112 protein-coding genes and 4 pseudogenes are annotated in these 114,747 nt (G+C 44.8%); 41 read left to right on the plus strand and 75 right to left on the minus strand.

All coding sequences use genetic code 11. The features are described 5' to 3' along the window. Positions 1–299: 299 nt before the first annotated feature. On the minus strand, positions 300–1,172 hold the full coding sequence (locus ACTSEZ_RS17930) for a nucleotidyltransferase-like protein (protein WP_029286001.1): 873 nt from the start codon (positions 1,170–1,172) through the stop codon (positions 300–302). Between the two features lie 470 nt (positions 1,173–1,642). Then, positions 1,643–2,500 (minus strand): alpha/beta fold hydrolase, encoded by an 858-nt coding sequence (locus tag ACTSEZ_RS17935; RefSeq protein ID WP_369735723.1) that lies wholly within the window; start codon positions 2,498–2,500, stop codon positions 1,643–1,645. 194 nt (positions 2,501–2,694) lie between these two features. Here ACTSEZ_RS17935 and ACTSEZ_RS17940 point away from each other — a divergent pair, with 194 nt between their 5' ends. Both ACTSEZ_RS17940 and ACTSEZ_RS17945 read left to right on the plus strand, forming a co-directional pair. Beyond that, on the plus strand, positions 2,695–3,279 hold the full coding sequence (locus tag ACTSEZ_RS17940; protein WP_369735724.1) for a CGNR zinc finger domain-containing protein: 585 nt from the start codon (positions 2,695–2,697) through the stop codon (positions 3,277–3,279). 101 nt (positions 3,280–3,380) lie between these two features. Continuing rightward, complete coding sequence (locus ACTSEZ_RS17945) at positions 3,381–3,737, plus strand: YgzB family protein (protein WP_369735725.1); 357 nt, start codon at positions 3,381–3,383, stop codon at positions 3,735–3,737. Between the two features lie 86 nt (positions 3,738–3,823). On the opposite strand, the gene perR is transcribed toward ACTSEZ_RS17945, so the two are convergent. From perR to modA, 6 genes are all read right to left on the minus strand, one after another. Beyond that, the gene (perR, locus tag ACTSEZ_RS17950) at positions 3,824–4,261 is read right to left on the minus strand and encodes a peroxide-responsive transcriptional repressor PerR (protein WP_369735726.1); all 438 of its coding nucleotides are present in this window, start codon (positions 4,259–4,261) and stop codon (positions 3,824–3,826) included. A gap of 116 nt (positions 4,262–4,377) precedes the next feature. Further along, entirely contained in the window at positions 4,378–5,331 is a 954-nt protein-coding gene (locus tag ACTSEZ_RS17955; RefSeq protein WP_369735727.1) for a D-2-hydroxyacid dehydrogenase, read from the minus strand. A 154-nt stretch (positions 5,332–5,485) separates the two neighbouring features. After that, positions 5,486–5,953: a thioredoxin-dependent thiol peroxidase gene (gene bcp, locus ACTSEZ_RS17960; protein WP_369735728.1), complete on the minus strand. Its 468-nt coding sequence runs from the start codon at positions 5,951–5,953 to the stop codon at positions 5,486–5,488. Between the two features lie 63 nt (positions 5,954–6,016). Next, positions 6,017–6,421 carry an ion channel gene (locus tag ACTSEZ_RS17965; RefSeq protein ID WP_029285991.1) on the minus strand — a complete coding sequence of 135 codons (405 nt, stop codon included), beginning with the start codon at positions 6,419–6,421 and terminating at the stop codon, positions 6,017–6,019. A gap of 80 nt (positions 6,422–6,501) precedes the next feature. Next, a complete protein-coding gene (gene modB, locus ACTSEZ_RS17970; RefSeq protein WP_369735729.1) occupies positions 6,502–7,161 on the minus strand; it encodes a molybdate ABC transporter permease subunit in 660 nt (219 codons plus the stop codon). Then, positions 7,151–7,921, minus strand: a complete 771-nt coding sequence (modA, locus tag ACTSEZ_RS17975; protein ID WP_369735730.1) for a molybdate ABC transporter substrate-binding protein — start codon at positions 7,919–7,921, stop codon at positions 7,151–7,153. Before modA ends, modB begins: the two co-directional genes overlap by 11 nt. Before the next feature lie 116 nt (positions 7,922–8,037). Between modA and ACTSEZ_RS17980 the strand changes: the two genes are divergently transcribed. The 3 genes from ACTSEZ_RS17980 to ACTSEZ_RS17990 all read left to right on the plus strand — a co-directional run bounded on the left by ACTSEZ_RS17980 (position 8,038) and on the right by ACTSEZ_RS17990 (position 15,447). Next, the gene (locus ACTSEZ_RS17980; RefSeq protein WP_369735731.1) at positions 8,038–9,333 is read left to right on the plus strand and encodes a glutamate-1-semialdehyde 2,1-aminomutase; all 1,296 of its coding nucleotides are present in this window, start codon (positions 8,038–8,040) and stop codon (positions 9,331–9,333) included. Between the two features lie 313 nt (positions 9,334–9,646). Next, positions 9,647–14,119, plus strand: coding sequence for a glutamate synthase-related protein (locus ACTSEZ_RS17985; RefSeq protein WP_369735732.1), 4,473 nt, complete (start codon positions 9,647–9,649; stop codon positions 14,117–14,119). A gap of 245 nt (positions 14,120–14,364) precedes the next feature. Next, complete coding sequence (locus ACTSEZ_RS17990; protein WP_369735733.1) at positions 14,365–15,447, plus strand: aromatic acid exporter family protein; 1,083 nt, start codon at positions 14,365–14,367, stop codon at positions 15,445–15,447. Between the two features lie 39 nt (positions 15,448–15,486). On the opposite strand, the gene ACTSEZ_RS17995 is transcribed toward ACTSEZ_RS17990, so the two are convergent. The 9 genes from ACTSEZ_RS17995 to ACTSEZ_RS18035 form a co-directional block, all read right to left on the minus strand. Further along, the gene (locus ACTSEZ_RS17995) at positions 15,487–16,044 is read right to left on the minus strand and encodes a YdhK family protein (RefSeq protein ID WP_369735734.1); all 558 of its coding nucleotides are present in this window, start codon (positions 16,042–16,044) and stop codon (positions 15,487–15,489) included. A 492-nt stretch (positions 16,045–16,536) separates the two neighbouring features. Further along, positions 16,537–17,433, minus strand: a complete 897-nt coding sequence (locus ACTSEZ_RS18000; RefSeq protein ID WP_369735735.1) for an ABC transporter permease — start codon at positions 17,431–17,433, stop codon at positions 16,537–16,539. 17 nt (positions 17,434–17,450) lie between these two features. Next, entirely contained in the window at positions 17,451–18,452 is a 1,002-nt protein-coding gene (locus tag ACTSEZ_RS18005; protein ID WP_369735736.1) for an ABC transporter permease, read from the minus strand. Positions 18,453–18,583: 131 nt separating this feature from the next. Further along, on the minus strand, positions 18,584–20,191 hold the full coding sequence (locus ACTSEZ_RS18010) for an ABC transporter substrate-binding protein (protein ID WP_369735737.1): 1,608 nt from the start codon (positions 20,189–20,191) through the stop codon (positions 18,584–18,586). Positions 20,192–20,241: 50 nt separating this feature from the next. After that, entirely contained in the window at positions 20,242–21,210 is a 969-nt protein-coding gene (locus ACTSEZ_RS18015; RefSeq protein WP_342826785.1) for an ABC transporter ATP-binding protein, read from the minus strand. Beyond that, entirely contained in the window at positions 21,191–22,228 is a 1,038-nt protein-coding gene (locus tag ACTSEZ_RS18020) for an ABC transporter ATP-binding protein (protein ID WP_369735738.1), read from the minus strand. The genes ACTSEZ_RS18015 and ACTSEZ_RS18020 overlap by 20 nt, the downstream gene beginning before the upstream one ends. Before the next feature lie 286 nt (positions 22,229–22,514). Beyond that, a complete protein-coding gene (locus ACTSEZ_RS18025; RefSeq protein WP_369735739.1) occupies positions 22,515–24,257 on the minus strand; it encodes an ABC transporter ATP-binding protein in 1,743 nt (580 codons plus the stop codon). 132 nt (positions 24,258–24,389) lie between these two features. Next, positions 24,390–24,920: a nucleoside tri-diphosphate phosphatase gene (ntdP, locus tag ACTSEZ_RS18030; RefSeq protein WP_369735740.1), complete on the minus strand. Its 531-nt coding sequence runs from the start codon at positions 24,918–24,920 to the stop codon at positions 24,390–24,392. A 137-nt stretch (positions 24,921–25,057) separates the two neighbouring features. Continuing rightward, complete coding sequence (locus ACTSEZ_RS18035; RefSeq protein WP_369735822.1) at positions 25,058–25,309, minus strand: YgaB family protein; 252 nt, start codon at positions 25,307–25,309, stop codon at positions 25,058–25,060. A 212-nt stretch (positions 25,310–25,521) separates the two neighbouring features. On the opposite strand from ACTSEZ_RS18035, the gene ACTSEZ_RS18040 reads away from it, so the two are divergent. Further along, the gene (locus ACTSEZ_RS18040; protein ID WP_369735741.1) at positions 25,522–26,073 is read left to right on the plus strand and encodes a methyltransferase family protein; all 552 of its coding nucleotides are present in this window, start codon (positions 25,522–25,524) and stop codon (positions 26,071–26,073) included. 21 nt (positions 26,074–26,094) lie between these two features. Next, complete coding sequence (locus ACTSEZ_RS18045; protein WP_369735742.1) at positions 26,095–27,603, plus strand: phytoene desaturase family protein; 1,509 nt, start codon at positions 26,095–26,097, stop codon at positions 27,601–27,603. Between the two features lie 80 nt (positions 27,604–27,683). On the opposite strand, the gene ACTSEZ_RS18050 is transcribed toward ACTSEZ_RS18045, so the two are convergent. The 3 genes from ACTSEZ_RS18050 to fabL form a co-directional block, all read right to left on the minus strand. Continuing rightward, positions 27,684–28,082, minus strand: coding sequence for a hypothetical protein (locus tag ACTSEZ_RS18050; protein ID WP_369735743.1), 399 nt, complete (start codon positions 28,080–28,082; stop codon positions 27,684–27,686). A gap of 293 nt (positions 28,083–28,375) precedes the next feature. Continuing rightward, a complete protein-coding gene (locus tag ACTSEZ_RS18055; protein ID WP_029567071.1) occupies positions 28,376–28,561 on the minus strand; it encodes a gamma-type small acid-soluble spore protein in 186 nt (61 codons plus the stop codon). 81 nt (positions 28,562–28,642) lie between these two features. Continuing rightward, complete coding sequence (gene fabL / locus ACTSEZ_RS18060) at positions 28,643–29,395, minus strand: enoyl-[acyl-carrier-protein] reductase FabL (RefSeq protein WP_369735744.1); 753 nt, start codon at positions 29,393–29,395, stop codon at positions 28,643–28,645. 89 nt (positions 29,396–29,484) lie between these two features. Between fabL and yfhS the strand changes: the two genes are divergently transcribed. Further along, positions 29,485–29,709, plus strand: coding sequence for a mother cell protein YfhS (gene yfhS / locus ACTSEZ_RS18065; RefSeq protein ID WP_029285946.1), 225 nt, complete (start codon positions 29,485–29,487; stop codon positions 29,707–29,709). A gap of 28 nt (positions 29,710–29,737) precedes the next feature. Here yfhS and mutY read toward each other — a convergent pair whose 3' ends face one another. Then, a complete protein-coding gene (mutY, locus tag ACTSEZ_RS18070; RefSeq protein ID WP_369735745.1) occupies positions 29,738–30,832 on the minus strand; it encodes an A/G-specific adenine glycosylase in 1,095 nt (364 codons plus the stop codon). Between the two features lie 234 nt (positions 30,833–31,066). Between mutY and ACTSEZ_RS18075 the strand changes: the two genes are divergently transcribed. Beyond that, the gene (locus ACTSEZ_RS18075; RefSeq protein ID WP_369735746.1) at positions 31,067–32,047 is read left to right on the plus strand and encodes a metal-dependent hydrolase; all 981 of its coding nucleotides are present in this window, start codon (positions 31,067–31,069) and stop codon (positions 32,045–32,047) included. A gap of 33 nt (positions 32,048–32,080) precedes the next feature. Here the strand turns inward: ACTSEZ_RS18075 and ACTSEZ_RS18080 are convergent, their stop codons facing one another. Beyond that, positions 32,081–32,350 (minus strand): YfhJ family protein, encoded by a 270-nt coding sequence (locus ACTSEZ_RS18080; RefSeq protein ID WP_369735747.1) that lies wholly within the window; start codon positions 32,348–32,350, stop codon positions 32,081–32,083. A gap of 99 nt (positions 32,351–32,449) precedes the next feature. Between ACTSEZ_RS18080 and ACTSEZ_RS18085 the strand changes: the two genes are divergently transcribed. Both ACTSEZ_RS18085 and ACTSEZ_RS18090 read left to right on the plus strand, forming a co-directional pair. Then, complete coding sequence (locus ACTSEZ_RS18085; RefSeq protein ID WP_029285938.1) at positions 32,450–32,611, plus strand: small, acid-soluble spore protein K; 162 nt, start codon at positions 32,450–32,452, stop codon at positions 32,609–32,611. Between the two features lie 32 nt (positions 32,612–32,643). Further along, positions 32,644–32,802 carry a YpzG family protein gene (locus ACTSEZ_RS18090; protein ID WP_081414247.1) on the plus strand — a complete coding sequence of 53 codons (159 nt, stop codon included), beginning with the start codon at positions 32,644–32,646 and terminating at the stop codon, positions 32,800–32,802. Positions 32,803–32,839: 37 nt separating this feature from the next. Here ACTSEZ_RS18090 and ACTSEZ_RS18095 read toward each other — a convergent pair whose 3' ends face one another. Further along, entirely contained in the window at positions 32,840–33,181 is a 342-nt protein-coding gene (locus tag ACTSEZ_RS18095) for a YfhH family protein (protein ID WP_369735748.1), read from the minus strand. 72 nt (positions 33,182–33,253) lie between these two features. Between ACTSEZ_RS18095 and ACTSEZ_RS18100 the strand changes: the two genes are divergently transcribed. Next, positions 33,254–33,910, plus strand: coding sequence for an SDR family NAD(P)-dependent oxidoreductase (locus ACTSEZ_RS18100; RefSeq protein ID WP_369735749.1), 657 nt, complete (start codon positions 33,254–33,256; stop codon positions 33,908–33,910). A gap of 5 nt (positions 33,911–33,915) precedes the next feature. Here ACTSEZ_RS18100 and recX read toward each other — a convergent pair whose 3' ends face one another. Then, positions 33,916–34,728 carry a recombination regulator RecX gene (gene recX / locus ACTSEZ_RS18105; protein ID WP_369735750.1) on the minus strand — a complete coding sequence of 271 codons (813 nt, stop codon included), beginning with the start codon at positions 34,726–34,728 and terminating at the stop codon, positions 33,916–33,918. 162 nt (positions 34,729–34,890) lie between these two features. On the opposite strand from recX, the gene ACTSEZ_RS18110 reads away from it, so the two are divergent. From ACTSEZ_RS18110 to ACTSEZ_RS18130, 5 genes are all read left to right on the plus strand, one after another. Further along, positions 34,891–35,793 carry a TIGR01777 family oxidoreductase gene (locus tag ACTSEZ_RS18110; protein ID WP_369735751.1) on the plus strand — a complete coding sequence of 301 codons (903 nt, stop codon included), beginning with the start codon at positions 34,891–34,893 and terminating at the stop codon, positions 35,791–35,793. Between the two features lie 23 nt (positions 35,794–35,816). Continuing rightward, entirely contained in the window at positions 35,817–36,947 is a 1,131-nt protein-coding gene (locus tag ACTSEZ_RS18115) for an amidohydrolase (protein ID WP_369735752.1), read from the plus strand. 428 nt (positions 36,948–37,375) lie between these two features. Next, positions 37,376–37,933, plus strand: coding sequence for a GNAT family N-acetyltransferase (locus ACTSEZ_RS18120; protein ID WP_369735753.1), 558 nt, complete (start codon positions 37,376–37,378; stop codon positions 37,931–37,933). A 107-nt stretch (positions 37,934–38,040) separates the two neighbouring features. Continuing rightward, complete coding sequence (locus tag ACTSEZ_RS18125) at positions 38,041–38,169, plus strand: YfhE family protein (protein WP_369735754.1); 129 nt, start codon at positions 38,041–38,043, stop codon at positions 38,167–38,169. Between the two features lie 547 nt (positions 38,170–38,716). Continuing rightward, on the plus strand, positions 38,717–38,899 hold the full coding sequence (locus ACTSEZ_RS18130; protein WP_369735755.1) for a YfhD family protein: 183 nt from the start codon (positions 38,717–38,719) through the stop codon (positions 38,897–38,899). A gap of 436 nt (positions 38,900–39,335) precedes the next feature. Here ACTSEZ_RS18130 and ACTSEZ_RS18135 read toward each other — a convergent pair whose 3' ends face one another. Then, entirely contained in the window at positions 39,336–40,472 is a 1,137-nt protein-coding gene (locus ACTSEZ_RS18135) for a DEAD/DEAH box helicase (RefSeq protein ID WP_029567081.1), read from the minus strand. A 208-nt stretch (positions 40,473–40,680) separates the two neighbouring features. Here ACTSEZ_RS18135 and ACTSEZ_RS18140 point away from each other — a divergent pair, with 208 nt between their 5' ends. The 3 genes from ACTSEZ_RS18140 to ACTSEZ_RS18150 are packed head-to-tail and all read left to right on the plus strand — an operon-like array spanning position 40,681 to position 44,509. Continuing rightward, entirely contained in the window at positions 40,681–42,387 is a 1,707-nt protein-coding gene (locus tag ACTSEZ_RS18140) for a molecular chaperone HscC (protein WP_369735756.1), read from the plus strand. After that, positions 42,384–43,850: a J domain-containing protein gene (locus ACTSEZ_RS18145; protein WP_369735757.1), complete on the plus strand. Its 1,467-nt coding sequence runs from the start codon at positions 42,384–42,386 to the stop codon at positions 43,848–43,850. Before ACTSEZ_RS18140 ends, ACTSEZ_RS18145 begins: the two co-directional genes overlap by 4 nt. A gap of 17 nt (positions 43,851–43,867) precedes the next feature. Next, positions 43,868–44,509: a DUF1266 domain-containing protein gene (locus ACTSEZ_RS18150; RefSeq protein WP_369735758.1), complete on the plus strand. Its 642-nt coding sequence runs from the start codon at positions 43,868–43,870 to the stop codon at positions 44,507–44,509. 58 nt (positions 44,510–44,567) lie between these two features. On the opposite strand, the gene ACTSEZ_RS18155 is transcribed toward ACTSEZ_RS18150, so the two are convergent. The 4 genes from ACTSEZ_RS18155 to ACTSEZ_RS18170 all read right to left on the minus strand — a co-directional run bounded on the left by ACTSEZ_RS18155 (position 44,568) and on the right by ACTSEZ_RS18170 (position 47,192). Continuing rightward, positions 44,568–44,705 (minus strand): hypothetical protein, encoded by a 138-nt coding sequence (locus ACTSEZ_RS18155; protein WP_369735759.1) that lies wholly within the window; start codon positions 44,703–44,705, stop codon positions 44,568–44,570. Positions 44,706–44,731: 26 nt separating this feature from the next. After that, positions 44,732–44,947: a hypothetical protein gene (locus tag ACTSEZ_RS18160; protein ID WP_369735760.1), complete on the minus strand. Its 216-nt coding sequence runs from the start codon at positions 44,945–44,947 to the stop codon at positions 44,732–44,734. A 619-nt stretch (positions 44,948–45,566) separates the two neighbouring features. Then, positions 45,567–46,310 (minus strand): hypothetical protein, encoded by a 744-nt coding sequence (locus ACTSEZ_RS18165; protein WP_369735761.1) that lies wholly within the window; start codon positions 46,308–46,310, stop codon positions 45,567–45,569. Positions 46,311–46,322: 12 nt separating this feature from the next. Further along, complete coding sequence (locus tag ACTSEZ_RS18170) at positions 46,323–47,192, minus strand: ABC transporter ATP-binding protein (protein WP_369735762.1); 870 nt, start codon at positions 47,190–47,192, stop codon at positions 46,323–46,325. A 1,018-nt stretch (positions 47,193–48,210) separates the two neighbouring features. Here ACTSEZ_RS18170 and ACTSEZ_RS18175 point away from each other — a divergent pair. Beyond that, a complete protein-coding gene (locus tag ACTSEZ_RS18175; protein WP_369735763.1) occupies positions 48,211–49,953 on the plus strand; it encodes an ABC transporter ATP-binding protein in 1,743 nt (580 codons plus the stop codon). A 221-nt stretch (positions 49,954–50,174) separates the two neighbouring features. Here the strand turns inward: ACTSEZ_RS18175 and ACTSEZ_RS18180 are convergent, their stop codons facing one another. Together ACTSEZ_RS18180 and ACTSEZ_RS18185 are read right to left on the minus strand one after the other, a co-directional pair. Continuing rightward, complete coding sequence (locus tag ACTSEZ_RS18180; protein WP_369735764.1) at positions 50,175–50,390, minus strand: hypothetical protein; 216 nt, start codon at positions 50,388–50,390, stop codon at positions 50,175–50,177. 37 nt (positions 50,391–50,427) lie between these two features. Further along, complete coding sequence (locus ACTSEZ_RS18185) at positions 50,428–51,138, minus strand: hypothetical protein (RefSeq protein WP_369735765.1); 711 nt, start codon at positions 51,136–51,138, stop codon at positions 50,428–50,430. 131 nt (positions 51,139–51,269) lie between these two features. On the opposite strand from ACTSEZ_RS18185, the gene ACTSEZ_RS18190 reads away from it, so the two are divergent. The 3 genes from ACTSEZ_RS18190 to ACTSEZ_RS18200 all read left to right on the plus strand — a co-directional run bounded on the left by ACTSEZ_RS18190 (position 51,270) and on the right by ACTSEZ_RS18200 (position 54,101). Continuing rightward, positions 51,270–52,220, plus strand: coding sequence for an RNA ligase (locus ACTSEZ_RS18190; RefSeq protein ID WP_369735766.1), 951 nt, complete (start codon positions 51,270–51,272; stop codon positions 52,218–52,220). A gap of 116 nt (positions 52,221–52,336) precedes the next feature. Further along, positions 52,337–53,314: an AAA family ATPase gene (locus tag ACTSEZ_RS18195; RefSeq protein WP_369735767.1), complete on the plus strand. Its 978-nt coding sequence runs from the start codon at positions 52,337–52,339 to the stop codon at positions 53,312–53,314. Between the two features lie 136 nt (positions 53,315–53,450). After that, complete coding sequence (locus tag ACTSEZ_RS18200) at positions 53,451–54,101, plus strand: DUF3885 domain-containing protein (protein WP_369735768.1); 651 nt, start codon at positions 53,451–53,453, stop codon at positions 54,099–54,101. 56 nt (positions 54,102–54,157) lie between these two features. Here ACTSEZ_RS18200 and ACTSEZ_RS18205 read toward each other — a convergent pair whose 3' ends face one another. From ACTSEZ_RS18205 to ACTSEZ_RS18215, 3 genes are all read right to left on the minus strand, one after another. Beyond that, entirely contained in the window at positions 54,158–54,598 is a 441-nt protein-coding gene (locus ACTSEZ_RS18205) for an SMI1/KNR4 family protein (protein WP_369735769.1), read from the minus strand. 89 nt (positions 54,599–54,687) lie between these two features. Next, positions 54,688–56,430, minus strand: a complete 1,743-nt coding sequence (locus ACTSEZ_RS18210) for a sensor histidine kinase (protein ID WP_369735770.1) — start codon at positions 56,428–56,430, stop codon at positions 54,688–54,690. Then, on the minus strand, positions 56,427–57,137 hold the full coding sequence (locus ACTSEZ_RS18215) for a response regulator transcription factor (RefSeq protein WP_369735771.1): 711 nt from the start codon (positions 57,135–57,137) through the stop codon (positions 56,427–56,429). Before ACTSEZ_RS18215 ends, ACTSEZ_RS18210 begins: the two co-directional genes overlap by 4 nt. 237 nt (positions 57,138–57,374) lie before the next feature. On the opposite strand from ACTSEZ_RS18215, the gene ACTSEZ_RS18220 reads away from it, so the two are divergent. The 5 genes from ACTSEZ_RS18220 (at position 57,375) to ACTSEZ_RS18240 (ending at position 61,960) form a co-directional block, all read left to right on the plus strand. Further along, positions 57,375–58,328 carry a CPBP family intramembrane glutamic endopeptidase gene (locus ACTSEZ_RS18220; protein ID WP_369735772.1) on the plus strand — a complete coding sequence of 318 codons (954 nt, stop codon included), beginning with the start codon at positions 57,375–57,377 and terminating at the stop codon, positions 58,326–58,328. A 243-nt stretch (positions 58,329–58,571) separates the two neighbouring features. Next, positions 58,572–59,285, plus strand: coding sequence for a CPBP family intramembrane glutamic endopeptidase (locus ACTSEZ_RS18225; RefSeq protein ID WP_369735773.1), 714 nt, complete (start codon positions 58,572–58,574; stop codon positions 59,283–59,285). A gap of 49 nt (positions 59,286–59,334) precedes the next feature. Next, the gene (locus tag ACTSEZ_RS18230) at positions 59,335–60,393 is read left to right on the plus strand and encodes a DUF418 domain-containing protein (protein WP_369735774.1); all 1,059 of its coding nucleotides are present in this window, start codon (positions 59,335–59,337) and stop codon (positions 60,391–60,393) included. Positions 60,394–60,425: 32 nt separating this feature from the next. Beyond that, positions 60,426–61,277 carry a DUF4097 family beta strand repeat-containing protein gene (locus ACTSEZ_RS18235; protein ID WP_369735775.1) on the plus strand — a complete coding sequence of 284 codons (852 nt, stop codon included), beginning with the start codon at positions 60,426–60,428 and terminating at the stop codon, positions 61,275–61,277. A 23-nt stretch (positions 61,278–61,300) separates the two neighbouring features. Beyond that, on the plus strand, positions 61,301–61,960 hold the full coding sequence (locus ACTSEZ_RS18240) for a hypothetical protein (RefSeq protein ID WP_369735776.1): 660 nt from the start codon (positions 61,301–61,303) through the stop codon (positions 61,958–61,960). A 44-nt stretch (positions 61,961–62,004) separates the two neighbouring features. Here the strand turns inward: ACTSEZ_RS18240 and ACTSEZ_RS18245 are convergent. The 15 genes and pseudogenes from ACTSEZ_RS18245 to ACTSEZ_RS18315 form a co-directional block, all read right to left on the minus strand. Then, positions 62,005–62,128 (minus strand): annotated as a pseudogene (locus ACTSEZ_RS18245) (tRNA-dihydrouridine synthase); the annotation flags it as partial. A 71-nt stretch (positions 62,129–62,199) separates the two neighbouring features. After that, positions 62,200–62,683, minus strand: a pseudogene (locus ACTSEZ_RS18250) (DUF6985 domain-containing protein). A gap of 139 nt (positions 62,684–62,822) precedes the next feature. Beyond that, a pseudogene (locus tag ACTSEZ_RS18255) lies at positions 62,823–63,003 on the minus strand (hypothetical protein); the annotation flags it as partial. A gap of 62 nt (positions 63,004–63,065) precedes the next feature. Beyond that, complete coding sequence (locus ACTSEZ_RS18260) at positions 63,066–63,401, minus strand: tRNA-Val4 (RefSeq protein WP_369735777.1); 336 nt, start codon at positions 63,399–63,401, stop codon at positions 63,066–63,068. Between the two features lie 200 nt (positions 63,402–63,601). Next, positions 63,602–63,937, minus strand: coding sequence for a tRNA-Val4 (locus ACTSEZ_RS18265; protein ID WP_369735778.1), 336 nt, complete (start codon positions 63,935–63,937; stop codon positions 63,602–63,604). A 162-nt stretch (positions 63,938–64,099) separates the two neighbouring features. Beyond that, positions 64,100–64,582, minus strand: a complete 483-nt coding sequence (locus ACTSEZ_RS18270) for a hypothetical protein (protein WP_369735779.1) — start codon at positions 64,580–64,582, stop codon at positions 64,100–64,102. Between the two features lie 60 nt (positions 64,583–64,642). Beyond that, complete coding sequence (locus ACTSEZ_RS18275; protein ID WP_369735780.1) at positions 64,643–65,188, minus strand: T6SS immunity protein Tdi1 domain-containing protein; 546 nt, start codon at positions 65,186–65,188, stop codon at positions 64,643–64,645. 152 nt (positions 65,189–65,340) lie between these two features. Beyond that, on the minus strand, positions 65,341–65,676 hold the full coding sequence (locus ACTSEZ_RS18280) for a YxxD family cognate immunity protein YxxD (RefSeq protein WP_369735781.1): 336 nt from the start codon (positions 65,674–65,676) through the stop codon (positions 65,341–65,343). 83 nt (positions 65,677–65,759) lie between these two features. After that, positions 65,760–66,095, minus strand: a complete 336-nt coding sequence (locus ACTSEZ_RS18285) for a YxxD family cognate immunity protein YxxD (protein ID WP_369735782.1) — start codon at positions 66,093–66,095, stop codon at positions 65,760–65,762. Between the two features lie 35 nt (positions 66,096–66,130). Further along, a complete protein-coding gene (locus ACTSEZ_RS18290) occupies positions 66,131–66,514 on the minus strand; it encodes an SMI1/KNR4 family protein (protein ID WP_369735783.1) in 384 nt (127 codons plus the stop codon). A gap of 93 nt (positions 66,515–66,607) precedes the next feature. Continuing rightward, positions 66,608–66,730, minus strand: a pseudogene (locus ACTSEZ_RS18295) (HNH endonuclease); the annotation flags it as partial. Between the two features lie 82 nt (positions 66,731–66,812). After that, complete coding sequence (locus tag ACTSEZ_RS18300) at positions 66,813–67,634, minus strand: hypothetical protein (RefSeq protein WP_369735784.1); 822 nt, start codon at positions 67,632–67,634, stop codon at positions 66,813–66,815. Between the two features lie 217 nt (positions 67,635–67,851). Further along, positions 67,852–68,298 carry an SMI1/KNR4 family protein gene (locus ACTSEZ_RS18305; protein WP_369735785.1) on the minus strand — a complete coding sequence of 149 codons (447 nt, stop codon included), beginning with the start codon at positions 68,296–68,298 and terminating at the stop codon, positions 67,852–67,854. 290 nt (positions 68,299–68,588) lie between these two features. Then, a complete protein-coding gene (locus ACTSEZ_RS18310; protein ID WP_369735786.1) occupies positions 68,589–68,894 on the minus strand; it encodes a hypothetical protein in 306 nt (101 codons plus the stop codon). 16 nt (positions 68,895–68,910) lie between these two features. Continuing rightward, complete coding sequence (locus tag ACTSEZ_RS18315; RefSeq protein ID WP_369735787.1) at positions 68,911–70,584, minus strand: T7SS effector LXG polymorphic toxin; 1,674 nt, start codon at positions 70,582–70,584, stop codon at positions 68,911–68,913. A 253-nt stretch (positions 70,585–70,837) separates the two neighbouring features. On the opposite strand from ACTSEZ_RS18315, the gene ACTSEZ_RS18320 reads away from it, so the two are divergent. Beyond that, positions 70,838–71,335, plus strand: a complete 498-nt coding sequence (locus ACTSEZ_RS18320) for a DinB family protein (RefSeq protein WP_369735788.1) — start codon at positions 70,838–70,840, stop codon at positions 71,333–71,335. A gap of 122 nt (positions 71,336–71,457) precedes the next feature. Here the strand turns inward: ACTSEZ_RS18320 and map are convergent, their stop codons facing one another. The 9 genes from map to ACTSEZ_RS18365 form a co-directional block, all read right to left on the minus strand. Beyond that, positions 71,458–72,198 carry a type I methionyl aminopeptidase gene (map, locus tag ACTSEZ_RS18325; RefSeq protein ID WP_369735789.1) on the minus strand — a complete coding sequence of 247 codons (741 nt, stop codon included), beginning with the start codon at positions 72,196–72,198 and terminating at the stop codon, positions 71,458–71,460. A gap of 98 nt (positions 72,199–72,296) precedes the next feature. Continuing rightward, positions 72,297–72,800 carry a P-loop nucleotide/nucleoside kinase family protein gene (locus ACTSEZ_RS18330; protein WP_369735790.1) on the minus strand — a complete coding sequence of 168 codons (504 nt, stop codon included), beginning with the start codon at positions 72,798–72,800 and terminating at the stop codon, positions 72,297–72,299. A 355-nt stretch (positions 72,801–73,155) separates the two neighbouring features. Next, positions 73,156–73,593 (minus strand): hypothetical protein, encoded by a 438-nt coding sequence (locus tag ACTSEZ_RS18335; protein ID WP_369735791.1) that lies wholly within the window; start codon positions 73,591–73,593, stop codon positions 73,156–73,158. Between the two features lie 409 nt (positions 73,594–74,002). Further along, on the minus strand, positions 74,003–75,394 hold the full coding sequence (gene rlmD, locus ACTSEZ_RS18340; protein WP_369735792.1) for a 23S rRNA (uracil(1939)-C(5))-methyltransferase RlmD: 1,392 nt from the start codon (positions 75,392–75,394) through the stop codon (positions 74,003–74,005). A gap of 16 nt (positions 75,395–75,410) precedes the next feature. Then, positions 75,411–76,274, minus strand: a complete 864-nt coding sequence (locus ACTSEZ_RS18345; protein WP_369735793.1) for a DNA-3-methyladenine glycosylase family protein — start codon at positions 76,272–76,274, stop codon at positions 75,411–75,413. A gap of 83 nt (positions 76,275–76,357) precedes the next feature. Beyond that, entirely contained in the window at positions 76,358–77,167 is an 810-nt protein-coding gene (gene pdaA / locus ACTSEZ_RS18350; RefSeq protein WP_369735794.1) for a delta-lactam-biosynthetic de-N-acetylase, read from the minus strand. A 108-nt stretch (positions 77,168–77,275) separates the two neighbouring features. Then, positions 77,276–78,808, minus strand: coding sequence for a fumarate hydratase (locus ACTSEZ_RS18355; RefSeq protein ID WP_369735795.1), 1,533 nt, complete (start codon positions 78,806–78,808; stop codon positions 77,276–77,278). Between the two features lie 526 nt (positions 78,809–79,334). Further along, complete coding sequence (locus ACTSEZ_RS18360) at positions 79,335–83,564, minus strand: phosphodiester glycosidase family protein (protein WP_369735796.1); 4,230 nt, start codon at positions 83,562–83,564, stop codon at positions 79,335–79,337. Between the two features lie 731 nt (positions 83,565–84,295). After that, complete coding sequence (locus tag ACTSEZ_RS18365; protein ID WP_029285889.1) at positions 84,296–84,487, minus strand: SE1561 family protein; 192 nt, start codon at positions 84,485–84,487, stop codon at positions 84,296–84,298. A 141-nt stretch (positions 84,488–84,628) separates the two neighbouring features. On the opposite strand from ACTSEZ_RS18365, the gene yfkAB reads away from it, so the two are divergent. Further along, complete coding sequence (gene yfkAB / locus ACTSEZ_RS18370) at positions 84,629–85,753, plus strand: radical SAM/CxCxxxxC motif protein YfkAB (protein ID WP_369735797.1); 1,125 nt, start codon at positions 84,629–84,631, stop codon at positions 85,751–85,753. A gap of 29 nt (positions 85,754–85,782) precedes the next feature. Here the strand turns inward: yfkAB and ACTSEZ_RS18375 are convergent, their stop codons facing one another. The 3 genes from ACTSEZ_RS18375 to cax form a co-directional block, all read right to left on the minus strand. Further along, positions 85,783–86,568: a YfkD famly protein gene (locus tag ACTSEZ_RS18375; RefSeq protein ID WP_369735798.1), complete on the minus strand. Its 786-nt coding sequence runs from the start codon at positions 86,566–86,568 to the stop codon at positions 85,783–85,785. Between the two features lie 65 nt (positions 86,569–86,633). Then, positions 86,634–87,242, minus strand: a complete 609-nt coding sequence (locus tag ACTSEZ_RS18380) for a YczE/YyaS/YitT family protein (RefSeq protein WP_369735799.1) — start codon at positions 87,240–87,242, stop codon at positions 86,634–86,636. A gap of 163 nt (positions 87,243–87,405) precedes the next feature. Then, on the minus strand, positions 87,406–88,458 hold the full coding sequence (gene cax / locus ACTSEZ_RS18385) for a calcium/proton exchanger (protein ID WP_369735800.1): 1,053 nt from the start codon (positions 88,456–88,458) through the stop codon (positions 87,406–87,408). Between the two features lie 128 nt (positions 88,459–88,586). Between cax and ACTSEZ_RS18390 the strand changes: the two genes are divergently transcribed. Continuing rightward, the gene (locus ACTSEZ_RS18390) at positions 88,587–89,003 is read left to right on the plus strand and encodes a pyridoxamine 5'-phosphate oxidase family protein (protein WP_369735801.1); all 417 of its coding nucleotides are present in this window, start codon (positions 88,587–88,589) and stop codon (positions 89,001–89,003) included. Positions 89,004–89,030: 27 nt separating this feature from the next. Here ACTSEZ_RS18390 and ACTSEZ_RS18395 read toward each other — a convergent pair whose 3' ends face one another. Next, positions 89,031–89,414: an OsmC family protein gene (locus ACTSEZ_RS18395; protein ID WP_369735802.1), complete on the minus strand. Its 384-nt coding sequence runs from the start codon at positions 89,412–89,414 to the stop codon at positions 89,031–89,033. A gap of 125 nt (positions 89,415–89,539) precedes the next feature. On the opposite strand from ACTSEZ_RS18395, the gene ACTSEZ_RS18400 reads away from it, so the two are divergent. Further along, positions 89,540–90,700: an MFS transporter gene (locus ACTSEZ_RS18400; RefSeq protein ID WP_369735803.1), complete on the plus strand. Its 1,161-nt coding sequence runs from the start codon at positions 89,540–89,542 to the stop codon at positions 90,698–90,700. A 245-nt stretch (positions 90,701–90,945) separates the two neighbouring features. Beyond that, complete coding sequence (locus ACTSEZ_RS18405) at positions 90,946–91,092, plus strand: BH0509 family protein (RefSeq protein ID WP_035207669.1); 147 nt, start codon at positions 90,946–90,948, stop codon at positions 91,090–91,092. Positions 91,093–91,346: 254 nt separating this feature from the next. Here ACTSEZ_RS18405 and ACTSEZ_RS18410 read toward each other — a convergent pair whose 3' ends face one another. Genes ACTSEZ_RS18410 through ACTSEZ_RS18420 form a run of 3 tightly spaced genes read right to left on the minus strand, consistent with a single transcriptional unit; the run spans position 91,347 to position 92,995 of the window. Next, a complete protein-coding gene (locus tag ACTSEZ_RS18410; RefSeq protein WP_369735804.1) occupies positions 91,347–92,171 on the minus strand; it encodes a YihY/virulence factor BrkB family protein in 825 nt (274 codons plus the stop codon). Positions 92,172–92,181: 10 nt separating this feature from the next. Then, complete coding sequence (locus ACTSEZ_RS18415) at positions 92,182–92,508, minus strand: YtxH domain-containing protein (RefSeq protein WP_369735805.1); 327 nt, start codon at positions 92,506–92,508, stop codon at positions 92,182–92,184. Then, entirely contained in the window at positions 92,501–92,995 is a 495-nt protein-coding gene (locus ACTSEZ_RS18420) for a low molecular weight protein-tyrosine-phosphatase (RefSeq protein ID WP_369735806.1), read from the minus strand. The genes ACTSEZ_RS18415 and ACTSEZ_RS18420 overlap by 8 nt, the downstream gene beginning before the upstream one ends. Positions 92,996–93,178: 183 nt before the next feature. On the opposite strand from ACTSEZ_RS18420, the gene ACTSEZ_RS18425 reads away from it, so the two are divergent. Continuing rightward, positions 93,179–93,406 (plus strand): DUF1128 domain-containing protein, encoded by a 228-nt coding sequence (locus ACTSEZ_RS18425; protein ID WP_029285869.1) that lies wholly within the window; start codon positions 93,179–93,181, stop codon positions 93,404–93,406. A gap of 70 nt (positions 93,407–93,476) precedes the next feature. Then, the gene (locus tag ACTSEZ_RS18430; RefSeq protein WP_369735807.1) at positions 93,477–93,665 is read left to right on the plus strand and encodes a hypothetical protein; all 189 of its coding nucleotides are present in this window, start codon (positions 93,477–93,479) and stop codon (positions 93,663–93,665) included. A 38-nt stretch (positions 93,666–93,703) separates the two neighbouring features. Here ACTSEZ_RS18430 and ACTSEZ_RS18435 read toward each other — a convergent pair whose 3' ends face one another. Further along, positions 93,704–94,219, minus strand: a complete 516-nt coding sequence (locus ACTSEZ_RS18435) for a type 1 glutamine amidotransferase domain-containing protein (RefSeq protein WP_369735808.1) — start codon at positions 94,217–94,219, stop codon at positions 93,704–93,706. A 309-nt stretch (positions 94,220–94,528) separates the two neighbouring features. On the opposite strand from ACTSEZ_RS18435, the gene ACTSEZ_RS18440 reads away from it, so the two are divergent. Further along, positions 94,529–98,737 carry a bifunctional 2',3'-cyclic-nucleotide 2'-phosphodiesterase/3'-nucleotidase gene (locus tag ACTSEZ_RS18440; RefSeq protein ID WP_369735809.1) on the plus strand — a complete coding sequence of 1,403 codons (4,209 nt, stop codon included), beginning with the start codon at positions 94,529–94,531 and terminating at the stop codon, positions 98,735–98,737. A gap of 50 nt (positions 98,738–98,787) precedes the next feature. Here ACTSEZ_RS18440 and ACTSEZ_RS18445 read toward each other — a convergent pair whose 3' ends face one another. Both ACTSEZ_RS18445 and ACTSEZ_RS18450 read right to left on the minus strand, forming a co-directional pair. After that, on the minus strand, positions 98,788–100,062 hold the full coding sequence (locus tag ACTSEZ_RS18445; protein WP_369735823.1) for a lysine N(6)-hydroxylase/L-ornithine N(5)-oxygenase family protein: 1,275 nt from the start codon (positions 100,060–100,062) through the stop codon (positions 98,788–98,790). Positions 100,063–100,535: 473 nt separating this feature from the next. Further along, a complete protein-coding gene (locus ACTSEZ_RS18450) occupies positions 100,536–101,471 on the minus strand; it encodes an alpha/beta hydrolase (protein ID WP_369735810.1) in 936 nt (311 codons plus the stop codon). A 167-nt stretch (positions 101,472–101,638) separates the two neighbouring features. Here ACTSEZ_RS18450 and ACTSEZ_RS18455 point away from each other — a divergent pair, with 167 nt between their 5' ends. Continuing rightward, positions 101,639–103,126: a phytoene desaturase family protein gene (locus ACTSEZ_RS18455; protein ID WP_369735811.1), complete on the plus strand. Its 1,488-nt coding sequence runs from the start codon at positions 101,639–101,641 to the stop codon at positions 103,124–103,126. A gap of 35 nt (positions 103,127–103,161) precedes the next feature. Here the strand turns inward: ACTSEZ_RS18455 and treR are convergent, their stop codons facing one another. The 6 genes from treR to ACTSEZ_RS18485 all read right to left on the minus strand — a co-directional run bounded on the left by treR (position 103,162) and on the right by ACTSEZ_RS18485 (position 109,738). Continuing rightward, entirely contained in the window at positions 103,162–103,881 is a 720-nt protein-coding gene (treR, locus tag ACTSEZ_RS18460; RefSeq protein ID WP_369735812.1) for a trehalose operon repressor, read from the minus strand. A 33-nt stretch (positions 103,882–103,914) separates the two neighbouring features. Then, positions 103,915–105,597, minus strand: coding sequence for an alpha,alpha-phosphotrehalase (treC, locus tag ACTSEZ_RS18465; RefSeq protein ID WP_369735813.1), 1,683 nt, complete (start codon positions 105,595–105,597; stop codon positions 103,915–103,917). A 63-nt stretch (positions 105,598–105,660) separates the two neighbouring features. Beyond that, entirely contained in the window at positions 105,661–107,076 is a 1,416-nt protein-coding gene (treP, locus tag ACTSEZ_RS18470; RefSeq protein WP_369735814.1) for a PTS system trehalose-specific EIIBC component, read from the minus strand. 266 nt (positions 107,077–107,342) lie between these two features. After that, positions 107,343–107,993, minus strand: coding sequence for a DUF429 domain-containing protein (locus ACTSEZ_RS18475; RefSeq protein ID WP_369735815.1), 651 nt, complete (start codon positions 107,991–107,993; stop codon positions 107,343–107,345). Positions 107,994–108,007: 14 nt separating this feature from the next. Continuing rightward, positions 108,008–109,351, minus strand: a complete 1,344-nt coding sequence (locus ACTSEZ_RS18480; RefSeq protein ID WP_369735816.1) for an FAD-binding domain-containing protein — start codon at positions 109,349–109,351, stop codon at positions 108,008–108,010. A 15-nt stretch (positions 109,352–109,366) separates the two neighbouring features. Further along, entirely contained in the window at positions 109,367–109,738 is a 372-nt protein-coding gene (locus ACTSEZ_RS18485; protein WP_369735817.1) for a DnaJ family domain-containing protein, read from the minus strand. Positions 109,739–109,905: 167 nt separating this feature from the next. Here ACTSEZ_RS18485 and ACTSEZ_RS18490 point away from each other — a divergent pair, with 167 nt between their 5' ends. Next, on the plus strand, positions 109,906–110,307 hold the full coding sequence (locus ACTSEZ_RS18490; RefSeq protein WP_369735818.1) for a hypothetical protein: 402 nt from the start codon (positions 109,906–109,908) through the stop codon (positions 110,305–110,307). Between the two features lie 159 nt (positions 110,308–110,466). Continuing rightward, complete coding sequence (locus ACTSEZ_RS18495; protein ID WP_369735819.1) at positions 110,467–112,281, plus strand: solute:sodium symporter family transporter; 1,815 nt, start codon at positions 110,467–110,469, stop codon at positions 112,279–112,281. Positions 112,282–112,314: 33 nt separating this feature from the next. Here the strand turns inward: ACTSEZ_RS18495 and ACTSEZ_RS18500 are convergent, their stop codons facing one another. After that, positions 112,315–113,109, minus strand: coding sequence for a VOC family protein (locus tag ACTSEZ_RS18500; RefSeq protein ID WP_369735820.1), 795 nt, complete (start codon positions 113,107–113,109; stop codon positions 112,315–112,317). A 143-nt stretch (positions 113,110–113,252) separates the two neighbouring features. Between ACTSEZ_RS18500 and ACTSEZ_RS18505 the strand changes: the two genes are divergently transcribed. Next, positions 113,253–114,518: an MDR family MFS transporter gene (locus ACTSEZ_RS18505; protein WP_369735821.1), complete on the plus strand. Its 1,266-nt coding sequence runs from the start codon at positions 113,253–113,255 to the stop codon at positions 114,516–114,518. Positions 114,519–114,747 lie beyond the last annotated feature (229 nt).

Consider the following 114,747-nt stretch of genomic DNA (forward strand, 5'->3'; position numbering starts at 1 on the left):
TGTATTAGGCACGCCGCCAGCGTTCGTCCTGAGCCAGGATCAAACTCTCCGAAGAAAATTTGTGACTCATAAATGTTACTGACTTAAAAATTTAAAACGTTTGGTACGCTTTTGGTTTTGTTTAGTTTTCAAAGATCATTTTCGCTCTTGGAGCGACCTTCTTAATATATCATTTCGTTAACTTAGTGTCAACAACTTTTTTAAGAAGTTTTTTTAATGAGAAGTCGCTGTCTGTGCCGTCAAAAGTGAACTTGCTTCAGCAGCGACGCTTATTAATATATCACCGTAAAATATCAAAGTCAATACTTTTTTGTAACAGAATATCCGCGATGGAAAATTCTTTGTCCCTTCGTTTCAATCTTCACGACTTCAACGAATTCTTTATCAACAAGAAACTCAAGTAAAACACTTAAATCAACGGAATAATACCGCGCTTCCGGATGCTCCATCAGATCGGCATACAGCCATACTTCTTTCTCTGAAAGAATGCCAAGAAGATGCCCCGCTCCGATTTCCGACTTGGAATGGATAAGAAAATCACTCGCCAAAAACAGCAGCTCAAGTCTTTTTTCAAGAGATTCTTCACTTTCAACCAGTTCTTTGTAAAGCTTGTACACTTGAGGCTCCATTTGGCGGACCTGGTTCCAGACCGTTACTTCGGGATAAAATCCTCGGTCGATGACTTCAAGTCTTGCCAGATGATGAAGGGCATGGACGATATGATTGTAGGCATCAAGAAACTGTCTTGATTCAAAGAAGACCTTTCCTTCAAGATACCTTCTGATCAGCTTGCCGTATTCAAGGCCGATTTTCAGCCTGCGCTCTGAGAACGGGAATACTTTCAGGCGGTCTACAAGCTCGCCTAAATATTCATTGCGGTCAAATAATACTTTTCCATTCAGGATCCAGTCGACCATTCTGCGGTTTGTTCCAAGCAGGATCCACTCCTGCACCTGCTGATCTGAAACAATCGTAAGAGAAGCTTTTTGTCCGTCAAATTCATAGTGTTTAATAAAAACAGGCTGCTTCGCTTCTTTTACGATGACAAGCAGCGCGACATCCAAATTATCAGTAAGCGGTGATGTCTGGTTTCTTTTTTCAATCATGACGATTGCTAGCGTATCCGGATGGCTCGCTCTTTCTTGATAAATAGGACGGAGAAGATTTTCCATTGGTATTCCCCCATTATATTTATGACTATATATCACAATTCTACAAAGGCGAAAAAACTCCTTTTGCATTCAGCACTTCAAAATTATAAGGGAAGGAAGAAAGAGAATCTATCGTTTTCTGATATTTTCTCATCCAAATGGTGTTTCAAATCCAATATGGGTGACCTTGGCAGCGCCACGATTACTAGTCTGGCAGAAAAAACAAAAACCAAGTCTTCATCAACTTGAGACTCCCGCTACTCTAATTACACTGATGTGCTTAGATGTTGCGTAAGAAAAAGCTTATCATCCTAAATTGGGAGATAAGCTTTTTCTGCTTTGTTAAAAAATGCACTTAAATATCATTAGACTCCTCAAAAACAAAAGGAGCCTTGCAAATCAAATTGTTTTGCAAGGCTCCTTTTGTTTTTATATTTCTATTTCGATAACTTTAGCTAAGTGTGAAATGAATTGTACCCACTCTTTTGTCATTAAAGACGGGCTTGCAGGAACTGTTTAATTAAACTAGCGCTTGTTTTTAAATCTTCTTCTAATGGGAAATGGCCAGTATTCAATAAATGCACTTCGCAATCATCAAGATCCCTCTGAAATGCCAGAGCTCCTTCAGGGCCGAAAAACATGTCATTTTTACCCCATACAGCGAGTGTAGGCGGCTGGTATGTTCTGAAGAATTCCTGCCAGTTTGAATACTGTTTTACGTTATTTCTATAGTCGTATTGCAAAGCAAGCTGTATCTCGTCATTTCCGGGACGATCCAAAACAAACTGATCCATATTCCAAGCGTCCGGACTAATATGTTCAGGGTTACGAGTACCGTTTGTATATTGATATTTTGTAAAGTCTGCAGATAAAAGGAATCTAATGTTATTCTCATTGTTCTTATTAGGATTTTCCCAGTATGTGCGCACAGGATCCCAAGCTGACATTAAACCCTCCTCATAAGCATTTCCGTTTTGAGTTACTATGGCCTGAATACGCTCAGGGTGTTCGCATGCCAACCTGAACCCCACTGGAGCACCATAATCATGTACGTAAATACTAAATTTCTCTAAGTTTAATTGCTCGACAAACTCATTAATGAGAAGGGCATAGTTACTAAATGTGTATTCGAATTCATTTATTTCTGGCTGATCGCTATTCCCAAAACCCGGATAATCTGGTGCCACAACATGAAATTCCTCCATTAATTCCGGTATTAAATTTCTATACATATGCGAAGAGGAAGGAAAACCATGAAGCAGCAAAATTGTTGGATTTTCCTTTTGACCAGCTTCTCGATAGAAGATATCTACGCCCTTGATACTAATAGTTTTGTGATTCACCAACATATTACCACCTCATAAATTAGTATTTTTAACTCCTAAAAAAGCCAATCGAATTTAGTTCAAACTATTGACGAACTTTGAAATCCGAATATGTAACCATTAAAAATAATTTTAGAAGTTATAACTTAAATTACATTACACTTTATAACTTGTCAAACTACTTTTAGTGGTTATAATTATATTGAGGTGAAAATTTAATGGATAAATCAATAATCACTTTAGGTGGGGCTTTATGGATAAACCTTGTCAATACAACTTACATCTCTAATAAACAAGAGATTGACATCTTAGCTAATGCATCAAGTGCGCTTCAATGGATGAAGGAAAATAATCTATTGCGAGAGTCTGATGTATTAGCTTTAGAAAAAAAGGAATTACTGGATTCTTTAATTGTTGAACTTCAGTCAATCCGTACTCTTTGTAACACCATATTGTCTGAGATCGACCAAAGAGGAGAGATTTCCCTTAATACAACCAATAGAATAAATAAAGCTGTCGAAAAGCTTCAAGTCAGCCTAACCATTCATTCAGAAAGTGAAAAATTGAAGATGACACTCGAAGGGGAAACAGTTGAAGATCACGTAATGTACAACATTATTGATTCAATGATGAATACTTTTGAAAACACCTCTCTCGGGCGTATTCGGAAGTGTAATCATGAAGAATGCAAACTCTATTTCGTCGATACATCTAAAGCAGGAAAGAGGCGTTGGTGTAGTATGGAGTTGTGCGGAAACCGCAAAAAAGCAGCCGGATTTTATTCGAAGAAAAAGAAATCCTAGAAGCCTTTTATGATTGACGCTTTAAAACATAAAGAGACTTCCGATAAGTTGTCCGAAATCCCTTACATTTGTGCTATATTGGTAATTAGGAGGTCGGAATAATGGCACTGAAATATTCAAGCAAGATTAATAAAATTCGCACGTTCGCGCTCAGTCTCATCTTTATTGGCTTTTTCATTATGTATATCGGCATCTTCTTTAGAACATCTCCGATCATTATGACCATCTTCATGATGCTCGGATTATTATCAATAGTAGGAAGCACGGTTGTGTATTTCTGGATCGGCATGCTTTCCACTAAAGCCGTCCAGGTCACTTGCCCGTCCTGCGGGAAGACCACGAAGATTCTTGGAAGAGTGGATATGTGCATGTACTGCAATGAGCCGCTGACACTTGATCCGAACCTTGAAGGCAAAGACTTTGACGAAAAATACAACCGGAAACAGCAGAATAGCTGATGACAGAAAAAGCGGAGAGCGACAGCCCTCCGCTTTTATTCGTATATAAAGAAAAAACTGAATGCCGCTTGCAGCATTCAGTACGATTAATGAGTTTCTTTCTTTTCGCAGGTTCCGCACACGCCGTATATTTCCATACGGTGGTGGCTGACTTTAAAGCCTGTCACGTGAGAAGCAAGGTGTTCTACCTCGTCCAGTCCCGGATAATGAAAATCTACGATCTTGCCGCATTTTTCGCAGATCACGTGGTAGTGCTCTGTTGTAACGAAATCAAATCTGCTTGAGGCATCTCCGTAGGTAAGCTCCTTCACAAGGCCAACTTCCCTGAAGACACGAAGGTTGTTATAGACAGTCGCAACGCTCATGTTCGGAAATTTGCTTTCGAGGGATTTATAAATATCATCTGCCGTAGGGTGAGTCATTGATTGGATAAGATATTCTAAAATGGCATGCCGCTGGGGTGTGATTCTTACTCCAGTCTGCTTCAGCGTGTCAAGGGCTTCTTTTAACTGATGGTCTGACATCCGCTATGCACCTCTTTTCTGAAAAACATTCTTACTTTATAATATTTATAATTAGTGTACAGTGTGCCTGGGACTTTTGTCAATCAGATGCCCCGGGAATTCCTTTAAAAGATCGCTTAGTATTCCTTCTCTAAATCGACGGGGTTTTCAAACGCTGATGGGTCACCATCCAGGTAGCTCCTTAAATTCCGCTTGAAAATCTCCATTGCCCTTGGCAGGTAGTTCTTCGTAATCCCTGACAAATGAGGCGTAACCGTCACCTTCTCCATTTCCCAGAAAGGATGATTTTCTCCAAGCGGCTCTTCTTCAAACACATCTAGTACAGCATGCTGCAGGGAACCTTCATTAAGGGCTGTGATCAAATCCTCTTCCACAACGGCATCCCCGCGCCCAATGTTGATGAAAACCGCCTCCTTCTTCATCTGCCTGAAAGCACCCAGGTTCAGGATATGCCTTGTCTCTTTTGTGCTCGGAAGGACCGAAACAGCAAAATCCGCTTCCTGAAGACCCCGGTGCATCTCCTCAAATTTCAGAATCTCATCAAAGTAGTCCACCGGCTTCCCGGAGCGGTTCATTCCTACTGCTGTCATGCCAAAAGCCTTAGCAAGCCTCGCTATTTCCGTGCCTATTGCTCCCGCTCCCAGAACAAAAATGGTCTTGCCGTAAATTTCATTCATCACGACTCTCCGGTCCCACTTCCGTTTTTGCTGATTTTCAGAAAGCTTAGCGGCGTCTCTTGAGATTTGCAGCATCATTGATAGTGTATATTCAGCCATCGGGATCTTATGTACACCTTTAGCATTTGTTACAAGAATTTTTTTATCACGCAATGCTTCAAACGGCATCCTGTCCATTCCGGCAGAGGCGACCATGATCCATTTGAGGGATGACGCCTCTTCAATGATCTGAGCCGTCAAATCCTCCCCGTAGGTTAAAATCACTTCGGCATTGTGCAGTTCATCTCCAGCTTCATCTATTTTGTTGTCAAAGCTGAACTCCGCTTCTGGAAATACGTTTAATAGGTCTTCTTTCATATGTACTGGCAATTTTACTGTAGAAAATACGTTCATTGTTTCTCCCCCTTTTTTTGTTAGTTTACCAAAAATAAAAAGCGTGCAGGAATCTGAATTCCTGCACGTACAATGCGCTAACGAATGAGGAGGTTATGCCTTCCATATAGCATACTCACAGATGAATGGTTCTGTCTGGACGTTTGCCTCATGTTCACATATTTTCTTTTATATACTGCAGAGCTTCTTCTACATGTCCTTTTACTTTCACTTTTCTCCATTCTTTGGCGATTTCGCCGTCTTTGTTAATGATGAAAGTAGAGCGTTCGATTCCCATGTATTCTTTGCCGAAGTTTTTCTTAAGCTTCCACACTCCGAATTTTTCTGCTGCCTCATGTTCTTCATCAACAAGAAGGAGAAACGGAAGGTCGTATTTTTCTTTGAATTTTTCGTGACGGTTTTGAGGATCCGTGCTTACGCCGAGAATGACGGCATCCAGTTCTTCAAAGCTTTTATGCTGATCCCTGAAATCACAGGCCTGAGTCGTACAGCCCGGCGTCATATCTTTCGGATAAAAATAAAGCACAACGTTTTTCCCTCTGAAGTCAGACAGCTTCACTTTTTCCCCAGTATCTGCTGTCAGTTCAAAATCAGGAGCCATTTGGCCGGCTTCGATTGTCATCGTATCATCCTCCGCTAAAATAGGTTTACTAAAAGATTACCCAATTCAGCGGCAGGATACAACTTATGACACTTTATCCATGCCCCATACGGTTCTTGCTACAAACACCGCCGGAAGCACATAGCCGATCAGCGCCTCAAGCACGGCAAGCAGGCGGCCGAACCCGATGGGCACAACATCCCCGTATCCCAGGGAAAACAGCGTCACCGCACTGAAATATAAGCATGTATGCAGCCGCTCAAGGTACGTCCCTTCCAATATCACCCCATTGTCCACCAGCACCTCAAAGCCGCTTGCATCAAGGATCAGGTACATCATACTGAAACCGATCAAAATGGAAAGATAGAGAAAGATCACAATCAGCAGGGTATCAATAGAAAGAAAATTCTTTCGCGAGAACGTCCGGATGAAAATGTTGAAGCTCATCAGCAGGCACAGCGTTACAGCTACCGCAAAAAGCCCTCCCATGTATGCAGCACCCCATGTCCAAAACAGGTAATGATACAATATATACAGGAAGGCTTTGTTTATTCGGCCTGTCTGAAAAATTACGGTCTCTTCAGCATCTGCACGAAGAATAATAGGGTAAAAGACAAGAGGATCAGCACACCTGTTAAAAGCCAGGCAAGGTTCATATCACCTGAGTCCATCGCGACATAAATCGCCGTTGCCGCCGTCTGGGTCTGACCCGGGATATTTCCAGCGAACATCAGACTCGCCCCAAATTCCCCCAGGGCTCTTGTGAAAGAAAGGACCACTCCGGTTATCAGGGACGAAACAGCCAGAGGCAGCGAAATATGCAGAAACGTCTGCATCCCTCCAGCCCCGTCCACCCTGGATGCATCCTCGATCTCCCTGTCCACCATCTGAAAACCGAGCTTTGCCGCCTGATACATAAGGGGAAAAGAGACCACTCCTGCAGCAATAACAGCAGCCCACACTGTAAAAATAACCGGAGATCCCATGACCTGCTCAATCAGCCTCCCTGCCGGACTGTTCACCCCAAAAATGACAATCAACAAAAATCCGACAACTGTAGGCGGAAGAACAAGAGGAAGCATTAAGAAGGTTTCAAGGAGCGTCTTCCCCTTGAACGAGGCTCTTGCCATCAGTCTCCCAGCGAGTATCCCGGCTGCGGCCACAAAGATGGTTGAAATCACCGCAACCTGTACAGACAGCAGGACCGGTCCGCTTGCATCAGTCCACATGTTCGTCACCTGCTGTCAGGACGGTAAATCCGTACTTTTCAAATACTTGCTTTGCCCTGTCTGTTTTTAAAAATTCATAAAAAGCTTCTGCTTCTTCCCAATGTTTCGTTTTCTTCAGTACACCGGCCGGATAGACAATGTCGCCATAGGAATCGGGATTGAGGCTTTCCTGGTTCACTTTTTCGGACTGCATGGCATCTGTCTTGTAAACAATCCCTGCATCCACGTTTCCTGTTTTTACATATGAAAGAACCTGCCTGACATCCTTCGCATAGACGGTTTTCTTCTCCACCTCGCTCCATATGCCGTAGTGTTCTAGAGCTTCTTTTGCATAAGCTCCCGCAGGCACAGTTTCAGGAATGCCGATTGATATTTTCCTCGCCTCGGGCAAGTCCTTCATTTCTATTTCCTCCTTGGCTGTGACCATAACAAGTTCATTTCCCAAATAGTCCATTCGATGCGATGCGCTTATGTATCCTTTTTTGCTCAGCTCCGTGAAAAATGGTTTGGAAGCCGATATCAGCAGATCTGCGGGAGCACCCTGTTCGATCTGCTTCTGAAGGGAACCGGTTGAGCCGAAGTTTATTCGCACTTCAATAGAAGGATTTTCCTTTTCAAACTGTATTTTTACCTCCTGAAGAGATTCCTTCAGGCTTGCTGCAGCCGAAATAAGCAGCACGGTTTTCTTTTCGGGTGATGCCTGTACCCCGCAGGCGGCAAGTACAAGACATAGTAAGAGTATGAGATAGTTTCTGTGCACAGGTGCCCATCCTTTTCATAGGTTCATTATTTCTATTATACTAGTGTCATCTGACGTTTTTCATCTTATTTAAACGTGCTAGAATAGACAGCAGACTTATTTTTCAGGAGGATTCTATGAATTTCACAAAATCTGAACAGCTTCATTCAGAAGCATTAGAACATATTGTCGGCGGGGTGAACAGCCCTTCCCGCTCCTATAAAGCGGTTGGCGGCGGATCACCGGTTGTGATGGAGAGAGCGAAAGGCGCTTATTTCTGGGATGTGGACGGCAACAAATACATTGATTACCTTGCTGCGTACGGGCCGATCATCACAGGACATGCCCATCCGCATATTACAAAAGCGATTCAAAAAGCGGCAGAGGACGGCGTCCTTTACGGAACTCCGACTCCGCATGAAGTGAAATTTGCAAAGATGCTGAAAGAAGCTATGCCAGGCATGGATAAAGTCCGCTTTGTCAACTCCGGTACAGAGGCGGTCATGACAACCATCCGTGTAGCCCGCGCTTACACAGGCCGCGACAAAATCATTAAATTCGCAGGATGCTATCACGGACATTCCGACCTTGTGCTCGTGGCAGCAGGATCCGGTCCTTCCACCCTCGGCACCCCGGATTCGGCAGGCGTGCCGAAAAGCATTGCCAATGAAGTCATCACGGTGCCGTTTAATGATATTGAACCTTTTAAAGAAGCGCTTGATAAATGGGGAGATCAAATTGCAGCTGTGCTTGTCGAGCCGATCGTCGGCAACTTCGGGATCGTCGAGCCGCTGCCTGGATTCCTTCAAGCAGTGAACGACCTGACACACGATGCAGGAGCACTCGTCATCTATGATGAAGTCATTACAGCCTTCCGCTTCATGTATGGCGGAGCGCAGGACCTGCTCGGCATTACGCCTGATCTTACAGCACTCGGTAAAATCATCGGAGGAGGCCTCCCAATCGGCGCATACGGAGGCAAAAAAGAGATCATGGAACAGGTCGCCCCGCTTGGACCTGCTTATCAGGCGGGAACCATGGCCGGAAACCCGGCGTCCATTCTGTCCGGCATTGCCTGTCTTGAAGTTCTGAAGGAAGAAGGCGTCTATGAAAAGCTGGACAAACTTGGTCAGATGCTTGAAGAGGGGATCCTGAAGCATGCAGAAACCCACGGCATTCCGATTACGATGAACCGCTTAAAAGGAGCCCTCACCATTTACTTCACGACTGAGAAAGTAGTGAACTATGACCAGGCTGAAAAAACGGACGGCGAAATGTTCGCCAGGTTCTTTAAACTGATGCTTCATGAAGGCATCAACCTTGCTCCGTCCAAATATGAAGCATGGTTCCTCACTACAGCTCACACGGAAAAAGACATTGCACAGACACTCGCAGCAGTGGAGCGATCATTCAAACAATTAAAGACTGTATAAATATACAAATTATTCAAACAGGGAATTTACTCCCTGTTTTTTTCTTTTTTCGCATACGTTTGAAAACGTTTACAAATAAGCCGTTCAGCCTTTTGTATGAATATTTAAACTTTTCTGGCATGTATGCCCCCTCCAAAAAAATGCATAAATAATTGAATTTTAATAATCTAAATGATATGATTAGTATTACATTTCTGAAAATTTTGTTATTAAATCTCACAAAGAAATCTATGTTTTTACATGATAGATTCATATTTTACCCGGGAGGTGAAGGCTATAAGCGGGAAACGAATTCCCCTTTCAAGCCGCTTTTATGAGAGAAAACTGGAGCCCAAGTAAGTTTAAGGACTTTCACAACGCAGAGCATGACGCTTGCGGCATCGTGTCAGTCATTGAGAAACGGAAAATCCCGACAAAAGAAAATATTGACCTCTGTATTGATGCCCTCGTGACGATGAACCATCGTGCAGGTTTCATCAATGGTGAAGGTGATGGAGTCGGCATCCATATCGACATTCCAAGAGCTCTTTGGAAGGAAAAGCTTGAGAATGCAGGCCTTGACCCGGCGCTTGCCGAGCGCGGAGATTTCATTGTGGGCCACCTGTTTCTATCCAAAAACGAAAACCCGGATACACTTAAAAAAGAAATCAGGCAGCTTCTTTCTGATAAAAACTTCGAACTTCTATTTGAAACTGACAAAGTAACAACTTCATCTGCACTTGGACCCATCGCTTTACAAGAAGAACCTCTCTTTTGGCAATTTGCCGTGATTCCTGCTGGAAACCCTGATTCCCTGAATAAGGATCTATTTGAGCTGACGATACAAATCGAGAAAAATCATCATGTGCATGTGGCATCGCTCAGCCAGCATGCTTCCGTCTACAAAGTAATGGGAGCAGGAGATGTTCTTCCGAAGTTCTATCATGACCTTGCAAACCCGCTTGCAGCATCAACGATGACTCTTGGCCATAACAGGTATTCTACGAATACGCTTTCTACTTTTTTTCGCGTGCAGCCATTCAGCCTGCTAGGCCACAACGGAGAAATCAATACGATTGCCAAGCTTCGCGATGAAGCAAGAATCATGGATGTCCCGCTTACAGACGGAGGCAGTGATTCCCAGGATCTGAACAGAACGATTGAAACGCTTGTCGCAAGAGAAGGATACAGCCTCTTTGAAGCCCTTGACGTTCTGTTCCCTCCTATTATTAATGAAATCAAAGCTTATCCTGATCATCTGAAGGATTTGTATACGTATATCCGCGAGGCGTGGGGACACTTTGCACAGGGACCTGCGGGCATTATTTCAAGATTTGCCGATGAAGCGGTCTTCAGTGTCGATGCGCTCGGCCTCAGACCGCTTTGGAAAGTAGAATCTGTTTCTTCCTATATTTTCGCATCAGAGCCGGGGATTATTGCGAACTCCCTTTATGCGGGTGAACCAAAGCCGCTTGGACCGGGCGAGAAACTTGGACTTAAGTGGAAAGAAGATGAGATGGAACTGTTTGAATATCCATCCCTTCAGGAAGAAGTCTACAAGCGTTTCTCAAGCAGACTTGAAGTGGACGGCTACAGAGAACGGCTTCTGCACCCTGTCAGCAAAGGCAAATGCTCTGCTTCGCCTATTTTCAAAGTCCACAACGGGCATTATGCAGCATTCGGCTGGGACCGCGAGCACATCCAGCTGCTTGAGCAGATGGCTGAAAAAGGCGCTGAGCCGATCCGCTCCCTTGGACACGACGGACCGCTTGCAGCCATCCATCCAGACCGGAAAAACATCGCAGACTTCATTAAAGAAAGTGTTGCAGTTGTTACGAATCCGGCGATTGACCGTGACCGCGAATCCGAGCACTTTTCCATCCGCTCGGTAGTCGGCAAACGTCCTTCCCTGACAGAACAGCATGATAAAACGGCGTTGATTGAGCTGCCGTCACCGCTTCTGCTTGAAGGCAAGCTCGGCATCATGGCTTCTGAGCAGATTGACCAGCTGCCATATGAAGAAGTCATTGACTATTTTTCAAAAGAAAAGCAACTTCATGTTCTTTCAGCGGTCTACACAGAGGATGAAACTCTGAAAGACGCTTTGAACCGTCTGAAGCTTGAAGCCATTCATGCCGTAAATGACGGCGCTGTCCTGCTTGTCCTTGATGACAGAGAAGCGCATCAGAACGGCAAGCTCTGGATTGATCCGCATTTAGTCACATCGGTGATTGATCAGGCCCTTGTAAAGGAAAGCCTGCGCAGAAACTGTTCGATCCTTCTCCGCACAGGTGCGGTCAGATCTCTGCATGACATTATGGTCGCTTACGGCCTCGGTGCAAACCTAATCAGCCCGTACATTTTGTTTGCCACGGTTGCTGAAGAAGACTCAGCGAAGCCTGCGGTCAATTTGTATGAGTCATTAAATAAAGGCCTTGAAAAAGTCATTTCGACGATCGGAATTCATGAGCTGCGCGGATACGGAAGACTCTTCTCCGCTATCGGCTTAAATGAAGAAATTGAAAAAGAACTGAACATCGTTAACTTCCTTGGCTCTCCTTCTTTGAAATTCAATTTTGAAAGCATGAAGGAAGATGCGATTGAACGAAGCAGCGATTTTGAAAATGAAAAAGCACGTCCGAGCAAAACGTTCCACATCTTCCCTCGTATCTGGAAAGCAATCGGCGATGTCGCGAAATCCGGAGATTACGAAGGCTACCGCGAAAAGCTGACAGAGCAGGAAGAAAGCAATCCAATTACGATCCGTCACTTAACGGATCTGAAAAAAGTGAAATCTTCTGTGCCTAAGGAAAAAGTAAATATTGGCGTAGGCGATCACAGTCTGCCGTTTGTCATCGCTTCGATGTCATTCGGGTCACAGAACGAGGTTGCTTTCCGCGCTTATGCAGAAGCTGCTGAGCAGCTGAATATGGTCAGCTTGAACGGTGAGGGCGGAGAAATTAAAGATATGCTCGGGAAATATCCGCGCACGCGGGGCCAGCAGATTGCGTCCGGACGCTTTGGCGTAAACGCCGAGCTTCTGAACTCATCAAACCTGCTTGAAATCAAGATTGGCCAGGGTGCAAAGCCTGGTGAAGGCGGACATCTTCCAGGTTCAAAAGTAACAGCAAAAATTGCTGAATCACGGAATGCTACTATCGGTTCTGACCTTATTTCTCCGTCAAATAACCATGACATCTATTCGATTGAAGATTTGGCGCAGATGATTTCAGAGCTTAAAACAGCCAACGATCAGGCGAAGGTTTCTGTAAAGGTTCCTGTTGTTCCAAACATCGGAACAATCGCAGTGGGAATCGCAAAAGCCGGCGCTGACATCATTACACTCAGCGGTTTTGACGGCGGAACAGGTGCAGCGCGTATTCACGCCCTTCAACACGTCGGTCTTCCTGTTGAAATCGGGGTAAAGGCGGCGCACAACGCCCTGCTTGAAGCCGGTCTCCGCGAAAAAGTGGAACTTTGGGCAGACGGCGGCATCAAGAGTGCGATGGACGTCATGAAGGTCATGCTGCTTGGCGCCAACCGCGTCGGCTTCGGTACCCTTTCGATGATTGCCATCGGCTGTACAACATGCCGCGGCTGTCATTTGGATACATGCCATGTTGGTATTGCGACACAGATTGAATCCGAAGCACAGGCGAAAGAGCACGGTCTCCGCCGATTTGTTCCAAGAAAGTACGACCCGTCTGTAGAAGGGCTTGTGAACCTGTTCAGCGCGTTCGGTTCAGAGCTTCAGACATTGACTGCTTCCCTTGGCTTTACAAATCTTCAAGACCTTGTCGGACGCTCTGATCTTCTTGAACAGACCCGAGGCAAGGATGAAATGGACCTGTCCCTTCTTCTTGAGACCCTTGAAATCCAGAACATCTCACATAAAGAAGTGGCAGCAAGTCTTGAAAGCAAGCGTCTTGCCGTTGCTGCAGGAGCAGAGTACCTTGATTATGATGAAAGCGAGCTTCACAGCTCAAGAGAATTTTCGAGCGTTACATCCGAGCAGCGCATTCTCGGCAGCCGCGTTTCCTGTCACAGGGTCCGCGGACGTCTTGACGGTTCATACCGCAAACTTGATGACATTGAGCTGCACTACAAAGAAGGTTCTATTCCGGGCAACGGACTTGGCGCCTACAACTCAAGCGGCATCAATATCCGCGTAGAAGGCGGCGCCCAGGACGGCACGGGTAAAACGTCCTTTGGCGGTACGATTCAGGTCTTCAAATCAAAAGGAGCAGACGGAAACTACTACAACGGTTCTGTCGGAAAAGGCTTCGGTTACGGCGCACAGAGCGGCCTCCTTCTCGTTCAGGGGAATGCAGATGCGCGTGCAGGCATCCGCTTATCAGGTGCCGACATGATCATCGGGGGAAAAATCACAAAGCCAATCCCTGCAGAGGAAAATGGCAATATCGGGGTAAATGCCAACATAAAAGGATTTGCATTTGAGTATATGACGAACGGACGCGGACTTGTCCTCGGCGATCCTGGACCATGGATCTGTGCAGGCATGACCGGCGGCGTCGTGTACGTCAGACACCAGCCTGAGCTTGGCTTAACAAAACAGGCGCTAGAGCGCCGTGTTGCCAAAGGCGCTAAAATCGAGATCTCATCTCTGAATGCAAAAGGCAAAAACGATGTAACAGAGCTTCTGACAACTTACATTGAATCACTTGAAAAACACGGACAGCGTGATGAAGCAAATGAACTGAAGCCGCTGCTGAACGCAGTCGGAGATCACTTCATTCAGCTTGTTCCAGTTAAAGAACAGGCCGATCCATCTGTATCGACTGAGTGATTGCGGCACATTAAAAATAACACCTGCTATGCGGGTGTTATTTTTTTTAAACAAACGGCATAGTTCTAAGTGGTACCATATAAAAAACTTTCGAAAAAAGGCTTATTTTTTTCATGAAAACGGGAAAAAGTAACTTGAATAATTTCTTTTAACATTGTATAGTCATTACTTGTTTACCAGACAGATTTTTCTGTCATAAGGTCCATTATCATATCAGTAAAGAAGGGAATGTAGAAACACACCCAATGAAACTTGGTGCCCGCATTATCAAAACGGGGATTGCCATTACACTGGCTCTGTTTTTGGCCACTCTTTTAAACATACCGTCTCCAGCCTTTGCCGGTATCGCCGCTATCTTTGCGATACAGCCTACAATTTACCGCTCTTATCTTTCTGTTATCGAGCAGGTTCAGGCAAATGTCATCGGAGCAGCCTTTGCCATTTTATTCGGGCTGATTTTCGGTCCCCATCCGTTTGTTATCGGTTTAACTGTCATTATCGTCATTGCGATTAATTTAAGAATAAAGATTGAAAATACAATTCCGGTTTCGGTCGTGACCGTCATTGCGATTTTGGAAAGTCCGGGCGAGGATTTTATCGAATTTGCCCTGATCCGCTTTGGAACGGTTCTGCTCGGCGTCCTGTCAGCATTCATCGTGAATCTGATTTTCATTCCGCCAAAGTATGAAACAAAGCTGTATTACAGAATTGTGGATAATACAGAAGAAATCATTAAATGGATCCGTTTTAACACGAGACAGGTGTCGGAGTATACGGAGCTCAAAACAGATATTGAAAGACTGAAAGAAAAAATGATGAAGCTCGATCAGCTTTATCTCATGTATAAGGAAGAACGCGCCTATTTCAAGCGCAATATTTATGCGAAATCACGGAAGCTTGTGCTTTTCAGACAAATGCTGGTTACCACCAACAGGTCGCTTGATACCCTGAAAAAGCTGCACCGCCTTGAAAACGAACTCCATCATCTGCCGGAGGAATTCCAGAGCATTCTTGCAAATGAGCTGGACTATCTCGTTGACTTCCATGAACGAAGCCTGCTGAAATTTATCGGGAAAATTAAACCCGAGGCACCGGTGGAGTTTATTAAAGAAGGGCAGTTCAACAAACAGGAGCTTGTTGATACCTTTATGAACTTTAAAGGAAACTGCATCGACCAGGAGTGCTTCTACCACCTGCTGCCACTTATCGCGGTTATCATTGATTACAGTGAACAGCTTGAGCACCTTGATACGCTGATCAACAGCTTCCATAGCTATCATAAAGAAGAAAATGAGCTTCAGATATCGGAGCAGGAAGAACCAAGCTAAACACAAAGGACTGAACGGAAATCGTTCAGTCCTTTTTTGTTATTCAGAGGCAGAAAGCTCGCTTTCTGTCACCCACTTGTGATTTTTCACTTCTTCGCCGCCGTCTGCAGGTACAAAGTCGACCATGTAAACAGTCGTTTCTTCTGCTGAGTCAATCGTGGCCTCTGCTCCCTCCATGCCTTCCATATGATCGGCTGCAAGGGTCACTTTGTCTCCTTCTTTGTATGGCTCTTCAGCTGCATCTTTAATTTCTTCATGAATGACCCATTTATGATCCGTGACCGGGTCTCCCCCGCCTTCAGGCGTATAAGAAACGGTGTAGACTACGGTGTCATATGCACCTGCAATTGTCGCTTCCGCACCATCCATGCCTTCCATGTGATCAGCATTCATAACTGCTTTGCTTCCTTTTTCAAACGTTGGATTTTCAGCTTCCTTCAAACCCTCCGGCACCTCGCCCGAACCTGAGTGGTTCATGCCTTCGTGACCGGCGTGTTCAGAAGACTCCTCCTTCTTTTGCCCTTCATTTTCATTCGCACACGCTGCAAGCGTCAGTGAAAAAGCTGCAGCAAGAGCTAGCATCATTGATCTTTTCATCTCAATCATCCTTTCGTCATCGTCTAATTTCATTTTAAAGATAGATTGTGCAGAAAGTGTGCATTTAAAAGTGAAATCGGAAAATTGATGGGACTTATATTAGAAATTAGAACCCTCAAGCAATTGAATCTGAGATTTGATGGCACTTTTCGGAGAGATCAGAACCCTCAAGAAGAGAAATCTGAGATTTGATGGCACTTATCCAGGAGATAAGAACCCTCAAAAACTGGAATCTGAGATTTGATGGCACTTATCCGGGAGATAAGAACCCTCAAGAACAGGAATCTGAGAATTGATGGCACTTATCGAAGAGATCAGAACCCTCAAGAACAGGAATCTGAGATTTGATGGCATTTATCGAAGAGATTAGAACCCTCAAAAACTGGAATCTGCGAATTGATGGTACTTATAAGAGAAATTGGAACCCTCAAAACGAAAGAAAGACGCTAACCCGGTCAGCGTCCTTCTCTTTATGAAAAATAAAGTCACTCGTCAATGCTTCCCCTTAGGATCCAGCGCATCACGCAGTCCGTCACCCATGAGGTTAAATCCGAGAACCGTGAGCATGATGGCAATACCCGGGAAGAAGAGGGTCCATGGTGCCTGTACCAGGTACTGCTTAGAATCTGCTAGCATTTTGCCCCACTCAGGGTTCGGGGCCTGGGCTCCGAGTCCGATGAAGCCAAGGGCAGCTGCCTCGATGATGGCCGTTGCGATGGCCAGAGAGGCTTGTACGATAATCGGCGAAAGGCTGTTTGGCAGCACGTGCACGAAAAGGATCCGTGTATCACTCGTGCCTAGGGCTTTTGCGGCCATGATATACTCTTCTTCTTTTACGCTGAGAACCTTGGCCCGGATCAGTCTTCCGAAGTTCGGAATGTTGATGACGGCGATGGCAATCAGGGCATTTTGAAGGGATGGTCCTAGGATGGCTACGATCGCGATGGCAAGCAGGATGCTTGGGAACGCGAGCATGATGTCAAACAGTCTGGAAATGATGCTGTCGATCACGCGGCCGTAGTATCCGGCAAGGATTCCAAGAAGCGTTCCGATCAAAGCTGATCCAAGGACCGAGAAAAATCCCACCCAAAGGGATATACGCGCGCCGAACAATACCCTTGAGAAAATATCTCTCCCAAAGTCATCCGTTCCAAACCAATGCTCGGATGACGGAGGAAGCAGGCGCTTTGAGAGCTCCTGATCATCAATGCCCTGCGGTGCAATAAGCGGAGCAGCTATGGCAATAAAGATAAAAAATAATACGAGAATACTTCCTGCGATCGCGAGTTTATTTTGCAGAAACAAGCGGAGCTTCTGCTGAAAAGGGGTGATGACCTTTTCCTGTTTGATGATGGCTGTCTTTTCTTCTTGAAGTGCCGGCAGTGACATGGCATTCTCCCCCTTTTCTAGTATTTAATCCTCGGATCAATGGCTGCATACAAAAGATCGACGATCAGATTGATAAAAACAAAGATGGCGGCAATGACTAAGATGCCCGACTGGATGACCGGATAATCCCGGTAGCTGATCGCATCGAAAATATACCTGCCCATCCCCGGCCAGCCGAAGATGGTTTCTGTCAGGATCGCCCCTCCGAGAAGCAGTCCTGTTTGAAGACCGATAATCGTTAAAATTGGAATGACTGCATTTTTCAAAGCGTGCTTGTACACAACCCAGAACATGTGAAGGCCTTTCGCTCTGGCTGTTCTGATAAAATCAGATTCCATCGCTTCAATCATGGTTGATCTTGTAATTCTTGCAATAATGGCCATCGGGATTGTAGCTAGGGCAATTCCCGGCATCAGAATATGCTTCAGCACTTGAACGAACTGATCAAACCTTCCCTGCAGAAGCGTATCAAGCAGGTAAAGATTTGTGATACTGTCGACAGGATTTCTGATTTCCTCCCTGCCTGTAGTCGGCAGCCAGCCAAGCTTGATCGAGAAGACGTACTGCTCCATCAGGCCGAGCCAGAAAATCGGCATTGACACACCGACTAAGGCAATAATCATGGCTACATAATCAAACCATGAATTGCGGAACCATGCACTGATGATTCCCGCATTGATGCCGACAACGATGGCAATGATCATCGCAAAGATTGTCAGTTCCATTGTCGCCGCAAGATAAGGCGTCATCTCTTTACTTATGGCGGCACCCGTCCGGATGGATTGACCGAGATCACCTGTCAGAAGTCCGCCGACATAATCAAAATACTGTATGTACCATGGCTGATCGAGTCCAAGCTGCTGCGTTAATTTTTCAATGGCCTCCTGTGTTGCACGCTGCCCGAGAATGACCTGTGCCGGGTTCCCCGGTATGGCTCTGATGATGGAAAAGACAACGAGCGTCATCCCGATCAGAACAGGTATGAGCAGACCGATTCTTCTAATTGTATATGAAACCATTCTTTCACCTCTTTCATTCGAAAAGCGCAAGCGCCGATTCAGACATTCAGATAAAAACTTCCTGGAACCCTTGCACCGCAGTGTTTTCACCTTTTAAAAAAGGGAGGAGGACAGGTCCTCCTCCCAGCTCATTACTTAAATTCGACCTTTGTAAGGATGTCAGAACCTGTTGGATGCGGCTTGAAGTTTGTCAGTTTGCTGCTTCCGGCCAGGATTGGCGTGGAGTGGGCAATCGGAATCCAAGGTGCATCTTCTTTAATGATTTCCTGTGCTTTTTTGTAAAGCTCGTTTCGTTTTGCCTGGTCAGCATTGGACTGTGCTTCAATCAGAATGTCATGAAGCTCATCGTTGCTGTAGTACGTGTAGTTGTTGCTGCCGATGCTGTCTTTGTCAAGAAGCGTGTAAAGGAAGTTGTCGGCATCACCGTTGTCGCCTGTCCATCCAAGCATGAATGAGTCAGCTTCCCCTTTTGCCGCTTTATCAAGGTAAGTAGCCCAGTCGTACGTTTTGATTTCTGCTTCAACGCCGATTTTGGCAAAGCTTGATTTGATGACTTCCGCGACTTTCATTCCTTCAGGCATATATGGACGAGGAACAGGCATTGCCCAAAGCTCCATTTTAAATCCGTCCGGATAGCCGGCTTCTGCTAAAAGTGCTTTTGCTTTTTCAAGATCGTACGGGTATGGCTCGATGTCATCGTTGTAGCCTTCAAGTGACGGAGGCATCGGATTTTTCGCAGGCTCTGCAAGTCCGCCGTAGAAAGAATCGATAATGCCCTGCTTGTCAACGGCATGGTTCAGCGCCTGGCGCACAAGCTTGTTGTCAAGCGGCTTGCGGTTTGTTGTTAAACCAACGTAGCCAACGTTCATAGACGGACGCTCGAACGTCTGAAGGTCGCTGTTGCTTGAAATAGATTTCGTATCAGACGGGTTTACACCATCCATTAAGTCGATTTCGCCTGTTTGAAGGGCATTTAAGCGTGCTGAGTTTTCAGGAATCGATTTGAAGATAACCTGATTTAACTTCGGATAGCCTTTCATCCAGTAATCTTCATTCTTTTCAAGTACGATTCTGTCGTTTGGCTTCCACTCAACAAATTTGAACGGGCCTGTGCCGACCGGATTTTCTCTGAATTTGTCGCCGTGCTTCTCAATAGCTGCCGGACTTGCAATGCCGAAAGGAGACATGGCAAGGTTCTTTAAGAACGGAGCCTGAGGGCGTTTTAATGTGAAAACAACTTTATAATCGCCGTCTGCTTTTACTTCTTTAATTACATGTCCTTCGTCCTTTTTAAAGCCGCCGAACATTGTGTAGTAAGGGAATTTGTCTGCATCCCCGTTCATCCAGCGTTCAAAGTTGAAGACAACCGCTTCTGCATTGAAGTCAGTGCCGTCATGGAATTTGACGCCTTCTCTTAGAGTAAGCGTGTAAGTCAGGTTATCCTCTGACACTTCCCATTTTGTCGCAAGGCCTTCCTGCACTGTTGTATCCTGTTCACCATAGTTTAAGAGTGTTTCAAAAACGTTGACTGTTACTTTGAAGGCTTCCCCTTCTGTTGTTGTAATCGGATCAAGAGAAGTAGAGTCACCGCCGCGTCCAAAAACGAGGCTGTCCTGTTTCTTTTCACTGCTTCCGCCGTCGCCGCCTTCTGATGAAGAGCTGTCAGAACTGCAGCCCATCAAGGCCGCTGATAAAAGCAGCACAAACATAATTGAGACTAACAGGCTTTTCTTTTTCACGCATACATCCCCCTATTTTCTAGTGATGAATCTATCAATCACGCCTCGTGTCACTCATACAAGTGACATGCGACATAATGACCTTCTTTAACTTCCTTCCATTCCGGTTTTTTGACCATGCATGGTTCAAAGCATGCCGGGCACCTCGTGTGAAACGCGCACCCTTTTGGCGGATCAGACGGGCTAGGAAGATCCCCTTTTAACACAATCTGCTCTTTTACCGCTTCCGGGTCAGGCAGCGGCACAGCCGACAGAAGCGCCTTCGTGTACGGGTGCAGCGGATCTGCATACACCTTTTCGCTGTCTGCAAGCTCTACTAAACTCCCTAAATACATGACTCCGAGTCTGTCGCTTATATGGCGGACAACCCCGAGATCATGGGAGATGAAGATATACGTCAGGGAAAATTCCTTCTGCAGATCCTTCAGTAGATTCAGGATTTGCGACTGGATGGATACATCAAGGGCAGAGACCGGCTCGTCTGCAATGATGAGCTTCGGATTTGTCATCAGCGCTCTTGCAATCCCGATTCTCTGGCGCTGTCCTCCGCTGAATTGATGCGGGTAGCGCTTGCCGTAGGCTTCATCGAGGCCGACAATCCCAAGCATCTCTTTCACCTTTTTGCGGCGTTCTTCTTTGCTGCCGATTCCGTGGACAATGAGCGGCTCTTCAAGAATTCGTTCAACGGTCATCCTCGGGTTCAGGGAAGCATAAGGATCCTGGAAGACCATCTGCAGCTCCCGCCTCATTTTTCTCATTTCCTTAGGAGATTTCGTCAGCAGCTGCTCCTCGCGGAAGGCGACCGATCCGTCTGTCGGCTCAATCAACTTAAGCAATAGGCGCCCCATCGTTGATTTGCCGCAGCCGGATTCCCCGACAATCCCTAGGGTTTCTCCTTCGTACACTTCAAAGGACAGGTCATTAACCGCTTTTACCGCACCGACTTTTCTGCCGAGAACCCCTCCCGTAATCGGAAAATGCTTTGTGAGCTTTTCTACTTTAAGCAAAGGCTTCGTCATGCTCTAAAGCCTCCTCTCTTGCTAAAAAACATCTCGACTGGTGCGAATCCTGCAGTTTATAAAGCGGAGGCGAATGCTTCACGCACTCTGCCATCGCATATTCGCAGCGGCCTGCAAACAGACAGCCTGTCTGCACAGTGCCCGGACGCGGCACCTGGCCCGAGATGGAATACAGCCGTTCATTTTTCTTCCGGATGTCCGGAACAGATTTCATTAAGCCCTTTGTGTACGGATGCTTCGGATTTTTAAAGATGGTTTTGACGCTGCCTTCCTCCACAACCTGTCCGGCATACATGACCATGACTCGGTCGCACATTTCCGCGACCACACCAAGGTCATGGGTGATAAACACAATGGAGGTATCCATTTTTTTGTTCAGATCCTTCATCAACTTCAGAATCTGAGCCTGAATCGTCACATCAAGCGCCGTTGTCGGTTCATCTGCAATCAGCACTTTCGGATCACAGATCATCGCCATGGCAATCATGACGCGCTGCCTCATTCCGCCTGAAAGCTGATGCGGATACTCCCCGTAAAGCTCTTCAGGGCGCGGCAGGCCCACAAGCTTCAGAATTTGGATCGCCCGCTCTTTCGCCTGTTTTTTTGTCAGGCTTAAATGAACGCGGAGAGACTCTTCAAGCTGGTTCCCGATTTTAAACAGCGGATTAAGAGAAGTCATCGGTTCCTGAAAAACCATCGCCAGTTCATTTCCCCGCAGTTTGCGCATCGATTTTTCGTTCAGCTTCAGCAGATCTTTCCCCTGAAACAGAATCTCACCTGAAAGCTTTGAAGTTTTTTGGGGCAGCAGTCCCATAATGGATAGGGAGGTCACGCTCTTTCCGCAGCCGGATTCTCCGACAATGCCGAGAACTTCCCCTTTATGTACGTCAAACCTGATCGAATCAACGACACGCGTTTCTTCTTTTCCCTGCAGGAACGTAATGCTCAAATCTTTGATTTCCAAAATCTTTTCCCGCGACAGACCGCTCACCCCCAGTTTGGACACCCTAAACAGCATATGAAGCCGGGTGACCCGCTATGTCATGTTATTTCTGTAAGATACTATTAAAACTACTTAAAATTTGGATATGTACAAATTATAGACTAAAAATTCTAAATATTAAAATAGTTCATTACTCCTATTTCCATCTGTACCTATCTTTTCCATAAGACGGTGAATATGGTGAAATTCATGTCATTTGAAGCATAAAAAATAAGCAGTCCGCAAAGGACTGCTTATTTTTACTTAATTTAGCATTTTATATCTGCTGAAAAGTATTTTTATTATGATAGAAAAATATGGGTTAATCCAGCTGCTGAATCTGGAACAGGGAATAATAGTGGCCCTGTTTTTCCATTAATTCGGCGTGGGTGCCTTCTTCGACAATCTTCCCGTTTTCCATCACGACAATCTTATCGGCATGTGTGATGGTCGACAGTCTGTGAGCAACAATGAAGGTCGTTCTGTCCTGAGCTAGCTTCTCAAGTGCTTCCTGAATCAGATGCTCACTTTCAAGATCCAATGCCGAGGTTGCTTCATCAAGCACAAGAATCGGAGGATTTTTCAAAAAGACCCTCGCAATGGCAAGGCGCTGCTTCTGCCCTCCCGAAAGCTTGACTCCGCGTTCTCCGACCTTTGTGTTGTAGCCTTCAGGAAAACCAAGGATAAAGTCGTGTGCATTCGCAGCTTTTGCCGCTTCAAACACTTCTTCATCGGTGGCTCCCGGTTTCCCGATCAGAATATTCTCTTTCACAGTCTGGCTGAACAAGAACGTATCCTGAAGCACCATGCCGATCTGATCTCTAAGGCTTTGTGCGCGGTATTCCCGGATGTCTGTGCCGTCAAGGAGAATCCTGCCCTCGGTTACATCGTAAAACCGCGGGATCAGACTGATGAAAGTCGACTTTCCGCCGCCGCTCATTCCAACAAGCGCAACGGTTTCTCCCCTGTTTACCTCAAGTGATACGTCTTCAAGAATCATTGGTTCCTTCTCATCGTATTTAAAGGAAACACGGTCAAACTTAATGGTGCCGCTGATGTCTTTTGCTTCCTTCGCATCGGGCTTGTCTGTAATATCGTATTTTTCATCAATAAGCTCAAAGACGCGGTCCATAGACGCAAGAGCCTGAGTCAGCGTTGTGGAAGATGTCACAAGGCGTCTCAGCGGATTGTAAAGCTGATCAATGTAGGCGATAAACGCCACCATGGTTCCGACTGTCATGTTCCCGTGAATGACCTGGTAGGCTGCAAAGCCAATGACAAGCAGCGGGGCAACGTCCGTAATCGTATTTACTACGGCAAAGGTCTTTGCGTTCCAGCTTGTATGATCAATAGCTTTGTTTAAAAAGTTATGGTTTTCCTTATTGAACTCTTTTTGTTCATGATCTTCAATTGCAAAGCTTCGGATGACAGGCATCCCCTGCACCCTTTCATGAAGATGTCCCTGAACCTGAGCAAGCGCCTGCGATCTCACTCTTGTCAGATGTCTAAGTCTTCCGTAGAAATACTTCACCGAAAAACCGTACAGCGGAAACAGCACGATTGAGACTAGTGTCAATTTAATATCCATCGTGAACATAATGATGACGGCAATGACAATCGTAAAAATATCAAGCCATACATTCATCAGCCCGGTGATGACAAAGTTTTTCGTCTGCTCCACATCATTGATGACGCGGGAAATAATCTCTCCCGCTCTTGTATTCGCGTAGTAGCGCAGACTCAGTTTTTGAAGATGGGTAAACAAACTGTCTCTAATGTCATAAAGGATTTTGCTGCCTGTCCACTGCGCGAAATACTGTCTGTAATATTCTATCGGCGGTCTTGCCAGCAGGAAGATTGCAAACATGATGCCCATGATTGCGAACAGCTTTCCCGTTTTTTCATCAGCGGACATGTTTCCGCCCAGAATGTCATCTACTACATATTTAAGAAGCAGGGGCGTAAGAAGAGGTATGGAAAATTTAATGATTCCAATTGCGATTGTCCCTGCAATCTGCCATTTGTAGGGTTTAACAAATTTCATGTAGCGTTTAACTGAACTCAAGGTTTTGTCTCCCCCTCTCATTTCTTTTTATTTTGTGCTTTTGCGCGCGGTTCATGCCGACCCCATGCAGAAAGAGCCTGCTTTAGAAAACAGGCTCTTAAAAAAACAACCCATTCATTTGTCTTGTGCTTGTCATTTCACATGTGTCAGATAGCGCTCGTACCACTCATCGATAAAGTCAGGTGAAAAGGGACCTTTCCGCTGTCTGATCCAGCGAAGCAGCTTTTCAAGATTGCTTTTTAAAATCAAGTCGATCACATTCGGATAATTCATTTTCTTACGGTGATATTCGTACTCATCTTCATCAAGAATGATGTACGTCATATCGGGAAAAATTTTCACATCCAGGTCATAGTCAATATATTTAAGGGCTTCATCATCCCATGCAAATGGCGAACTGATGTTGCAGTAATAGTAGATTCCGTCTTCCCGGATCATGCCGATTACATTGAACCAGTATTTTGTATGAAAGTAACAGATGGCCGGCTCCCGGGTAATCCATGTTCTTCCGTCAGATTCCGTTACGATCGTCCGGTCGTTTCCGCCGATGATGCAGTGTCCGCTTGCCTTCAGGACAGTGGTCTCATCCCAGATTCTGTGGATATGCCCATTATGCTTGTAACTATGTATCTGTATGCTGTCTCCTTCCTTGGGAAATCCCATTTTACTCCCCTACTTTCTATATCGCCGCTCCGCAAATAAGCAAAGATTGTCAACTTTTCGTTTTTACCATTATACCGCCTGCCGTTTAAAAAAGAAAATAAAAGAGCCGCCCGTATACAGGAGACTCTCATGGTCCGTCATTTATGAAGAGGCTCCCTGATCTGATAAGACCGGATGACCTCCTCTGTCTGCTTTTGAAAAACCTTCTGAATGGACTGCAGCTCTTCCTTCATAATCTCAATCTCTGCCTGAATATCCCCGCTCGCCTCACCCGGAAGATTGTTCAGCTGCTCTTTCAGCTCCTGGCATCTCTCAATCTCTCCCTGCAGATCGAGCAGCTTATCCATTGTCTCAAGCTGGCGGCCCACCAATGCATCAAATTCCTTCAAGTTCATTTGCACCTCCGCTTATTTGTCCGCTATACCAATTCGTTTTTCAGGAGCGGATCTCCTTTGACTTTATCTGTTGAGGAATCGGAGGTTTTGTCGGAAAAATTTTGGGCGGGCTCAGCACATTCTATGCGCTTTAATTGGTTTGCCGGTCATAAAATAGGGGAATTGGATAAAAGTTGTAATCCTATTTAAAGGAGATGAGCCGCTCTTTGATTTCTGTTCTCTTTTTAGTCATAACCGCCGCTTGGATGGCCGAATTTATTCTATTCCGGAACAGGGGAACTTCTGAGGGCGAAATGCAGGAAAGGCGTTCCTACCCTTTTTTGCTTTTAGTCATTGCCCTCACCATTTCAATGGCTGTACTGATGAGGGAATGGAACATCTTTTATGTCGGCAGTACCGTTGTTCATGCGGCAGGCATTGTTCTATATGCATCAGGGGTTCTTCTGAGATACTGGGGTATTTTTCACCTGAAAGAGCAGTTTACCCGCCATGTATCCTTCCGTAAAGGGGATGAGCTCGTCAGCTCCGGCCCGTACCGCAGGCTGAGACATCCTCTCTATACAGGCCTGCTGCTCATTATCATCGGCATATGCCTTTCCCTCGGGAATGCGGTGCTTGCAGGCGCAGGCGGAACAGCCGCCGCACTTGGCCTTCTTAAACGGATACGAATTGAAGAAAAGATGCTGATTGAAGCTTATGGAGAGGAATACCGGAGCTGGGCAGAGAAAAGATACCGCCTTGTTCCGCCTATATATTAACCATTACCTGGAGGTGCTTGCATGTTAAATCAAAAAAAGAAAGCCGTTGTAGTCGGAGCAGGACTTGGAGGCATGTCTGCTGCAATCAGACTTTCGGCAGACGGCTATGATGTGACCGTTTTAGAGAAAAACAGCAATGTCGGAGGCAAGCTTAACCGCAGGTCCGGGAAAGGCTTTACGTTTGATACTGGCCCTTCCATCCTGACAATGCCGTGGGTGCTTGAGAAGCTCTTTAAAAGCGTCAACAGGCATCTTGAAGACTACATAACTGTTGTACGTGTGGAACCGCAGTGGCGCACCTTTTTCGAAGACGGCACATCCATTGATGTATCAAGCGACCTGCCGACGATGATTGCCGAGATGGCAAAGGTGTCGAACGAACCGCACGGCAGCATGAGCAGCCTCCTTTCCTACAGTGAGAAAATGTATGATCTCTGTCTGAAAAGCTTTTACAAATACAGCCTTGAAGACCTGAAAGATCTGAAAAAACACCACACACTGAAAGACTTGATGGCGATGGATCCGCTGAGCACGGTTGCCGACGGAACAGAGAAATACCTTGATTCCAAGCACCTGCAGCAGCTCTTCAACTTCTTTGTCATGTACGTCGGCTCAAACCCTTATTCTGCCCCGGCGATACTGAATCAGCTGATCTATGTGCAGCTCGGCCTCGGCATTCACTACGTAAAAGGCGGAATGTACGAGATCGCAGAAGGCATGAAGAAAGTCATGGACGAACTGAGAATCGAAGTGAAAACAGACACACCTGTTGCCCACCTTGAGCTCGAAGGCAAAAAAGTGACGGGCGTTGTGACAGAGAGCGGAGATGTTTACCGTGCTGATGTCGTCATTTCAAACCTGGAAGCCATTCCGGCCTACCGCAACCTTGCCCCGTCAACCGGGGAAGTGAAGCGGGAAGTGAAAAAGCTGGGCAAGTCTTTCATCCCGAGCGTATCCGGACTCGTGCTTCTTCTTGGGACAGACCGGAAGTTTGAAAACTTAAAACACCACAACTTCTTCTTCTCAGAAGATCCGAAAAAGGAATTCCAGCAAATTTTCGATCAAGGAGTTCCGGCAGATGACCCAACCGTTTACATCGGCATCTCTGCAAGGTCTGACGCAAGCCAAGCGCCTGAAGGCAAAGACAACCTCTTTGTGCTGACGCACGTCCCTCCTCTAAAAGAAGGAGCCAAAACAAGCTTCGACTGGGACGAATACAGAGAGCTTGTCCTGAACAAACTCGAGCGGATGGGCATGACCGGACTCCGCGACTCCATCGAATTCGAATACCGCTTCACCCCTGAAAACCTTGAGGAACTCTACGGCCCGAACGGCGGATCCATCTACGGAGTCGCATCAGATAAGAAGAAAAACAGCGGGTTCAAAATCCCGTCCAAAAGCCAGCTGTACGAAGGCCTGTACTTTGTCGGCGGCTCAACCCACCCCGGCGGAGGCGTACCGATGGTTACCCTCTCCGGCCAGCTGACAGCGGATTTGATTAAAGAGAATGAGCTTGCTGCTGTGAAATAAGAATGTGATGTGTGATTGAATGCCGTGTTGCCTTTTGGGGTGATGCGGTGTTTTTTGTGTGGATGATTTTTTTAGTGGCATCAAACTGCTAAGAACTCGTTCTTGGTGGTATTATTCACTGCGATAAGTACCACCAACCAAACGAAATCCTCTGTTGATGGTTCCATTCTCTCCGATAAGTACCACCAACCAAACGAGATCCTCTGTTGAGGGTTCTGTTCTCCGCGATAAGTACCACCAACCAAACGAGATCCTCTGTTGATGGTTCCATTCTCCCCGATAAGTGCCACCAACCAAATGAGATCCTCTTTTGATGGTTCCGTTCTCTCCGATAAGTGCAACCAACCAAACGAGATCCTCTGTTGATGGTTCTGTTCTCCCCGATAAGTACCACCAACCAAACGATATCCTCTGTTGATGGTTCCATTCTCTCCGATAAGTACCACCAACCAAACGAGATCCTCTGTTGATGGTTCCATTCTCCCCGATAAGTACCGCCAACCAAACCAAATCCTCTGTTGAGGGTTCTGTTCTCTCCGATCAGTACCACCAACTAAACAAAATCCTCTGTTGAGGGTTCCATTCTCCCCGATAAGTACCACCAACCGAATGAAATCCTCTTTTGATGGTTCCATTCTCTCCGATTAGTGCCACCAACCAATCAAATTCCGCCGTTGATGGCCTTATTTATTCTGCCCGCCCCCCACACATAAAAAAAGACACCTCTCCACACAAGGGAGAAGTGTCTCTTTTCGTTTTTTAAACGGTTCGATTATGAGTTTTGGTTCTTTTTAGCTTCAGCTTGCTGGTTGTACTTCTTTACGTGTTGAGCGTCAGTCTCGCTTGCGAACTCAGCACCGTATTGTTGTTGACCTTGAGCAGCTTGAGCGTTTTGTTGTTTCACGTGTTGCACGCTTGTGCCAGATTGTGTTTTGTTGTTTTGTTGTTGGTTTGCCATCTTTATCACCTCCACGAAATTTATCATGTCCCGGAGGTGATTTTTATATCCGCATTTTTTTCGATCTTTTTTCGGACCGATTTACATCAAAAGAGAGCGGCCGCCATCTACAATAATGGTCTGTCCCCTGATCATCGAAGCTTTTTCAGAGCACAGAAATTCAACGGCATCAACCATGTCTTCCGTGTCGACCATTCTGCCGGCAGGGGTCATTCTTCTGGCATCAGCAAGCAGTTCTTCGCGGTTTGGGAAATGCTTGAGCGCTTCTGTATCGACCGCTCCGCCTGATACGGCGTTGACCACGATGTTTTTGGCCGCAAGCTCTACAGCCAGGTAGCGCGTCAATGATTCAAGCGCAGCTTTTGAAACGCCTACGGTTGTATAGTTTTCAAGGACACGGATGGAGCCGAGGGAGCTGATGCTTACGATTGTTCCTCCGCCTGTTTTCTCCATGCGCTTGGCTGCTTCCTGGGCACAGAATAAAAGAGCCTTGCTGTTAATATCCATTGTCCAGTCCCAATGCGTTTCTTCAAGTTCCATAAGAGGACGGAGAACGCCTGATGCAGCATTATTGACGAAAATATCGAGTCTGCCGAACGTCTCATCAATTTCGGCAAACATTTCTTTAATTTTCTCGGGCTTGCCCACATTTGCTTTCACGACAAGCGCTTTAACTCCAAGTGCTTCAATTTCTTCCGCTGTCTGCAGGGCGGCGCTTTTGCTGCGCGCATAGTTGATCACGATGTTATAGCCCTGTTTGGCAAGACGGAGGGCGATTGCTTTGCCGATGCCGCGGCTGCTTCCTGTAATTAAAGCGGTTTTATTCTGGTTCATATTGACATCTCCTTCAATGCAGTACTTCGTATAGTTGCCCTTATTGTATCAAACAATAGGAAAAGCGAGTAGTAGAGGAGGAGTTCATTATGTACGTAGGCAGAGATATGACGGAACTGTCAATGATGTCCATACACGAATGGAAAGACAGTGAGCTTGCATACTTTCACCACGGGCTTCAGCAGATGATGCCGTATTTAAATGCCGAGGGCCAGACGATCCACCGTGAAATTATCGAGGAGATTGAAGCGCGCGGAGGTCTTAAGCGCGGCGAGGCGGATTACACACACGGAACCAGAGTGAGCTATGATTGACGAAAATCCGGCCGCAACCGGCCGGATTTTATTTATGCATTTCCGTCATCTGATAAATTTTCTGATGGGACACGGGAAAGGCATATTTCTGCATCTCTGCTTCTGTTACTTTTAAAAGATTATCGGGGCTGCTGCCCGGCTTCAGCCTTCCTGCATAAACAGAGATATTCCAGACGAGATGGGAAAAAATATGCTGAATGGTTCCTGACAGTGGCTCAAGCTCGGCTTCCGCTTCATATTCCTCATGCAAGTACTTAACAAGCTGTTCTTTTTGAGAAATCAGCCCTACTTCTGTTTCACAGTTCGGGAACTCCCACAGATTTGCAAGCAGTCCTGATGATGGACGTTTATGAATATAGAAATTACCGGCATCGTCTTTCAGTACAGCTGCTGCCATCATTACCGGTCTTGGCTTTTTCTTTTTGCTTTTCACCGGAAGTTCTGTCTGAACCCCTTCTTCAAATGCCTGGCAGTGTTCTCTTACAGGACAGATCAGGCAGGATGGCGACGTTGGCGTACATACGATTGCACCAAGCTCCATGAGTGCCTGGTTAAATTCAGACGGCTGTTCTTTTGAAATGACTTCATAAAGAATTTTTTCAAAAATGGTTCTTGTCTTCGGTTTCGCGATGTCTTCCCAAATCGAAAGAATACGCGACATGACTCTCATGACATTTCCGTCAACAGCGGGCTCCGGCACCCCGTATGCAATGCTCAGGATAGCCCCTTTTGTGTAGGGACCGACACCTTTCAGCTTGCTGATTTCCTCAGGTGTATTCGGCACAATGCCTCCGTAGGTACTTACGACTTCTTTTACAGCAGACTGAAGATTCCGTACGCGCGAGTAGTAACCAAGCCCCTCCCACGCTTTCAGCACATCTTCCTCATCAGCTGCTGCAAGGGCTTCAAGGGTCGGAAATTTTTCCGTGAAGTTCAGGAAATAAGGAATGACCGTGTCCACCCTTGTTTGCTGCAGCATGATTTCAGACACCCACACCTTATAGGGATCCTGGTCAAGCCTCCACGGCAGATCTCTTTTTTCGCGCAGGTACCAAGAGATTAAATCATGCCTGAAATCTTCTATATGTAATGAGTGCAGATTCTTATCGGCTGCATCAAGCATATTTATCTTTCCTCTCATGTTATTTTTATTGGATATTTGGGAAAATAAAAGGGTATCTTTGTTTTCAACTTAGAAATCATACAGCATTTATCCGTATTTAAAAAGGGAAAGCATGTTAGTGTTTGACTCTTTCATGCCGTTCCATGCAAAATGCCATAAAGAGCACACTTATTCCTTTCTAAAGGGATAGGAAAAGCTCAGTCTTCATAAGAATGTGACAGGAGGTTTTGCAAAGTGGATACAGGCACACACGTTGTGATGGGCATTGCCCTTGGCGGACTTGCGACACTGGATCCCGCTGTCGGTTCAGACCCGGTAACAGCTCAGGCAGTCATGATCGGAGCGATTGCCGGTTCACAGGCTCCTGATCTTGATACGATACTCAAATTCCGAAATAACGCAAAATATATCCGCAATCACCGCGGCATCACCCATTCGATTCCGGCTGTTATTCTCTGGTCGGTGCTCATAACCGGCTTGCTATACTGGCTTTTCCCCGGCTCGAACTTGCTGCATTTAGGGATATGGACAACAATTGCCGTCGTTCTGCATGTTTTCGTTGATATTTTCAACGCGTACGGCACGCAGGCTCTAAGACCGTTTTCCCACAAATGGGTGGCCCTCGGCATGATTAACACGTTTGACCCGATACTGTTTGCCATTTACTGTGCAGGCATTCTGTTCTGGGTTTTCGGCACACCTGCAGGGTACACGTTTCTGACTGTATTTGTCATCGTGTTTTTCTATTACATTTTACGCTTCTTTATGAAAAGAAGCATTGTGAAAAAAATCCATGAAAAATACAGCGAAGTGGAAAAAATCATCATTTCCCCGACGATGAAATTCAGACGGTGGCGCGTGGCGATTATTACAAAATCCCATTTCTATGTGGGACGGTCGCTGAACGGTAAATTAACGATTCTTGATGAGTATGACCGGGTTCCCGTCCCTCAGACGGCAATCATTCAGGCAGCTGAAGAGGATGAAAACATCTCGGCCTTTCTGTCTTTTTCTCCCGTGTACCGGTGGGAAGTAGATGAGTATACAGACCACTATGAAGTGAAATTCATCGATCTGAGATACAGAAGCAAAGGCCACTATCCGTTTGTCGCAATCGTCCAGCTCGACCAGAACCTGAATATTGTCAGCTCCTATACAGGCTGGATTTTCAGCGAAGAGAAGCTCCGGAAAAAATTAGACCTTTTGCCGGAATAAAAAACTTGGCCCCCGAAGTGGAGCCAAGTTTTTTTAATGGAGCATGCCGTCATTGTCATTCAGAAGATGACTGTATTTCGGATTCGTCGCCAAAAACTGGTGCAGCTTGTCTCCGTAATTGACAATCCACTGAGTGACGATCTTTTCCGTCATGTTTTTTCCGCGGTACTTCTCCCCCGCTTTTGCGTACGTTGTCTCAAAGTCATCCCAGAGCAATTCAACCCATGTTCTCGCCTTGTCATAGGACAGGGCAGGATTTTTTTCCATAAGCAGCCGGGCAAGCCGGTCGTGATACATTTCCATTTTTCATCACCCCGTTCTGTTTATAGTTTTTGCGGAAGCATCACATACTATAAGTAGGCTTCGAATGAAGCTAGTTTAAACCCATTGGAGGTCATACGAATGCGGAATAAAGCGAAAGACTTCCCGATCCAGTCAAGCAATAAGTTTGAGGGTGAGCCAAGAGCAAAAGATGATTTCGCGTCCAAACGGGCTGATGGAACCATCAATACACATCCGCAGGAACGCATGAGAGCTTCCGGCGAGCGCGAAAATCAGTTTTAAGAAACTGCACACATTTTGCGGAGGTGCTTATAATGGGTTCAACACACAAAAAGTTTTTTGAAAATCGAATGGCTAATCCGTTTCAGCAGCCTTGGGCCAACCCAAAGCATGCGCATGCGCAGGTAAACGGGCAGACGCAGCAGACTCAGGATTTAATCATTCTCGAGCGTCAGACACGAAAAAGATCATAGGCTAAACGCATAACGGATCATGCTGAATGAATCAGATTCAGCGTGGTTCGTTTTCTTCTTTTTTTAGGCCAAGCAAGGAAATTGGTATGCCTTCCTCTTCAGAGTCCTGAGAGTCAAGACGGTTTCCCCACGCAAATACACCATTCATGTAGTCAATTTTAAAGTATGAGCCCGGTGCCCCTTCTATTTCATACACTTCCCCAGGCTTAAAATCATCGGGATTAAGCAAATAGGCCTTTGCCATCGTAATCTTGCGGTCAAGCACCGCAAATTCATTGACCATGCCTAGCTGCTCGGCTTTGCGGGCTTTCTCGGAAAGAGCGGCGATTTCTGTTTTCAGTTCATATTCTGTCATCGTGCTGTAGCGTTTTGTCTGCATGATGGTACTTCCTTTCTTTTTTGCCCTTTAAAAGGATAAAATAAATGTATGACATCTATAGGAGTGATTTTAATGACAGCACTAGTCGTCACAGGTGCAGGCTCAGGACTCGGACGCTCACTCGCCTTGGCCTACAGCAAAGATTTTGACGAGATCATTCTTCTCGGGCGCAGCACGGAAAAGCTGCTGGAAACAAAACAGCTGCTGCCCCATAAGCAGGTATTTACATACGAGCTGGACATACGGTCTCAGACGGAGGTTGAACGGCTGACAGACACCCTCTTCGGGCGTCACCCTGTCACTGCGCTGATCAATAACGCAGGAGTTGGCCACTTTGGTCCAATCACGGACATGCCCGCTGATCAAATCAAAGAAATGCTCGATACAAATGTGTTTGGCACCATTCTTTTAACACAAGCATTCCTGAAACATTTCAAAGAAAAAGGAAAAATCGTGAACATTATCTCAACAGCAGGCCTCAGAGGAAAAGTGAATGAAAGTGCCTACTGCGCCTCTAAATTTGCCCTGAGAGGCTTTACTGAGAGCCTTGTGAAAGAATATGAAGGAACGAGCATCGTTCTTTCGGGAGCCTACATGGGAGGCATGGACACCCCGTTCTGGAATGAAACCGATCATATAAAAGATAAATCGCGGCTCCGGTCGCCTGACGTTATTGCAGAAAAAATATACAGTCTTGATGACGGGAGACCTGAAATCATTGTGGAGTAGGGCGTTCAGTCCTGCTCTTCTTCTTCATTCAGGAACCGTTCGATCATGTCGATCTGGAACCCTTTTCGATATAGCGCCTGCTTCATCTTGAGCCGGTATGCAGACGGCTTTTCTTTGGCGTACTTCCGCTGCAGTTTTTCTGCCTGCTTCACGAGAGATTGATATTCCTCATCGTCATTGTTTTCATATGTCATTTCTTCCGTGACGATTGAAATGACATCGAAATTGAACCCTTTTCGAAGCAGTGTCTGCTCTATCTTCTGCTTCGTCTGAACAGTAGAACTTTTTGCTTCTTTTCTCACTGTTTTTTCAGCATGAACCATTGCCTGTTCAATCTGATCCTCTTTTGAATACTGCTCCAACGCCTTTTCCGCTGTTGCTTTATCAATTCCTTTTAAAGAAAGCTCCCTTTTAATTACACCAGGTCCCTTTCCCCCGGTTTTCCAGTGTGTCCGCACAAATGCATCCGCGAACTCACTGTCATTTACGTATTTATAATGCCGAAGCTGATGGATGACCTCTGTCACAACCGATTCAGGGTACTCTTTTTTCAAAAGCATATCGGCTGTTTCCTTCTCAGATCTCATTCTGAATCCGAGAAATTCAATCGCTTTGTTAAACGCCTTTTTGACCGAATCCCCGTACTGTATCTCGAGGATCTCCATCTCATCCAGTTCAAGGCCTTTTTTCAGGCCATACTTCAATAGAATGTTCTGGTCGACGCTGAAGGCGAATTTTTCACCTTTGCCATCATTCAAAAACACATTAAACCGTTCTTCACTGCTCTTTTGAGTCGTTATTTTCGATATTGTTGGCATAGGACACCCCCCCCTTATTTTATCACATTTCCCTTTTTGCACCTTTTAAAAAGAACTGCTGCACATCGGACAAAAAACTTTCTGGAGCAGAGCATATTAAAAAGGATTATTGGGGTTTGAGTGCTGAATTATAAGGAAAGAGAATAACAAGGAGTGATGACCGTGAAAATAGCAATCGCAGGCGGAACGGGCTTTGTCGGAAACGAACTGACTGACTATCTCGCTGAAAACGGAAATGAAGTGCTGATTTTAACCAGATCGAAAAAAGAAAGCGATAAAAGCGGTGTCCGGTTTGTTGAATGGATGACAGACGGCGCTGCTCCTGAAAAAGAGCTAGAGGGCATTGATGCCTTTATCAACCTTGCAGGCAAATCCATCAACGACAGATGGACAGAGGAAAATAAAAAAGAAATCGTCGAAAGCAGAATCAAAACAACCCGTGAAGTATACAGAATCATCGACAGCCTCCAGAAAAAACCTGAAGTCCATGTGAACGCAAGCGCAGTGGGCATTTACGGAACGTCAGAGACCGAGACATTTACGGAAGAATCTAATCCCGGCGCTACTGATTTCCTGTCAGAGACCGTCATCAAATGGGAGCAGGAAGCAATGGAAATTGGAAAACTTGGTGTCCGCACCGTTTTTGTCCGCTTCGGGATCATTCTCGGTGACAAAGGGGCGCTTCCGGCCATACTTCTTCCATACAAATTATTTGCGGGCGGGACAGTGGGCTCAGGCACACAATGGATGTCATGGGTTCATATACATGATGTAGTGAGACTTATACATTTTGTGCTTCAGAAGAAAACGATTGAAGGTCCGGTGAATGCCGTTTCGCCAAACCCCGTGCAGATGAAGGAATTCGGTAAAACCGCAGCGAAAGTACTTAAACGACCCCATTGGATTCCGGCACCGGGCTTTGCACTGAAACTGGCGCTTGGAGAACGAAGCATCCTGGTTCTTGAGGGCCAGCGGGTCATCCCGAAAGCCGCTGCAGAAAACGGCTTTGCATTTTCACATCCAGTACTCGAGGAAGCTTTATCTGACATTTTAAAATCTAGATAGGACGCTTAGAATAGGAGTTTGCCATGGACAGCTTTTTATTCAGGAATGCAACCATTTACCCCATAACGTCAAAAACACTCTATCAATCGGATCTGCTCGTGACAGGAGGAAAAATTAAAGCGATCGGCAAGAACCTCCCTGCTCCGCCTGATTCAGCCATCATTGAATGCGGGGAGCAGTTTCTTTTCCCCGGCTTTATCGATGTTCATACACATCTCGGCCTGTACGACGAAGGCACGGGCTGGGCGGGAAATGATGCGAATGAAACCATTGAAGTGCTCTCGCCTCACATCCGCGCCCTTGACGGAGTTCACCCGCTTGATCAGGGATTTAAAGATGCTATCCGGTACGGCATCACGACCGTACACGTCATGCCCGGCAGTGCAAACGTAATCGGAGGAACAACATCCGTCATTAAAACCCACGGCATCAACATCAAAGACATGCTCGTGGTGGAAACGGCTGCTCTCAAAATTGCTTTAGGAGAAAATCCGAAGCGGATTCACAGCCACGGCAATAAGGATTCCATTACAAGGATGGGCATCATGGGGATGCTCAGGGAAGCTTTTTATAAAGCTAAATGCAGCATGAATGACTGCGATGATTTCAGATCCATCCCCATCAAAAAAGTGCTGAACCGTGAAATACCGGTCCGGATTCATGCCCACAGAGCAGATGACATCCTGTCCGCCATCCGGTTTGCAGAAGAATTCGATCTGGATTTCAGGATTGAACACTGTACAGAGGGCCATTTGATCGCAGATGAATTTATCGGAAAAAACATCAAAGTAAGCGTCGGTCCCACCCTTACCCGCAAATCAAAAATCGAACTCAAAAACAAAAGCTGGGAAACGTATCAGGCACTCGCTGACCGGGGAGTCGAAGTCTCCATCACAACGGACCATCCCTACACCCCGATCCAGTATTTAAACGTGGTCGCATCCATCGCAGTAAGGGAAGGTTTTGACGAAAAACTCGCTCTTGAATCCATCACGATAACTGCTGCCAAAAACCTGATGATCGACCACCTTGTCGGAAGCCTTGAACCGGAAAAAGACGCGGACATCGTCCTGTGGAACCACCACCCGTTCCACTACCTCGCAAAGCCCGAGCTGACAATGATAAATGGGAAAATAGTCTACCAAAAAACCTGAATTTCCCTCTTGAAAAACAGCGCTTTTTCCGTCTCAAAAAATGTGCTCAAATTCACATAAAATTAACAAAAAAAATTGTTTCATTTTGAAAAAAAATCGAGTATGATACGAGAGGAAAGAGTAATAAGCTAGAAAAGCGGAAGCGCCCGTTTTGCTCCGGCAGTCAGATAAGAAATCACCCGAAAAGTCCGGGTTTGACTTTTTGAAGATTTTGTTCTGACAGAGGAGCAGGGCGCTGCAGCTGGACAATAATTACTAAAAACCGAATGATGCAATTGCGTGGGAAGGCAAATGGTGCGCCACCAGTAAACTGGTCCTAGTGGGTTCGATTCCCACCCCGAAATTTTTTGGCTAATTTAAAAAATTTCGAGGGTGGGACTTTCACACGACAAGTCTGTAAGTCTGCCCTCTGGTTGGAGGGACAGCAAATGCTTAAAAAACGTGATATTCATGACAGTCAGCCGCTATATGATCATATGATCCACCCTGATGTCTTCCCATTTGTGCGCCACAAAGCAGCATCAATTGATGAATATCTTTTTTTAACCAAACAGACAATTGAAGCAGAAGAGCGCGGGGAATTAATTTCACGTACCATTCTTGATGAATGGGGCTCTCCAATCGGAACAATCAGTCTGTTTGACATTCAGGACAACGCAGGATTTCTCGGCACATGGCTCGGGAAACCCTATCACGGAAAAGGCTATAACCAGGCCGCAAAAGATGCCTTCTTCAATGAACTCTTTTTTGAGCTTGGCATCGAACGGATTTTCCTTCGCATCCGCAAGAAAAACGTCCGTTCAACAAAAGCAGCCGAAAAACTGCCGTACGTTGTCTACGCGAACGAAACAAGAAAACCGCTCCTTGATGAAATCAATCAGGGTGAAGATATCTATAACCTTTACGAAATTTCAAAAGACCTTTACACCTTCTATACGGTGCGCACCGCTGCAGAAACAGAGGAACAGCATCTTAAAGAGGCTTAAAATAAGAAAAGCCTAAAAACCTGCTCGCATAAAGCAGGTTTTTTTGTATGAGAATTTGCTCCGATGACGAAAATAGTTGTGACACAAATTCGAAAGGGTGAAAAAGCATGTCGGACAACAGAAAACGCGAAAAAACACGCAACTCTCTAAGCGGCGCTCAAGAAGTAACCTATTCAAGGGAATTTAAAATGGCAGACCGCGCGGGCGGGTACATAGGCAGTAAGAGCGGACGCTGAGGTTGGAGCATTAACGTTGGTAAATATCTTGGAAAAGTGCTGTGAACCTTGGTTTACAGCACTTTCTTTGTTGATTGTTTTATGGAAAGTGCGCTTAAGTTGGGATTGCAGCACAATCATGGATGATTGAGCTTTGGAAAGTGTTCTTAACCTGAGTTAACTGCACAAACTTTGTTAATCGTTCACTGGAAAGTGTTCTTAACTTGAGTTAATAACACAAACTTTGTTGATTGTTCACTGGAAAATGTTCTTAACCTGAGTTAACAACAGAAACTTTGTTGATTGTTCACTGGAAAGTGTTCTTAACCAGAGTTAACAACACAAACTTTTATGATCGTTCACTGGAAAATGTTCTTAACCTGCGTTAACAGCACTAACTTTCATGCCCCCTCTGTGTAAAGGGTTCTTAACCAGCTCAAAAACTAATAACCGCTTCACCGCAAGTGAGCTTAACGCCTAAAGTCAGCAACTACCAGCATAAGTCCTCCCAAATAATCCACACTAAAAAAGAACATTTCGTTCAACTTTTTTTAGGGGGGCTTTTATCATGGGAAGAGCAAACAGCCAGCAGTCCAAAAACAAGAGCAACTTGCCTCAAGTACCAAAAAACTTAAAAAAAGAAGCTGACGGTGTTTACGAGGAATATTCAGCTGAACTCGCAGACAGTGCAGACAAACAAGCTCAGGCTAGAGCCAAAGCTGCCGATCAGCGTCAGGGAAAATCATTATAGCAGAAAAAAATCAGCCAGTGATGGTTCTTCCGTCACTGGCTTTCAAATGTTGATAAAGTTATCCACACACCTGTTGATAATGTGAATAATATTTTTCCGGCATGAACATCCCCACTATTCACCTTATTCCCACAGTCCACAGATTTCACGGAAAGTCTGTGATTAAACTGTTGATAATGTGCATAAGTCGTGTAAACGCTTTACATTATTGTTTCTAAACGTAAATCATCTGTGGATATCTTCGCACATGCCTCTTTTATCCCATTGTGGATAATTATGAATAGTTTCTTAAAGATATACACACTTTAAAAATACATCCAAGATTGGCCCCATGATATGTACAAAGCTGCCTTCCCGGCGGCTTTTCTTTTTTATAGCTGTATAAAGTAACATCAACTGAAAAAGCCCCGCACTAAGTGCAGGACCTTCACTTAACTCACTTTGAATCCACTACTGCTCCATGGTAAAAACGCTTTTTGTGCAGCTCAATTTTGAGGTTGCGGCACAGCTGCTTCAATTCGCGTTCTTCACGTTCTGTCACAAGAGATACGACCGTTCCGCTGGCACCGTTTCTACCCGTACGGCCTGAGCGGTGAACATACTGCTCAGAGGTTTCCGGCAGGTCATAGTGAATGACGTGCGTCACTCCTTCAATATCAAGGCCCCGTGCGGCAACATCTGTTGCAAGCAGCATGGAGATCTCCCCTGTACGGAAGCTTTTCATCGCTAGTTCCCGCTCGCGCTTTGAAGAGTCGCCGTGAAGGATGCCAAGCTCAATGCCTTTGTACATCAGCTTTTCAGCAAGGACCGCTGCATTGCCGATATCCTTTACGAATGCAATCGCTTTTGTCCCTTCCACTCTTGAAAGCTTTTGAAGAAGGTCAATTTTGTCGCGCTGTTCGGATGGAAAATAGATATGTTCAACATCAGACTGAACGGCTTCCCCGCGGCTGATTTTAATCAGCTCCGGATTTTGCATCAGCTTTTTTGCTTCTGCTTCCGTTTTTTCAGGAAGAGTCGCAGAGAAAAGGAGAAGCTGTCTGTCTTTTAACGTTGTTTTAATGATGTTTTTGATGTTTGAAAGATGCTCAGGCTGAAGCAGCTGATCGCCTTCATCAAGAACAATCGTCTTGACCTCATGCATTTTGATTTTTTTTTGATTGATCAGTTCATAAACGCGGCCCGGTGTTCCGACGATAATCTGCGGGCGCTTCTTCAGCTTCTCAAGCTGTCGTTTCACATTGGCTCCGCCGATGAAGCTTGCACCGAGAATGCCGCTCCCTGCAGACCATTTTTGAATCTCCTCATGGATCTGCATGACCAGTTCCCTTGAAGACGCCATGATCAGTGTCTGGATATTCTTGCTCTCAGGATTGATGCGCTGCAGGACTGGCAGCAAATAGGCAAGCGTTTTGCCCGTTCCCGTCGGCGATTCTGCGATCACGTCGCGTCCGTCCAGAATGGCAGGAACCGCCTTTTCCTGAATAGCTGTTGGAGTTGTATACGAAGCCTTTTCCCAGGCTTCTTTTAAAAATGGTTTTGCTTCTTCAAGCATTGACCATGTGCTGTTCATTTGTTTTCACCTTTTCGTTTCTGAAGTCCGTTTTCCTAAAAGAAAAACGCATTTTCTTATTATATACCATTTCGGCGGAGGGAAAAACAGCTCTTGTTCTTCCTCCTCCAAGAATATCCTGAAAATTACCAGTTATTGTTTTAACTTTTCGTTTCCAGCTTATATAATAGACTCCATAAATAGAACTTTTCACAGAGGAGAGAACAGAATGACTGTCATTGGCATCGACCTGGGCACATCCAACAGTCTTGCAGCGTTTTGGTCTGAAGAAGGGCCAAAAATTATTCCAAATGTACTCGGCAGCAATTTGACTCCATCCATTGTCAGCATTGATGACAACGGCGAAATCCTCGTCGGCGAAATTGCAAAAGAGCGCCAGATCTCACATCCCCACCTTACAGCATCCGCTTTTAAGCGTTATATGGGCACGGCTAAAACCTATCATCTTGGAACCTATCAATTATCTCCGGAGGAATTGTCCTCCTTCGTTCTTCAGTCTTTAAAAAGAGATGCAGAAACGTTTTTGAACGAAGAAATCACGCATGCGGTCATCAGTGTTCCTGCCTATTTTAATGACCAGCAGCGAAAAGCGACAAAGCGTGCAGCCGAGCTTGCAGGTCTTACAGTTGACCGTCTGATCAGCGAACCGACAGCTGCAGCCATAGCATACGGCTTTCACCAGCAGAATGAAGACACCCGCTTCCTCGTCTTTGACCTTGGCGGCGGAACGTTTGACGTATCGATTCTTGAGCTTTTTGAAGGAGTCATGGAGGTTAAATCTATTGCAGGAGACAATTTTCTCGGCGGCGAGGACTTTACGAACCTGCTCATGCACTATTTTTTGAACGACCACAAGCTTGCGGCAGATGACCTGGATGCACGGGCGCAGTCTGTCCTGTTCAAACAGGCGGAAACATGCAAACGGGAGCTAGGCAGCCATCATCAGCGCGGCCGGATGGTGCTTCATCACAACGGACAGGAGTATGCAACCAGCGTGGACAGGGCCACTTTTGAAAAAATATCACAGCCGCTAGTGCTGAAACTGCGGAATCCTATCGAACGCGCACTGCGCGACGCCGATCTGCAGACAGACGAGATTGACGCTGTCATCCTGATTGGCGGAGCTACTAGACTTCCGATGATCAAAGGCATTGTCACAAAGATTTTCGGCAAGCTTCCGTTTCTGACGATTCACCCCGATGAAGCAGTAGCTCTGGGAACAGCCGTCCAGGTGGCGCTGAAGGAGCGGAATGAAGCCGTTGATGAGCTCATCCTGACCGATGTGTGCCCTTATTCGATCGGAACAGATGTCGTGAAGCAGCACGATGCAGACTCCTACACGTCCGGCCATTTCCTGCCGATCATTGAGCGGAACACGCCGATACCCGTCAGCAGAGTCGAACGCCTCTACACCATTAAAGACAACCAGGACCGGATTGTCATTGACATCTATCAGGGAGAAAGCAGACGCGTTGAAAACAACTTGAAGATTGGGGAACTGACTGTTCAGATTCCAAAATCGCCTGCTGGAAAAGAAGCTGTCGATGTGCGCTATACATACGACATAAACGGCCTGCTTGAAGTCGAGGTCACAACCATCAGCACCGGCAGCAAACAGAACATGATGATTGAAAAAAATGCAGGGAGCATGACCCCTCTGGAAATGGAAAAAAGAATGGAAGAGCTCAAGGCTCTTAAAATTCACCCGAGAGACCGGACGGAAAACAGGCTCCTTCTTGCAAGAGGCGAACGGTTATATGAGGAAACACTCGGACGCGAACGGGAGGCTGCAGCTGCAGCTCTTGAACAGTTCGAACACATCCTTGCCTCACAGGATGACCAGAAGATCCGCGCAGCCGCAGCGCGCTTAAAAGAGATCCTGGAAGAGATGGAGAACTGGAGCAGACAGCGATGAATTCAGCGTGGAAGATACTAGGGATCGAACCGACCGACGACATGACCGCTATTAAAAAAGCCTACTCGGCAAAACTCAAAATTCATCACCCTGAAGACGACCCAGAAGGCTATCAGAGGCTGCGGGAGGCCTTTGAAACGGTCAAAAAGGCAAGGAAAAACCGAAACTTACGTCCTGCTGAAGAAAGAAACTATGAAGAGACCGTACATGTACCTATGGAGGAGGAACCTGCCCCTCCCCTCCCGTCTCATTTCCCATTTTTAGAATGGCAGGAGACAGAAACAGATTCCCGCTCAACTATCGATTTGTTCATGGAGAAGGTGGAGCATATTTATGAGCATTTCCCTTCCCGCATAAACCAGGAGAAATGGCTTGAACTCCTCAATGATGATGCATTGTGGGACATGGAGCAAAGAGATTATCTGAGTGAACGGCTCCTGACCTTTCTCGAGCTGAATCCTTATCTCCCGGACTACATCTGGAAGCTGCTTGAAGACACCTTCCAGTGGACTGACATGCTGAGGGAGGACCCGTATCTTCTCGTCGAAGAAGAAACCGAAGCATTTCTCCGGCGCCTGAAAGACAATACAGGGCTCTATCCATCGCTTTCGTATAAGCCACTTTTACATATCGAGGACATTCCATATGATCTCTATCTGATGAACCGGGAAAGAGCCCTTGACGAACTCCTTGAAAACCGGCTGGAAGAAGCAGAAACTTATGTGAATACGGCCTTGTCCATTTTTCAGGATGATCCGCAGCTGCAGACAATTGCCGGCATGATTTATGAACGGAGCGGAAGATTTGAAGAAGCTGCCGCTGCTTTTGAAAAAGCATGTGCACTTCAGCCTGAAAACATCAAAAATCGAATGCTTCTTGCACAGCTGCTATTTAAAACAGGAAAATATAAAGAAGCGGAACAAGCCTGCCTGAAAATCCTTTCTGACCATCCGGATCAGCCGGATGCCATCAGCCTTTTAGGCAGAATTTATTTTCAAACAGAAGAATGGCAGAAAGCGCGTGAAACCTTTATGCACCTGGAGAGTATTCAAGGGAAAGATGCAGAGACCATTGTTTATCTGGCTAAGATCAATGATTTTCTGCTCAGAAACAGCTTTAAGCGCAAGCCCCTGACCAAAAAGGAGCTAAAAAAGGAAATCATGCCTGATACGTTCAGCCAAAAGCTGACTGCTTTTCTAAGCTGCCATTTAAAATGGAAAATCATTTTTGCGCTGTCCATATTGATGGTGAGTCATAACAGACTTCAGGCTCTTGGCGGAGAAGATTGGTTTGATCATCCCATTCTTAAGGTTGTGTACGCGATCTTTTCCATCTTTCATTTCATAGATTTCTCTTTCTTTTTAGAGTACACAGCACCTCCCCTGTTTTGGGCAGCCCTATGGATAACTTCCATCATCACCATTTTGAGAGAGTGGAACCGCGTCCGGAAAACGGTCTTATAGAAAGGAGGAGCAGACTGATGAACCGCAAACAGAAAAAATACATAAACACACTGGCTCCGCTGTGTCTGATAGGATATTCCACCTTCTACTACTCTCTTTATCTGACAGATGTCCCGTTCAGCAAACGCACCGCCAGAAGCCACTTGAAGCAATTTGAAATCGCAGACAAAAACGGTGCTAAGGAACGGCTGGAGTGGTTTTTGACAATTGGAAACAGAAGAGAATTTCATGCTCTGCAAAGCGCCTTTCTTTTCCTCTCGGAGTCTGAGGCACAGGAGATGATTTCCAGCGAAGAAGATGAAGTGCTGACGGCAAAGCTCTCAGCCGCAAAAAAATACATGCATCGCCTAAACGCACACAGCATCGGCGCGTTTGATCTCTCAAACGCACTGATAGTCGCACAGCACGCAAAAAAAACGGGGCTTCTTACCCAGGAAGAAGCGCAATACTACGAGCTGCGCGCAGTCAAACTTGTCCAGACCATGTACACGGACTGGAGCGAATACCTGACCGCCTGCACAGCAGGGGCCGAATTTGTTCAAACAAGCAAAGACGAACAGGAAAAATACCTGAAAGCACAAAAAAGCACTCTGATCAAACTGATGGCATCCAAGCACAGTCCGTTCAGAAAGCTTGATTTTATGACGAGTTTTTCTTAATGAAGAAAGGAAAGAAACCCGGGAAGGTGTTCCCGGGTTTCTGTTGATAGAAGGATATTCAGGAGGCATACTCTTCCGTGCGCATTTCCTTGGCTAAAACCCAGCCGTTTAATCCGTAAGAAGCTTCAACGTTGTAGTATATATACCTGTTTTTCACAATATGGTCGGTTAATTCCTTTACATTTCTATAATCCATCGGCCATCCATAGTCTTTTGATTCCTTCAGCAGCTCCTTATGATCCTCAGCAAAATCTGTGATATCACCTTCAGTAATGTCACAATGCTGCCCGGCAGCTGGTCTTCAAAATAGTAAGCAAAGAAGTCATCAAACAGCAGCTTTGCTTTGTTCCCCTTTTCATCCACTGCTTCTATTTCAATGTGTAAGTTTTCGAAATCAACTTGATAGGCAAGGATTTTGCTGTCGTGGATTGTGAACATGATGTTGGATTCTCCTTAATCAAATGTGGTATTGGGATTGCAGGCACCTTGCATCAGCCATGTTGCCTAACTCCCTGCTTAAGACTATATTTTAATTATTATCCACACTTACCCGAAGGAAATATAACATGTAACCACATTCATATAATAAAGAAGTTAAACATCAAATTTAGAGATGTTTAACTTCTTTGTTTTTTGTAATATGAATGACTTTTCAGTTAATTATTTTCAGTAATCTAATAACTGCCCTTTAACTTAGATTTTTAATAGCATATAGTTTTTACCTTCCTTTAAGCAATAACTAATTTTTTCAACATTTTAGTATTTGAAATTATACTCTTGTCAATAACAATCCCCTTATCATTTAATATAAACAAAAACGGTTTTACTTTTAAAAAGATATCTTCCGGTTGTTGATAAGAGTATTTAAAATTATTTAAATCAAAATGTTTTTCCTGGAAATAATCCTTTGTTTTTTTTTCATCGCCAAGGAAGACAATATGTAACTTACCCCAATATTCTTTTTTTGTGTAAATTTCTTTTAGAACACGTTGGCATTTACACTAACAGAAGTATTAATAAACACTTTTTCAATATAAGATAGAGACATTTAGAGACATTACTTAACCTCCTGACGTCTTATTAGTGGGATAGAAACTATGATTAGTAGTAAGATATATCCCATAAAAATCGCAATATCTCTATTTTGGTAATTATTATAGAAATCAGTAACCGTTAACGGTAACCATTCTGAAAAAAATCCGTATGAATTTAATATTCCAGAAATAATGGAAATTCCTATAGTCCCCACAATCACACCCATCCCACCAAAAAGATAGGCTAAACAAAATGCAAATAATATTAAAATTGAACTTAAAGCAACAAAAGAAGCTCCAGCAATTAAAACTTCTTTCCAAAAAATAGAATTTTTCAAAGGGGGTATACTTTCTGGCAATAGTAGGTATGAGGTAATAACAACAAAAGAAATAAAAAGCATAATATAAATCAGAATAGTCATAATAGATACAATTAATTTAGAGAAATAAACCCTTAAGCGACTAGGACTATTAAGGTAATAAATTGATATAATCTTCTGATCAATTTCGCTCCCTATCATTTTCCATAAAAGAATACAAACCATAACGGCTGTTATACCTGTCATATTAAAAAGTCCAATTATACCAATTAACAACTCACCTACCATAACAGTATCGTTTCCTTCTTGACTAAGTTGAATTATTGAACCATTAGAATGTAATTGATAAACAATAAATAACCCTAATGATACTAGAGTAACAATCGAAAAATAAAATTCTTTTCGACACATTAATTTACGTAGTTCTACTATTATTAATTTTTTCATTTAATCACCCTATTAGTTAAATAAGTTTTTTAAATAATTTTCATTTGAATCAATATGCCTTAAGCTTATCCCAGTATCGTTAAAGCAACTAATAATATAATTTAATGCGTTATTTTTATCACATAAAACTTCAAGTGTTTCACCAAATGAAGTTACCTGAAGTCCTTTAGCAACCAAAATATTAAATGCTTGCTGATTATTGGTTGTAATAATTTTAATAGTTTTATTTTTATTTAGCTCGACAATACTGGAATTCACTTTTAATATTCCTTTTTTCAAATACAAAATTCTGTCCACAAGTCCTTCCATTTCCATTAGTTGATGACTAGAGACGAATACCAAACATCCATTATTTGCAAGTCTTTTTATTGTTTGTCTTAAATCCTCTATACCACTCGGATCAAGTCCAATAAAAGGTTCGTCTAGAATGATAATTTGAGGTTCATCTAATAAAACACCTGCTAATCCTAATCTTTGCGTCATACCGAACGAGTAGTCTCTGACCTTTTTCTTTGATTTTTTCAAATTTACCAGTTCTAATACTTCATCAATTTTTTTCCTTTCAACACCTCGTAGAATACAAATCTGTCTTAAATATTCGTAGTTGTTTAAGTATTTAGGTATCTTAGGTTCGAATAAGACTCCTACTTGCTTATATATCATTCTCCAATCTTTCCATGGATCGAATCCGAGCACTTTAACAGATCCTTCTGTTCTATTATTTAATCCCGTTAATACTTTCATAAGAGTACTTTTACCGGCTCCGTTGTTTCCTAATAAGCCTAATACTCCTGGTTCTCTGATGGAAAATGAGATATTGTCTAAAATGCTCGTTTCTCCAATTTTTTTCGACATTTTTTCAACTTCAATTAGGTGATTCACTACTTGTATACCTCCAAATTTAATATCTTAAGAACCCTTTTTTCTTTTTCGATAAATCAAAATATATACTAAATAAATAGCTGCCAATCACATAAACTAATACTGCATTAATAATAGCAAGGATAAAAAAAGATTATCATGGGTTTGTATGTAGATATTTATTGATAAAAATGGAATAATTAATGAACCCGTAAAATTTATTACCTCACCCCATCTATCCCAGGGTAGGACAGAAAATAAGAGCAGCCCGGAATACCCAATCCATGGAAAATAACATAACAACTAGTTCTATGTATTTATTAGGAATATATTTCCAACGACTCACTTAAATATAGAATATTTTGTTATTTTTGTAAATAATTCATCTTATAAAAACTGTAAAATTTAATAATTTCATAGACTTTTAGGAACATAAGGACACAACTAGCTATTTTTATTAATCCTAATTATATTCATATATATAATCTAAATAATCAATTAATTTTATTAAATAATAGTTTCACTATTTTTAATGCTTAAATTAGTTTTTGCATGTTCAATCTACTACTTGGATAACATAGATAAGACGTTATTTTACTAGAGTTTAGGATTTAGGGAGGAGAATTTGTTCATAAGAACACAAGCGTCAGAAAAATCACTTGAAATATCAGGGGAATATTTTGATTAAACTAATAGCAACCAAGCACAGTCCCTTTCCAAAAATTGATTTTAATACAACTTTTTCTGGAGCATATCCTGTTGATGTGCTTTTTTTGTTTAGAGGGTTTTAGTAAAAAAGCCTTCCCTGTTTCACGCAGTTGAATAGGATATCCGGTTTACGAATGTAAATTTAATGAATTTTCTGTACTCAATAAAAAGATTTAGACTATAATTTCCTTATCAACCATTAAGGAGGAATTTTCAATGAGAAAGATCATGAAGAAAACCGTACAACCGTATAAGGGGGCAGCACTTCTTTAATTGTCACGGTGTACTCCCTTATATGTGTTCATTTAAATAACACATAAAGGGGTAAATCATGGATTTTCCAGTTAAAAAGTTTTTCTCTTATTATAAGCCGCATTTGAGATTATTTTTATCCATTTTGGCATGTGCTTTGATTGTATCGGCATTGTCTTTGGTATTTCCGCTGCTTGTGCGGTATATCACCAAGGAAGTTTTGGCGGGAGACTTGTCAAATGCGATTCAGCAGGTGTATTGGGTTGGCGGGCTGATGCTCTTGGTTACCGCCGTTCAAAATATCGGAAACTATATCGTGGATTACAAAGGTCATGAACTTGGTGCCAGAATGGAAAGCAGCCTCCGCACCGAGCTGTTTGAACACATGCAGAAGCTTTCGTTCAGCTTTTATGATAAGGAAAAGACCGGTCAGCTCATGGCCAGAATTACAAACGACCTGCTTTGGCTGTCCGAGCTGTATCACCACGGACCTGAAGACTACTTAAAATATCTCGTCCGCTTTATCGGAGCCTTTTTCATCTTGTTCTTTATTAACGCGCCGCTGACGATTGTGATCTTCTGCTTTTTGCCTGTACTTGGGTTCATCATCTACTATTTCAATAAACTTGAAAACAAGGCGCTGATCCGAAACAAAGAAAGAATTGGAGATGTAAACGCCCAGGTGGAGGATAGTCTGGCCGGCATCCGGGTTGTGAAATCTTTTGCCAACGAGCAGGTAGAAATCGGGAAGTTCACCCGTGAAAATAACCGTTTCCTTGAAAGCAGGATCAGCTTCTATAAGACAGAAGCTAATTTTTACAATGTCACCCAAACGTTCATCCAGCTGATTACGATTGCGGTCATCATCTTCGGAAGTTCAAGCATCGTAAATAAGACGTTGGATTTAGCCGACTTGATCACGTTTATGCTGTATATAAACTACATGCTCGAACCGGTTCAAAAAATGGCCCAAATGAGCACGTTATTCCAGGAAGGAATTACAGGCTTCCAACGCTTTACGGAAATCATGAAGCTAAATCCCTCCATTGAGAATAAACCAGGTGCGGTTACGCTCGAGAACGTGCGCGGCGAAATTGAGTTTAAGCACGTTCAATTCCGGTACGAAGATCATCTGAACAATGTCCTAGATCAATTGTCGCTGAAAATAAAACCCGGGGAATATGTTGCTCTGGTTGGCCCATCAGGAGCAGGCAAAACAACATTTTGCTCTCTAATCCCCCGCTTTTATGATGTAAGCGCCGGTGAAGTCATGCTTGACGGGATTGATGTGCGTACAATTGATTTAACCTCATTAAGGAACAACATCGGGATCGTTCAGCAGGATGTTTACCTGTTTGCCGGGACAGTGATGGAAAATATCGGCTACGGCAACCCCGAAGCAAGTGATGAGGAAATTATCGCTGCAGCCAGGAGCGCCAATGCCCACGACTTTATCATGAAACTGCCGGACGGCTATCAGTCAGAAATTGGCCAGCGGGGTGTAAGACTTTCTGGCGGACAAAAGCAGCGGCTCAGCATCGCCCGCGTCTTCCTTAAAAATCCGCCAGTCCTGATTTTAGATGAGGCAACGAGCGCGCTCGACAACGAAAGTGAAAGCATCATCAAGGACTCACTGGAGCTGCTATCAAAAGGCAGAACAACCATCGTCATCGCCCACCGCCTCTCCACAATCCGGAACGCACACCGGATTATCGTTTTAACAGAAGAGGGTATTGCCGAAGAAGGAACACATGATGAGCTGCTTTTGAGGCAAGGAGCTTATTCGCTTCTCTATTCAAAGCAGTTTGAACCAATTATATAATTTTTTTCTGACTCGGCTCTTTTGAAAGAGCCGGGTTTTGTTTTGGACAGAATTTTTTTAAGAAAAGCACTCTTCCGTACTCATCCCCTTGGCTAAAACCCAGCCGTTTAATCCGTAAGAAGCTTCAACGTTGTAGTATATATACCTGTTTTTCACAATATGGTCGGTTAATTCCTTTACATTTCTATAATCCATCGGCCATCCATAGTCTTTTGATTCCTTCAGCAGCTCCTTATGATCCTCAGCAAAATCTGTGATATCACCTTCAGTAATGTCACAATGCTGCCCGGCAGCTGGTCTTCAAAATAGTAAGCAAAGAAGTCATCAAACAGCAGCTTTGCTTTGCTCCCCTTTTCATCTACTGCCTTCATTTCAATGCACGCATTTTCAAAATCAACTTGATAAGCAAGGATTTTGCTGTCGTGAATGCTGAACATGGAAGCACCTCCTTAATTGGATATAGTAAAGTTCTTGTCACTTACCGTTATGATCACTCAACTGGTACTTGAACCTCCTGAAGACATCAGGCGGTGAACAATCCGCCTCTTCATCAGGAATATAGTACTCCCGATCATGGTAAGGCAGTTCTACCTTTTCCCAATCAAAGTCATCTTCCACGCACTTAATATACATGTCGTACCCTTCACCATCAGATGGAAATAACCCCAGCCTTGACTCTTTATGTTTCAGTGCCGTATCAATCGCTTCTCTCAATTCCAGTAATGCTGCCTCGTTGGCAACCAGGAAGGCACTTTGATGCCACATCCGCTGACCATACATATGGCACAAAGGAAGAGGCTCATCCTCTCCATAAAATTGTTTGCTGTAAGCGCGTTTCAGCTGATTCAAAACATCTTTCGGATTGCCAACATCCAAAAAGGCATCCATTTCGGTGTCTTCATACTGTCTTTGCCCGTCTCGGAACCGCGAAAGAAAGTCATGATACAACTCATTATTTTCCACAAACAGATATCTCTCCAGCGCATCATCAGGATCCGCTATCAAGTAGTAACAGTGAAGTTCTCTCGCATCCTTTTTATAAAGGTAATGAAAAAGCGAATCTGCTATCTTATTATTTTCTGCCAGTTGGTAGTTGTGCTTCTTCAATTTATTCGGCCTGATGATTTCATGAACAAACGGGATCCCCGGTATATGGATAGCGGTAAACAACTTGGCATCAGCCATTGCTTCATCTCCTTTCGACTAAAAAACCTATGATTCTAATTTAATCCATCCTACTCTCCTTTTTCCCTCTATCAAAAAGAAAACCAGATTCACTCTCATATATAGTAAAATAAGGAAAAGGAGAGATGAACGTGTTTACAAAGGATCAATACATGCCCGAGGTTGAGGGCAGGTTTATTAATAGAAGACTTCATCCGGAGCATCCGCATATCGTGATCCTCAACTACACGGATCATGCTACATACGAAAAACGGTGGAATGATGTCACCATTCATTGCAGGGGGCTGATCATTGACGAGTCAACAGGCGAAGTGCTGGCAAGACCGTTTCCGAAATTTTTCAACTATGGAGAGATGAAGGAATTAGAGTCCGGCATCCCTTTTTCTGAAACGCCGGAATTTACGGTCAAGCATGACGGGTCGTTAGGCATTTGCTACAGGATCAATGGTCAAATCTACTGGTCTACACGGGGGTCTTTTGAATCCGATCAGGCGAAGGCTGCTCAAATGATCTGGGATCAAACCTACTCCCATGTCCAGGTTCCGCCTGAAGTGACACTGCTGGTGGAAATTATCCATCCTGCTACGAGGGTGGTTGTTGATTATGGCGGCATGACCGATTTAATTATCATCGGGGCCGTCAACAGGTTCACAGGCCATGACTACAGCTATGCCGAGCTGCAGGAACTCGGAGCAGCACTCGGAATGCAGGTTACAGAGCAAATCAAGCTGACGGTTGAAGAAGCCATCAAATTAAAAGACACTATGGACCATAACAGTGAAGGCTGGGTCCTCAGATGGTCCAACGGCATGAGGCTGAAAATCAAAGGAAACAGCTACCTGGACATACACAAAATTGCGTACGGCCTTTCAGATAAATTAAAAACCGAATACTGGGCACTTGGAAAAATAGAAGAACTGATCTTGAAGATGCCTGAAGAATTCCGAAATGAAATCGAGGGCTTTAAAGCTATCCTGGATCGTCAGCTCATGGAATTGACAACAAGCATTGCCCATCACTATTCAAGTGCAAGCGGAAATTCATCCGACAGGAAATCATTTGCCATCTATGTGAACCAGTAAGTCCCCCGCGAGCTGAAATACTTAGTATACAAACAGGCAGACGGGAAATTGACGGAGCAAACCGTCAAGGAACACATCTACAAAAATTACCTCAGCTATAAAGGAGAGATTGAGTAATGCCATCCTTTCATATGCTGATCGGGTTACCCGGAAGCGGCAAATCCACCTATGCTGAAAAGCTCGCAAAAGAAATCGATGCAGCTGTCTTCTCCTCCGACCTGCTCAGAGAAGAACTGCTTGGCAATGTGCATGATCAAAGCCGGAACGATGACATTTTTGAAGAGATGCATAAACGAATCAACCTTCACCTTGCTAATGGTGGAACTGCCATTTATGACGCCACCAATACGAACCGCAAACGCCGGAAACACCTGATCAGCCATGTCATCAAATGCGAAAAGAAATTTGCCTACTATGTGAATGAACATTATGACACCGTAACAACACGCAACGCGGGTCGCGAGCGCAAAGTTTCAAAGCAGGTCATTGACCGAATGTACAAGTCCATGCAAATACCTTTAACATATGAGGGCTGGGATGATGTCATCATCGTCTCAAGCGAAAAGAGCATCTCAGACGCCAGACAAGCTGCGGAGAACCTCATTACATCCGAAACGGACCATGATCTGCTTTTTGCACAGCTTGCTTCTTATATACCTGACTTTCACTCCATCTACAATGTGCCGCATGATTCTTCCTACCACAGCTTTTCCATAAGCAGGCACACATACCACGTGTGGAAGACCATATTGGAGAATGACCAGGGCACAGACAAGCTTCCATTGCTCTGGGCCGCCTTGTTTCATGATGCGGGAAAAGGATTCTGCAAGTCATTTATCAACTACAAGGGGGAGCCGACGAAATACGCCAGCTTCCTCGGACATGAATATGTGTCCTCCCAGCTGGCTGTCTACTGGCTCACGGCGCTGGGCTACGGCAAACCCTTCATACAGGTAACAAGTGACCTTATACAAATGCATATGATCCCAATGAAGGCCACGGCAAAGAAAATGAAGGAAGTCGAGCAGCTGATCGGTGAAGACGCCTTCACTAAACTGCTCATCCTTCATGAAGCAGATATGGGCGCCAAGTAAAGAGTCTCAAAGTATTAAGCACAGGGATGGTTCCCAGCCATCTCGTGCTTTCAAATGGTCAAAAACAGCATGTCCATACCGGCAACCTGGGCGACCTGCTGTTTTCAACTATCATCCGCACTAACCAGGAGGAACCATGAAAGACTATTTATCTCAATTTCTGCAAAAACACTTTAACAGCCTAAAACTGGAGCCACCCCTCTTCTATTCCACTCCATACGGCATACGCTTTGAAATTGCTATACCCTGGATGAAACATGAGGACAAACGCAACCTTCGCCAAATCGAAGAACGAAGCACAGGCATATTCAATAAAGTGTTTCAAGTTGGAGATGACGTGCTTTTAATAACCGACATTCACTGCGGAAGGCACGACCGGTTTCTGCAAAAAAGACCCTCAAACGTGTACCAAAAATACATCAAAAACAAAGCGCTGCTGCAAAACCTGAAGCATACGACGCTTCCCGACGCCTTCTCAGAAGAAGAAATGGTCACACACCGTTATATTCTTCCCTGCAAAAAAAGCGACATCCGGTACAGCGCGCTGCTGTCTGCCATCAGCTACGAAGACTTCCGGCACCCATCCACCATCCTGAAGGGCTTCCCCAAAATGCGGATCAATATTTATTTTATAAATACCACCCGGAAAATGATTTACCATCTCTACGATGACCGGGGCTGTGATGTCATTGCATCGAGAAAAGAAGATTTGCTCCCGTTTTATCACGAGCTTAATGGGTGGATACTCGATTATGACCGGGAGGAGATTGATGGGGTGTTGGCGTAATTGTGTGGGGACAGGTTTCATTCCTGTTCCCTTTTCTTAAAAGAAAAAAATGAAAATCAAAGTTCATCCATTTCTATATAGTAATCAGGATCCCTATCCATTTTCATAAAAAACTCTTTCAATGAACTGGCTATTAGTGTCTCGAAATAATAGACCGGAGTTTGTTCCTGACTATCCAAACCGAGTGTCAAATAGACACCTTCATTGACCTCTAAGAATACCAGTCTATCCTCGTCCTCATAAATGCCATCCAAATCCGGATCATGTTCGTAAATTCCCTCTCTCAGAGTAATATCAGCGATAGTATCAGGATCCATGACTCTATTAATCGCATTCCTATGACTCTTTTTAATAAATCCGTAACCAACTTCCCGGTAAAAATCTTTAAGTTCCTCAGGGATTCTGATTCCAAGCCTCTCTTCTGCTTTTAACACGTCATTTTTCTGTAATTCATAAAAGGTATGATCACTTTTTTTCATAAAATCATATCCCGCCATGACATTGCCTCCTGTCTCATGATTCAATCGTCGTTCGGTCAACAAATTTTTGGTTTTCCTTAATTATCAGGAACATTTAAGTCTTTCTCCTACTCCCCTTCCAAAGGAAATTCAAGCCGGAAAACAGTGCCCCTATGTTTTACAGAAGAGACATGAATGCTGCCGCCATGGAGCTCTGCGATCGCGCGGGCGATGCTCATTCCCAGGCCGGCGCCTTCTGTCTGCTCATCTGTGCTTGTGCCGCGAAAGTAGCGGTCAAAGAGGTGCTGGACCGTTTCTTCGTCCATTCCCGCACCGTCGTTAGAGATGGTGACAACGGCGGACTCCCCCTGTCTGCTGACTGAAGCGGTAATGCTCGTTCCCTTTGGATTATGCTTGATGCCGTTATAGATCAGGTTATCGAGCATCCGCTCAAACCAGCGCCGATCTGCATGGATGTAAAGGTTTGAATCTGTGCTTTTAAAATGAAAGGGAACATCTTCAAGGGTGCGGTCGTTGGCAAATTTAAGAAGGATGTCCCTTACTAGTTCATTCAGTTCAGCAGGCTTCAGCTGATGGGGGAGCGACTGGTTTTCGAGCTGGAAGGCAAGGGAGAAATCCTCAATTAAGGCCGTCATATAATCTCCTTTTTCCCTGATCATCTGTCCCATGTCCTGAAGCTCTTCTTCTGTCCAGCGGTACTGTCCGCTTTCAAGCAAATGGGCATAGCCCTGGATTGTTGACAATGGTGTCCTGAGATCGTGGGAGATGCCCGTCATCCACTCTTCACGCGTTTTTTCCAGCCGGTCCCTTTCCTTGTCTGCGGCAGAAAGCTTTTCGGCCATTTCGTAGAAGGCCCCTATCACTTCTTTAAAGAGCTTATACTTCAGGCGCACCTTCCCATTTTTCTTGAAGACTTTTTTGCGCTCTTTTTCTGTCAGTACTTCCCCGTAATTCCCGTATCCCATCCTTTCAAGCCAGCTGGTGAAGAGAAGGAGGGGCTGGCTGTACCTGAATCCCTGCCAAAAGGAAATGCCTAACGTTAATGTGAGCAGAACCACTCCGAGGATAATAATGAGCCTAACAATTTCGGTAAGAATGGAGAAGGTCACTGGCTCTGCACCTTGCTTGGGTGTATGCAGAATCCAAGTAAGGCCAGATTTTGGATCCATGAAAATGGCTGTATGGGTTTCGAATTTTCCTGGTGAAGTTGTCCTGACAAGCACGTCCAGCGGCTTGTAGTCTTCCTCCATCTTTTCAGAGCCGGTTGACTGGACAACTTTCCCTTCCTGGTTTATCACCTGGATCGAGCCTTCCATTTTCTCTAATTCCCTTTCCAGCTGCTTAAGGTTTTCACCAGAAATCCTGCCATTGCTTGAATACAGTGAAAACAAGTGCTGGAGGCTTTCCTGCTCATTATTTTCATATCCAAGCATATAAAAATACGGTTTTTCAAAGGTGGTATCGACTTGGGAATAGACGTAGAAGCCTTCATATTGGTTCGTTTTTTCAATCTGGAGAATCTCGCTGACTGAGTATGAGTCAGGCAGGAATTTAGGTGTATTTTCTGATCCGATGACGTCTCCTTCCATATCAACAACCTGCACCCAAAGATTCCGTTCTTCGAGCTGGTGTTTCCACACATCGCTGATGGTGGCCTTATTTTCCTCGATCTGCGTTTCAATCGCAATGTTTTCAAGGGCGCCTTCAGGGAAGTTTTGCTTCATTTCTTCTCTGTTTACATGCATCAGAAGCACAAATAGAAGCACCAAAGAAATAATCCCGACAAACACCATGATGGAAATGAACTGAAGGGAGAAGTGAAGAGCCAGTCTCCGCCTGAGCGACCTCAACCCTTTTTCTCCTTGACCAGCTTGTAGCCCAGACCGCGCACGGTCACGAGCAGTTCAGGCTGGCTCGGGTCTTTCTCGATTCTTTCCCGGATTCTTCGAATATGTACTGTAACGGTGTTGTCATCCACAAAGCTATCAAATCCCCATACGGCTTCAAGCATCTTCGTCTTAGAAATGACGGCATTCGGGTGCTGGCACAGATACTGCAGCAGGAGAAATACCTGGGCAGGCGTCTGCACGGCCTTGCCCTCGACGATCAGTTCCCCTGCTTCTTCATCCAGGATAAAGCGCCCGAAATCATGCTTCCTTCCAGTCTCTTTTAAGGAAGGGGCATGAGCTTGGTTCCGCCGGAGCCTAGCCTTAATCCTCGCTGCAATTTCAAGCGGGTTAAAGGGCTTGGTAATATAATCATCCCCGCCGATCGCAAACCCTGTCAGCACATCAAGGTCGGAGACGCGTGCTGTTAAAAAAAGAATATAAGCGTTGGAGATTTCCCTGATTTTCGGGCAAATATTGAAACCGCTCTGTCCGGGAAGCGTAACATCAAGCACCACGATATCAATAGGGTGCCGGGAAACACACTCAAGCGCATCTTCTGCAGTATAAGCTTTGTGTATATGGCTGAATCCTTCTTTTCTAAGAACCGTTTCCATTAATTTAACGATTGATTTTTCATCATCCACTAATAAAATTTCTGTATTCTCCACTTTTATCCACCTCGGTGAATATCGTAGCACATAAACATTACCAGAATATTAACAACTCTCGGAAAAGTTTATCAGAAAGTAAACTTCTGTTTCTTCAAGGGAAATAAAGGCACTTTATACTGAGTAAAAGAGAATCTTCCAAAAAGGATGCAGCAGCCGAAGATTGGTTTGCTACCCATGACAAGTGGGAGATTCTAGAGTATGAATTTAAAAATAATAAATCGGAGGATAAATACGATGTCAAAAGAAAAAAGCGGTGAAATGAAAAACAAAGATGCAGCTTTGAAGAATGCCCAGCCGGCCGCAGACAGCACCAGACCGTTCGGTGCCCACATCCTTATGAGCTGGTGGAAGCCACTCGCAATCATCGTTGTGCCATCGGTGGCGCTGGTTGTCATGCAGGTCTTGTTTCGCCTGGCCGTCGGCCTCATTGAAGGCAGCGACGATCCGCTGTCACCTGCTTATACGCCGTTGAGGTTTCTAAGCGACAGCTTAAGCATAGGCTTCACAGGTGTACTGGCGGTCTTGCTCCTCGTCTGGATGACCAAAGTGCCTTGGCGCAGCCTGCTCAGCTCACCGCGGGCATTCGACAGACAGCGCTTCGTGCATTACCTGATTGGCGCGGCACTGCTTGTGGGCGTCGGGATCGGTGTGATTGCACTCGTCGCACCCGAAGCACCGGGATGGACGGCCTTCGGTTTTACTGGCACCACGATTGCTATGCTTGTGGTCACTTTCTTGTTCACTCCGATACAGTCCGCAGGGGAAGAGCTGATGTATCGAAGCGCCGTCATGCCGGCCGCTGCGTCATGGGTGCGTCCAGTCCTCCCTGCCTTGGTCGTCGGACTCCTGGTATCCAGCCTTCACTTCGCGGTGATGCACGGTTCCACCGACCCTTGGCTGTTTGGGTACTTCTTCGTTGTCGGCGCCTCGACAGCGCTGATTGCGATCATCAGCCGCGGCATCGAGGCGTCGATCGCGTTTCACGTCGCGAACAACGTCATGATGTCGACCGTCAACTCGCTCATGGCTGACGGCAAAGTATACACCTTGGACCGTTCCACTGAAACGGGAGATGCGTCGCTGCTCATCCTTGCCGCCGTCAACGTCGCCATGGTCGCATTTGTCTGGATGCGCGAACGGCGGGCGGGCGTTGCCAAGCAGTCGGGATTGACAAATGATATGAAATAAATACGTAAAGTGTACGCATATTACAATCCGCATACTAGGTATGGAGCAGGTATTTTTAAGAGTAACAGCCTTTACGTTTAATAGAATGCAACTTTCCCGGGGAGTGTTACGTTTCATTCATGAAATGCTAGTGCGATGATCCATGCCTCTAAGATCAATCCGTATGAAAGAATAAAAGTTTTAACACGCAATGGTTTATAGGAAAGCAGCAAACAAACATTTTCCATAAAGGGGTGACCGTCTATGTTAACTTCCAATCCGTTAAATACATCAGGAAAAACTGTAAGGAAAAGCAAGGAGCCTGGCTGGCCTGAAATCGGAATAATGGGCCTCGCCTATGTTGTACTTGTGATCGGAATCGCACAAATCATTAATATGACCACGGAGGATGCTTCGGTCATAAGCGGGATCAGTTTTGCTGCATTATCAGGTCTAGCCGGATTAGGTGCTTTCCTTGCAGCTTATGTATTGCGTATTCGCTCCAGAGAAGCTTTCGGCATCCGGGGGACATCTGTACGATGGCTGCTGGCTGGCATCGGCTTCGGGATTGGTGTCTTACTACTCACTCGTATTTACGCCCTGGTTATGTTTTATATAGGAGTCAGCGCCAATACCCAGGCGTCTTATCAATCTGCAGCGAGCGGAGGAACCCTTGCATTTATCGCTCAATTTTTGATGATTGCTGTACTGACACCGCTTGGCGAAGAATTTGCTTTCCGCGGCGTTTTAACCAATGCGCTGAAAAAATATGGGCCATGGATCAGCATAATTGGCAGTGCTCTTATTTTTGCTACGGTTCACGGTTTGAATGAAGTATGGCTGGCTGCTTTCGCGACGGGTTTGGCCACTGGTTATTTGTTTTACCGGACGGGCTCAGTGTGGCCCGGGGTTATCGTCCATGCAACCTACAATGGATTGATAACAATCCTGACTGCAGTTGTGGCTGGTTCTCTATAAAGACTGGGCTCCTATCGTTGCAGAAATGATAAAAAAGGGGTAAGTCATAATGGAACCAACAATAAGTAAGGAACGAATTGATGTTATTGATTTAATTCGAGGGTTTGCCTTAATGGGTCTTCCTTTTGTTAATGTGCTGGCTCTTTGGAGAACAAACGTCAATTTATCAGGAACGCAACAGGATATTTTGGTTCAGCGTTTCTTGTATTTGTTTGTTGAAGGACGCTTTTACGCTATATTTTCCTTTTTGTTCGGATTGGGACTTTGGATTTTCTTATCCAGGGCGAAAGAGAAAAGTGACCATCCATCCACCCTTTTTATTCGGCGTATGCTGGTTTTACTTGCAGCAGGAGTCTTGCATCATCTAATATACGATGGCGAAACCTTGCTGCTCTATGCCATTATGGGGCTTCCTTTGTTTTTTCTTGATAAGGCCCCAAAACAGATGAACCTAATCTTAGGGATAGCAGGAGTTATACTAGCGAGTTATCTTGAAAATAAACTGCTTGCCATTTTCCCTTTTTTTATTTTGGGGCTGGCGTTCGGGCAATATCGTGTATTTGAACATTATCTAAAAAACCGAAAAATGTGGACGATGACTGCTATTCTTTCATTTGCTGCAACTAGTATAATAGCCGTTTTTCTTTGGCAAGAAGCACCTGACAATGGATCGGCTAACCGTATGACTGGAATTGAGTTATCTGAAGCACAAACCGACTCGAATGTTGCCTTTTATGCCTTTACAGAATTGTCCTTAGCATTTGCTCCGTTTTTCTCTGTTTTTTACGTCAGTTTTCTTGTTTTGCTTGAACCCCTTATTCGGAAAATGTTATCCCCATTAAATGCATTCGGACGAATGGCGTTTACCAATTACATTGGTCAATCCATTATCCTGATTATCATTGCGGTGTTTATTCCAGTTAATACGATAGTTTCCTACACGACTTCAGCGATAACGTGTCTCCTTGTAGTAATCGTGCAAATCATCGCCTCTTCGTATTGGCTTAAGTATTTTAAATATGGTCCGTTAGAATGGCTTTGGAGATGCGGAACGTATGGAAGCTGGCTTTCGATACGAAGATACACAGATGCAAAAAATTCAAATTAAGAAACATAAAATTTGAAAGGAGAGAGTTATTCTTGCGCAAAAAAAGGTGGTATTTCCCAGGAATCGCGCTGATTGTCTTGAGCTTCGCAGTAACGGCTTGTCAGCCGCTCAATTATGTCGACAAGTTGTCCGCGCACGAGCAAAAATGGGAGTTTACTCAGGACGAACTGAGTGTGCTCAACATCCAGAGCGAATATGACGTGAACATGGAGTTCATCGAAAGCCCCGATGACACCAACTATGTGGAAGTCAGTGGCAATATGCAGCAAAACACGATCGATCAGTTGAAAGAGACAGAGCTCACAGAGAATAAGCTAGAACTCCAACTGCAAAAGGATGTGAAATTAGTAGCACCTAACTATAAGTCTATCAAGACGAAGGTTATTGTAGCGCTGGAGGATAAAACTAGACTGCAGCAGATCAGCTATAAAGCGGACTTCGGCGACACCAGCTTTACCGGTTTGAAGGCGGAAAATATCGACTTGTCCGTTTCTTCCGGCAAACTGCGCGCGGAATCTATCACCGCCGGACGGTTGAGTTTAACCTCAAAATCCGGGGATATTACGGCGGAGCAAATCCAGGGGGATGCGGAAATCCAGCTGCACTCAGGCGAAATCAAGGTGGATGGGCTGAAGGGCGCTCTGGCGGTCCAGTCCACAGCCGGCAACGTTACTGTGACGGGGCAACGTTCGGATAGCCTGGATATCTCCGTTCGCAGCGGAGATGTGACTTTGTCACCCGATCCGGAGTTCATAGGATTTTATGACTTGAAGACCACTTCCGGAAACATCACAGCGCCCGAATCCCCTAAAAAGACGACAGATGTTATCAAGGTAAGGACCGTTTCGGGTGATATTCGGATTGGCAGGGTTTCCCCAAATTAAATATACAAAAGGGAGTTGAGGAAATGTTCAAAGAGATACGCAGACGTAAAGCAGCGCGGCGGGTCAAGGCCGGTAACGGGCGTCCGCTAAAGGATTTCCGCTGGTGGCAGCAGCTCTCCCGTGCACTGTTTTACCTCACATTGACAAACGATGCTGGCCGGCAAGCAGTGTTCGCAGTTGACGTCCCGTATTGGCAGAAGTTTTTCTCTGCAGATGACGATAAAGGAACGGCCCACCTATACCTCGATGGCAAACATTACGCCGAGTCTAAGCTCCCTGCCGCCTTCTCCGTGGCTGGAGGAACGATCGAGGTAGCGTCCACGGTCTTTGGCCTCAAACGCTGCCATTTCGTAACCAACGAAGGAACGGTGCACCAGCTTATTCCGGATGAAAGTTCCGCTGAAGGACGGCGTGCCCGTCTCGATCGCGAACACCCCGCTTTGAGCCGCTGGATCAGTTTCATTTCGCTGATCATGCTCATTGTTCCGATGGTTTTAGCCATCCCTCAGATCATCGATGCGGTCACCCAGGTACCCCAGATCGCTCAGCGTTTCGGGACCTTTAACTCACCCATTACTCTGCCGGCGTGGATCAACATTGGACTCGGCTTCTGCGCCGCAGCAGGGAGCGTGGAGCGCGCAACGCGACTGCATTGGAATGCATTGCTAGACGGGAACCTGTAGTAGGCAGCAGCACATGTGATTCAATTTATATACGCTTCCAGGAATTCTTCTTGGCTCAAATTCCCGCGTACACTCTCAATGCCAATCCGGATGACAATAGCTATCCGAATCTGTAAGCTCTGTGAAAAACACATCCGGCCGCCCCGCCGCACTCACCACATGACGAAAACTGGCTTGTACTCAATCCACAATCACTTAAGATATACAGGCGCTGGAACATGAGATAGGAGGTGAACTTTTCACCTATATGAATCGAAATCTGCAGCATCCTGGTAACCTACTTCAGCTACTTTTTCATTTAATAAACGAATCCCCAGTCCATTTTCTATATCCCATGTACAATTAAATGCAAGTCCAATGTCTTGGCCGTCAAAAGATTCTTCATGAGGAAACTACTATACCATCCAGACTTATCATTTCTACTATTTCATTAGTAGTTTCAACTAATGGATAGCTTTCATTTACTGCAATATCATAACCGAGATTCTGACGCTCTTGTTTGTACTAATCTAATATTAATTGCAAAAGGCTCTGTTGTAACTGTTCCCAATTTTCCATGAGTGAAGTATATGCTGCATATTGTCCCTTATCAAACTTACCATCCTCAGCACCTTTTACTATTAGCGCTATCTCAACTTGGTGGCCTAAAAAGGCAATGCTAGTATCCTTAAACCACACCAAATCATATTCAAGCTCACCAAAAACCGCATCATTTATTTTCATCTTATTTCTCCTTTAAATTTATCAGCTTTACCTAAAGGATTTGTAAAAACGGGGATGGGTCTATCATAGTATTAGTAGTTTCATACCCTCTTGTCATAGAGTAATTTTTCCTTTTCAAAGGAAGATTGATTATATGGTCTTCTCTTACAAAGCAAACAGCCAATCTTTGGGCAGCCCCAAAATAAAACTTAGTAGGAAAATTTTGATCTGGTAAACTTTCTAACTCTGAAAACTTCCTGTTTATTTTATTTAGGTCCAAATTTGCAAACTACCGTTTCATCATCTTCATATTCCTTAATTAACAAAACGTACGAAGCCAATTTCACTCCTCCTCTGGTGGATACCATGGAAGCTCAGATTTAACTGTTTTCTTTTTTGATGGTTAACCTCTAAATATTTCCGGAATTTTCTTTCTCCACACTAATAGCAATTGTATAAACTGATCGGTTTCGATCGAATTTTCATTTGGTCCTTCTATTCTAAAGTTGTTTTTAACAACTGAAACATCGTTCTTTATTAGTACACTTGTAGCATTTAATTCGATTTCAAATTCATCATAAGTGCCATCTAAAACTTTTTCAGTGTATGCAATATACTCATCCACTTGTTCTTCTGTAGCAATATTTTCAATAAAATCTGTGAAAATGCTTATTTCTTCTGGCAGTACTATTCCTGAATCTCCAAAAGGATCTTTTCTAAATTCATACGCATATCTCATTTTAATCAACTCTTTTTGTTTTTATATTTAGTTACACGCTTTATACCTTTCAATAGATACTTCGACAAAGCACAGCCTGAGTTAACTTAGTACAATTCGATTTGTAAGTATCTCCCAGAGGAACAAACTTATCCTTTAGGCAATACCAATAGTCTCCCTGGTTATCCAACAGTCGTTCTAGTAAATCGCTAAAATAAAGTTTAATCTCTAAATCTTTCCGGAATCTTTTCTCTCCATAGTAACAACAGCTCTAAAAATTGGTCAGTTTCTATCGTATTTTCATATGGCTCTTCAATCCTAAATGTGTTTTCAACCGTAGTTAGATCTCTCTTTACTATAGCGCTAGCAGCATTTAATTGAATTTCAAATTCATCGTAAAAGCCATTTAATACTTTTTCAACATCCTCTACATATTCATCTAACTCTTGTGCTTTAGAAATATCTTCAATAAAGTCGGTAAACAGCTTTACACGATCCGGCAATTTAATTCTTAGCATGTTAAGGTGGTCTCTATAAAACAGAACTTTATATTTCATCTTTCATTTCCTTTTAAGTATTTAAGGGCTGCAACCACTTCATCGTGTACCTGTAACATCTTCCCTCTGAATATTCCCGAAATTTTTTCTCCAAACTAACAGCAATTTTATGTGAATCATGTGAATTAGTTTCTAGATACAAATTTGTATTCAGAATTATCATCAATAATTATCCTCAAAAAGACAGTTAAATATTGTAACATCCTTCTCTTTTAACTCTAGAGAAACATTTGGAACTAGAGTATTCAAGATAGATTCTTCCAAAGATTGAATGCCATCAGAATTTAAGATTTCTATTATTCTTTCACTTATTCGCTCTGTTTCCTTGTTGAGTGGAGAATATGTTTCATGTAAATGTACAGCCCCATCTTTAAAAGTGTACTTACTAAATTTAATTGCTGCATAAGGTGCGATTGATGAAATTAACACCATAACCCCAATAATCTCCTTCTTTTCTTTAAGAAAATGTGTAAATTCTTCACTGCCTATTCTATAGTTAGAGCTCAGTGTTAATTGAATGAAATAAGAAAAGCATGTCGAATAACTGAAGTCGGTAAGATTGTCGATGAATATTTCTTCAACCTCATTATATAGCTGACTGACCCAGTATCCTTTATCAACATATTTAGCCAAGACATATTCCAAATCACCGCTACCATACAATCTGTAATTGTATCCAATACAACTTCTATTTTTATTCTCATCTTACTGAATTGGCCCCATAAATTCTGTACGAACAAGTATATGTTCTTTTAGTTTCACAATCTTAAGATTTTCTGCCTTCTCTTCTCCTCCGAGGGCTAATAGAGGTGTGTAACCGAAACACTCATTATAATCAGGAATCCCCTGCTTAATTACAACGTCTGGATAGGGCAGCCACATTAGTTCGTCATTCATAAAGGATTCATCTTCTAAATCCTCAAAAAAGAAATCTAGACCGGCTGACACAATGTGGGCATATCCTTTTCTGTAGTTTAATAAATACACATACCTGTTTTGTTCCCAGACTATGATATCACCCATAGCAGTTGTGAAAATTGGAATGGCCCTATCATGCCTAAGATAGCTGTGCTCAACAATCTCTGAATATTCATCTGGATTAATTGTTTTTAAAAATCCATTCTTAAATAAGCCAAACCCATGTTTCTTCCACACTTCAATCAATTCTGCCGGAAGCTTGTCCTTAAATTTCTCAAAAACATCAGCACATATCTTTTTATGCTCAGTAAAATCATTCAATATTGTCCCCAATTACAACTGCCTCCTTTGCTTGATTTTAATGCTTTTTTTAGCTCCTTTACTAAACGATCAAACCACGCTGTGGGGATAATTAACGTGAGCGGCAATGTATTTCAGTTGCTTTAGACAATGAACATAAACTTGGCTAGTATATGATGTGACATCTATTTTATAGAACCCTTCCATACACATTGCCCATTCGCTAAGTAGACACTGCTCGGCGGATCGTCATGGAGTGATATCTCTATTAATGAACTCTTTTCCTGAACCAGCCAGTTGTAAATCCATCCTACATTAGACGATGGGCGTGTTATTATCTGATCCACTCTGAACGCAGTTGCATAATAGTCAGCATACTTAGAGTCTTTTTCATCAAACCCGTTGTTTGTCTCATAGAATGTGTCTGTTCTGCCTGCAATTTTCAGACCGCTGTTCCATTCGATAATCATTTCGTTCCCTTCATATTTTAATAATATTTCAAATAAAGAATCTGGTTTCATAATTAACATCCTTTCCAAGCTGAGTACCTTCACGAAAAAAACCTCGAAAGATTGACCAAACAAGGTTTTTACAGGCATTATGCTTAGTTGTCTCTCCGTTTCCATATCCCTTTTCCGTTCGTAAGAGCAATTGTAATTGGCGGATGTTCATGAAGAGAAATTTCAATTAATGTACCTTTCCCCGTAGTTAACCAATGATAGACATCATCTTCAATAGATGCTGGAGGGGATAAGATTTTACTTACTCTAAAAACAGCTGCATCGTATTCCGCATAGTAAAAATCAGACTCTTCAAGTCCATTGTCTGTTTCAAAGACAGTATCTAGTTTCCCGCTGACTATCAATCCATTTTCCCATTCCACAATCAGTTCGCTATCTTCAAACTTTATTAATGTCTCAATTAACGTGTCGTACCCCATGCTTCAGCTCCTTATATCTAATTGGAAAAGAGAATTTATTCCTCTTCATAAGCTTGTAAGGAACTAATTAATTCTGTAAAACTCGAACACACGAAGGTTAAAGCGTTATTACGATCTTCAAATGCTTCTTCATGATTCCAAAATACAATTTCAGGTTCACTATTCTGATTAGTAAAATGAAAGCAAAACATGTTTCCCCCTGGATCTTTCGCAAATGGAAAGACTCCATCTATAAGTCTGTCTTTGATATTTGCATATGTGCTTAGCAAATCAATCGGTCTACTCTGATCACCAATGCTCAATAGATAGTTTAGAGTTTCTCTAAAATCATTTATACATACTACATTCTTATTTAAAGGGGCACATCCATTATGATCTTTAATAAATTCCCTGTAGTCTAGGGGGAATTTAATGGACAACTCTCTCTCGACTGCAATAATGTCTTTCTTGCTCAGAAGCTTGTTTGAAGGTTTTCCTTTTATGCCAATCTATTTTTTGCATATCTTATCTCCTTAATTAGAGTCTTTACCCCAAATTTTTTGTCCACCTGTATGTCCTGTTCTTGAATGAATCTCACTGTCTACTAATTCCATTCTGCCAGGGTTTTGATGATGATGCCACGTGTATTTCTCTGGTGTTGTACCTGCATTTCAATCTATCAAGTCATCTTCATCTAATTCAAGATCTAAAATTAATCTAGGATTTCTCTTGATTTCATCAAGCTTCAAACATAGGAAATCCATCTTTATCGTAAGGTACTTTCGTAATTGGATGAACATCATTTTTTAAATGACCCATTCTTAAATTAATGGTTTTTGTATTACCTTGTTCATCTTTAAACGAGTAAGCAGCAGCTCTTGTAATTAATGTATTTTTTAATTCACTTGAATCCACCACATTATAAGGAGCCCCATCATACCCATCAATATAGGCATACCTATTCGGAAAAAAACTATAAGTATTTACCGAATGAATTTTATTAGAAACAACCGCTTTCGTCTCCCTCACAGCATTCTTCCCCGCCGCAAAGCCCACTTTCGCTGTTTTATCAGCACCTTTCAATCCTACAAATGAAGTTGCGGTTGTGGCAATTGCATAGGTGACCCATCTAGCGCGGGTATAGTCGTCTCCGTTAACCATATCTCGCTCATAGGAGCTGGCGATGGCTGCACTGATTTGGGCATAGGTCTCTTCATAGTTGATGACAGCTTTCCCCATATCCCAGAGAACCTGTTCGGGAGGAGTCATCAGGACACCCCATAAGCCGGAAGCAGTATCTTTCGTGAAGTTCCATAAGCCGGCGCTGACTCCTTTTATCCTTTCTCCGTGCTGTTTTTTCACGTTTATCAGCCTGACAATTTCTTTCTGGTCAGAGGTTAAGTGCTCATCCCCGATGGACTCTGCTATTTTCAAGTACTCGTCCAGAGAAAGCGTTGGCTGCTCGAGCTGTTTTTGTAGTTCCTGAATTCTGCGCTCTTCGGCCTGCTTCTTTTTAAACGAAAGATAGGCATGTGCCTGATGGTGGACGCTGTCTTTCATTTTGTAGGCGGCATTGTTCGGTTATGTTGTGCTTTTGCATCAGAATGTACATGTGGAAAAGACCGAATTCCACCTTCCAAATAGCTGAAAACCCGCTAACTTTCATAGCAATATTCATATTTTCAAAGAAATGTTTTAAAGGATGTACCAAAAAAAAATAAAACCCAAGAATTCATTATTCTAGGGTTTCATTATGCATTTGATGGCTTTATGTATTTTATTCTTCCTCTGTAAGAGACTCTATCAATTCTGTAAATGTATGGCAAATAAACTTTATTGCTTTCTCACGATTCTCAAATGCTTCTTCATGGTCCCAATAACATATTGAAGGTTGGTCGCTTGATCTATAATCAAAACAATATAAATTCCCCCCTGGATCATCTGCAAAAGGAAAAACGTTGTCAATTAACCGATCTTTAACATTAATATAGGTTTTATACAAATTAATAGATTCATCTTCTTTCCCGATGCTTAGTAAATAGCCAAATGGTTCACTAAAGTTCTCTCTACTGACCAAGTCTTGAATCGGTGAACAGCCATTAAATTTTTTTATTACTGCAATATAATCCAAAGGAAACTTAATTCCAAGCTGATTTTCAACATCTTTAATATCCTTATTAGTTACCTCAATAAAATCTGAAGTATCCCATTCTACATTAATCATACTTTCTCTCCTTTAATTCCTGTTTGAGCATGAATTTTTTTCCACTAGTTCCATTTTTCCCGGTTCCTGTTGATGACACCATTGGTAAGCAAGAAAACCGTCCCCGTGCTTCTTCAGTTTGTGTGTCGTAATATTTTCCTATTGGTAACCCAAAGTCTACTCTTTCTTTATTTTTTGTAATAATTGTTCCTTTCACGGCAAATCTATCGATTAAATCTTATGATGTTTTATATCCATCCACACTAAAAAAAGCCTTAAGAGAAAATAAACTCTTTTAAGGCTTCTCATTATTAAACATTATTAATTTTGTTTTTATAAACTTTTAAAATAGTTGTGTTTAAATCGCTAATTTCCGAAAAATGCCATTCAAATGTCGTTATAATTCTATGAAGTTCAAATAATATTCTCTCTACTTCATCACCATTGTTTATATCCATTGAACCAAAGTTTTTTAATAGACTATCTAAGTCGTTAGTCAACATCCTAAAATCCTCTAAGTTCTCGTACTGTTCTTCTAAATCTTCTTTTTTGACAATATTACTACTTGAATTAAGTTTATCTAGGATATCCAATATCCCTTGTAATTTTTTATCCATATAAAATCCTCCACTCTTATTTCCATCCTTTAACTACCCGTCCAAGTGCTTTTTTAGTCTTATCAGGGTTTAAAGTACCATCCAAGTTCAAAACGTATTTCACATTCCCTGTCTTATCTATTACTTCTAAATGGTCTTTGTGTAAAGCGTCAAGATAAATTCCATACCCCTTTTTCAAATATGGGTTATCAGTTTTCTTGTCTACCTTATAAATTGATTGTCCATCATACTTCACTTTTGATTTTGATAAGGAATTAACTATTAATTTTCCAAAGTCCATATCAAAAAATTCATTCATATTTGAAACAGGTTCAACAGTTTTATATGTACCCTTAAAATACATATCCCCCTGCGTCTCCAACTTCTCCTTCAACGCTAACGAATCCACCACATTATAAGGAGCCCTGTCGTACCCATCAACATAAGCAAAACTGTACGGAAAAAAACTAGGGGTATTTAACGAATTAACCTTATTAGAAACAACCTCTTTCGTCTCCCGCACAGCATTCTTCCCCGCCGCAATACCCGCTTTCGCTGTTTTATCAGCACCTTTTAATCCTACAACTGAAGTTGCGGTCGTGGCAATTGCATAGGTGATCCATCTTGCCTTGGTATAGTCGGTACCGTTAATCACATCACGTTCGTAGGAGCTGGCGATGGCTGCGCTGATTTGGGCATAAGTTTCTTCATAGTTGATGACAGCTTTCCCCATATCCCAGAGAACCTGTTCGGGAGGAGTCATCAGGACAGCCCATAAGCCGGAAGCAGTATCTTTCGTGAAGTTCCATAAGCCGGCGCTGACCCCTTTTATTCTTTCTCCGTGCTGCTTTTTCACGTTTATCAGCCTGACAATTTCTTTCTGGTCAGAGTTTAGATGTTCATCCCCGATGGACTCTGCTATTTTCAAATACTCGTCCAGAGAAAGAGTTGGCTGCTCGAGCTGTTTTTGTAGTTCCTGAATTCTGCGCTCTTCGGCCTGCTTCTTTTTAAACGAAAGATAGGCATGCGATTGATGATGCACACTGTCTTTCATTTTGTAGGCGGCACTGTTCCGGTATGCTTTGGCATCAAAATAGACAGGTGAAGCCTGAGCGCCCTGCCGCGTGGCATCAATCAAGGCTTGAAACCGGCTGACAATGTGCGCTTGAATGGCTTCGGACTGCCGGTACTCATAGATCAATTTTTCAGTCAGTTCGTCCACTTTGTCAATGGTGGTTCTTCTTTCTTTCTCAGCCTTGTCCATGTACGTTTCAAAAGGGCCTGAATCGAAAGGCTTCAGGTCTACAAGGTCACTGATGCTGCTTAAAATCCCGGTCAGGGCCGTTTGCTGATCGTAAACCATTTCCTTTGACCGTCTGTAGCCGTTAGCAAGTTCACGTTCAAGAAACTCCATATGGATAGTTGTGTGACCGGCCAAATTCGAATCAGCTGCATCTGCTGCAACTCCGCTATGAAAGGCAATCTGCATATCCACGAGGATCAGCCACTCATCCACCAGTGACGCCTGTTCCTGGTAAAAGCTCTGGACAGCCTCCGCCCCTTCTCCCTGAAAAAGTTCATGAGATTGAGCGACTTGATCCAAGGTTTTCTGTAAGACAAGCAGCTGTTCCCTAACGTTTTTATAGTCATTCGCACGCTTTTTCATTGCTGAAATCAGACTGTCCGCTTCATACACCGCATTCAGAACCAACCGCCCCCCTCTTGTCGTAATTTTCCAATTATAGTTTAACATGAAAGGCGGGGTGGAATCTTGTTTAAATGTAAATGGACATAAAAGCATAGCAGCCACCAGCAGAATCATCGTAGGGGTTATTATGCAGGAATATAAACTAGATGAGCCGAATAGTAGGATGAAGAATTTTTTACCCTGAATCAATGTTTACGGGATTTTCAACTATGTTTCATTTTGAAAGATTACCCTAATCAGTGAGGAGATGGGATGTATGCAAACGGTAACCAACCTTTTTTCAGATCAGCTCGACATGCATTGGCGCGAGAATGACTGGTTTGCATCCTTGGAACAGGCGCTTGATGGAGTAACCGCGTCTGAAGCATCATGGACAGGTTCGGGAAAGAGCAATTCGATATGGCAGATTGTCAACCATTTGATTTATTGGAATGATGACGTCATTCATCGAATCAAGGGCACAGAAAACCCGCATAAAATAAAGGATAATGAAGAAACTTTTTCAGATCCTGGAGATCCGGAAGACGAAAACGGATGGGCCCAAACATTACAGCGCCTTAATGAAGTCATGAATCAATTCAAAACCGTCATTGCGGAACTGGATGACGAAAAGCTAAAAGCCCCGTATGCACCGAACAGGCCCTCCATTGAGCGCTTAATCAGCAGTATTATGATGCATGATTCTTATCATATTGGACAAATTGTTTTGCTTCGGAAGTTACAATCTTCCTGGGGCGGGGTTGATTGGTCTTAGAGCGCTACTGTTTTCATGTAAATGAAAAGAAGCAGGAACCTGTTGACGGGTTCCTGCTTCTTTTATTAAAACAAACTGGTTGAATGAAGCTGGGTGTTATCTTTTCTGTTATCTAGCCAGCATTAAAGGGTTAAAATAATCGGCCCGTTTTTAGTCAGGATGATCGTATGTTCCACTTGAGCGACATAGCTCTTTTCCGTAGCAAAGGTCCAGCCGTCATCTAATTGGAACACTTCTTCTTCAGAGGTGGAGATAAACGGTTCGAAGGCGATGACCATTCCTTCCTTCAGGATCTCATCATCCCACGGGTCATTATAATTTAAAATATGGTCTGGGGCTTCGTGGATCTTACGGCCGATCCCGTGTCCGGTAAGATTTTTGATAACGGTGAACCCATGCTGCCGCGCTGTTTCGAATACCGCTTTACCGATTCTGCTTTTCTTGGAACCTGGCTTTGCTTTCTCAAGGCCCGCTTCAAAAGCTTTCTTCGCAGCGTCACATAATTTCGTTAAGACTTCTTCGCCTTTTCCCACTACAAATGAGATTCCCGTATCTGCAAAATAACCGTTCTTGGAAGCAGACACATCGATATTGACGAGATCCCCTTCCTGGATCACCCGGTCACTCGGAATCCCGTGTGCCACCTCTTCATTCACACTAATGCACGTATACCCGGGAAAATCATACTCGCCTTTCGGTGCTGAAACGGCCCCTGCTTTTTCAAAAAGCTCCCCGGCCAACTCATCAAGCTCTTTCGTCGTAATGCCGGGAACCGTTTTTTGAACCAACTCATCCCGAATGGACGCGATAATCTTTCCGATTTCCTTCAAACCGCTGAAATCTTCTTCTGTCTTAGCAATCATTTTTTCTACCTCTTTTTCTTTTTCTTCTATAGGTGTCATTATTCCATTGTTTAAACGAAAATACCCGGATTATGCTCATGATTAGTCTGCCGGGCGATCTACTCTTTAGATCCTCCACTAAACTCTATAACATGTAAACCCTCAGATGCATCTGGCTCTTCGAAGAAACTTGTGACATGATGAAACACCGCTTCCGTATCAAAAGCCGCTCGTTCAGGTTGTTCCTTACGTCTTTGAGCAATTTGGCGCAAGCACTGTTCGTCACTCAGGTTGAAATAATTCAGCTGATGGTCTGCATGAACCTCTTCAGCCATATCTACAAACCATTTTCGCAACTTTTGAGTGTTGGCCGGAAAGTCCATAACTACATCTGTACCGACACATAATATGTTTTGGACGTGCTTTTTCACCAGCGGCTTTAGCTGAAGTGAAAATCGTTTGTAATCCTCAAATGTTTCAATCTGATTGGGATAAAGAGCTGAAAGCCATTCATCCTCAGACAGCAGAACAGCACGTTTATCTGACGCCAATCGTTTTGACTCTGTAGATTTTCCGGCGCCCATTTTTCCGCAGAAGAAGTATAGGGTTCCTGGTTGGTTCAATCGCTATCCCGCCTTTATTAATAATTGGTTTTATCTTTGATCGTTCTTCTTGCTCAGCCTTGTCCATCTACGTTTCAAAGGGATTGGAATTAAAAGGCTGCAGGTCTACAAAGCTACTTACTATTCCGGTAGGGCCGATTGCCGATCTGCAACCATTTCCTTGGACCGTCTGCAGCCATTAGCAAGTTCAAGTGATGCCTGTTCGTAGTAAAATCTCGGAATAGCCTCCAGCCCTTCCCCCTGAAAAATATCATGCGATGCGAGACTTGATCCAATGTCTTCTGTAAGACAATTATTTTATTTTGCAAGGGGATCGCTTTAGTCATGCGGAATTTCATTAATTGGCATTAGATTCTTACTGCATTTTTTCCGCTAGAGTTTTTATACGCTCAAGAGCTTTGGGAAACCTGATATTAAATGTTTCTTCTTGTTCCTGTGGAATATCTATTTTAACTATTAATGTAGTAACTCCATTTTTTTCGGTAAGAGAATAACTCTCTTTTCCACCAGTCCACTCTTTTTCGCGCTCCTGCTGTCCACTTTCTTTTGTGTCTGCACCGTGCCTGAATAAAACAAATTCATTTGATGTAAGTTTCTCTATCAGACTTGTCACACCGTAACCATTTACAGATGATATAAACTGGATTTCATTTCCTTCTTTCAATACTCCTTTCATATATGTGCCTTCATCAATTATATTTGTCCAGTCACGTAATGTAATATCTCCCCAAAGAGTTGTCCAGACACTTTCTTTAGAGGCATTTATTTCGATTGAGAATTGAGTTTCTTTCATATTTTCCTCCTTCAAATAAATGGTTTTACAAATTATAAAGATTTCTTTATATAACATAAATCGTTTTGGCAACAAATTTAAGAAAACACCATAGTCTCGAACTTTTGAATATTGGCGGCTTTTACAGATGTTCTACTTCTTCACCCTTGACATCTCTTTGAGTAAACATCGATCGATTGTGAATGCTCGATAAATAAATTCATTCTTCTGTAATTAGAACGCTATCCAAATAATACCACATCAGCACATTGACTATATGAATTTAAAGCTAATATAGAGTACTATCGAAAAATATTATATATTCTCTCACTAAAACGGACGGAGTTGCATAATTAATGATAACCAATCAGTAAAACCGTCTAACGAAAAAAAGCAAGAAACCCTCAAACCGGTTTCCTGCTTTATAAACTTACTTTAATACAAACCTCACCACACACTCCACATGCGCAGTATGCGGAAACATATCCACAGGCTGAATATACTCAACCTTATACGCTTTCGAAAGTGTCTTGATATCCTTCGCGAGTGTCGACGGGTTACACGATACATAGATAAACTTCTTCGGCTTCACCTTTAATATCGCACCAAGCAGCTTTTGGTCGCAGCCTGTTCTTGGCGGATCGACGACGACGGCGTCTGGTCTCCAGCCTTCGCCGAGCCATTTTGGGAGCCAGTGTTCGGCTGTGCCTTTTACGTAGGTGGCGTTTTGGAAGCCGTGTTTTTTGGCGTTCTTTTTGGCGTCTTCGACGGAGTCGGCGATGGTGTCCATACCTCTGATTTCTTTGGCGCCGTCTGCGAGCCACATGCCGATGGTGCCTACGCCGCAGTAAGCGTCGACGATTTTTTCTTTGCCGGTCAGCTGGGCGGCTTTTTTGACTTCGTCGTAGAGTTTGACGGTCTGGACGGGGTTGAGCTGGAAGAAGGCCCGTGCCGAGAGGTCAAAGGTCAGGTCGCCGAGCTGTTCCTGGATGACTTCTTCTCCGTCTAAGTGGACGGTTTTTTCGCCGAAGATCAGGGATGTTTTTTCGCCGTTGATGTTTTGCATGATGGATTTGACTTCAGGGAGACGCTTGTTGATTTCACTGACAATCAGGTCCTTGCGCGGCAGGTTTTCCTGCGCCGTTATGAGGACGATCTGAACTTGTCCGCTTTTGAAGCCGACTCTGCTGACGATGGTGCGGACGATGCCTTTGCGCTTCCGCTCATCGTAGATGGAAACTTTCAGGTCCTGCAGAATTTGCTTGACGGTCTGGACGGCTTTGTTGGTTGCTTCGTGCTGCACGATGCAGTGATCGATGTTGACAAGGTGGTGGGAGTTTTTGCTGTACAGTCCCGCGATGACTTTCCCGTTTCTGAGTCCTGTCTGGAACTGGCTTTTGTTGCGGTAATTCCACGGGTCCTCCATGCCGATTGTCTGTCTGATGTCGGTTTTGCCGAGATCAAGTCCGGAAAAGCGCTCCATCGCCTGGACGACAATGTCTCTTTTTTCATGAAGCTGTTTTTCATACGAAAGGTGCTGAAGCTGGCAGCCGCCGCATTCGTGGTAGATCGGGCATGGCGCGTCCACTCTGTGAGGGGAGGCCTTCCTGATTTTCTTCACTTTGCCCTCGGCGAATTTGGCGCTGATGTTCGTCGCTTCCACGACCACTTCTTCATTTGGCAGGGCACCAGGTACGAATACGACCTGCTTTTTGAAATAGCCGACTCCTTCTCCGTTGATTCCGAGTCTTTTTATGGTTAATGGAAAGGTTTGTCCCTTTTCCAGAGGCACACCTTTGTTCTTTTGTTCATTGGTCTTCATGTTTGACGCTCCATTTCTATTCAATGCTTCTCCATAAATAAAGGGAAGCATAGCTTAAATAAGGGGTCCACTCCCTGCTCAGCTCCTGCATTTCTTCCAAGGTAGGCTTGCGGTCGAGTCCAAAATGCTTTTTCATCGCGTTTTGGATGCCGATATCGGCAATCGGGAACAGGTTGGGCCGTCCAAGTCCGAACAGGAGCAGGTTCTGGACCGTCCATGGCCCCACTCCGCGGATTTTCACGAGCTCCTTCAGGATGACCTCGTCGGGCTGATCCTTCAGTTCTTCCAGGTTTATTTTGCCTTCTGCAATCAGCTTTGATGTATCAATGACATACTCTGATTTGCGTCCGCTGAACTGCAGTTCCCGCAGGTCGCTGTAGTCGAGTGCCGCCACTTTTTCAGGAAGCGGATAAAACCAGACTCCGTCCACCTGCTCGCCGAATGTATGGACGAACCGCTCTGTCAGTGTATGGGCGAACTTCAGGTTCAACTGCTGGTGGATGATGCATTTCATCAGGCACTCATACAGGCCAAATTCGAGCACGAGCGGCGTGCCGTTGTGCTCCTGAAAAATACCGGCGATGTTTGAGGAACGAAAATGGGTCTGAACGTCAAGAAGGGACGTATCCCACTGAAAAATGCGCATCGTCTCTTGGAGCGCAGCCTCGCGGTTCCCGCTGCCGCTCACTAAAAACTGGGGTGAATCCTTCGTTCCAAGAGCCTTCACCTTCACAACAAACGGCTTTTTATCCTCGTCTCTCATCGGAATGGATACCTCACGTTCAGCCATCTTCACGTGATGCAGCGGATCCATGGATAAACGGTCAAGGACACGGTCAAAATCATATGGAGGATCTATTTTCACTCGCTCTTCCCACATTCGTTCTCAAACCCCTTAATTTTGATACTGACTATTATAACATGAAACGCCCGGGGAAAAGAGAAAACTCCCTGTGACGTGTGTCAGAGGGAGAAAAAGTACGGCTGATGGAAAGTTCGGTCTATCATGAGATCGTCCAGGCTCTTGAAAATATAACCCTGTTTGCGCAAATCCGTTATGGCTTTATCAAGCGCCTCCGCGTTGTCTTTTGAAACAGTATGAAGCAGAAGGATGCTGCCGGGATGGATCTGGCTCATCATCTGATCGTAGGAATATCTCCAGCCCTTTTGTGCGTTCGTATGCCAGTCGACAAAAGCAAGCGACCAGAAAACCGGCTGGTACCCGAGCTCTTTTGACTTTGCCAGCACCCTCTCGCTGAAAACGCCACGCGGCGGACGGAGATACTGAATTCCCTGATAGCCCGTCAGCTTTTCCGTCTTTTCTTTCACGGAATCGAGCTCTTTTTTCAGTCGTTCGTCCGTGACTTTTGTCAGATCGGGATGGTGCCACGAGTGGTTTCCGACAATGTGCCCCTCATCTGCCATGCGTTTTACAAGGTTTGGCTGGTCAAGCAGGTAGTGCCCCGTTACAAAAAAAGCTGCCGGCACCTTTTGTTTTTTCAGGACATCCAAAACTCCTTCTGTGTAGCCATTTTCATAGCCATTGTCGAAGGTGAGATAAATGTATTTTTGGCTTGGATCTCCCATAAAAAAAGCATCATATTTCTCAAGCAGCTTCACTAGTGGTTCCCCGGGGTTCGCGGATTTATGGTTTCTGCTTTTTTCAAAGCCCCAGTTGATCGGCTGGTTGGAAACAGCTGCTGCGGGCTGAATGCCTGACAGGAAAAACAGCAATAAGCATGTTGCAAGTATCCAGTATTTCAACTTCTTCACTCCCCTGACATTGTTCTACTTATAGTGTCGGGAAGTGAAGAAATAACATACTGGGAATAATTATGTAATAAATGGAATACAAAAAGCCGGATTTCTCCGGCTTTTTCATTAAATGAATACTGGTTCTTTAAATTGTGACAATTTTTCAAGAGACGACTGGTCAACGTCTGCATGAAGGCTGTTCCCGTGGGAGTCCATCGTTACAACGGCTGTAAAGCCCTCTACCTTCAGGTGCCACATCGCTTCAGGAATCCCGAACTGCATGAGGTCAACGCCTTCAACAGACTTGATGCAGTCTGCATAGTACTGGGCAGCTCCGCCGATGGCATTGAGGTAAACGCCGCCGTGCTCATTAAGTGCTTTCAGTGTTTTCGGGCCCATTCCGCCTTTTCCGATCACTGCGCGGATGCCGAATTTTTTCATGATGTCGCCCTGGTAAGGCTCTTCACGGATGCTTGTTGTCGGTCCGGCTGCTTTTACATGCCAGTTTTCATCTTCATCCTTCAGCATGACAGGTCCGCAGTGGTAAATGATCTGGCCGTTCAGATCCACAGGTGATTCATTCGTTGAAAGGTACTTGTGGATGGCGTCGCGCCCTGTGTACATCATGCCGTTGATGCGCACAACATCTCCGACTCTCAGCTCGCGGATTTTTTCTTCTGTGATCGGCGCTTCAAGCACCACTTCACGCGGGCTTTCTGCCGGCGCCTCTGCAGGCTCATCGTCCTGGAGGTTCGGCATGTCGCCTTCCTGGTACAGCCAGTCCTGAATTGCTCCGCTGCCGGCATCAATCGTGACGCCTAAACGGCGGTATGCCCAGCAATTGTACGCAACTGAAACAAAGAAGCTTGCCGGAATACGGTTCATCACGCCGACTTTACAGCCGAGAAGAGTTGCTTCCCCGCCAAAGCCCATTGTGCCGATGCCGAGCTTGTTTGCTTTATCTACGATATATTCTTCAAGTCGTTGCAGATCCTGATTCGGATTCGTGTCATCCGCACTTCTGAAAAGCTGATCCTTCGCAAGCTCATAGCCGGAAGTCCGGTCTCCGCCGATGCCGACGCCGATGAAACCTGCGCTGCAGCCCTGTCCCTGTGCCTGATACACGGAGTGAAGGATGCATTTGCGGATGCCGTCAAGGTCGCGTCCCGCTTTGCCGAGTCCGTCCAGCTCGCACGGAAGGCTGTACTGGATGTTTTTATTTTCACAGCCGCCGCCTTTTAAAATCAGGCGCGCGTCGATGTAGTCTTTTTCCCACTGCTCGAATTTGATGACAGGAGTGCCGAAGCCAAGGTTGTCCCCGCTGTTGTCGCCAGTCAGCGAGTCAACTGAATTCGGGCGCAGCTTTCCGTCCTTTGTCGCCTGTGCAATCGCACGGTAGATGTCTTCCTTCATATTGAGCTGATTGGCTCCGACGGGAACCTTCAGTTTAAATGTCGGCAGTCCTGTATCCTGGCAAATCGGCGATACGTTCTCGTCCGCCATTTTGATATTCTCGGATATTGTCGCAAGAGACATCGCAGCGCGCGTGCCTGCGTTCTCCTGCTGCTTGGCTCTTAAAATCGCGCGGCGCACATCCTTCGGAAGCTTCGTTGATGTTTCCACGATCAGTTCATACATGCTTTCATAAAAACGATCCATCCTGTTTCTCCCCTTATTGTCTATAGAATTCGGTCAATTTCATTCAATTTTTATTATACTCCTTTGTTAAATGGTTGGAAAGGCTTTCAGTCTAGAAATGCGGAGGCTCCCGTTTAGCCCTGACAGGCAGAAAAGAAATCACCGGAAAAGTCCGGGTTTGACTTTTTCGGGGATTTCGTTCTGACGGAAGGGTTGGGAGGCGGAGCTGGACACCTCGAAAAGCGGAGCAGCCCGTTTAGCTCCGGGAGTCAGATAAGGAAACGGCGGAAAAGGCGCTTTTTGCCTTTACCGACGATTCCTTATCTGACAGAGGAGCTGGGTTGCGGAGCTAGACACCACGAAATTACCCGTTCCTTTCCGCTCCAGGAACTTGCTTTCCGCGGGGAGTGCCGGAAGCTTCCTTGCTGCGCTTGCGAGGTCTCCCGTGCCCTCTTCATCCCGCAGGAGTCAAGTTCCTTCCGCTGCAATCCACTGGAGTTTTAGCCATACCAAAAAAACTGCCCGGCCAATGACCGGGCAGCTTCTGTTAGTTCTGTTTTTTAGGGAGGATGTTAATCTCCAGGCTTTTCTTGATTTCAAGGTATTGATAGGAAATGGCCAGGGTTCCGCTTTTCTTTGTTTTGATTTTGCCGTTTTTCCATTCTGCGAGGTCTGGAGGCGAAAGCTCCATGAAGAGCTTGTCCGGGTCCATGGCAAATCGGTTGCCGTCTTTGTCGATGGCTGTTGCTGTCAGGCGGATGTTCTTTCCTTCTATGACCGTTTCGTTATTTGGGTTGAGTTCAACGTTGACAGGCTTGATGGTGTTCGGATCAACCACAGTCACTTTGATCGTGCTGCTTTTCCCTCCTGAAACGGCTGTAATGTTAGCTGTACCTGGTTTGATTGTCTGAATGGTTCCGTCCCCAAGTACTTTTACAGTTTTTTCATTATCAGAGGTCCAGACTGTATGAACATCTTCGAACGAGCTCAGGTTGACGAGGTAGTTTCCGTAGATTTCTCTGAAATCGCCGAAAAGGTTGAGTGTGCGTTCTGCCCCTGCTGCCATTTTCATTTCGCGCTGTTCATTGAGGGCGTCATCGACGATGGATACGTCCGTCAGCAACGGATTGAATTTGTAGTCCATTCCTGATTTCGTCACTTGGAGCACTCCGCTGCCAAGGATATTTCCTTTGTCGTTTGAGACATATCCTTTGCTTGCGCCGTTGCCTGTGATTGTATACTTCACGCCGTCTTTTTCCCATGACTGCAGGAGGTGAAGATGACCAAACAGCACTTGAACGTTCACGCCGCTGTTTTTCTTTTTATAGGCTCCGAGAATGTCTTCAAATTGCTTGGCATCCGTTGGGTTCATTTCATGCTTTGTGCCGAAATCATCTTTTGTCGTGTTGTGTGTCACGACAAGCACATTCTTCTTTTTGTTTTCCTTCAGGAGCTTTTGAAGGTAATGGAACTGTGTGGAGTCTGATGCTGAAATACTCTGTCCAAAAGCACTGTTCAGGCTGATGATCAGCGTGTTTCCATATTCGAAATGATAGGTTGGCGATCCAACGATATCTGAGTAGAAATCAATGTTTCCCTGGAATGATTCATGGTTTCCTGGTGTTGCGATAAACGGTTTATCTCCAAGCAGGGCAAAGTCGCTCATGGCTCTGTCCCATTCTGCCTGTGAAGAAGTATCCACGATGTCGCCGACATGCATCACAAAGTCTGTTTCTTCTTTTGCTGCTCTATCAAACAGGCGTTTCGAGTACATAAACCCTTGTGTATCCGGCAGAACAGAAATGGCGAATTGATTGGCCTTTTCCGGCTGTTGAAGCTGCTTTGTTTGGAATTCTTTCACAAACGGCGTCATGACATTTCCGCTATTGTCTCTTGCTTCAATGATAAAAGAATGCTGGCCGTCTTTAATCGGCTTTTCAGGAACGGCGTATGCCCATCCCGTTTTTTCATCGTAGTGGACAGGAGCAGGTTTGCCGTCAATTTTTACAGCGATACTGTTTTTCTTCACTCCGCTTTTTACATCTTTGAGTTTAAAGGTAATGCGCGGTTCTGCTGTTTTTTCAACTGCTTTGCCTGTTGGCGTCACATTTGAAAGAACCGGTTTTTCTGTATCATCGCTAAAGTCTACCGTTATCGTTTTATCGACTGACGGAACAGAAGCATTTCCGTTTGTGTCGCGTGCTGAAGCCGTCAGATGATAGGTCCCCTCTGTCAGGTTTTCAGCTGTTGCTTCCACTTTTCCTGATTCAGCATCATATGTGTGTGGAAGTTTTTCTCCGTTTAGCTTCACTTCGATTGAATCAGCATCCACGCCTGATTCTTCGTCAATCACGAGGGAAGAAAACGCGATTTTGTTTTCATACACGGTATTTCCCGCAGGTGTAATCTCTTTGAAATCAGGTCCGTTAAAGTCTTCTGTTTCGTTCGTGTAAATATATCTCATGTGATCAAGGTAAACGGTTCCGCTGTAGTCAGGAATGCTTTTGTTCGTTTCGACAAAATAGAGATAGTTGAATACGATCGGCAGCGCCCAGTCCTGCGGAAGCTCAATCTCAAGGTATTTCCAGCCCGTCCAGTCTACTTTCGGTGCAAGGTCAAGCGTCTTGTTGACACCATTAGCTTTGAAAATCAGGCGTGCCCACGGCGCTTTTCCGTCACCGTACACCCATACGCCAAATTTCTTCGGTCGGATGTCTGTTTTATAGGTTTCATACATAGAATCCGCCAGCTCATCCGGCCATTTTCCTGTTGATGAACGGTACCAGTGAGGAATGACATTAATCGTGCCGTTGTATTTGCGTTCCCACTTTTTCGAATCGTAATCCACACGCAGGCTGCGCTCTCCGAATTTCGCTTCGTCCCCGGACAGCTGATGCGTTCCGCCCATGTAGCCTGATACTTCATAGCCTTGATTTGGATACGTTTCATAGTCATCAATGACTTGTTCTTTAAGGCCTATTAATAACTCAATCTGTTTTTCAATGGAACCAAGCTTTGCAGTTACGGTTGTTCTTGTTCCCTCAGGGACATCTGCTTTTATTTGGATGGTGCCGTCTGGAGTGATTTCACCAAACTGCTCCTCCATCTCCCAGTCAATCGCATCTCCCGTGAGGATGACCTCTTTTCCGTCTTTCAAGGCTTCAGCCTCTAGTTTCTTTTGCTCACCTGGCTGAAGAATAACCGGACCCTGATCAGCAAATTTGAAGTCGTCCACCTGGTCGATAACGGTGACAGCTGCCTGCCCGCTTACTCCGTTGATGACGGCTTCCACTGTATCTGTCCCTGCCTGAGCAGGCGCCTTGTACAGACCCGTTTTGTCGATGGTGCCCTTTGAAGCCTTCCACTGGATGGATCGGCTGGCAATCATGACCGGGTTGCCGTTGCTGTCTGTTGCTTTAACGCCGAACGGGAAAGCTGCATTCTTAAAAATGGTCAGATCTTTTTCTACGATGACTTCGCCAATTTCACCTGTTTTCGTTGAATGATTGACAAAGAGAAGGCCATTTGTGATCGATCTTGACTGTCCGTCACTCGGGTGATTGGCCGTTTCAAGCGCGCTTTTGCCTTTTGGCTGAACGAGCATTTCTGTCGATCCTCCGCCGTCAAGGCCGAGAGCAGCGACTGCACCGTGCTCTTCCATGATCTCAGCCATTTCAACAAGCGTTACCCCCTGGCTTTTATCAAAAAGAGTGCTCGGTTTATCAATGGTCATTGTGATGACCTTTTGTTCTGCTGTAATTCCGATGGCGGTTCTGGCACTTTTAAGGTTAACGTGGCTGCCGTATTTGGACAGGAGCTCGTCTTTTGTAAGCGCCTTTCCGTCCTTAACAAGCCAGTTGTAGCCGCCTGTAGCCTCTGTAATATCATTTTTGAGGACTCTGTTTTCTCCCGTGAAAAGGTCAAACTGGAAGGAAATGTCCATGCCTTCTTTTAATTCATTCCGGATCATTTCTGCTTTTGAACCGAATCCGGCGATGATGACGCTGTCTGATGGAATATCAATGCTCTCATAAGCAGGGTAGATCTTTTCGATTTTTCCTGTGTAGGCCTGTCCTGCTTTGATGGCAGAAGCGTCCTTTACCTCTTTTACGACTGCCATGGCTCCATTTTTAATGAAGGTCTCATTGCGGTCATCGAAGGTAAGCATTCCCTTCTGGTTTAGCTTTGGTGTAAAAATGCCAAGTTTTTCTCCCGCGTTTTCATTGCGGTTCAGTGTATCCACTTTTACATTTTTGCCGCTGTAGGTCAGCGAGCCTCTCATTTCAACTTCTCCGATAAAAGGTTTCTTGTTTTGGTCAATTGCAAAAACAGGATGAAGAGCAACGCCTGAAGGATAGCTGTGATTAATAAGAAGATGGCGGTTTTGCACCTGGAGCGTCATATTGATGCCTGTCTGCAAATTGAACATATCCGCATTCACGCCTGCCACAATGTCTTTTCCTTTGAATTCTTCTCTGGCAACCTGTGACGGGAGGGTCTCTGCAGCAACAACTCGTTCAAGTGCCTTCGATGTGACAACGGATACATTCGGATTCGAAAGATCTGCCTCTAGCACGTTCACTCTCTGGCTGTTTCCCGCCGTTCCCCCGAAATTCTCGATTTGCTTTTCAGTGTGTGTAATGCCTGAAGAAATCTGCTCTGCTTTTAACACTGTGCTTTTTTCTGACGGCACGGTCTCTTCTCCAAAAACAGAAACCGGCTGAATCAGCAGCGTGCAGGCCATCAGCATGACGGCAAGCTTGTTTTTCCCTTTCATCTTGCACCTCCGGATAGTAGTTTGTACTCCTCTATTCTAGAAGGTAATTGTTGATAGGATTTGGTATTTTTTTTAATGCTTGTAAATTTTTTAGGGCTAAAAGTACCGGTGAGTGTGGATTTAGTGTAAAGGGGTGAGGTATGGACTAGATAAAATAGAAGAAAATTACAATCGATTCAGGCCTTTGGGTTGGCGAAGGATGGAGGCTTATTTGTTTTTTGTTTCTCTGGTACCTTTTTTTGCAATCTGCACCCGTTCCTTTCCCGCGGTTAAGGAGGGGAACAATTGAGACGTTTTTGTGACCTTCCCGCTGGTTGCCGCCATCTGAAGGGAACAATCTAGCTGCTTTTGTGACCTTCGCTTGGATTTTCGCTCGCTGAAGGGAGCAATCCAACCCCTTTTGTGACCTTCCCGCTGGTTGACGCTTGCTGAAGGGCACAATCCTAACGCTTTTGTGACCTTCCCTCTGGTTGCCGCTTGCTGAAGGGCACAATCCTAACGCTTTTGTGACCTTCCCACTGGTTGCCGCTCGCTGAAGGGAGCAATCCAATCGCTTTTGTGACCTTCCCACTGGTTACCGCTCGCTGAAGGGCACAATCCAAACATTCTCGTGCCTTCCAGGGGGTCTCCCACTCCCTTCCATCCCGCAGGAATCAAGCTCCTTCCGCTGCAATCCACTGGGGTTTAACAAAAAACAAAAAGAACACCCTCATCAGGTGCTCTCAAGTCATCTATTCTTTGTTCCAGTCTTTTTTAAACTGTTCCTGCTTGATTTCAAGTTCATCCAGCATGTTTATTAAACGGTCGATATCTTCAAGGTCGGTTGATTCGGGATCCATGGAATCAATCACATTCATGAACATATTCAGCCGTGATTTTAAATATTGTAGTTGTGAGTCTTTATCATGAACGGCGTTGCCCAAGATGTATCTCTCCTTTCACTGTTACAGTTATCGTAGCTTATTCCAGGAACTTTGACAACCGCCCACGAGCGTGAGGTGTTCCAAACTGACGGGTTCATGTTAGAATGTTCTTTATGTGAACTTGAAAAAGGAGTTTTATGAATGAATGCATCAGCTGTGAATCTGCTGCCTATCACCCCTTCTCATGATCCATGGGAAGCTTATTTAGATGTAAAACAATATGGAAAAATGACCCTTACGAATGTGGAGTTTACAACGACGACACTTTGCAATATGCGGTGTGAGCATTGCGCCGTAGGGTACACCCTTTCTCCAAAGGATCCCCAGGCACTTCCGCTCGAGCTGATCTTGAAACGGCTTGAAGAGGTTGAGACGCTCCGCTCAATCAGTATTACAGGCGGAGAGCCGATGCTTTCCAGGAAATCCGTTGATCAGTATGTGCTTCCTCTTTTAAAGTATGCCCGGGAACGCGGGGTGCGTACGCAAATAAATTCGAATTTGACGCTTGATCTGGCCAGGTATGAAAAGATTGCCCCGTACCTTGATGTGCTGCATATCTCCCATAACTGGGGAACACTCGATGACTTTGCCGAAGGCGGCTTTGCGATGATGGAGAAAAAACCATCTTACGCGCAGCGAACAGCCTATTTTGACCGGATTGTAGAAAACAGCCGGGCGCTTGTTGATGCGGGCATCATGGTTTCCGCAGAAACGATGCTGAACAAGCGGACGCTTCCTCATATTGAAAAGATACATAAGCAGATTACAGAGGACATGAAGTGCCAGCGGCATGAGGTGCATCCTATGTATCCATCCGACTTTGCAAGCACGCTCGAAACGCTGACTCTTGCCGAAACAAGAGCTGCCATTCATCACCTGCTTGATATCCGGAATGAGGATGTCTGGATGCTGTTCGGCACGCTGCCGTTCTACGCTTGCAGCACAAACGTTGAAGATACTGAGCTGATTAAGAGGCTTCGCACTTCCAAAAACGTGACAGTAAGAAATGATCCCGACGGCCGTTCAAGACTGAATGTCAACATTTTCAACGGCGATATCATCGTGACTGATTTTGGTGATACGCCTGAGCTCGGAAACATTCAGCGCGACACTCTTCAGTCGGCCTATGACCGCTGGAATGACACAGAGGTTGCGCGCGGCCTGAACTGCCACTGCCCAGCTGTATCATGCCTTGGCCCGAACCTGCTTGTGAAAAACGCCTATTACCCTGATGTGGATTTTCAGTCCAGAAAATCCGTTATCTAAACTAAAAAGCGAGCCATTTGGCTCGCTTTTTATCGTGGCTGTTCAGAGACGGTAAAACCGAAGGAAGCGTGATCCTGCACAGGAATCCAGGCTCCAATTCCCTGTGATGTTACATTTTGGACAACGATTTTGCGCTTGTTGCCTTTCAGCACCAAGTACACTTCGCCGTAAGTCACCTTGCCTTTTTCACTGACGGCAGGTGCATAGGCGTTCAAATAGCCAAGGCGCTTAACCGGGACGTTATAGACCTGGTCTTTCTTTGAGCCCGTCCCAATGATCGTTTGAAAAGACAATGGAAGATTTGTTTTCTTCATCGCTTTGAGCAGCATCATCTTTTTCACGTCTTCTTCGTTCGGGATCCGCGCTGTCAGTCCGCCTTTGACCTGCTTTTGAGACTCCTGCTTGTAGTGAATCTGAACGGCCGCTTTTCCGCCCCTGTTGTCAAAAAAGTTCGTGTTGATCTTTTGATATTCCCAGTTTACTGCGGTTTCGGACGACTCATAGTTCAGTGCCCACTGGCCAAGAAAAATCGTTGCTCTGTAGCCGATTGCAAGCTTATTGTCCGGAATCGATGATTCATTTAAGAGACGAATCAAATTCGGATTTTCAATCGCGATTTTTGATGTATCGATTAACCCTTGTGTAAACTCGCTCGGCTGCAGATACGGAAGGTCCTGTGTGGGATTCGGATAGGTGTTTTCTTTTGAAATATCCAAAACCGAACTTGGTATTTTTGCTTTCGGTGCTGCAGACACAGAGCCTGAAAAACTGATTGATAAGAGCAAAGCCATTGAAACGAGGATCCATTTTCTCATTTCCTAAACCCCTTTCGGTTGCTTTCCCTTATTGTTTTCAAGCCGTTGTGTCTTTATCCCCAAAATTACGTTTTTGCGATCCACTTTCCAAGCACCGCATGTACCCTTGGATTGCAGAGCTGAATAAGCGGTCCAATTGCAAATGTGATAATGATGGTGCCAAGGCCAATCGGTCCTGCGAACAGGAGGGCAAGCAGCAAAGCGGCTACTTCACCGATCGTTTTTGACGCCATCAGGCTGAGCCCGAATCTCTCGTGCAGCGTGAGCATCAGCTGGTCGATCGGATTTGCCGGAAAGTTTGTTTGAAGGTAGATGGAGACTCCAATCGCAATCAGGAAGATTCCTGAAAGGAGGATTCCCGCTCTGCCTGCAAAGCTCTGCATCTCAAATTCCTGAAAAACGCGCAGCATCCAGAAATCGACGAAAAAGCCGATCAGCAAAATAGTCATCACACCGAGCACTTTCGGCGCCTCGCGCATAATCAGCGCATTAAGGACAATAATCAGTATCCCAACGATAAAAATCCAGCTCCCGACCGTCAGGCCAATTTGATCTGTCAGCCCTACATTCAGCGCATCCCAGGCGCCGGCGCCAAGATTTGCTTTAATCGTTAATGTCACCCCAAAGGCCAGAATAAAAAGACCGGCCGCGAAAAAAATCAACCGAAAAATCATGCTCCCCCAACTCCTTTATGTTCTATATGTATGTCCACGAAGTCATTCTAAATAACTGAATATTTACAAAGTTTAAACTATATGTTACCTTAGAGGTAATCGTTACAAATTGTTTCGTCCTACACATAAAAGACTCTGTGCCGCCTGCACAGAGTCTCTTTTTTTACAGAAGATAAAACCCGATGCCCATAATCAGGTAAGCTGCAAGCAGCGTCGCCCCTTCAAACCAGTTCGTATCACCGTCATTGGTGATGGATATCGTCAGAAGTACAGCTGTGATCATGGAAATCAGTTCCGGCACTGTAAAGACAAGAGGCATTTTCTTTGTAAACAGCAGTGAAATCAGGACGAGAACAGGCGCCACGAACATGGCCACCTGAAGCGTTGACCCGACGGCAATTTCGACTGCAACATTCATTTTATTTTTATAAGCCATAATGATCGCGGAAGCATGCTCTGCAGCATTTCCGACGATGGCTACGATGATGACCCCGATAAACAGTTCGCTCCAGCCGAATCTCTCTCCCACTGCTTCGAATGTATGTACAAGGCTTTCAGACACATAGGCAACAGCGGCTGTGGCAAGCAGGAGAATCAGCAGCGCCTTTTTCGCCGACCATTCCGCTTCTTCGTCATGTCCGGCTTCGTCAGTCTCATGCTTGTAAACACCGCGGTGGGTCACAAGCTTAAAAAACAGCGCAGCGAGATATAAAAGAATTAAAATGACGGATATTCCCACACTCAAGTTTAACGTCTTTGTCTCGTCCATGTCCATCGAAAAAATTTCCGGAATGACAAAAGCGACAATCACAGCAAAGATCAGCAGCCCTGAATTATGCCTCGCATCATAGACGCTGAATTCCTGCCGTTTGTATTTTAATCCCCCTACAAAAAAAGAAAGACCGGCGACAAGCAACAGGTTCCCAAGTACTGAGCCAGTAAGGGATGCCAGCACAACCCCGATTAAACCAGCTTTTAAGGCGAAAATCGAAATAATCAGTTCAACGGCATTTCCAAACGTAGCATTGAGCAGCCCGCCGACTCTCGGCCCCGCTACAACGGCAAGACTCTCCGTTGCCCGCCCCATATAACCTGCAAGAGCAATAATGGTCAGGCAGTATACGGCAAACATGATCACTTCAGGCCAGTGGAGCAGCCTCCCGATAATGGAAAGCGGCACACCGGCCATAACGGCGATAAAAAAGATTCGATTCACACATATCCCACCCTTTCTATGTCTTATTCTTTCTCTATTCTGCAAAAAATTAAACCACACCCTTTTCCTGCGTATGAAACGGGTAAATTGATGCAGATTAATGATAGATATGAAAGGAGTGGATAGTTATGAGCGATTCAAAACAAAGAGTCATTCAAATGCTCAAAGACCATAAAATTGGAACACTTGCGACCATTCGCGAGAACAAGCCATTCTCGAGATTTATGCTGTTTTTCCACGAAGATCTGACGTTGTACACGGCAACCAATAAAGAAACGCATAAAGCAGATGACATTGAAAGCAACCCGAATGTCCATGTTCTTTTAGGGCTTGAAGGCAGCGGATGGAACAATGAATACGCAGAGGTTGAGGGAACAGCATCTTTTGAAGAATCTGCCGAACTAAAAAAGAAATTCTGGCAGGAGGATTTGAAAGAGTGGATTTCCGGTCCGGATGACCCGAATTATGTACTGCTAAAGATTCAGCCTTCGTCGATCAGGTATTATCAAAAGGCCGGAAGTGAGCCTGAAGTCATCAAAATGTAAGCAAAAAGACCGTGCCTGCGCACGGTCTTAATTTTTGATTTCAAACGTCTCCGTCACTTCAATACTCCCCTCAACGGAACGCACCATCGGGCAGTTCTTCCTCGCAAGCTTCACGGCCTGGTCCACCTTTTCTTCCTTCAAGCCATTTCCAGTAATAACGTAATGAATGGCAATACTCTCAATCCGGTTCGCTTCCTCTTCATTGCGTTTCACGGATGCCTGAATCGTGATGTCCTCTACCTCAAGTCTTTTCTTCTCAAGAATTCCGCGAAGAACACCCCCGCTGCAGACAGCAATGGATGAGACCATCAGCTGATACGGACGGAACCCGTATTCTTCATTCCCTGCAACATGCAGTTCCCCGTATTCAAATTCAGCAGAAAAGCCTACTTCCCTCATTTTAAATTCCATTTGAATCATCCTCTCTTTTTTGCCATCATACCCCAACTTTCTCGGGTGGAAAAAGAAATGTGCTTGTCTGCATGGAAAGATGCGTGTAACATTCAGGATGGAAAATCAAGTTAGGAGTCAACCTCATGTCAAAATTCAAATTTGCGATTTTAGTCAGCATTGTCGCCATCTCAGGTTTTTCTCAGGGCATGCTGCTGCCACTGATTGCCGTTATTTTTGAAAAAGAAGGATACTCTTCTTCTGTAAACGGTCTTCATGCGACAGGGCTTTATATTGGGGTGCTGCTTGCGTCCCCTTTCATGGAAGGACCTCTTAAGAAATTCGGCTTTAAGCCGCTGATCCTTGTCGGCGGACTCATGGTGGCTCTGAGCCTGTTCGGCTTTTTATGGTTTCAGTCCTTCTGGTTCTGGTTTTTGCTGAGGCTTTTAATTGGCGTTGGAGACCACATGCTCCATTTCTCCACCCAGACATGGATTACATCGATTTCATCCGAAGAGCGGAGAGGACGGAACATTTCGCTCTACGGTCTGTTTTTCGGACTGGGATTTGCGGCCGGACCGCTGATGGTACCGCTAGCAGAAATCAATACGTCTCTGCCGTTTATCGTATCAGGCAGCATCAGTCTGATTGCCTGGGCATTCGTCTTTTTCCTGAGAAACGACTTTCCTGAGCATGATACAGGCTCAACCTCTTTCTTTGGAACAGCTAAACGATTTGCTAAAGCATCGCGTCTTGCCTGGGTTGCCTTCCTGCCGACCTTCGGATACGGATTTCTTGAAGCTTCCCTGAATGGCAACTATCCTGTTTATGCTCTAAGAACTGGCATTGATGTCGCATCTGTATCCATTATTCTGACGTCATTCGCAGTCGGCGCCATCCTTTTCCAGCTGCCGCTTGGCATCATCAGCGACCGGTACGGCAGAAGAAACACCCTTTTATTTGTCATGCTCTCCGGCTTCGCAGCATTTATGGCGGCAAGCTTTGCGGAAACCCTTGTTCCGCTCATGATCTGCTTTTTCACTGCAGGCATGATGGTCGGATCAACATTTTCTCTCGGCATCAGTTTTATGGCTGACCTTCTGCCTAAGAACCTTTTGCCGGCGGGCAATCTGCTCTGCGGAATCTTCTTCAGCATCGGCAGCATATCCGGCCCTTTCCTAGGCGGACTCTACATCGAAACCGTGGATTCAGCCAATTTCCTGCACGTCGTCAGCTTTATCCTGCTGCTTATTTTCATTACCCTCGCCTTTTACAGGCAAAAGAAGCTTGAACCGGTAAATTCATAAGAAAAGCGGAAGCGCCCGTTTAGCTGACTTTTTGGGGGATTTTGTTCTGGCAGAGGAGCTGGGTGCTGGAGCTAGACATCAATGTTCAGAACTTTAAACTTTCTTAAACATAAATCAAACCGCCAATCTAAAAAAATTGGCGGTTTTTTTAAAATATAGGTTGAACATTTTGAATTATCTGTTATATAATAGCATTAACAAATACAAACTGTATCATAACAAACAATAACAGGAGGATGAGTGAAATGAAAAGACAGGAACGCAAAAATATGATCGAGTTTATCGCTAAAATGAAGGATATCGAGTCAGAAACACTTATGTACATGACAGATGAGGACATTGAGCATATCTACACTTCGGCTTATCACTCTTACATTCAATGGAGTGAGTAATCAAAACACACCAAAAAAGCAAACCGCCCCATGCGGTTTGCTTTTTTTTGTTAATGATAGCCGTTCTGCCCGTTGGCACTTCCGCTTGTCTTGTTCTGCGGCTTGCTTTTCGAGCTCTGTTTCGTGTGGCTTCCGCCCTTTTTCGTATGCTTTGTCATGATTGGTCACCATCCCGGCTATAGTTTGAAGACCTGGGTCTTCTCCCTTACTGTCTCACAGACAGACGGTGAGTATGAGTCACAATCACTGGAAAGCTACGTTTGTTTTTTCCGCGAATAAAGAACGGCATTCAGCTCACCGCCAAGCATAATGATCATGCCGGACAAGTAAAACCAGATCATCAAGACGATGATCCCGCCGAGGCTCCCGTAAGCGGCGCTGTAGTTTCCGAAGCTTGAAACATAATAAGAAAATGCAAACGAAACCGCAGCCCATCCGACTGTTGCAAAGACAGCACCCGGAAAAACATCCTTGATATGCAGCCGTTTATTCGGCGCAAAAAAGTACAGGGCGGTAAACACAATGAATAGAATGACGGCACTCACAAGCCATCTTGCCATGTTCCAAAACGCCAGAAAGGCATCTGACAGACCGAACACGGAAAAGAGAAAAACACCTAATTCTTTTCCGAAAACAGGCAGCAAAAGCGCAACAAGAATGACAAACACCATCGCGATGGTTAAAAGAATGGCCATTCCCCGTGCTACGATGAATGACCTGCTTTCTTCCACCTCATAGGCACGATTGAATGCGCGTACGATGGCATTGATTCCGTTTGACGCCGACCAAAGAGTGGCCAGGATCCCAAAGGAGAGCAATCCACCGCTTGATCCAGCCACGATTTCAGTCAGAGTCCTCTCAATCAGTTTGATCGATTCCCCCGGTGCATACTGCGCGAGGAAATTCAGCAGATCATCCTGGGACAGAGGCAAAAAAGCAATAAGAGTAATTAAAAAGATTAAAAACGGAAAGAGAGACAGCAGAAAAAAGTACGCAAGCTCTGCTGAGAGGCCGATCAGCTCGTCTTTTGAAAAACGCCTGATCAGACTTCTGATGATGGATTCCTTCACATGCTGCACGCTCCTCCGCTTATTTATCCGTCAGAAACCTTTCTTTTGTTTCTTCAATCATTTGGAGTACCTGCGGAGTTGTTTCCTTCAGTTCATTGATTTTTTCATTAATAAAATCAATATCGTCTTTCGCTTCCTGCACAACTGCCCTCGCCTTGTCAATCTGCTCTTTAATCTCTTCAGTCAGGAGCGACGGGTTTTCAATGTAGACAGCTGTTTTATCCTTCAGCGTGATTCCCTGCCGGACAAACTGATCTCTTGTCGGCTTGTGCAAAAGAGTAATGGCTCCTCCGATTGCTGCACCTGCAAAAACACCTTTTAAAAACAAACTGTTCGATTCACTCATCAATATCCCCCGCTTCTTTTAATTGATGTTCCTCCATAATCTTGTTTAACAAAAGCCTGCAGCCGTTATAAACCATGTCATACACCTCTTCAAAATTATCGGTGTAATACGGATCCGGCACATCCGCAATATCCGAATCCGGCACAAAATCCATCAGCCGGCCGACGTATCCAGTTTTTGAATATCCGGCAAGCCTTCTTAGAAAACCAAGATTTTCATTATCCATCGCGATAATATAATCACTTTCCGTCAAGTCGTCCATTGAAACCTGTCTTGCAGCGATTCCTTCAAAGCTAATCTGATTTTCTTCAAGCATACGCCTTGTGCCTTCGTGGGGCCCCTTCCCGATGTGCCAGTTTCCTGTGCCTGCGGAATCAGCGGAAATAAGCCCGCTCAAGCCTTCTTTTTCAATTAAATGTCTCATGATGCCTTCTGCCATTGGCGAACGGCATATATTCCCTAAACAAACAAATACTACTTTAATCATCAATATCCTCCCGGGTGATGTCCATAAACCGCACGTTATTTTATATGTATGAGTGTACATGCCGCCTTTATGGTACTTTTCTCTATTCTTTCATAAGTGATTCAAGAATAAGCATCTTTCATCCATATAAAACATGTTACAATAAATCATACTTACAATGGCAAGCTGAAAGGATGAATCCGTTTGAATAATCTGTCTGAAAAATCGGTTGAAAACGTAGAATTTATGATTGAGCAAATTAAAGAAAAGCTTCGCGTCATTAATATCGGCGCCATCAAGCCTTCTCATTTTGACGAGGAAATGTACGAAGAGCTGAAAGACATTTATGATCATGTCATGAAAAAGAACACGTTCTCGCCGAATGAAATGCAGGCGATCGTTGAAGAGCTCGGCAACCTCCGCAAAGTATAAGCTCCTGCGAAGAAAAAGATTCTAAAGCCAGTCCCCTTTTGCATATATGTGTAAAAAGGGGGCTGAAATCATGGCTGCAATGTGGTGGCTTGCAACAATCATGCTGTTTTTATTATTGGTCGTCTGTATCGTGTTTGTCATAGTAGCATTAAAATCGGCCATTCATACAGAGGATGCCGTTACGATTGATCCTCTTCCTGACGCGGAGGATTCAGAAGAAACTCCTCCAGAAAAAGAAGAATCTGAAGACAAAAAATAACCCGGTGCGTTTTTTACGCCCGGGCTGTTTTTTTTTTATTATTTTAAAAGGTTCAGCGATTCACGTGTGAATGCCGGCAGATCATCCGGTGTACGGCTTGTGACAAGCTGATTGCCGCAAACGACAACCTCTTTGTCATGGAAGTTTGCACCTGCATTTTTAAGATCAACGGCAATGGATGTGTAGCCTGTCGCATCACGTCCGTTCAGCGTCTCAGCTGTAATGAGAAGCTGCGGTCCGTGGCAGATGGCAAACACAGGCTTTTTCTCATCCATAAATGCTTTGGCGAATGTTACAAATTTATCATCTGCACGGAGGATATCCGGTGAGAAGCCTCCTGGAATGAACAGTGCATCAAAATCTTCCGGTTTTACATCATCAATGGACGCATCCACCTTAACAGATTCCTGTCCCTGTTTTCCCTTCACTGTTTTTCCTTTTTCATTTTCAATAACTGTCAGTGTGTGTCCTGCTTCCTTGAATGCTTTTGCAGGATCTGTGTATTCAGAGTCCTCAAAATGATCGGTCATAACTACTGCGATTTTTTTACTCATCGATTAGAACCCTCCTATTTGATTGACAGTGTATAAATTACCCTTTTACTAAAAAAATAAAACACACGATGCTTTTGTCGATTGATGGAGCAGATTCCTTTCGCTTCTAAGACTAATGACCTGCCTTCTTTTTAAAAATACAGTCATCCCCTCTTAAAACAGGGCCATCCTCCTGCAAAACTCTTCCATTTGTAAATCTTTTGTTCTCCTATCATTTACGTTAATTTAACAATATTAGACAAAATACTCATAGCTTTATAGACAGATTATTTATAAAATTTAACTGTTGCGAAAATTTCCGAAAGGTGGATGTTTGTGAAAAGTAAACCGAATACAGTCAGTAAGAAATTCCTGCACTCATTTGCTGCTTCTCTCGTTTTTTTAAGTATTCTTCCCTTCTCTGCCCCAAAAGCTTCAGCCGAGGTGACGGCGGCAGTCGATCTTCGCCTGATTGAAACAACCGATATTCACGCTCACATCATGGATTATGACTATTATTCGGATAAAGAAACCGCTTCATACGGGCTCGCCAGAACAGCAGTCCTGATCGATCAGTACAGAAGCTCTGCCCAAAACAGCATCCTTGTCGATAACGGAGATCTGATCCAGGGAAATCCGCTCGGGGAATATGTTTTCAAAAATCTTGGCGCAGAGATTGCGGCCGGCACGAAAACAAACCCGATATTCGATGCACTCTGCACGCTTGACTACGATGCAGGCACACTTGGAAACCATGAATTTAACTACGGTCTTGAGTATCTGAAAGGATCGCTTAAGAATACGGATTTTCCTGTAGTAAGCGCGAACGTTTACGATGCTGCAACAAACGAGCCGTATTTTAAGCAGTACGATATCCAGGAAAAAGAACTGATCGATGCAAACGGCAAGAAACATCTTGTCAAGATTGGCTACACAGGCTTTGTTCCGCCGCAAATAAACGTATGGGACAAAAAGCACCTTGAAGGAAAAGTTGTGACAAAGGATATTGTCGAAACGGCAAACAAAGTCATTCCTGAAATGAAAGCCCAGGGCGCTGACCTGATTGTCGTCATGGCTCACTCGGGGATTGAAACTGCTTCAAGCTCTACAGGCTCTGAAAACATGGTTTTCGACCTCGCTAAAGAAGTGAAAGACATTGACGCCATCGTATCAGGCCATCAGCACGGCATCTTCCCCGGCGACAAAAAATATGACGGCATTACTGCCATCGATAACATAAAAGGAACGGTAAACGGCGTGCCTGTTGTCATGCCTAAAAACTGGGGCAGTCACTTAGGGGTCATCGACCTGAAGCTCACTGAGCAAAACGGCGACTGGTCGGTAGCAGACTCACAGTCAAAGGCAGTGCCAATCACTACGGTCACAGCAAAAGATCAAAAGATTGCCTCATCTATTAAAGATGTCCACGAAAAAACACTTGAATATGTAAGAAAACCGGTCGGAACAACAGAAGCCCCAATTAACAGCTTCTTTGCACTTGTTCAGGACGACCCGTCTGTCCAGATCGTCAACGATGCCCAAATGTGGTATGCGAAAAAGGTTGCCGAGCAGAACCCGGCCCTTCAGAACCTGCCGATTCTCTCAGCAGCAGCACCTTTCAAATCAGGCGGCCGCAACGGTGTTGACTACTATACGAATATTGCAAAAGGAAGTCTCGCCATCAAAAACATCGGCGACCTCTACCTCTACGACAATACGGTACAGATTGTTAAGCTTAAAGGATCACAAGTAAAAGAATGGCTCGAAATGTCAGCCGGACAGTTCAACCAAATTGATCCTGCAAAAGAAGGCGAACAGCCTCTTTTGGACACGAACTTCAGATCTTACAATTTTGATGTGATCGATGGTGTCACGTATCAGATTGATGTGACAAAGCCTGCTAAATACAATGCAGACGGAAAGATTGTCAATCCGGATTCAAGCAGGATCATCAACTTCAAATATGAAGGCAAAGATGTAAATCCGGAGCAGGAATTTTTAATTGTCACAAATAACTACCGCGCTTCAGGCGGAGGCGGATTCCCGAACATGAAGGCTGAAAACATTGCCTACATTTCTGCAGATGAAAACCGCCAGGCTCTGATGAATTACATTTCAGAAGAAAAAACAATCAACCCTTCTGCCGACGGCAACTGGTCAATTGCGCCTGTCGAAGGAAATGCACAGGCTGTATTTACTTCAACACCTGCTGCAAAAGAACTTGCTGAGCAAACACCGAATATCCGTTATGCGGGTGAAGCAGCAGACGGCTTTGCCAAATATACAATCGATTTAAAAGGCGGCACCACGCCTCCTCCATCAAACAGCTGGAAACTGACGGTCATGCACACAAATGATACCCACGCTCATCTTGATGATGTGGCGCGCCGCGTGACAAAGGTAAAAGAAGTCCGCGCTGCAGAAGAAAACAGCATCCTTCTTGACGCAGGCGATGTCTTCTCTGGAGATCTCTATTTTACAAGATGGAACGGCCTTGCCGACGTTGAGTTTATGAACATGATGCAGTACGATGCCATGACGTTCGGGAACCATGAATTTGATAAAGGTCCGGATGCCTTAAGAGCATTTATTGAAAAAGCCAAATTCCCGATTGTCAGCTCGAACGTGGATGTAAGCAAGGAACCGAAATTAAGCGATTTGGTTAAATCGCCAAGCGACTATCCTTCAGTAAAAGAAAGCGCGATTTACCCTTACATCATTCTTGATGTAAACGGCGAAAAAGTGGCTGTATACGGACTGACGACAGAGGATACACCGGAAGCATCAAGCCCGGGCGAGAACATTGTATTCAAAGACGCAGTGAAAACATCTGAAGAAACAGTGAAAACAATTGAAGAAACCGAAAAGGTGGACAAGATCATTGCATTAACCCACCTCGGCTACCAGAAAGACCTTGAGCTTGCCGAAAAAGTAGAAGGCATTGACGTCATCATCGGAGGACACACGCATACCCTTGTGGATACGTTAAAAGTAGTTGATGAAGACAGGACGCCGACCATCGTTGCACAGGTTCAGGATTATGGAAAATTCTTAGGAAAGCTTGATGTCGCGTTTAATGACGAGGGAGTTGTTCTCCCTGAAGAATCAGCGGTCGAGCTGATCGCGATTGATGAAACAGTCGAAGAAGATCCTGAAGCAAAAGCCCTGCTTGACGGATACAAAGAAGAGATCAACAGCTTTAAAGATAAAGTTGTCGGACATACAAAAACGGTACTTGACGGAAAACGTGAAAATGTCCGCTCTAAAGAGACAAACCTTGGAAATCTGATTGCAGACGGCATGCTTGCTAAAGCAAAAGAATCAAAAGGCGCGCAGCTTGCTATCACTAATGGCGGAGGAATCCGTGAATCCATTAACGAAGGCGACATTACTCTCGGAGAAGTTCTAACTGTGATGCCATTTGGAAATACGCTGTTTGTCCTGGATGTAACAGGTGAACAGATTGTCGCTGCACTCGAACACGGCGTGAGCGCCGTTGAAGAAGGCAAAGGACAGTTCCCTCAAGTTGCAGGCGTAACTTTTGCTTTCTCTAAAGGAATGCCTGCAGGCGAGCGCATAATGAACGTTGAAGTTCAAAATGAAGACGGCTCTTACTCTCCTATTGAACTGGATAAGACGTACAGAGTCGCGACAAACGGCTTTATGGGAGCGGGCGGAGACGGATATGACGTCTTCAAGGAAGCAACTTATGCCGAGGATCTTTTCTTCGTAGACTACGAAGTCTTCCTTGAGCAGCTGGAAGAAAAAGAGTCCGTTAACCCTGAAATCGAAGGCCGCATTATGGAATACTTCACGCCGACGGTTGAGGTAGAAGATGGTAAAGCGTTTGTGACGTTTGATGACACGTTTATTCCATACATCGAGCACACAAATGACGTGCTGATCGATCTTTTCGGCACATCTGAATTTGATGCAGTCGAAATGACATTTACTGCAGACCAAATGACCGCTCTGAAAGCTAAAGAGGAAAGCCTGTCCTTTAACAATGAGGCAATCGGTCTTGACATCCCGCTTTCAAATCTGGATGAAAAAGAAACCATCATTTCTTTTGCAAAAACAGAAAAAGTGGAAGATGCCCTTACAGACACTTATGATTTCGCCATCACTCAGGACGGGAAAAACGTAAAGAAATTCAAAGATGAAATCGGTCTTGCTTTCTTTGTTGAAAATGCCGTAAATCCAAGAGTTTATTATGTAGACCGGAAAAAAGAAGAACTGACTGAGCTTGAAGGATCTTATGAAGACGGAGCAGTATACGGCTATACAGACCACTTCAGCGAGTTTACGGTTCTTGAATCAGCTGATTCCGGCGAAAATCCAGGAGAAAAACCGGGCAATGGAAAGAATCCGGCCAGCGGAGAAAACCCTGGAAATGGCACTGATAAAGGAAACAACAACGGAAAAGGCCTTCCTCATACAGCAACAAGTTCATTCAACATCCTTCTTACGGGTATTGGGATCCTGATTGCAGGGAGCTTATTTTACATCATTCAGCGCAGAAGGCTGAACAGCAAGTAATCGTCTGAAGAGGAAAAGTCCCTTCCCGGGTGCGGGAAGGGACTTTCTTTTTATGGCGTAAACTGCTGAAAGACGTTTTTGCCCTGGTGTTTAAAATGTTCTTTTTCAAGAATAGAGTTGATGATCTTCATGTTCCGGTCAACTGAAAGAGCAAGATTTGTTGCCCCTGTTCCGTGAGAGTGTTCAAGGTTTGTAAGAGTGTAGATTTGTTCTTTTCTGCCGTCCTTAAAGGCAAGCCGGAAATCCTTTTCAACTTTGAACAGCTTTTCATCCTCCCAGATGATCTCATCCTTCATATCCTCAATCCATTCCGGGATATTCGGCTTAAAGCCTGTCGCAAATACGATTCCTTCTGTCCCGTGATCAAAGCTGGTATCGCTTTGCCACTGATGGCATTTGAGAATATACTTGTCACCATCCGGTTTCAAAACTTTCACATCTGTCAGCGGCATGATCTTCACGCGCGCATCTTTTCCATGAATGGAACGGTGATACAGCAGGTCATAGATTGAAACAAGTGTCGTTTTATCCACACCGTTGCGCAGCTGTTCAAGCTCCGGAAGCGCCTTCTGCCTCTGCTCAAACGACAGGTCGTGGAAATAGGAGACAAAATCCGGTGAAAATACTTCCTGGCCGAGCTTGGCAGATTCCAGCTGGGTGAAGCCTGCCGATCTCGTAAACCAGCTGAGCTCATAATCGAACAGATCCTGAGACTGGATAAGATCAAGAAAAATCTCTGCCGCGCTTTGACCGGAACCAATGACGGTAATGGATTTTTTCTTCTTTAACGACTCCTGCCTGAACATATAGTCGCTGGAATGAAAGACATTCTCCCCAAGCTCAGTGTCAAACGGCAGCAGCGGGATGCTTCCGGTGCCCATGACCACGTGCCTTGTTTGAAAAACCTGTGTGCCTTCTTTGTTTTCGACATGCACTTCATAATACGGAGTTGCCCCTTTTTTGTATTCAACATGTGTCACGCACGAACCGAACCGGCAGCTCTCGATCTCTTTTGCCGCCCAAGCCGCGTACTCACTGTATTCTCTCCTCGGTATATCAAACCGGTTAAAAAAGTAAAAAGGATAAAGCCTGTTATGTACATGAAGATAGTTTATAAAAGTATATTTGCTCCTTGGATTGCAGAACGTCACAAGATCTGCAAGAAACGGCACCTGGAGATCCGTCCCCTCAATCAGCATGCCGGGATGCCAGACAAACTCATCCGTTTTATTAAAAAAGACCGCTTCAATCTCAGGCAGGTCCTCCAAAATGGCCGCCATGCCAAGGTTATATGGACCAATCCCAATTCCGATCACATCGTACACTGTCTCACCTGCTTTTCTCATAATTGCTCCTGAATCTATACCCCTACTTTACCCGGAATAATCCGTTTTTAGCAGACTGGATCAGGTGGCATACCTCCTCCTTATGACCCCTCACGATCTGCTGGAACTGCTGAACGGGTATATCTCTCCTCTTTATGACCCTTCGCAATCGACTCGAACTGCTGAACGGACATATGCATCCCCCTTATGACCTTTCACGATTGGCTGGAACTGATGAACGGGCATATGCATCCTCCTTATGACCCTTCACGAATGACTGGAACTGCTGAGAGTGCATATACCTCCTCTTTATGACCTTTCACGATTGGCTGGAGTTGCTGAGAGGTCATTTCTCTCCTCTTTATGACCTTTCACGATTGGCTGGAACTGATGAACGGTCATATGCATCCTCCTTATGACCCTTCACAACCATCATGTTATTTCACACCACCCCCCAAACAAAAAAAGACGCCTCAGCGTCCTCCCATCTCTGCTATTCCATCTCCGTCATGCTCGATCTTCTTTAAAAACTCAAGTACCTTAGTTTCATAGCCCTCGGGGTCTGTTAGAAACGCCTGGGCGTGGCCGGCTTTCGGCACCAGGTACAGCTGTTTGAGTCCTTTTTTCATTTTGTACATATCAAGGGTCATGTTGACAGGGATAAAGGAATCTTCCTTACCGTGGATGAAGAGAATGGGTGTTTTCGTGTTCTCAAGATCACGCGCAGGCTTTATTTCCTCAAATCCCCACCCGTATCTGAGCTTCGTGACCATGCTGGTCAGGTAGATGAGCGGATAAAATCTGATTTTAAAGTCCAGTCTGAGCCGTGTTTTCAAAAGTTCGGTCAGGTCGCTGAAGGCGCAGTCTGCGATGCAGAAGGAAACACGGGGATCTTTTTTCACATACTGCAGGGCCGATGCCGCTCCAAGGGATTCACCGAGTATGCCTACAAATGCGGATGATCCGAGTTCTTCATATATATGGTCGACCCAGGCGTGCAGGTCGTCGCTTTCATAGTAGCCGAATGAGGTGTGCGTGCCGCCGCTCAGGCCATGGAATCTGTGGTCACACAGAAGAACGTGATAACCCCGTTTGTGGAACATTTCGACGTATTTGAAGCTTCCGAACAGCGACCACGTGATTCCATGTGCAATAATTATGGCTTTTTTGCTGTCGCCGACAGGAAACCACATGCCGTGAATTTTGTAGCCGTGGTAGGAATCAATGAACCATTCTTCTTTAGGCGTTTTTTCAAAATGCTCTGTATTGATTTCCCCGCTTTCCACTCCGAGCCTGTACGTTTTTTCATATTCCACTTTTCTGGGTACTGTAATAAGGGTGCTGAAAAAGAAGGATACAGCGAGTATTGCTATCAAAGCGGCAAGTATGGAGCAAAGCAAAATCCACATGGTATCACCTTCACTTCCCTTTTCCACATCATATTACCGTTTTCATAATAGGTGATAAGTGTGAGGGTACCGTTTATTCACTGTAAAAGTTTTGTAAGAATACCGGCAGCCGATTAAAAGTTGGGGGCTGAGCGGTAAAAACGTACAATGACAGCGAGGTGAAAACGATGGCAAAACGGACGATCATCATCGGAGGCGGCATCGGCGGACTGACAGCAGCTGCTTTTCTTGCAAAGCAAGGAGCGGAAGTGACCGTTCTCGAAGCATCAAATGAATGGGGCGGCTGTGCCGGCAAGTTTCAGCGCGGGAAGTTTTTATATCCTGCAGGGGCAACCCTCGGCATGGGCTTTGAACAAGGCGGCGTGCACGAAAAGCTTTTCCGCGAACTTGGTCTTTCTTTTCAGGAGCACAGCCTGCTTGATGTCATCATGGACATTCATTTGCCGGGAAAAACCATATCCTATTACCGCGACCGGGCTCTTTATTTAAAAGAAGTGGAAAAACACTTTCCGCATCTTACAGCGAAGATCCGCGCGTTTTACTCAGACATATGGAAAACCGGTGCTGAAGTAAAGAAGCTGATTGATCCCCTGCCGGTCCTTCCTCCCAAAACAGCTTTTGAGTGGGGGAAGCTCTTAAAGTCACTGAAACCTTCTACCCTGAGCCTTCTCCCTTATTTTCAGAGCACGATGGCGGCGCTGCTGAAAAAACACGGACTGCAGAATGAGCGGGACTTTGTTCACTTACTTGATGCCCAGCTGATTGATTCGATGCAGACAACGAGCGAGGACTGTTCTGCCATCCTTGGCGCTTACGCCCTGACTGTATACCATGACGGCGCGTTTTATGTGAATGGCGGCCTGTATCAGATAGCCGAGCATCTTGCCGCATTCGCAAAAGAGCGCGGAGCCGTTCTTAAAAAAAGATCCTGGGTGAAATCCATTCATACAGAAAACGGACGGTACAGAGTGACTGACCGGAAGAACATGACCTATGACGCAGACACTATCATCTGCAATCTTCCCTTGCCAGGGTTTACAAGCCTCCTGTCCAAGGATTTAAAAAAGCAGCTGAGCAAAGCATATACGAAGAAGCAAAGCCTGCAGCAATGGGGCACGATGACGCTTTATCTGACTGTAGAAGAGGAGGTCATCCCAGAGAACTTTCCGCTTTTCCATCAGGTGATGGACAATGATTCAGGCGATATGACTGAGGGGCATCACCTGTTTCTCTCAGTTTCAAAAAAAGGCGATGAGCGGAGGGCACCTGCCGGATACAGAACGATGACAGCGAGCACCCATACGGACTTGAAGCTGTGGGATACGAAGGAAAAGTATGACCTGTATAAAGAGGTGCTCACAAACCGGATGCTGCGCTCGATTGAGACGGCGATTCCGCGTCTGCAGAACGGATTGACAGATGTGATGCCGGGGGCTCCAGGAGCGTGGGAAACGTTCACAAAAAGGCCGGGAGGAATGGTGGGCGGATATCCGCAAACTCTGCAGCATTCGCTGTTCAACAGTCTGTCACACCGCACCGGCATACCGGGCATCTACCTGTGCGGCGACAGTGTGTTTCCCGGGGCCGGAACAATTGGTGTGTCTGTCAGCGGGTATCATGCTTCCCAGTCTGTTCTAAAGGAAATGCGCAGCTGAAAGCACAAAAAAAGTCAGGCAGCTGCCTGACTTTTTCAATGCCCTCTCCGGGCAAAATCCACAAACCGGAACTTATCGAGTCTGTGTCTTGATTCTGTATACTGAAACAGACTTGTATCATCCAGGTAAACATGGTTTTTCACGACTACGATGTGGGTAAAGCTGTGCAGATCGAGGTAAGCATAGTCTTCTTCCGTGCACTCTTCCACAACGATTTCTTTTTTGGCAAAGCTGATTTTGAGACCAAGCTCTTCTTCAATGTACCGGTAAATGGAATCCTCGCAGATTTCCTTTGTTAAAGAAGGAATGAAGCGGCTGTTCAGGTAATCCTTATCGAGGATAATGGATTCCCCGTCGATGTTTCTTGACCTGACAACCTCCCATACCTCATCCCCGCCGCTAAGGTTCAGCTGCTGGGCAATAAACGGATCTGGTTTGATCAGACCCAGTTTTTCTACAGTTGTGCGGGACGAGCGTCCAAGGTTTTTAGACAGCTCTTTAAAACTGACAAGACCGGAAACGGGAAAGCTCATTTTTGTCACATCGAGCACAATGGACCCTTTTCCTTTTACCTTCTGAATGAACCCGTTCTGCGCCAATAGATTGAGCGCCTTGCGGATTGTCTCCCTTGACGTCTCGTATTTTGCAGCAAGCTCGTTTTCAGATGGAATGGTTTCATCAGGCGCGAGAATGCCCTGTTTGATTAAATCGGCAAGCTCCTGGTAAATAGCCAGGTATTTATTGTTTGTTTTCATCTTTAACCACCATCACCAGTTTACCATGAAATCTTACTTTTTAAGATGATACACGACAGATTCATATGGACGGAGAGTGATTTCTTTTACCGATTCACTCGAGTCCGGGTAGTTGCTGATCAGGATTTCCGCTTTAAATTCATCACCGATGTGCTCAGGCAGTGTAAAGACGGTTTCTTTTTCATAGAAATTGTTGATGACGAGCAGTTTTTCGCCGTCTCCGTTGCGGACGTAGGCAAACAGCTGCTCATGGTCGTCATGGATCAGTTCGTAATCTCCGTACGTGATGAGATCAATGTCTTTTCTTAATTGAATCAGCTTCTGATAGTGATAGAAGACTGAGTTTTCATCCTGGACGGCTTTCTCGGCGTTGATCTCAGGGTAATTTTTCGCAGGCATGATCCATGGGGTGCCTGTTGTAAATCCTGCATGCTTCGAGTCATTCCATTGAACCGGCGTGCGGGAATTGTCTCTTGATTTGCTCTTTAAGATCTCAAGGATTTCTTCTTCCGACTTGCCGGCTTCTTTTAAAATATTGAACATATTCAGAGATTCCACATCGCGGTAATCATTGATGGATTCAAATTTAGGGTTTGTCATCCCGAATTCCTCGCCCTGATAGATATAGGGAGTCCCCTGCATCATGTGGACGGTTGTGGCAAGCATTTTTGCCGATTCCACGCGGTATTTGCCGTCGTTTCCGTATCTTGAAACGACGCGCGGCTGATCATGGTTGCACCAGAAAAGAGCATTCCAGCCGCCTCCCTTATGCATCTCAACCTGCCATTTTGAAAGGATTTGCTTCAATGCCTGAAAATCAAAGTCAGCCAGCGCCCACTTTTCTCCGTTCGGGTAATCCACTTTCAGATGGTGGAAGTTGAACGTCATGCTGAGCTCATTGGAATCCGGATTTGAATATTGGATGCAGTTGTCGATTGTGGTGGATGACATTTCACCGACTGTCATGCTGTCATATTTAGAGAACACTTCTCTGTTCATTTCTTTCATATACTCATGTACGCGCGGTCCGTCTGTGTAAAACTTGCGGCCGTCTCCCGGTGCTGTGCTGCCGTCATCATCAGGGAAATCCTGATTCTTTGAAATCAGGTTAATGACGTCAAGCCTGAAACCGTCGACACCTTTTTCAAACCAGAACGTCATCATGTCGTACACTTTCCGGCGGACTTCTTCGTTTTCCCAGTTCAAATCTGCCTGTGTGACGTCAAAAAGGTGAAGGTAGTATTCGCCTGTTTTTTCATCAAGCTTCCATGCAGAGCCCCCGAACTTAGAAATCCAGTTTGTCGGCTCAGAACCGTCCTCATTTCCCTCTTTCCAGATGTAAAAATCACGGTATGGATTCTCTTTTGAAGACTGTGCTTCTTTAAACCAGGCATGCTCTGTTGACGTGTGATTCACGACGATATCCATGATGACTTTAATTCCGCGGTCATGAGCCTCTTTTAACAAGCGTTCAAAGTCTTCCATCGTTCCGTATTCTTCATGAATCGAAAAATAGTCGCTGATATCATAGCCATTATCTTTTTGGGGAGATTCATAAATCGGCGTCAGCCACACGACATCGATGCCGAGTTTTTTCAAATAATCAAGTTTATCGATGATTCCCTGAATATCGCCGACTCCATTTCCCGTTGTATCGTTAAAGCTTTTCGGATAAATCTGATAGACCGCTGATTTTTTCCACCAGGGCTGTTTCATTGTACATGCACCACCATTATAGAATTTACGCAAAAAAGGACAATGGCTTGTCCCTTTCTGCTTTTATTTTTTCTTCCAGTTAAATTTCGCAAACACATATGTCAGAACAAACGGCACGACAATGGCTATCGCCATTCCGATAAAGAATGCTGTCCAGTATTCGGACTGGATGGAAAGGAATCCCGGGATTCCGCCGACGCCGATTGAGAATGCTTTGACATGGTTGATTGTAATAAAGATGCCAGCAATCGCAGAACCAATCATGGCCGCGATAAACGGATAGCGGTATCTAAGGTTCACACCGAACATGGCCGGCTCCGTAATTCCGAGATAAGCGGATATACCGGATGTCAGGGCAAGACCTTTTTGCTTTTCATCCTTCACAATGCGCATCATCGCAAATGCGGCAGAGCCTTGAGCAATGTTTGACAGAGCAAGCATCGGCCACAGGAACGTTCCTCCTGCGCTCGCCACAAGCTGAAGGTCAACGGCAAGGAACGTATGATGCATGCCTGTTACAACAAGCAGCGAATAAAATCCGCCGTACAGGAGACCGCCAAGAGCAGCAAAGTTGTCGAAAATGGCAATGACGCCGTCTGTAATGGCATTACCGGCTGCAAACGTTACAGGTCCAATCAGGATAAATGCTGCAAAGCCTGTTACTAAAAGAGTGATTGGAGCAACAACAAGCAGTTTGATGGAATCCGGTATCCGCTTGTTTAAGAAAACTTCTACTTTGGCAAGCAGGTACGATGCAAACAGAACCGGAAGCACCTGTCCCTGATAGCCGATTTTTTCAACCTCAAGACCGAACAGGTTCCATACCGGCACCTCTCCTTTGGCCTGAGCTTCACCGTAAGACCATGCATTCAGAAGATCCGGATGCACAAGAATCAACCCAAGGACAATACCAAGCAGCGGGCTTCCGCCGAACCGCTTTACTGCCGACCACCCGATCAAAGCAGGCAGGAAGGTAAAGGCGGTATTGGCAATCAGGTTAATGATGGAGGACAAATCCGCCCATTGCGGATAAACCTGAATTAGAGACTGCCCGTCAAAGAAAATATCTTTCCCGCTAAGAATGTTGTTGATTCCCATAAGAAGACCGGCCGTCACGATCGCCGGAAGAATTGGAATGAAAATATCCGCAAGCATCTTAACGGCACGTTGAAGCGGATTCAATTTGCCTGATGCGGCTTCCTTAACATCCTCTTTTGACGATTCGCCCATGCCTGTCTGTTCAGCCATTTCTTTATATACCTTGTCAACAAGGCCCTGTCCAATAACGACCTGGAACTGGCCGTTCGTTGAAAATGAACCCTTTACCATATCAATCTGATCAAGCTTCTCTTTGTCCACTTTGCTTTCATCTTTCAAAGCAAACCGCAGACGGGTAACACAGTGCGTAGCAGCGGCAATATTCTCTTTACCGCCGACCGCCTCCACAATGTCGCGGACTTCCTGCTTGTTCACGCTCATCTATTTCAACCTCCCGAAATCGTTTTCATTTCCCTGCTATTAGTCTAGCTTTGTTCGTTGGAAATTATCCTGTATATACAAGTTACACTCACATTGTATTCCTGTATATACAGGTTGTCAACAGAAAAGCGTAATCGTTTTCAGATAGATGCTTTTTCATGCATACAATCATTCCCTTCAGCAGGTCTTTACTTGGTTGTTACCCTTTTTACCGCCATACAAGCAGGAAAAAACAAATTAAAAAAGACCACGCATAAACGTGATCTTCAACAGCAAAAATCAAAAGGATGAAACGGCTTATCGGCCCCTATGCATATTTCGGGCTCATGCTCGGGATCTTCCCAGTGCCAGGCAGCAAGAGCCGCCGCACATGCATCAAGTCCATGGCTTGTTTCTGCAGCGTCCGGAGAAATGCTTTTCATCCTCCACTGTTCAAAGAACGGCAGAAGGCTTCTCCTGTCTTCTTCTGATTTTTTATAGGACAGAGCGAGATGCCGGTCCTCAGGTTTCAGCCTTAGTCCGATTGCTCCGCCGGGGTGCACTTCAACGATAGAAGCAGTATAGTTCTCAAGCGCCCTGCTCAGATGAATGCCCCTTAAAGTGAGATAAACCATGCGGTTGAGGGTCGGCGGCATGATGGAGCCGTGGTAGAGGCCCGCCTCCCGAAGCTTTGATCTGACAGCTTTGTCTGAGGGCCTGTCCCCGCCGCCGTCCTGATAGGAGAGTGGCGCATCAATGCCGACAGTAACCTGTCCTCCTTCTGAGGCTAAACGGCTTACTGTATCCAGAATAAGCCGGTCGCTGTTATGAAACGTCAAGCTGTTCAGTACAAGGCTGTCCGCTTCTTTTTTAAAAACAGCAACTGCCGTCTCCTTGTGATTGGCAGGACCGGCAAGATCAATTCCAACTACATGCACTTTTCTCCCTCCTTTTATAAATCAAATGACAGCTGTTCACTGTCAGAAGGCTTGTTTTTGCGTTCCGTTCCTTTTTTTGCAGGTTTTATCGCTTTTTTCAGATCAATCACCGGAGCTTGGTAGTCCAGCTGAAAAAAACCTGGATAGTTCCAAGGTTCATGAATGGATTTCACAGGTACACGTTCAAGAACGGGCAAATACCTCCTGATAAAGACTCCATCCGGATCTTCTGTCTTTCCTATTTTGACCGGGTTCACCACTTTTGAAGAAACCTTTTTCATCTGTTCGGTGTGAATCGCCGGCTCATAATCGAGAAAAAGGGACGCAAGTGCTGCGGAACACGCTGCGGAATCCAGTTTGAGAACCGCAATTCCAAAAGAAGCAAGCATGCCACGGTACTTGGCAGGCAGCCATCCTGTTTTGTGCAGACATTTCATGCATGCATCAGCAAACGGTATGCCCGTTTCTCCCGCGTGCCATTTGTCGAATAGTGGTGGCCTTTCATCATGAAGGCACAGCTCTGAAATCGCTTCAACTCCGCTATCCATAAGCTTCCATCTCGCCTTCAGCTGATCCATGAAAGCCGCCAATTGTTCCACGGGGAACAAATTATCACAATTTTCTATCTTTATCGACGTTTTTTGTAAAACGGTGCGCAGCGAGATGTTTCCCCAAGCGAGATACGGAGACAATCTGCTTGAAGAAATCGTGGACTGAAGAGGATTTGACCGATTTTCTAAATAGGAAGCGGCACGCTCATTTAAAAACGTTTCAATCGTTTCCAGTGCCTGTGTTTCCCCTCCCTGCTGCCCAAATTTTATAGGACTGCCTTTGACAGGGAGCGATTTAAGCTTTTCTGAGCCGGAAAAGAAACGGTCCGGAACCTTTTCAGGTATGGATAAGCGGCTGGGCATCCGGGCTGCTTCGCTTCCGCAAAAAGCCTCCCACCTCTGCTTTGCATTCTTTCCGGGTGCATCGTACTCTTCATACTCATGAAAAGCAAGGCCTCTATCAGTCATCCAGTCTCTGACTCTTTCATGCTTGCTCACGTCTGCCGCAGACCGCGATCCAATGTACGCATACAGGGAAAAGTCACCCCACGTTTCATACATTTCTTCGAGCGCATCCTCCATCTCACCAATGAATGTGTAAAGACTGCTTCCCATTTTCTCAAATGAAAGCTGCATGTCTTCAAGACTTTCCCGTACGAATTGAAAATGCCGTGCTGAAAGGCAACCTGTCCCCCAAAACGAAGGCTCCGCAGCATACAGCGGCAGCACTTCCCCGAACCGTGCTGCTTCGGCAAGGGGGATGTGGTCTTCGGTCCTCAGATCCCGTTTAAACCAGACAACGTTCATGTCACTCACTCCATGTTATGACCATTTCGAATTGATTTTATTTTTGTAAAAAGCGGAAGCCTTTGATGAAAATGTGCCGCGCTTTTTCAGTATTCTTTCAAGCTTTACCCGTTTTTCGCTCAGCTGCATCTCAAGCTTTTCTTTTTCAAGGGCATCCTGACAGGCTGACGCAAGGTCTTCAAGCTTATAAATGGATTTTTTCAGCTCTGCCTCTTCATCAAGCATGCCTGCATTTTTCATCATCTTGTAGGACACTCTCAGCTCGGGGGAAATATGGGACAAATCCTCAAGCTGAAGCGGTTTTCCCATGCCGGGCAGCCGGTTAAATTCCCCGTCTTTTATGGCCTGCTTTATTTTATCCTCTGACAGAATGGTGAACAGATCCATTTTACAGCCTCCTGTCCTGTAATCACTTCTCTTTACTAGCTTATACATTGTGCCGCATGATTCCTTCTTAAAAATATAGATGATTCGTGACAAACAATCAAACAGACGTTCTGCAAACAGGCCCTCTTGCATAACATTTAAGAACATCATAAATTGGAGGCATCAGAATGAACAATTCAAACACCTTTCAGATCCCTGAGGAAATGGTCTCCCGGTATGCTGCACTGAATGAAAAGGCTAAGAAAATTGAAGAAGAAATGGCTGAAATCAAAAAAATTTTCAACGCCTATTTTGATCATGAATACGGCAAAAACAGCAAAGGGGAAGAAAGAATCGGAGCCTACAAGATTCAGCGGCAAATCAGGCAGTCCGAATCCTATCATCCCGATAAAACCGTTAAAGTTCTTGAAGAATTAAATCTCTCAGATTGTATTATTCTCGTAAAACAGCCTGACAAAGAAAAGATTCAGGCCGCGCTCACACTGGGCATGCTGTCGCTTGAGGAAATGAAGGACTGCGTGATCCGGAAATGCTCGCAGGCGATTGTGGTAAAACCTTTAAATAAATAAGCAACATTCTAAAAGTCTGATTTTTCTCTCAAATCAGACTTTTTCTCGTTCATATTTCCTGTTTTTGACCTAACAAGGTTTATCTTTTCAGAAAGGAGGTATTTAATGGGTAGAAATTATTCTAAAAAACAATTTTAGCATCTTGAAGGAGGCATACATATGGGAGGAATCTGGTTCACGCTTTTATCATGCGCCTTTTTTATGGGTCTTGTAGCATGGATTTCCTATCTGAAAACAAAAGGTGGCAATGAAGATTCAAACGGTTATTTCCTTGCAGGCAGAGGCCTTACGGGTGGTTTTATAGCAGGTTCATTGCTTCTTACAAATTTATCGGCTGAGCAGCTCGTGGGACTTAATGGACAGGCTTACCGCACAAACCTGTCAAATATGGCCTGGGAGGTTACTTCCGCCTTTGCGATTGTTGTGATGGCTTTGTATTTGCTCCCAAAATACCTTGGCGGCAGTTTTACGACTCTCCCCGAATTCCTGAGCAAACGGTTCGATGAGGGCGTAAGACGGTATACCGTCATTCTTTTTATGCTCGGGTATATTCTGGTAACGATTCCTTCCATGCTTTATTCCGGAGCTCTTGCAGTCCTGCAGATGTTTGACGTTCCGGCGCTGTTCGGGATTTCTTACATGCAGTCAATCTGGCTTGTCATTTGGGTAATCGGCATTATCGGTGCTGTGTACGCCATCTTCGGCGGGCTGAAAGCAGTCGCTGTGTCAGATACACTAAACGGAATCGGGCTCTTAATCATCGGAATTCTCGTGCCTGTTTTAGGTTTTATCGCCCTTGGCAATGGAAACATGCTTGATGGCATGAAAGAGATTACCACTTCTCATTCCGAAAAGCTGAACGCCATCGGATCAAGTGAAGACTCTGTTCCCTTCGGCACCATCTTCACAGGGATGATTTTCGCCAACCTGTTTTATTGGGCGTCCAATCAGTATGTCATTCAGCGTACACTTGGCGCCAAAAACCTTGCCGAAGGTCAAAAAGGGGTCATTCTTTCAGGCTTTTATAAGCTTCTGATCCCTCTTTTCATGATGATTCCCGGCATCATTGTGTTCCATCAATATGGTGACGGCCTGAAATCCGTTGACCTTGCCTATCCGACTCTGATTGCGGATGTGCTGCCGACGTATCTGTCAGGATTTTTCCTTGCAGTCCTGCTTGGAGCCGTGTTCAGCTCGTTCAACTCTTTGCTGAACAGTGCCGCCACGATGTTTGCGCTCGATATTTACAAGGTGCAGGTAAATCCGAAGGCAGATGATAAAAAACTGATCAGCGTCAGCAAGCTCTTTGGAACCCTGCTTGCCATTGTCGCGTTGTTTGTTTCTCCACTGCTTATGTATGCGCCGGACGGTTTATGGGATTTAATCCGGAAATTTACCGGCTTTTTCAACATCCCGATTATCGCCATTGTCCTTGTAGGGCTCCTGTCCAAGTTTGTTCCGGCAGCAGCTGCAAAAGTGGTGATCATTTTCCACGTCATTACTTACTATATGCTTGTATGGGGGACAAACCATCTCTTCGGCTTTACCGTTGACATTCATTTCATTCACATCTATGCCATTCTCTTCTTCATCGAAGTGTTCATGATGCTTGTAATTGGAATGATCAAACCCAGAGAACAAGCCTACATTTATAAGACTGAAGCATCCGTTGACATGCTGCCGTGGAAATACACCATCGCCACATCTGTGATTCTTCTTTCACTGGTTTGCGCAACCTATATCGTTTTTTCTCCAATTGGACTTGCGTATGCGGACGGATATGTATCAGCGGCATTCTGGCCGGCGATTGCGGGCCTCGTTCTAATAACTGGGGTACTCGTGTTTGCGTCCATTAAGCATTGGAACCGGAAGTATGAAGAATACCTGCTGAAGCAGCACACGAAAAAGAGTTACAGGCTTCGCCGCCCTTCGGGAAAATTGAATCCTGTATCTGTTAAATATTTGACTGACTAAAAAAATCAGCCTCCCAAATAAGGAGGCTGATTTTTATTTGTACATGCTGCCGTGCACCTGATAGTAAGATTTGAAAACAGGCGGATCAAACTCTGCGAGGTAAGGTCCTTCCCCTTTTCGTTCAAGCATCTGCTGAACAAGGCCGTCCCCTGACGGCTCGGCAAAAATCAGCTGAAAAGACGGAAGAGAGAATGTATAAATCCTTGCCCGCCACTCATCATAAACAGCCTCTTCGCCTCTTGGAAGGTCAAAATATTTTCTCCATTTCAGAACAGCTGAATTTAAATCCCTTACGATATAGTGTACTTTCGAAACCGACACTTCGGTATTTTCAGACGGAAGTGCGCCAGACCTGAACAGGTCATGCTTTCGTTCATCCTCTGTTTGCTTCCATTCAATAAAGAAAGGCAGAGGCGCTTCGTCGTCGCTTTGCTCGATGAAAAGCATTTTCCACTCTAGCAGTGATCCATCCTCGCGTTTTCTGCCCGCTTCAAGAATGTCTCCTGTTTCAAGCCCCTTCTCTTCAAGCTCTGCTTTCACATGTTCAAGATTGTCCGATCTCAGAGCAATCTGGCCAAGACCCTCGGTCCGCTGTTTCAGCAGACGGTGGATGAGAGGGTTGTCCGATTCATTGGCTTTTTTCCTGTCTTCAATCGATAGGAACTCCAAGTAGGCGAGGTTGCTGAAATAACAAAGGCTGTTATACGAGCCCCATTTCTCATGCCTGCCCCCCATTACAGCAGTCAGTCCCTGTTTTTTAAAAAACTCTGCCGCTTCAAGCGGATGGCGGTCTGTAAAATGAACGAGATGATCTAAAATAATTTCCATTGGACAGCTCCTTTGGCTTTATTTTCGGCCTGACTAAAACCTACCACCTTATGTGCCCCTGCACAAGCATGAACCTGTTTGCCCCTTTTTGTGCAGCAGGGTATGATGATAGAGGTTTGATTTTAAAAAGTGAGGTCAGCAGCATGAGACTTAGAGATTGGGACCGGAATTTAAAGATACGCTTGTTCGGGGAAGCGTTGATGAATATTACGTACTGGATGTTTTTCCCGTTTTTGACGATTTATTTTGCAGATGAGTTCGGCAAGGAACAGGCCGGATTTCTATTAGTGTTTTCACAGATTTTTTCAGTCATGGCGAATTTAATGGGAGGCTACTGCGCGGACCGGTTCGGGAGAAAAAAGATGCTCGTTCTTTCTTCAGCGGGCCAGGGAATATCATTCCTCATATTTGCTCTGTCTGTTTCACCCTGGCTTGACGCTCCTCTGATTGGATTTACATGCTTCGCTCTTGCAGGAGTTTTCGGGTCGTTCTACTGGCCTGCCAGCCAGGCTATGATTGCGGATGTGGTGAAGGAAAAAGACCGGAGCAATGTGTTTGCGGTGTTTTATACGTCAATTAATCTGGCTGTCGTCATCGGCCCCATCTTAGGAGCCATCTTCTATGTGAACTATTTCTTTGAACTCCTCGTCTTTGCAGGGTTTATTTGTTTTCTGCTTTCAGGCATGCTTTTTCTCTGGACAAGGGAAACAGCACCGGAATCCGTACTGAACAAGAAGGGAAGCACAAAGTGGCACCACTTTCTCCTTCAGCAGCTGGGAGAATACAAAATCATCTTCAAGGACCGGGCCTTCCTCCTGTATATTGGTGCCGGTGTTCTTGCTGCACAGACCTTCATGCAGCTTGACATGCTGATTCCCGTCTATACGAAGGAAACCGTACAAAATGAAGAATTGCTTTCACTCGGCAGCTGGTCGTTCACACTTGGCGGCGAGCAGGCCTTCGGCTTTCTTCTTTCGGAAAATGGCCTGCTGGTCGCCCTGTTAACGATTTCTGTAACGAGATGGATGACGATGTACAAAGAACGGAATGTTTTTATTCTTTCTTCCATCATATACGCAGTCTCGATCTTCCTTTTCGGCCAGTTCGGCTTCATGTGGGGCCTGATTTTCGCCATGGCACTGTTCACTCTCGCCGAACTGATGACAGCCGGCCTGCAGCAGAGCTTTGTTTCAAAGCTTGCACCCGAGCATATGCGCGGCCAGTATTTTGCGGCAGCGAGTCTCCGCTACACGGTCGGACGGACCATTGCCCCGCTCTCCATTCCGATGACGGTCTGGTTTGGCTTTCAGTGGACATTTGCCATCCTCGGAATGCTTGCGCTTGCAAGTGCAGCCCTTTACTGGGTGACGTTTGCGGTTTATGAAAAGCGCAGTGAAAAAAGCGCATGAATCATAAAGGGTTCTGTTTTGAAGTACAAACTTCTAATAATCAAACAAAATTGTAGAGTTATTTGTATCTTAAAAACAATTATATTTGTATTTAAAATGGTCAGTAGCTGATGTGCCTCTGACCATTTTATTTAGGCGATTATTCCATTAAAGCCCCCTTTAATGGAATAACTACAATATGTCCTTGTCCTAAGATTGCTCACTCAACTCACAATTTCCCTTTAACATT

The organism is Metabacillus mesotrionivorans, assembly GCF_052171315.1.
GTDB lineage: Bacteria > Bacillota > Bacilli > Bacillales > Bacillaceae > Bacillus_P.

What these genes read in the sequence shown, in the direction of transcription:
- ACTSEZ_RS17945 (WP_369735725.1), top strand. Translation starts at nt 3,381, where the DNA reads ATGGCACTGAAATATTCAAGCAAGATTAATAAAATTCGCACGTTCGCG.
- ACTSEZ_RS18480 (WP_369735816.1), bottom strand. Translation starts at nt 109,351, where the DNA reads ATGAACGTTGTCTGGTTTAAACGGGATCTGAGGACCGAAGACCACATC.
- ACTSEZ_RS17955 (WP_369735727.1), bottom strand. Translation starts at nt 5,331, where the DNA reads ATGAACGTATTTTCTACAGTAAAATTGCCAGTACATATGAAAGAAGAC.
- ACTSEZ_RS18345 (WP_369735793.1), bottom strand. Translation starts at nt 76,274, where the DNA reads ATGTGGGAAGAGCGAGTGAAAATAGATCCTCCATATGATTTTGACCGT.
- ACTSEZ_RS18185 (WP_369735765.1), bottom strand. Translation starts at nt 51,138, where the DNA reads ATGGCTGATGCCAAGTTGTTTACCGCTATCCATATACCGGGGATCCCG.
- ACTSEZ_RS18430 (WP_369735807.1), top strand. Translation starts at nt 93,477, where the DNA reads ATGGCTGCAATGTGGTGGCTTGCAACAATCATGCTGTTTTTATTATTG.
- ACTSEZ_RS18090 (WP_081414247.1), top strand. Translation starts at nt 32,644, where the DNA reads ATGGGTTCAACACACAAAAAGTTTTTTGAAAATCGAATGGCTAATCCG.
- ACTSEZ_RS18420 (WP_369735806.1), bottom strand. Translation starts at nt 92,995, where the DNA reads ATGATTAAAGTAGTATTTGTTTGTTTAGGGAATATATGCCGTTCGCCA.
- ACTSEZ_RS17940 (WP_369735724.1), top strand. Translation starts at nt 2,695, where the DNA reads ATGGATAAATCAATAATCACTTTAGGTGGGGCTTTATGGATAAACCTT.
- mutY (WP_369735745.1), bottom strand. Translation starts at nt 30,832, where the DNA reads ATGCTTGATGCAGCCGATAAGAATCTGCACTCATTACATATAGAAGAT.
- ACTSEZ_RS18000 (WP_369735735.1), bottom strand. Translation starts at nt 17,433, where the DNA reads ATGTCACTGCCGGCACTTCAAGAAGAAAAGACAGCCATCATCAAACAG.
- ACTSEZ_RS18455 (WP_369735811.1), top strand. Translation starts at nt 101,639, where the DNA reads ATGGCAAAACGGACGATCATCATCGGAGGCGGCATCGGCGGACTGACA.
- ACTSEZ_RS18380 (WP_369735799.1), bottom strand. Translation starts at nt 87,242, where the DNA reads ATGATTTTTCGGTTGATTTTTTTCGCGGCCGGTCTTTTTATTCTGGCC.
- ACTSEZ_RS18165 (WP_369735761.1), bottom strand. Translation starts at nt 46,310, where the DNA reads ATGAAAAAATTAATAATAGTAGAACTACGTAAATTAATGTGTCGAAAA.
- ACTSEZ_RS17965 (WP_029285991.1), bottom strand. Translation starts at nt 6,421, where the DNA reads ATGGGAGGGCTTTTTGCGGTAGCTGTAACGCTGTGCCTGCTGATGAGC.
- ACTSEZ_RS18220 (WP_369735772.1), top strand. Translation starts at nt 57,375, where the DNA reads ATGTCAAAAGAAAAAAGCGGTGAAATGAAAAACAAAGATGCAGCTTTG.
- ACTSEZ_RS18045 (WP_369735742.1), top strand. Translation starts at nt 26,095, where the DNA reads ATGTTAAATCAAAAAAAGAAAGCCGTTGTAGTCGGAGCAGGACTTGGA.
- recX (WP_369735750.1), bottom strand. Translation starts at nt 34,728, where the DNA reads ATGCCAACAATATCGAAAATAACGACTCAAAAGAGCAGTGAAGAACGG.
- ACTSEZ_RS18405 (WP_035207669.1), top strand. Translation starts at nt 90,946, where the DNA reads ATGAAAAGACAGGAACGCAAAAATATGATCGAGTTTATCGCTAAAATG.
- ACTSEZ_RS18160 (WP_369735760.1), bottom strand. Translation starts at nt 44,947, where the DNA reads ATGTTCACAATCCACGACAGCAAAATCCTTGCCTATCAAGTTGATTTC.
- ACTSEZ_RS18280 (WP_369735781.1), bottom strand. Translation starts at nt 65,676, where the DNA reads ATGAAACCAGATTCTTTATTTGAAATATTATTAAAATATGAAGGGAAC.
- ACTSEZ_RS18230 (WP_369735774.1), top strand. Translation starts at nt 59,335, where the DNA reads ATGGAACCAACAATAAGTAAGGAACGAATTGATGTTATTGATTTAATT.
- ACTSEZ_RS18145 (WP_369735757.1), top strand. Translation starts at nt 42,384, where the DNA reads ATGAATTCAGCGTGGAAGATACTAGGGATCGAACCGACCGACGACATG.
- ACTSEZ_RS18140 (WP_369735756.1), top strand. Translation starts at nt 40,681, where the DNA reads ATGACTGTCATTGGCATCGACCTGGGCACATCCAACAGTCTTGCAGCG.
- ACTSEZ_RS18360 (WP_369735796.1), bottom strand. Translation starts at nt 83,564, where the DNA reads ATGAAAGGGAAAAACAAGCTTGCCGTCATGCTGATGGCCTGCACGCTG.
- ACTSEZ_RS18490 (WP_369735818.1), top strand. Translation starts at nt 109,906, where the DNA reads ATGAACAATTCAAACACCTTTCAGATCCCTGAGGAAATGGTCTCCCGG.
- ACTSEZ_RS18095 (WP_369735748.1), bottom strand. Translation starts at nt 33,181, where the DNA reads ATGCAGACAAAACGCTACAGCACGATGACAGAATATGAACTGAAAACA.
- ACTSEZ_RS17995 (WP_369735734.1), bottom strand. Translation starts at nt 16,044, where the DNA reads ATGAAAAGATCAATGATGCTAGCTCTTGCTGCAGCTTTTTCACTGACG.
- ACTSEZ_RS17985 (WP_369735732.1), top strand. Translation starts at nt 9,647, where the DNA reads ATGAGAGAAAACTGGAGCCCAAGTAAGTTTAAGGACTTTCACAACGCA.
- ACTSEZ_RS18125 (WP_369735754.1), top strand. Translation starts at nt 38,041, where the DNA reads ATGTCGGACAACAGAAAACGCGAAAAAACACGCAACTCTCTAAGCGGC.
- ACTSEZ_RS18050 (WP_369735743.1), bottom strand. Translation starts at nt 28,082, where the DNA reads ATGGAACCATCAACAGAGGATCTCGTTTGGTTGGTGGTACTTATCGGA.
- ACTSEZ_RS18155 (WP_369735759.1), bottom strand. Translation starts at nt 44,705, where the DNA reads ATGGATTATAGAAATGTAAAGGAATTAACCGACCATATTGTGAAAAAC.
- perR (WP_369735726.1), bottom strand. Translation starts at nt 4,261, where the DNA reads ATGTCAGACCATCAGTTAAAAGAAGCCCTTGACACGCTGAAGCAGACT.
- ACTSEZ_RS18400 (WP_369735803.1), top strand. Translation starts at nt 89,540, where the DNA reads ATGTCAAAATTCAAATTTGCGATTTTAGTCAGCATTGTCGCCATCTCA.
- ACTSEZ_RS18305 (WP_369735785.1), bottom strand. Translation starts at nt 68,298, where the DNA reads ATGATTAATGTAGAATGGGATACTTCAGATTTTATTGAGGTAACTAAT.
- modB (WP_369735729.1), bottom strand. Translation starts at nt 7,161, where the DNA reads ATGTGGACTGATGCAAGCGGACCGGTCCTGCTGTCTGTACAGGTTGCG.
- ACTSEZ_RS17935 (WP_369735723.1), bottom strand. Translation starts at nt 2,500, where the DNA reads ATGTTGGTGAATCACAAAACTATTAGTATCAAGGGCGTAGATATCTTC.
- ACTSEZ_RS18020 (WP_369735738.1), bottom strand. Translation starts at nt 22,228, where the DNA reads ATGCTGTTTAGGGTGTCCAAACTGGGGGTGAGCGGTCTGTCGCGGGAA.
- ACTSEZ_RS18200 (WP_369735768.1), top strand. Translation starts at nt 53,451, where the DNA reads ATGAAAGACTATTTATCTCAATTTCTGCAAAAACACTTTAACAGCCTA.
- ACTSEZ_RS18240 (WP_369735776.1), top strand. Translation starts at nt 61,301, where the DNA reads ATGTTCAAAGAGATACGCAGACGTAAAGCAGCGCGGCGGGTCAAGGCC.
- yfhS (WP_029285946.1), top strand. Translation starts at nt 29,485, where the DNA reads ATGTACGTAGGCAGAGATATGACGGAACTGTCAATGATGTCCATACAC.
- ntdP (WP_369735740.1), bottom strand. Translation starts at nt 24,920, where the DNA reads ATGGGATTTCCCAAGGAAGGAGACAGCATACAGATACATAGTTACAAG.
- bcp (WP_369735728.1), bottom strand. Translation starts at nt 5,953, where the DNA reads ATGACAATCGAAGCCGGCCAAATGGCTCCTGATTTTGAACTGACAGCA.
- ACTSEZ_RS18205 (WP_369735769.1), bottom strand. Translation starts at nt 54,598, where the DNA reads ATGGCGGGATATGATTTTATGAAAAAAAGTGATCATACCTTTTATGAA.
- yfkAB (WP_369735797.1), top strand. Translation starts at nt 84,629, where the DNA reads ATGAATGCATCAGCTGTGAATCTGCTGCCTATCACCCCTTCTCATGAT.
- ACTSEZ_RS18135 (WP_029567081.1), bottom strand. Translation starts at nt 40,472, where the DNA reads ATGAACAGCACATGGTCAATGCTTGAAGAAGCAAAACCATTTTTAAAA.
- ACTSEZ_RS18005 (WP_369735736.1), bottom strand. Translation starts at nt 18,452, where the DNA reads ATGGTTTCATATACAATTAGAAGAATCGGTCTGCTCATACCTGTTCTG.
- fabL (WP_369735744.1), bottom strand. Translation starts at nt 29,395, where the DNA reads ATGAACCAGAATAAAACCGCTTTAATTACAGGAAGCAGCCGCGGCATC.
- rlmD (WP_369735792.1), bottom strand. Translation starts at nt 75,394, where the DNA reads ATGAAGACCAATGAACAAAAGAACAAAGGTGTGCCTCTGGAAAAGGGA.
- ACTSEZ_RS18500 (WP_369735820.1), bottom strand. Translation starts at nt 113,109, where the DNA reads ATGGAAATTATTTTAGATCATCTCGTTCATTTTACAGACCGCCATCCG.
- ACTSEZ_RS18085 (WP_029285938.1), top strand. Translation starts at nt 32,450, where the DNA reads ATGCGGAATAAAGCGAAAGACTTCCCGATCCAGTCAAGCAATAAGTTT.
- ACTSEZ_RS18300 (WP_369735784.1), bottom strand. Translation starts at nt 67,634, where the DNA reads ATGAAAGACAGCGTCCACCATCAGGCACATGCCTATCTTTCGTTTAAA.
- treC (WP_369735813.1), bottom strand. Translation starts at nt 105,597, where the DNA reads ATGAAACAGCCCTGGTGGAAAAAATCAGCGGTCTATCAGATTTATCCG.
- ACTSEZ_RS18495 (WP_369735819.1), top strand. Translation starts at nt 110,467, where the DNA reads ATGGGAGGAATCTGGTTCACGCTTTTATCATGCGCCTTTTTTATGGGT.
- treR (WP_369735812.1), bottom strand. Translation starts at nt 103,881, where the DNA reads ATGAAAACAAACAATAAATACCTGGCTATTTACCAGGAGCTTGCCGAT.
- ACTSEZ_RS18100 (WP_369735749.1), top strand. Translation starts at nt 33,254, where the DNA reads ATGACAGCACTAGTCGTCACAGGTGCAGGCTCAGGACTCGGACGCTCA.
- ACTSEZ_RS18320 (WP_369735788.1), top strand. Translation starts at nt 70,838, where the DNA reads ATGCAAACGGTAACCAACCTTTTTTCAGATCAGCTCGACATGCATTGG.
- ACTSEZ_RS18175 (WP_369735763.1), top strand. Translation starts at nt 48,211, where the DNA reads ATGGATTTTCCAGTTAAAAAGTTTTTCTCTTATTATAAGCCGCATTTG.
- ACTSEZ_RS18375 (WP_369735798.1), bottom strand. Translation starts at nt 86,568, where the DNA reads ATGAGAAAATGGATCCTCGTTTCAATGGCTTTGCTCTTATCAATCAGT.
- treP (WP_369735814.1), bottom strand. Translation starts at nt 107,076, where the DNA reads ATGAGCGTGAACAAGCAGGAAGTCCGCGACATTGTGGAGGCGGTCGGC.
- ACTSEZ_RS18415 (WP_369735805.1), bottom strand. Translation starts at nt 92,508, where the DNA reads ATGAGTGAATCGAACAGTTTGTTTTTAAAAGGTGTTTTTGCAGGTGCA.
- ACTSEZ_RS18310 (WP_369735786.1), bottom strand. Translation starts at nt 68,894, where the DNA reads ATGGATAAAAAATTACAAGGGATATTGGATATCCTAGATAAACTTAAT.
- ACTSEZ_RS18355 (WP_369735795.1), bottom strand. Translation starts at nt 78,808, where the DNA reads ATGGATCGTTTTTATGAAAGCATGTATGAACTGATCGTGGAAACATCA.
- ACTSEZ_RS17980 (WP_369735731.1), top strand. Translation starts at nt 8,038, where the DNA reads ATGAATTTCACAAAATCTGAACAGCTTCATTCAGAAGCATTAGAACAT.
- ACTSEZ_RS17930 (WP_029286001.1), bottom strand. Translation starts at nt 1,172, where the DNA reads ATGGAAAATCTTCTCCGTCCTATTTATCAAGAAAGAGCGAGCCATCCG.
- ACTSEZ_RS18440 (WP_369735809.1), top strand. Translation starts at nt 94,529, where the DNA reads ATGTTTGTGAAAAGTAAACCGAATACAGTCAGTAAGAAATTCCTGCAC.
- ACTSEZ_RS18130 (WP_369735755.1), top strand. Translation starts at nt 38,717, where the DNA reads ATGGGAAGAGCAAACAGCCAGCAGTCCAAAAACAAGAGCAACTTGCCT.
- ACTSEZ_RS18195 (WP_369735767.1), top strand. Translation starts at nt 52,337, where the DNA reads ATGCCATCCTTTCATATGCTGATCGGGTTACCCGGAAGCGGCAAATCC.
- ACTSEZ_RS18265 (WP_369735778.1), bottom strand. Translation starts at nt 63,937, where the DNA reads ATGAAATATAAAGTTCTGTTTTATAGAGACCACCTTAACATGCTAAGA.
- ACTSEZ_RS18335 (WP_369735791.1), bottom strand. Translation starts at nt 73,593, where the DNA reads ATGAAAGAAACTCAATTCTCAATCGAAATAAATGCCTCTAAAGAAAGT.
- ACTSEZ_RS18485 (WP_369735817.1), bottom strand. Translation starts at nt 109,738, where the DNA reads ATGGATCTGTTCACCATTCTGTCAGAGGATAAAATAAAGCAGGCCATA.
- ACTSEZ_RS17990 (WP_369735733.1), top strand. Translation starts at nt 14,365, where the DNA reads ATGAAACTTGGTGCCCGCATTATCAAAACGGGGATTGCCATTACACTG.
- ACTSEZ_RS18055 (WP_029567071.1), bottom strand. Translation starts at nt 28,561, where the DNA reads ATGGCAAACCAACAACAAAACAACAAAACACAATCTGGCACAAGCGTG.
- ACTSEZ_RS18260 (WP_369735777.1), bottom strand. Translation starts at nt 63,401, where the DNA reads ATGAGATATGCGTATGAATTTAGAAAAGATCCTTTTGGAGATTCAGGA.
- ACTSEZ_RS18115 (WP_369735752.1), top strand. Translation starts at nt 35,817, where the DNA reads ATGGACAGCTTTTTATTCAGGAATGCAACCATTTACCCCATAACGTCA.
- ACTSEZ_RS18225 (WP_369735773.1), top strand. Translation starts at nt 58,572, where the DNA reads ATGTTAACTTCCAATCCGTTAAATACATCAGGAAAAACTGTAAGGAAA.
- ACTSEZ_RS18390 (WP_369735801.1), top strand. Translation starts at nt 88,587, where the DNA reads ATGAGCGATTCAAAACAAAGAGTCATTCAAATGCTCAAAGACCATAAA.
- ACTSEZ_RS18435 (WP_369735808.1), bottom strand. Translation starts at nt 94,219, where the DNA reads ATGAGTAAAAAAATCGCAGTAGTTATGACCGATCATTTTGAGGACTCT.
- ACTSEZ_RS18395 (WP_369735802.1), bottom strand. Translation starts at nt 89,414, where the DNA reads ATGGAATTTAAAATGAGGGAAGTAGGCTTTTCTGCTGAATTTGAATAC.
- ACTSEZ_RS18285 (WP_369735782.1), bottom strand. Translation starts at nt 66,095, where the DNA reads ATGGGGTACGACACGTTAATTGAGACATTAATAAAGTTTGAAGATAGC.
- ACTSEZ_RS18450 (WP_369735810.1), bottom strand. Translation starts at nt 101,471, where the DNA reads ATGTGGATTTTGCTTTGCTCCATACTTGCCGCTTTGATAGCAATACTC.
- map (WP_369735789.1), bottom strand. Translation starts at nt 72,198, where the DNA reads ATGATTGCTAAGACAGAAGAAGATTTCAGCGGTTTGAAGGAAATCGGA.
- ACTSEZ_RS18015 (WP_342826785.1), bottom strand. Translation starts at nt 21,210, where the DNA reads ATGACGAAGCCTTTGCTTAAAGTAGAAAAGCTCACAAAGCATTTTCCG.
- ACTSEZ_RS18080 (WP_369735747.1), bottom strand. Translation starts at nt 32,350, where the DNA reads ATGGAAATGTATCACGACCGGCTTGCCCGGCTGCTTATGGAAAAAAAT.
- ACTSEZ_RS18120 (WP_369735753.1), top strand. Translation starts at nt 37,376, where the DNA reads ATGCTTAAAAAACGTGATATTCATGACAGTCAGCCGCTATATGATCAT.
- ACTSEZ_RS18505 (WP_369735821.1), top strand. Translation starts at nt 113,253, where the DNA reads ATGAGACTTAGAGATTGGGACCGGAATTTAAAGATACGCTTGTTCGGG.
- ACTSEZ_RS18150 (WP_369735758.1), top strand. Translation starts at nt 43,868, where the DNA reads ATGAACCGCAAACAGAAAAAATACATAAACACACTGGCTCCGCTGTGT.
- ACTSEZ_RS18180 (WP_369735764.1), bottom strand. Translation starts at nt 50,390, where the DNA reads ATGTTCAGCATTCACGACAGCAAAATCCTTGCTTATCAAGTTGATTTT.